This window comes from Clostridium budayi, from assembly GCF_055396605.1.
Map to the genome: position 1 here is coordinate 1,796,786 of NZ_AP042456.1, position 115,343 is coordinate 1,912,128.

Here is a 115,343-nt window from a genome sequence, read left to right on the forward strand (position 1 = left end):
TGTAACTTTATCTTCTGTTACTTCATTCTTTGAAGGCAATACTATATAGTCTCCATAAACTTCATCTAAAGAATCTATAGTATAGCAAGTACCATTTACGTGTCTTACATATTTTGCTTCAAATCCATCATTTAAAGCATTTGCAACTTCAACTACTTGTTTTTCACTCATTCCGTATATTAAAAGGTCCGCACCTGAGTCTATAAGTATTGAATTTCTTACATTATTACCCCAGTAATCGTAGTGAGCAAATCTTCTTAAACTAGCTTCAAGTCCTCCGATTATTATGTTTACATGCTTATAAGCTTCTCTTATTTTGTTACAGTAAACAATTGTTGCTCTATCTGGTCTTAATCCCATCTTTCCACCTGGTGAGTAAAGATCCTTTTCTCTTAATCTTTTACTTACAGTATAGTGGTTAACCATTGAGTCCATGTTACCACCATTTACTAAGAATCCTAATCTTGGTCTACCAAGTTTCATAAAATCTTCAGTACTATGCCAATCTGGTTGTGCAATTATACCTACTTTATATCCTGCATGTTCTAATACTCTTGAAATTATTGCAGTACCAAAACTGTGATGGTCAATATATGCGTCTCCAGTTACTATTATAAAGTCACATTGCTCCCATCCTCTATCTATCATATCTTGTTTACTTATTGGTAGAAACTCGTTTTTTATCACAATATCACCTTCTCTGTCTATTTTAAAACGTAATTATTAAAACTAATATAATTTTCTTATTTTACATCTTCCTATTTTATAATATTTTAAATTAAATTAAAACACATATTTTTATATAATAACACAAAACTATGATACTTGGCTAACTTATCTATTAATTCTTAACCATTATGCAAAATAATAACCATACCTTAAAAAAGGTATGGTTAACATATACTTTCATATAATTAATTTTCTTTAAGAATCATTTCAAGACCAATTATAGCTGCTCCTAACGCTCCACATATTTGTGGCTCATCTGCTATAAATAATTTTGCATTTAATTTCTCTTCAATTGCTTTAATTACTCCTTTATTCTTAGCAACTCCCCCTGTCATCATATACTTTTCTTCTCTTCCAACTCTATCTACAAGTCCGACAGTTTTAGTTGCAATAGATTTATTAACTCCATGGATTATATCTTTTCTTTCTTTATTATCAGCAATTAAAGATACAACTTCTGATTCTGCAAATACAGAACAAACGCTAGTAATAGTTAAATCCTCATTATATGATAATCCTTCTTCTGACATTTCTTCTAATGAAATTTCTAAAGTTTTAGCTATCATTTCTAAAAATCTACCAGTACCTGCTGCACATTTATCATTCATAACGAAGCTTTTTACATTTCCTTCTTCATCTAATGATATTGCCTTACTATCTTGTCCTCCAATATCAATTATTGTTCTAACTTCATTATTTAAAAAGTGTGCCCCTTTACCATGGCAAGTTATTTCTGTTACATTTTCATCTACAAAGTCTATATTATATCTTCCATAGCCTGTTCCAACTATTAATGATATATCATCTGGTTTAATATTTGCTTCTTCTAAAGCCATTTCATATGCTTTCCTTGCAGAATTCATACTTTTAGCTCCAGTCTTTACTATTACACTACTTAATATATTTTTATCTTTATCTACTATTATTACATTAGTAGAAGTTGAACCACTATCTATTCCCATTACGTATATTTTATCTTTATCTATTATTTTCTTCATCTTAATGTTTCCTCCAGTTAACTGTTCATTAAAAGCTTCAATACGAGTTTTTATTTGACCATTACTTTGATTTGTAAGGTCTGTTTCAACTTTAATAAGTGGAATGTTTTCTTTTTGAAGATTTAAATACTCAAAAGAATAATGATCACAGAATTTAAGTGTATGATATACTATCCCCTTTAAGTTTGGATCTAATATTAAATTTCTTCTACTATTTATATTGGCCATTCTCATACATGGAGTATAGCTTAATATTTCATTTGCGTACCACTTCATTGCATCTTCTAAATTATCAAAGCTTTTAGCTTCATTAATGTAATGTTCTTTTGAACAAGTTTCATTAACAAGTGGAAAATCTAAATTATCTTCAATTTTTCTTAAAAAGTCTTTTGAAACTTTAGCTCCTAAAACTTGTATGTAAGGCTTACTTTTATTTTCTTTCTTTTTTATGTATTTATAAAGACTTTCATTAAACTTATCTAAGCTAAACTTTTTACCTGAAAAGCTTTCATATTCTTTTATAAATTTTATTAGTTCATTTTTAAACATTTCCTTAGAACAACAGTTATTTTTTCTTGGAAGGTCCATCATATAAATAAATTTTATTGAAGGAATTTTTTCTAATGTATCTTTTAATCTTCTTATAGAATCACAACAATTAACTAAAAATACTTTATCCACTTTCTTTTCTACAAATACATCCAATAATGCTTTACTATAAGAACACATATTAGGATGAATTAAGTTTTCTGAAGCTTCAAATCTATCTATTTCACTATCTATAATAAATCCTTCTTCTGAAAATCCATCAAAAATTGCAAAAGGACTATATTTACACATACATGCTATCATTTTAAAGTTCTCCTTTATTAAGTATTTCAAAGAAAGCTTCTAATCTAGTTTTATTTTGACCTTCTTGACTATTTCTTCTATCTACTGCATCACCATCTATATTTAAAAGAGGTATATTATTTTCATTTAATATATCTTTAAGTATTAAAGATCCACCACTTGATTGCTTACATCCAAAATGGCAAAAGTTTATTACTCCATCTACATTAAGATCTTTTGCAAGATTTAATATATTGTTTCCTCTTCTTTCATATGGTCCATTAAAGGAATTTAAAATTATTTTCTTTGCTATTGATGAATAAGGATCATTTACATCTAACATTTTTAAATGATCTCCATTCATATCAGACATTATAAGTTGATAATCTTCATTTAAATCAAGGTATTCTTTTATAGATTCACTATAAAAAGGTAATAAATGTACCCAAAGAATTCTATTTTTAGCTTCTTTCATTGGATAATTTTTTATATCTTCTAATAACATCTCAAAAAACTTTAAAGAATCTTCTCTTCCCATTCCAGGGTGAGTTGCAAATACTTTAAACATTTCTGTAGTTAATGTATTTGGAAAATACTTTGTTTTTAAGATTTCTAAATAGTTTTTGTAGTATTCAATTGATTTATTTTCATTTAAGATAATCTCTTTAAGTCTATTTTCATCTAACTTTTTCTTCATATTATCTTCAATGAAAGTAACCATTTCATGAAGTTGCTCTTTTACATACATCTCTGCTTCTTTTGAATACTCATAAGGTACATCAATTATAAAGTTATCTATATTGTATATGTTAGATACACATCTAAATGTATTAATATTACCATCACAAGCTGTTGATGTTGTTATTGCAAATCTTGGCTTTTTAATAACTCCTTTAATTGCACTACCTATAAATGTTTTATGGTAAGAACATAAGCTATCAGATATTCCATTAGATTCTGCTACATCTATAAATGCATCTTCACATCTTGCACCTGATATATAAGATGAATACGCTTCTATAAGCTGTGGATGAATATCAAAGGCATGTAAAAACTCTGTTGGAGTAAATACATTAACAAAGGCAGTATTTTCTGGATCTTTCATAGGTTCTAATGTATATTTCATACAAAGTTTAGATAAGTATCTAAGTGATTTTGGAAGATTTTTATCTCCAAAAAATTTTAAATTTAAGTATTCAGCATTATATCCTAGTTTTAGTAACTTTGTTACTTTCTTTGGATTATCTAAATTACTTTTAATTATGTCGCTATAAATCTTTATAAAGTCCATATTATCTCCTTAAATAATTTTTTTATTTAAGTATATCTTAAATTTATTTACAGACCTTTTCTAATGTATGTATATAAAATGAATAAACATTGCTTTTTAAAGTAGACTATATTTTAAGTAAAATTTGATAATTTATAAATAATAAAAGGACAAGTTATATTGCCCTCTTATTTTAATAATTTTTGCTCATTAAGATATATTTTTATTTCTTCATCTGTTAATTTACGTATTTGAGCACTAGAACTTTCTATATATTGCTTTGATATATAAATAGGTTCTTTTTCTTTACATATCTTCCCCTTATTTTTTAATAAATATTTTTCTAAATCATCCTTAGTATGAAAAATCTTATATGAAACTCTATTATTTTTTCCTACAATTTCATATATACCACAAATATCATTACAGATTACCTCTGCTGCCTTTAAATATAATCTAGCAATTTCTAATGTTTTAAATGGGAAATTCCATCTATAAACACCTCTTTTTTCATCACTATTAATACATATACATCTACCGCATGTTGAACATATATATTGAATATGATTTTCTAAACAATCCTTTGGTTTTAAAATTGGTGTTATTCTTGAATTATCGCTATAACATTCCCTACAAATCATAACTATCCCCTTTTATTTATAAAATATAATTATTAATTATCCTATACGTTAAATTATACAGGATATTCTACTAAATTTTCTAAAGATATATAATATTTGTTTATTTTTGCTAAAAGTATATAATATAAATATACTAATGGTTAAAGGGAGTGTTATTTTATGAAAGAATTTAAAGGACAAGATGTTTTAAGAAATCCATTTCTTAATAAAGGAACAGGATTTACAGAAGAAGAAAGAAAGTCATTAGGCCTTGTAGGACTTTTACCTAATGAAGTTAGAACTATAGAAGAACAAGAAGTTTTAGTTTATGAAAAAGTTTCTACTATAGAAAATAATTTAGATAAGCATTTATACCTTATGGATTTATATAATAAAAATCGTACATTATTTTACTATACAATTGGAAAACATATAAAAGAACTTTTACCTATAATATATACTCCAACTATTGGAGATGCTGTTATGAATTACTCAAATAATTTTGATGGTCCAAGTGGTGCAGTATTTTTATCAGTAGAACATAAAGATCTTATAGAAGAAGCTTTAAAAAATGGAGCAAAAGATTTAGATGAAATTAAGCTTATAGTTGTAACAGATGGTGAAGGTGTTCTTGGAATTGGTGACTGGGGTGTAAATGGTGTATCTATTGTAGTTGGAAAACTTGCTGTTTATACAGTAGCTGCTGGTATTAATCCAAGAAATGTACTACCTGTTGTAATTGATGCTGGTACTAATAATGAAAAACTTTTAAATGATCCATTCTATTTAGGAGAAAAACATCTTAGAATTTATGGTGAAAAGTATGATGAATTTATAGATGAATTTGTTAAAGTTTCAAATAAATTATTCCCTAAAGTTTTATTACACTTTGAAGACTTTGGACGTAGTAATGCTAGAGACATATTAGAAAAATATAGAGATAAAATATGTACTTTTAATGATGATATTCAAGGAACTGGTGTAATGATGGTTTCTGCTATGAATGCTATAGCAAGAGTTACAAATAAACCTATTAAAGATCATAAGATTGTTGTATTTGGTGGTGGTACTGCTGGTATTGGAATATGTGATCAAATATTATTTGAAATGGAAAGTCAAGGTTTAAGCCATGAAGAAGCTTTAAACAGATTTTATGTAATTGATAGATTTGGTCTTATTACAAATGATTTAGAAAATCTTACAGAAGGTCAAAAGAAATATGCTAAAAATAGAAGTGATTTCCCAAAAGATTCTTCTTTAGAAAAATTAGAAGATGTAATTGAACTTGTAAGACCTACTACATTAATTGGTACTTCTGGAGTATTTGGAGCTTTCTCTGAAAAAGCTGTTAAACTTATGGCAGAATTTAATGAAAGACCTGCAATTATGCCAATATCAAATCCAACAAGCCATAGTGAAGCTACAGCCTCTGATCTTATTAAATGGACAGAGGGAAAAGCTTTAGTTGTAACAGGAAGTCCTTCTGATCCAGTTCACTATAATGGTGTAACTTATAATATAGGACAAGCTAATAATGCTTTATTATATCCAGGTCTTGGTCTTGGTATTATTGTTTCAAAACCAAGTAAGGTTACAGATTGTATGTTATCTAAAGCAGCTCATGCAATTGCAGAGCTTCAAGACTTAGATGAAGTTGGAGCATCAATTTTGCCTCCAGTAACCCTACTTAGAGAAACATCTAAATTAGTTGGTATAGCTGTTTGTGAAGAAGCTATACTTGAAGGATTAAACAGAGAAAATATAGAAAATTCTAAAGAAGCTGTATTAAAAGAAATATATGAAGCTTATTATTAGGATATGTTTTAATTCAGTGTTGATAAATAAATATAAAAGTGGACAGCTAATTTGTCCACTTTTTTCTATACTTACTATATTTTTATTAATATCTATTACTTATTCTCGTCTTTTAATTTATCTTCATCATCCTTAAAGGCTTCTTCTGGCATATATGCTAACAAAAGAAATAATAAAAATATAACGATTCCGTTTAAAATTCCACTATTTCCAAATCCTATAGAAAATATTAATAAAATAATATCTATAATAACTATGGTTTTGCTATGTTTTTGTATATATTTTTTTATCGATTCCAAATAAGTCACTCCCATTTTATAATGCAATTATTATATCCTTCATATTCTTATTATATATTTTTTTAGGTTATAATCCTAGAAATTATGAAAATAAAATCCTTTTTAAATAAATATTGGTTTTTCTCTTAAAATCCTTAATCATAGTATAATTTTTTTCATAATTTCAGAATTCATATTATTACCAATTTATTCATTAAATACTATATAATTTCGCTATTTAGCGTGATAAATTGGTAAAATATTTTAATATTATCTCATTTTTCCACGCATTTTTTGAATTATATTAAATTTTATTCGTAATTTTTTTATTTATTTATCAACATTTCGTCAATTTTATTGATAATATAATACTTGTAAACATTATGACTTAACATAATTTTATGTAAACATTTATGTAAACATGCACAATCGAAATTTTTACTATTTTATTTCTTTATTTTTATATGTTATTCTTATTTTCGACGATACGAACCGGAGCGTTTAGTGTTGTTTTTTTATTTTTTATTTTTGGAGGACAAGCAATGAACAAAATTAAATGTAAACAATTAACCATAAAACTAATTTTCTTCTTCCTAGGTGTTTGGATAATCCAAACTGGGGTTGCTCTATTTATAGGCGCTGATATCGGATCAGATCCATTTACAGTATTTACACTAGGACTTGCAAAGATTTTTAATATTACTCCTGGTTTAGGAAATATGATTATAACATTCACGTTCCTAGTTATAATATTTATTTTCTCAAGAAAATCAATAAATATAGGTACAGTACTTGCAATGATTTCAGCAGGACCATTTATCGATTTAATGAATAACACATTTAAAATTATACCATTTGCTGAATTTAACTATTTAACTAAAGTATTAGTTTTAATTTTAAGCTGTGTTATTATAGCAATTGGTTTCTCAATGCTTAAGGCTACTGATTTAGGGGTTGCACCTAATGACCTTATACCACTTATAATCGCTGATTTTTCAAAGAAAGAATATCGTTGGATTCGTATATGCATGGATGTAACTTTATTCGTAGTTGGATACTTATTAGGTGGTATCAATAAAGAAGCTGGTATTAGTGCATTTGGTGGTACAGTAATCGCTGCACTACTTACAGGACCATTCATCCAATTCTTTATGCCAAAACTTGAAAAATTCGTTCATAAGTGCATATATGTTGGAGAAGATTGTTCCTCAAATTCAATAGCAGAATAATTTAATTAATATAAAAAGGATGCAAAATTTTGCATCCTTTATTTTTTTGCTCAGCTATATATATTTTTTCTGTTATATTATTGAAATCAGAGTTTGGATTCCATGCTCCATCTTTTTTTGTATATATTACTGTATTTTCAGTTTCTTTTGTAGGAGCTTCTTCATAAGCTTTTATTATTATGTCCGCTACATCTTTTTGAATTTCTTCTAATTTTTTATTTTCAAAATTATCAGCTTTTGAATATTCATTAATATTATTTTCTATCATTTCATCTAATTTAGTACCATCCACAGCTTTACTTTTTATATCAAATGATATAAAATCCCTTTCATCAGTTTTTTTAATTATTTCATATTCAACACTTTGAACTCTCTTTTTTAATGCATCTATTATTCTTTGACCGTTTTCATTACCATAAGTAGTTTTTATTTCCATAAAGTTAGCTCTATTCGCAGCATCACATTGTTTACGTACTTTCTCGTATTCTTCCTTTGTAAATTCATCCTTAATTGTGCCATCTTCATAATCTCTAAGTTCTACTATTTCAAGATTAGCCTTTAACTTCTTTTCTAATTGTTCACTAGTAGATCCACATCCTAATAGACCAATTGCCATAATTCCAGTAGCTAACCCCGCAAATATTTTTTTAAATTTCATATTTTCATCCCCATAAAAAATATTATTTTTAACCATATTTATATATGCAGAGTAATTAACTAGGGTGTTTATTATTTTTTATTAAATTTAATTATAAAAAAATTAGGAGCATATATATAAATGCTCCTAATTTTCGTAATATGATATTTTTAAATAGTATTTATAATTAACATTACAATACCTTGAATTAAACCTATAGCTCCACCTAGGATAAATCCTAAAACTTCAATATGCTTTAATTCATTTTTGCATACACTTATAATTATTCTTTCAAGTTCTAAAAGGTCTAGGTTCATTATTTTTTCTTCCACAATTTCTTCTATAACTACCTTTTCTTTAACTTTATCTATAAGTCTTTCTTCAATATCTTCTAATGCTACTCCCATTTCGTTATTTATAACATTATCTATAGGACCTTGTACCATCATTCTAAAAGGTGCAGGTATAAAGTCCATCTTTTCACTGACAACTCCTCTAATTTTATCTTTAACATAGTTTAGAAGTTCTTCTTTATCACTACTACTGAATCCTTGTTTTATAAGATCATCAACTGTAATAAGTTCTTTAGATACAACTTTAGCAATATTTTTTGCTATTTCATCCTTTCTTTTTGGTATAAGTCCAACTATTTCTATATTTAGTATAGGAATTTTTATAGGCTTTATTGGTCTAAACATAAGCTTTATAGCTAATATATTAGTAATCCATCCTATTATACCTCCAATTAAGGCAAGTACAATTATTAAAATTATGCTTTTCATATTTATGATTCCTCCATTTTAGTATGAAATTACTACAATTATTAGATTACAATATTTTTTAAAATCCGTCCACTTTTCTAAAGCCTTCTATCATCTTCTTTAGTTAAATAATTATTTTTAATACACCAATTAATATCTTCTATAAGTCTCTCTCTATCCTTCATAAGATCACCTTTAAGACTTACATAGTTAGATGCATGATTACTTCTAAAAACTATATTTTCTTTAGTTTCTATATTTTGAAGCATAATCTTTATTTCTTCTAATATTTCAATATTATTTAATAGATTAAACTTACCTTCCTTTATATTTTCATATATTAAAGTGTTTTGCTCAACCATTAAGCTTAAAATACTTGCATAGTTTGGAGAAATCTCACCTATTATTTTACCAGTCTCTACTGCATGAATGTTTGACTTTTCTCTTCCAGCTATTCCTGCAATAACTGTTACAGATAATAATATATTACTATCTTTTATCTTCTTTGATGCTTCTATTAATTCTTCCCTAGTTGCACCTTTATTTATATCCTTTAATACTTCATTGCTTCCACTTTCTACTCCCATATAAACCATTTTTAAATTAAGGTTTCTAAGTTCTATTAATTCCTCTTTTGTTTTTCTCATAATAGATTTTGGAGAAGTGTACATAGTTATTCTTTCACACTCTTTAAATACCTTGTTTAAATAAAGCATTATTTCTCGTAAAGTATTCATATCTATTATTAAAGCATCTCCATCTGCTAAAAATATTCTATCTACTCTACTATACATTTTTCTAAATTCATCAATTTCTCTTTTTATAACATCTAAAGGTTTTATCCTAAACTTCTTTGATTTATACATATTGCAAAATGTACACTTATTATGAGAACAACCAAGAGTTACTTGTATTATTAGACTGTTAGCTTCGCTTGGTGGTCTATATAAAGGCATGTCATACATTTTTAACACTTCCTCTTTTATTGTTTAATTTTTTATATGTTATCTTAAATACTAAAGTAAATAATATAGTTAAAACTATAATAATTACTGCACATAACATAAAATACTCCTCTGGAAGAGCATTTATTACCGGGTCTTTATCTGGATCAAATATCCAGTAATCATTATTAAAAAATATACTATGGAATTTATTAAATACAGAATTAAAATCTAAGAAAATAGCAGCTAATAGCCCTAGAAATATTGCTATAGTTGCATTAAAGGTATATTTAAATGAATCTATAGGAAACCTCATTACATTTCTTTTATTAAGTAAATATAGTAATAGACCTAAAATTAAAAGTATTATAAATAAGATTTCAATAGCTATTATTATTTCTTTTACTTCATAAAAATGAAACTTTCCTTCTGCACTCATCTTAAAATTATTAAAGCTTAAATCCTTTATAAATGGATTCCTTATATAACTAATTACCCTATTATAATCTTCAATTAAATTTTCCTTTGAAACATTTGTTTTATCTACAATATGAAAAATATTTATGCTTAACTTGTATATAAATGTTCCATTTAATACAATCAAAACTGAAGAAACTAAGCTTACTAAAAATAAATAAAAAACCCCTATTATCTTTTTTAAAATTCCCATACATACTCCCTATAAACTATATAAGATATCCATTAATATTTTACCATATTTTATAAATTTAAAAAGCCTAAACTTAAATTTAGCTATACTTTTTCTTTTAAAAAAAGGAGTACATAAGTATGTACTCCTTATAAAGATAACCTTCTTATTCCATTACAACATCTTCTACAGTATTTTCTTTATTTGATTTAACAGATTTAGTTATAATCTTTCTAGCCATATCAAATGGTATTATTGTTAAGGCTAATAGTATAATTAAAGCCCAATTTTTAATACTAATAGGAGTACATTTAAATAAATCTCCTCCAATGTATGTTAAAGCAACTTGAACTATAACTATAATACCCATAACTCTTATAAAGCCTTTATTTTCTGATAAATTCTCTAATAAATTTATACCCTCATTTCTAACATTAAATCCATTCATAACAGCAATAAGAACAAATAATGAGAAATATCCTGTCATAAATGCTTCTTTACTTTCAAACTGATTTAAGAAAAATGGAGTCTTTAAGAATATAAAGCTTAATATAGTTATAAAAAGACCTGCAAATAATACTTGCTCCATCATAAGCTTTGAAACTATACTTTGACTTCTAGACTTTGGCTTTTCTTTCATATACTCTTTAAGAGCTGGTTCTGCTCCAAGTGCTAATGCTCCAAGTCCATCCATTACAAGGTTAATCCAAAGAATATGAGTAATACTAAGTGGCTCATCAATTCCTAAAAACGGTGCAATGGCACAAATAGCAACTGCTGAAACATTTATAGTTAATTGGAACTTTATAAACTTTAATATATTATTATATATTGTTCTACCATAAAGAATTGCATTTTCAATTGATTTAAAGTTATCATCTAATATAACAATATCTCCAACTTCCTTTGCAACATCAGTACCAGATCCCATAGCAAATCCAACATCTGCTCTCTTAAGTGCAGGGGCATCATTTACTCCATCACCAGTCATTCCACAAACTAAGTTTAACTCTTGAGCAATCTTTACCATTCTTGATTTATCAGTTGGAAGCGCTCTTGCTATAACCCTTAAGTTTGGAAGAATTTCTTTTATTTCATCATCTGTCATATTGTTAAGTTCTTCTGATGTTAAAGCAATATGATGACTTTCAGTTATAAGACCACTATCTTTAGCTATAGCTACAGCAGTTTCTTTTCTATCTCCTGTAATCATAACAACTTGAACTCCAGCATTTTGAACTTCTTTAATAGCAAGTTTTGCTTCTGGTCTTACATCATCTCTTATTCCTACAAATCCTACAATAACTAAGTCATCTGGAAGTTCATCTATAACTAATTCACTTTCACTATAAGCAAATGCAAGCACTCTCATTGCCTTATCTGCTAGTTCATCAATTTTTATATCAACTTTATTTCTATCTAGTGATACAATTTCACCATTTCCATTTATATATTTCTTTGCTTTTTTAAGAAGTTTTTCAGGTGCACCCTTATAAACTGTAAAATTATTTAATTGTGCCGCTGAATATTTATTTTTAGAATTAAATTGTTGAGTATTTTTTATAGTTATATCACTATACTTACTCATTTCTTGTTCAGTTAAGAAATGTAATAATGCTTTATCTGTTGCATTACCACCTATTATTTCTCCTTTAGCATCAAACATTGCAGTAGTATTTTTACCAATACACATTCCTACTAGTTCTTTTACTTTTTCACTATTATTATAGCTATCTTTTATATTCCCATCAAAGAATTCAACAACTTCAAGTTGTCCCTTAGTTATTGTTCCAGTCTTATCACTAAATAATATATTAAGTGAACCTGCTGTTTCTATTCCTATAGGTTTTCTTACTAATACATTATTTTGAAGCATCTTTGCTGTATTTCTCATTAAAACTATAGCAATCATAAGAGGTAATCCTTCTGGAACTGCCATTACAATTATTACAACAGCAAGCATTAATGTTTCTAATAAGTCTTTAAATACATATACAAATCCACTATCAAAATATGCTCCTACTCCACCCATTAAAATAATCTTATTTAATATTAAAGCAAAAGCAATACCAACTGCTCCAATGTACCCAAATTTGGATATTTTATTAGCTAAATCAGTTAATTTAACTTTAAGTGGACTTTCTACATCTTCATCTGCCATATCTTCAGCCATTTGTCCCATTACAGTATTCATACCAACTTTTTTAACTTCCATTATTCCATAACCATTAAATACAACAGCGCCTCTAAATAATGAATGCTTATCTACAAATATATCTCCTGTAATTGCAATTTCATCATTATAATTACTAGATTCCTCTATAGCAATTTTTTCGCACTCCTCAGCTTCACCATTTAATGCTGAATTATCAACTCTTAAATCCCCACTTATAAGTACACCATCTGCTGGTATCTTATCTCCAAATTCAAGAATGACTAAGTCAGAAACAACAACATCATCAACTAGTATTTCTACAGCTTTTCCATCTCTATATACTTTACAAGTATCTTTTTCTGCACTATTTTTAAGCTTTCTATACTCATTATCTGAAGCCATTTCTGTTTTTGCAGATATAAATGTTACAAGGAATACTGATATAACTATACCAACTAATTCACCCCACTCGGCATATCCCATTACTGCCATTACCGCAAGTATTCCTGCAATTGCAAGTAATAACTTTATCATAGGATCTCCAAAGGCCTCTTTAAACTTTTCTAGAAAAGTTTCTGGCTTTGCTTCTTCTATAAAATTGCTCCCATGTTTTTCCCTACTCTTTTCTACTTCTTCTTTACTTAAACCCTTATACAACTTTTTTACTCCCATCCCTATTTTTTTATTATATAAAATACTATGCTAAATTTCTTTAGCATAGTATTCATAACAAAGTTTATTTTTTTATTGATATAATGCTAAAACTCCATTTAAATCAGCTATTTTCCCTTCTCCAATAGCTTTAAATTGCCACTCTATTCCATCTCTATAAAGCTCTGCAAAGATTACTGAAGTTGCTGTTGATCCATTCTCTTTTAAATTAAATCTACATAATTCTTTTTCTCCATTATTAGCGTCTAACAATCTTACATAAGAATTATCTACCATACCAAAAGTTTGTCTCTTTTCCATAGCCTTATCAATTGTAACTACGAAAACTATTTTTTGTATATCGCTACTTACTTGATTTAAATTAATTTCAATTCTTTCATCATCGCCTTCTCCAGCTCCAGTTCTATTGTCTCCTCCTAAAGAAATACCTTGTCCTACTTTATTATTGAAAAATATTACGTTAGATACTGTGTTAAATTTATTATTTCTATCTAACATAAATGCAGCTATGTCTAAATCAAAATCTGTTCCACCTCTTGAAATATCCCATCCTGCCCCTAAGATTACTCTTTCAAGACCTGGATTTCTCTTAGTTAAATCAAGAATTGAATTTTTTTCTAAATTTAATATATTTGGTGTCATTCCATTATTGTTATTATTATTTTGAAATGGGTTTACACCACCTAAATTAATTCCCATATATATATCCCCTCTACTTTATCTATACTCTTTTTCTAAATCTCCAATAGTTGTTTTTAATAATTGTCCTACTGCTTTAAAGTTCCATGAAGTACCTTCTCTATATAATTCTGCAAATATAATACCAGTGTTATCTCCACCACTTTCCATAAGATTAAATCTACAGATTTCTTTTTCTCTATTATCAGCATCTAATAATCTTACATATGAATTTCTTATCATACCAAAATTTTGTCTTCTCATCTTAGCACTATATATAACTACAGTAAATAAAACTCTTTCACATTCTTCTGGAATGTTTGATAAAGTAACTATTATTCTTTCGTCATCTCCATCCCCTTCTCCTGTTAAGTTATCACCTGTTGAATATATACCTTGAGATTTTTTAGAGCCAAAGTATACTAATCCTTTTTTCTTTAAAAGCTTTCCATTTTTATCTAATAAAAGTGCAGCTAAATCTAAATCAAAATCTGCTCCCCTTGTACTAACATCCCAACCTGCACCAACAATTACATTATTAAGTGATGGGTTAGTTTTTGTTAAATCTAAAATATCATTTTTTTGTAAGTTAAGTACTCCAGGTGGAGGAGTCATAGTTGCTGTGCTTGCTATATTGTTATTATTTGAAGTTTCATCATTTACTAACTTCTTAAAAAAGTTAAACATTTAAAAATCCCCTCTCATTTAAACATTACATATATAATCCTAATATTCCATTTAAGTCAGCTATTTTTCCTTCTCCAATTGCTTTAAAATTCCACTCTGATCCATTTCTATAAAGCTCTGCAAATATTACTGATGTTGCAGTTGAGCTATTTTCTTTTAAGTTGAATCTACAAATCTCTCTTTCCCCATTTTTTGCATCTAATAATCTTACAAATGAGTTTTCAACCATTCCAAAAGTTTGTCTCTTTTGCATAGCTTCAAATATACTTACAACAAAAACAATTTTATGAACTTCTGGACTAATCATTGATAAATCAAGTTGTATTCTTTCATCATCACCTTCTCCAGCACCTGTTCTATTATCACCCTCAAGAAATATACCTTGTCCTTGCATATTGTTAAAGAATATTACACTTTGTCCTACATTTGTAATTTTTGAATTTTTATCTAATAAAAATGCTGATATATCAAGATCAAAACTATCACCTGAAACTGCAACATCCCATCCTGCTCCTAGAATTACTTTTTCTAAACCTGGTTCTTTCTTTGTTAAATTTAAAATATCATTTTTCTTTAAATTTAAGGCACCCGCTCCTTGATTATTGTTATTATTACCTAAGTTAAAATTTCCCCCTAAATTAATTCCCATAAGTCTACCTCTCCCTATTAAATTATACATAGTTTTCATTTTTTTCTTATACAGTTTAATTTTACCACATACCTTATTTGTGTCAATATTTTGAATTTTTTTATGATATTCGTTTATTTTCTCTTTATTTTTTCATTTTTTGTTAAATTTATTTTTATTTTATTCATATTTTTCTAAAAATAATAGTACTTTTAACTTCTCTATTAAGTAGTATGAATTAAAAGTACTATTAAAAGTTTCAATTACATGTTTATATTTCTTTTCATATCTTTCTTTATTGCCTCTAATCTTACAACATTTTGACCTCTTTGTTGCTTGTTAGCTTCTTGTATTGCCTTAGTTTCTTCAATACCTTTCATTATAGTTGCATATGATTTTTCAAGAGTTTCTATACTGATTGAACTTGTTGATGCCATTTTAGCGATATTTGCTGATTGTCTTGCAGTGTTTGCTGCATTTCTTTGTATAAGTTCATTTGTCTTATCATCTAATTGCTTAATTGATTTTGCTTGTATTTCTTGTCTTTTTAATATTACAGCTTGTGCTAAGCATTGTTTAAATATTGGAAGCGTAACTATAAATGATGAATTTATTTTTCTCATTAAATTAAAGTTTGACATTTGAATATTTTGAATCATAGGAACAGCTTGTATTGCAACATTTTCAGCTATTCTTAAATCATATATACGTTGTTCTAACATTTCCTTTGCCATTTCAAGCTTTTGAATCATCATCTGCTTTTCTTCTGGATTAACTTGGTCTGTATTTTGATATTGATTTATATATACTTCAATTTCTTCAACAGCCATTTCTCCTGCAACTATATATTTTTCTAATAATTGATAAAACTGAACATTTCCATCTGATAATTTCTTTAACTTATTATTTGATTCTCTTATTTCTGATTCATATCTCTTTAATAAGACATATACTTTTTCAATTTCTATTCCCATAGTATCATATTTTTGGAATAACTTTGCAACAGATGTTTGAGCTGCTTTAAATATCTTTCCAAGCATTGAAGGTTCTTTAATATCTTCAAGTTCCTTTACATCAAACTTATCCATAATCTTAGTTAAGTGAACTAACATTTCACTTACTTCTTCTGATTTTACTTCCTTCATTGAACTTAATAATTCGTCTGAAACCTTTGATATATTAGAACTTGCTTGTTGTCCAAATTGAATTATTGAGTTTGGATTAGCTATTTCTACTTCACTTGTTAGTGCCTGTACTTCTGGAAGTTGTCTTAGTCTTAATTTATATGCTTCTGGATCTTCTTCAATTGTTTGAGGCATCTGCTCTTCATACCCCATCATACTTTGATTATTCATAACCATTTGACCATTCATCATAGTTTGATTATTCATCATTCCTTGGTTACCCATCATTCCTTGGTTACCCATCATACCTTGATTGTTCATCATTCCTTGATTATTCATCATACCTTGATTACCCATCATTCCTTGACTTCCCATCATTCCTTGATTGTTCATCATACCTTGGCTTCCCATCATTCCTTGGTTATTCATCATTCCTTGGCTTCCCATCATGCCTTGATTGTTCATCATTCCTTGGTTATTCATCATATCCTGATCATCCATCATATTTATATTCCCCATAATATCAAAGTTGTTTTCATTCATTATTCCCATTCTCCTTAAAACCCTTTATTTAAATATTCTTTTTAAAATACTTGAACCTTTTAATTCAATTTTTCTATATTTTGATTCATAATTCATCTGCTCTAATCTAGTAGTTACTATTCTATCTTCCTTTATAATTTTTCTAATATTACAAAGACCTGATGGATTAAATATAATAATATCTATTCCTATTAGATGAAGATATCCAAGTAGCATAGTCATAGACTCATTTATTGAATCTTCATAATTTAAGTATATTACTATTTTAGGTACGTTTGATGTAAAGTCAAAATTATCAATAAGTCTTACAATGTTTTCATTCATAGAAATTATTAAAACTAATAATTTTAGAACTTTATTTTTATCAAAATCAATTTTAAATAAATCTTTTTCTAGTATTGTTTCATTAAATTTATTTAATATTAAATCTTGAACTTCATCACTATATTTTGAAAACTTATATATAGGAAGCTTTTTTATTTCTTCTATATCAAAAGTTCCATCACTTAATTGACAAAACATAAGTTGATACATATCATCTGTAACACCTGCATCTAATGATATATTTCCACTATTAAAAAATAATGTATTTGGAGAATTTACACACTTATTTACTAAATCATAAAATTTATTTGTATCTATATATTCCCCATCAATTTTATAAAAGAAACAAGGTACTTTTACTACAGTATTTGATGTTTTAAAGCCTGGCCTAAGTTTTGCAGGTTCATTCAAATATATGTTTAAATCTTCAACAATTCCATTTATTAAAACTGATTTTGTGTATCCTCCTCTAAACTGCCAAGGTACATACATTCCTGTATTTGAAAACAATTCATCTCTAACATCTCTTTGAATTGATTTTGTTAAAGTTTCATTTACTTCTAATACTCGTCCATTTTTTGCTCTATCTTTAAAAGTTTCAATTTCTAGTATGCTCATACCTTTAATAATGGTTGTTATTTTATCTTTATCTATTTCTTCAAAGTATTCTTCCTTTAATGGATTTATATAAATAACATCAAAGCTCATTAAATGTAATATCATAAGGAAGTAAATTTCATGTCTTCCAATTTTCCCATAATATATGCATTTAGGATTTATATCATCATTAAATTCAATTTCTCTTAAATATGAATAACACCATACTATAAGCTTTGTAATAAAATTATTTCTTACACTATCACTAAAGAAATTTTCATTTGAAACAGCAAGTCTAGTAGCATATTCTAATGCTTTTAAAAATACATTATTAACTTCAATACTATTAAGTATATTAATATCTTCTCTAGATATATTAAATATATCCATATTATTAAGCTCATTATAAATGTACTGTATGAGCTCCATTTCTCCACTTATAGGAATTTCATTATCAAAAATTAATGCTTTATTACTTATATCATGAACTTTTGTCTCAATAGTTTTTAATAAATTATTATAGTTATTAACATCATCTACCCCTATAAATCTATAAAAATACGGCTTAAATTCAGCATTATTTCCTCTTCTATCGTATTTATTTCTAAACATAGAGTGAATTATTGTGTTAAAATCTTTATTCATTCAAATCACTCCTTTTATCTATATTTTATACCAAAATATTCTATAATATCAATATAATTCTACACAATTTGCATATATTCTTTTATTATTTCTAGTATATCTTCAGTTGAGTGGATTCCTTCCTTTTCCGTTATATTAGCATTTTCATGAATAAAGGAAGCATGTCTTGGTAATATGCACTTTCCTTTTGTAGTAAACTCTCTATCAACTTCACTATCTCCTGATGTTATTACATTTTGCAAATTGAATTTTTCTATAATATAATTAACAGCATGTATTTTATTTATATTTTCATTTATTATAAATATTTTACTATGAACTTTAATTACTTTATCTGGACATTTAAAGTTATCCTTTATAATATTAAAGCTATCATCTGCATCTTTAATACAATCAAACTTAATTGCTATATAAAAGTCTTCAATATTTCTAATGTCACAGCTAATAATATTTAATGTTTTTAAAAGTCTTATCTTTTCCTCTACTTCTTCTCTTGTAACTATTTTTCTTATACGTAAATCCCACTCTTTATCTAATACTCCATCAACATATATTGAAGCTCCATTTGTACAAATTATAATTTTAGGATTATATTCTCTTATAAAACTAATTCTTAGCGTTTGATTTAAATTACGCATTGTGCATGGTATTAAATTAAAATTACTTAAAGCTAATATGTTTAAAAGTTCCTTGTAGCTTTTCTCTGTCATATAAGTTATTTCTTTTTTTCCATTATATTCAACGCATTTGAATCCTTTATTTTTAGAATGAATTATCGTTCTATCTAAATCTGTAATAAAATTAATTTCTTTCATCCCTACTCCTCTATAATTGCTATACATTTATAATGGCTTTTATTATATTTTATTACTTTCACATTTTTTTCTTTTGCAAGATAGATTATATGTTCTAAATTTTTATCTTCTAAATCTTTAACTAAAAGAGTATCAACTTTCCTTCTTATAAGAGCCCTTGACGCTTCACCAATGCTTAATTTAATTTTATTTATATCTTTCACTTTAAATTCTTCTTTAATTTTTTTTGTAACTATATCTGCTATTTCTTCTTTTTCATATTCTAAAAAAATTTTATCTTCTTTAGTGAAGTTTTCTTCTATTACTTTTATAAATTTTTCTGAGTAATCATAATCCTCTAAATAAGAAAGTCTCTTTGCTCCATGAAAATCGTCCCTGTCTATGTACTTTTCATTAAGTACTGTTCTACTTATAAGTCCACTTACAGTAGAATTTAAAACACAATTTGGGATTATAACATCTTCTCTAGTTCCGCAAATATTGCAAAGTCTCGCCGGATCTGCAATTACTGCTAAATCACTTGAAATGTTTAAATTATACTTATAATTAAACTCTTTTATTGATTTAATTAATTCCTTTGTTATAGAACCTTTACCTGTCCACCCATCAATGAACTGTATTTTGCTATCCTTATTTTCTTTTACAATATATTTTAAAGCATTAAAATCTATTCCTCGTCCTCTAATTATAGAAATACTATAATGCTTAACATCTAAGTTATACTTAAATTTAATATATTTTTTAATTAATATTCCAAAAGGAGTACCAGCTCTAGCTAAAGAAACTAAAACAACATTATCCCCTTTAGATTTAATAATAGCTTCTGATACTACCCCTATATAATTTGCTATTTGTTCTTTTACATTTTCTAATTGATTTAAAAAGATTTTTGTAATTTTATCACTTGGAACTGATTCTTTTGAAATAAATTCTGAATAGCTAATACCACTTTTTATAAGTTTCTCTTTTTCACTAATTGTTATTTCAGTTATATCATCTGATATATCTTTAAGAAGCATTATAACTCCATCTTTATAACTACTTTTTATTAACTTCATACCTTTTCTCCAATTTATATTTTAAAAATAAGTATGTTATTAGTTAGCTTTAAATCCAAATCATTTTCTGTAATTAAAATTACTCTATCATACTTACTTTCTATCTCTTCTTTGTTATACATATAATATTTAACGCCTTCATCATAGAAAATATTTTTTGTCTTTATAGGATATCCTTCTTTATCTTCACAAAATATTGGACTTCTAGTTGTTGTTTTAAAATAAGCATCATTTTGAATATAAGAAGCTATTTTGCTTGGTATATAAATATTTTCACCATGTCCTAAAACTAAAATTTTCTCGTCTTTACCTATATATTTTTCAATTTCTTTTGAAATGGACTTTAAGCAATTATCAGTTTTAACTATTTCTTCTCTACTTACTCCAAATCTTCCACTATTTTTATAGTGACTTTTTTCTTTTTTTTCTTCAGTTAAAACCGTTATTCTATCTAGCATATTTATATTTATAACATCAGTTTTTTCTTTTATTTCTACTTCATTATTGTCTTTATATATTGTTTTATCATTAACCTTTATATTTCCACTTATTAAAGATACAACGTTAACTTCAATATTCATTTCATTTTCTAATACATTAAATTGATTCTTATGTTCTTTGTTTCTCCAATCTAATATACTTAAAACTGTATATTTTCTAACTTTAGTAACTTTAGTAAGTTCCCTAATTATATTAATCATTGACTTTCCTGTAGTTATTTCATCATCAACTAAAATAATTCTATCTTTATTTATTACATTTTCTTTTTCTATTGGGAAACATTTATGATCTGTTGCATGTGAATGTTCTTCACAAAAATTTATAAGAGGATTTATTGAACTTATACTTTCTCTAGTTGTTGTTAAATAATACGACTCCTCAATTGATGAAGCTACAGACATTCCAAGTCCTGTTGCTGTTTCTGCAAACCCTAGTACTAATACTCTTTCCCCATTACTTTTAAATGTATAATTATCAATTAATTCTTTTACCTCTTTATCTATATTTTCTGGATTTTTTATATATTGTAATAATTTATTTATATTAGTTAAGTCATTTTCTTTATATATAGCTGAAGCTAGTAAAATACCAATACACTTTACAATATCTCCTCTAACTTCAATATGTTTTCCAAGAACTTTACTTATAAATAGGAAATTTCTTAAACTGTTATTAACCCTTTTCCCAATAATTATTAAATCATCTAAATCCATATTATAAATATTCTTATCTATATTTATTTCCATATTCATGCTAATACTCCCTTAGCAAGTCGAAACTTGTAATACCTTCATTTAATACACCAAAAGCTTTAGACTTTATTAATATTTTTCTAGCCCAATTTAAATGTGGCATTACTTCATTCATCTTGTTATTAGATTGTCCTTTAAAGACTCCACCTATATTCGAACTGTCAATAATATTTATTGCATCTATGTATTCGTCAAAAGTTACAGTTTGCATCATATTAACAAAATCAACTTGATTTGGATGTATTACGGTTTTTCCTATAAAACCATTTTCAATATCTAAATTTATTTCTCTTAAAAGACCTTTTACTTCTTTAGAATATAAGTCTTTTGAAAAATATTCAAATACAGGTGCTGATACTACATAATTAGAACTACATCTTGAAAAGAAATTGATAATATCTATAAGACAATCAGATACAACTTTAACATCATATATTGAAGTTGTTACTTTTCTTCTAAGCCCAAACTTAGATGAAAAGTCAGTTCCACCAACTCTAATATTTAAAACATATTCTTTGTATTTATCTATTATCTCCTTTATTTTAATTAATTCCTGAATTCTACTCTCTTTATATATAACTCTTTCGCTTTCAATAATAGGCATACCGTATAATACAGTATTATTTATTTCATTTATTTCTTTTAAATGACTAAAGTATTCTTCTCCATTTGAAGAATCAAATTTTGGAAATACAAATCCTGTTAATATATTAAAATCTGTACTATTTAATATACTTGAAAAGTTTTTAAATTGACTTATATTTCTCACTCTTAAAAATATTAACGGAAGATTCTCAATAATTAGCTTGTCCTCTATAATAGCTTCATTTAATTTTTTTAAAATGTTTTTCACATTATTTTCTGCAATAGCAACTTCATCACTTTTAGTTGCATCTTCAAAACAAAATGTTAAACAACCTATATTTTTAAATTCCCCATTTATTAATTTACTAGATATATCTTTTGTAGCACTCATATACATATTAGCTCCAAGACAATACATTAAAAATTCTTTATTACTAAATTTATTAAAATTCTCCGGCTCTTTATAAAATAAATCTTTATAAACCCCTTTAAAATATCTCAAACCATTCCCTTCTTTCACTATTACTTTTTAAGTAATGAATATAAATTAAGTCGGCACACAAATTATAATATGGCCGACTTAAATATCTTAGTCTCTATCTAATATATTTTTTATTTTTTCATTTTTTTCATCATATGATATTATTTTTAACTCATATTGTTTTTCTATATTTTTTATTTCATCAAAGTACTTAAGTCTATTTTCATGAATCTTAATTTTATTTGTATATTCATATTTATTTATTATGTTCATTGAAAGAGCTTTATCTAATTTCTCTTTTTCTTTTTCAAATTGTTCAGCTGCCTTTTTCTTTTCTTGGAGTATTATTTTACTATCTAATTCTTTTGTAGACTTAATAATTTCATTTTTAAGTTCTTCTTTTTTTGATATTTTTGGGTTTAATATACTAAAGATGTCATTAAGCTCTAAATTTTGTATCTCTCCATTTATTTCTATATAAGATACAACTCTCTTACCAATTTCTTCATAAGCTGATTTTATTTCTGTGTCTAATACTTTAACTTCCTTTTCCATCTTGTTAATTTTATCTTGCTCTTTAGCTGTAACTGTAATAGTGTTTGCTAAATCAGAAACATTTTTTCCTATAGATTCAGTCATAATCTTTAAATTCTTTAATATCATATTCTCACCCACTTTTATTTTATTAATAACATTTTAAAAATATTAACATTATATGAATATAATAGTATATTAAATAAGCTTTGTCGATATATAATTACAATTTTGTATTATTTTAGTTCATAAACTATAGCCATTTTTACTCTAATAAAAGAAAAAGGACTTTATTAAGCTTATACTTAATAAAATCCCTTAAAATATATAACTAATAAAAGTTAAAAAAGTGCACCTATATAATTATTAATAGATGATACTACATATTCAACACATAAATAATTAGTAATTACAAAACCAATACCATATATAAATCCAAATATATAAATAAATCTATTCTTTTCTTTAAATAAGCTATTATAACCTACAAATAATAAAGCTATAACCATAGCTGACATAAATGCAGTAGCAAACAAACTAAATGTAACTCCAATTAATAATAATACTGAAGAAAGTATAGTAAATAATAAATTAAATATTGATACTACAGCAAATACTTTTAAAAATTCACTTACTGAAAATTCCACTTTAATAACAAACTTATAAATAATAAAAATTGCAATTAATATAATTCCATATAAAGCTACATAATGAAGTAAATTAAATACATATACCTTTCCAAATGGGAAATACATATCAAATATACTTGAAAATTCATTTTTAAATCTCATAGCTTCACTAAATCCCATTTGTGAACCTTCAAAACTATTTACTAAATTCATAATTGTCTTAAATATGCTATAAGCAAAAGAACGTAATGAAAGTGCCTGTATTAAAGGAATAAGAAATGCTATTACAATTATATATAAAGCACTAATTTCTTTTGAAATTATATCTTTTCCTGATTTAATTGTTGTAATTGGGTGTTTTACAGACTCAGTAAAAAATCTAGCTATTTTGCTTGGATCAAAATGATTTTGTCCTTTTTGATAAACATTTTTACTATTTGCATATTCACTATAGGCATATGGATTATGCTCGTAATGATTACCTTCTTTATTATTAATGTTTTGAGCATTGTCTCTATTAATATTTTGATTGTTACCTTCAATCCTTTGTCCACATTCTGGGCAGAATATTGAGTCATCTGGTATTTCTTTACCACATCTTGAGCAATACATTCTAACTCCCCCTTTAAATAAACATTACAGGAAAATTATAACTTAATAAAGATAAATTTGTCAAATAAGCTCAAAAGTGCTAAATTATTTATATAAATACATAATAAAATTTAAATTCCATCAATAAAGGAGATGTAGAAATGAAATTTTGTCGAAAGTGTGGTGCCGAAATAACTCCCGGAGATAAATTCTGCGGCAAATGTGGTACACCTTTAGAAGGTAATAATACCCCTAACTCTTCTACTACTAATGATACTACATTAAATGATAATGCTTTTAATAATGTTAATAATAGTACAATCATTAACAACGATTCTTCTAAACCTTTAGGTGGTGAACATAATCACCCACCTATAGAAGATTTTAAATATCATAAAGGAAAGAAAAAAGGCATTATAATAGGATCTATAGCTTTCATAATTATAATAGTAGCTTGCATATTATTTTTAGAAAGAAACAATTTACTTTATAGCTATTATTATAATAAAGCTAATAATGCAACCACAATAACATCTAAACTTGCAAATTATAATAATGCTTTAGAACATTCTTATACTAATGAAGTTATAAATGATATTTTTAATACTTTAAAAGATGATAAAGATTTTAAAAATGATATTAACTCTGTATATAATCTAAGTGATAAAGATAAAAAAGATTTAATTTCTAGAATTGCAATTTATGCTGCTGAAAATGCTTATAATAGTGGAGAATATGAAAATGCTCTTAACTATTTAAATATGGCAAATGATAATGGTGCTGATATAAGTAAATTAAGTATATATGACAAACTTAAAGAAAAGATAAATAGCTCAAATTATGATGATTTTACTAATTATTATAATAATTCTAATGATAATACTAGCAGTACTATAAATTCTTCAGACTTTGAAAAAGCTTTTGACTCTGCTAATGGTTATTTAGCTCCAGATAGTGATAGTGCTTACTTAACAGAAAATGAACTTAAAGGTTTCAGTAAAAATGATCTTGCATTAATGAGAAATGAAATATACGCAAGACACGGATATATATTCCATACAGAACCTTTTGTATCATATTTTAATTCAAAATCATGGTACACTAAAAACCCTTCATTTAAAGGTGATAATAAAGAATTAAATAAATATGAGTTATATAATGTTAATTTATTAAAAAAATTAGAAGATTCAAAATAAGGATATAAAAATGAAGAAGTTTATAATCTTTATAATAGCGTTAATTTTTAGCACTTCACTTATTTGCTATATAGTAAATTCAAATAAATCTGATAAAAAAATTAATGAAAATGAGTCTACTGTATCAACTAAAAGCTCATCTAATAAAACTAATCTTAAAGATGAATTAAAAGAGCTTGAGAAAAATGTAGAGAAAAAGCACGATGAAAATTCTAATAAAGATAATAAGAAAAAAGATATTACTATAGTTATAGATCCAGGTCATTCAAATAAGTCTACAAATGAAACTGAACCTATATCTCCTGATTCAAAGGAAAAGAAATTAAAAGATACTTTAGGTTCTACTGGAGTAAATAGTAAGGTACCTGAATATGTAATAACTAATGGCGTAGCCTTATCTTTAGAAAAAATATTAAAAGATGATGGCTATAACGTAATAATGACAAAACGTGATATTAATACTCCTATGAGTAATATAGAGCGTACAGAAATAGGTAATAAAAATAAGGCTAATTTAATGATTAGAATTCACTGTGATGGTGTTGATTCTCAAAGTGCAGTTGGAGCTTCTATACTAGTTCCAGAAGCTAAAGGAAATGTAACACCTAAAATTTCTAAAGAAAGTAAAGAGTATGGTGAAAAAATTATAAATAAATACACTAGCTATTTAGGTCTTAAAAATAGAGGTGTAGTTTATAGAGGTGATTTAACTGGCTTTAACTGGTCAAAGGTTCCTATTGTACTTATAGAACTTGGATTTATATCTAATCCAAAAGAAGATGCCTTATTAAGCAATGAGAAAAATTATAATAAAATTGCAACTGGAATAGCTAATGGAATTAATGATTGCTTCAAATAAAACACTTTGCATAATATTAAACAAATTTTGATATATAAAACTAACAAAAGTGAGCAGGTATAAACCGCTCACTTTATTATTTAGTTCGTGCAATATTAAGATTGCGAATCAAAAAACTTGTGAATATGCTTATTGGTTAGTCAACATTTTAAACGGCGTATCTGCACTCCTTGTATTTCATTTAGAAAAAAATGTATTAAAATATTTATTGATTTGCTCGATTGAAGTACTCAAATCAACTTGAGTTGAATTTTTTTCCTTCATCTTATTGATTAATAAATTAAAATCGTTATATAGAGCTTTGAGATAATTCTTTTCAGTATCTGAAATAATACCATCTTCTAAAATTCCACTAATGTGCAAGCCATCTAAATTCCCTGATTCAGAAGAGAGCGTAAAAACTAACTGGTCAAAATACATTTTATTCCAATACAAATTATCATCAACATAGCTATAGTAGTAAAAAATTGCATCGCAAAGCCTTTGTATCTCTGATTTAGCATCTTTTATCGATTCTATGTTTTCGTATTTTGTTTCTGGGTCAAGTAATATTTTAATATTTTTCAGTCCACCATAAACTTGTGCAAGAAAATGACTCTTTTTATCATTTTGTTTCAAAATGTAGTTTACATTGATTCCTATCGAAATAAAAAGAAAAATAACTATCATTAATGTGAGCCAGTATTTTCTCATAATACGCCTCCTTTCGTTTAACACGTAATATAATACAATTGTTCATTTAATATACTCAACAAATTAGAATTTAAATTTTAAATACAACTTTAAATTCTTCACATACAACTTTCATATCTTCATCAAACGCTTTACCAACTTCAGACATACACATTGTAAAAAACTCTTCATGACATTTTTTCCAATAAGATAGCGACTTGTCACCCTCCCCTTCCTTAAATGCATGTTCATTACTTATATCCTTAAACTTTACTACATAAACTTTTGTTGTCTGAACAATACAAATAGCATTTTCTTCACAGTCTAATATAATGTTATACTCTCCTATCTTAGGCAAAGGTTCATTTTCGATTTCATATAGTGGATATGCAGATGCAGTTGCTGTTTTTTCACCTCTTAATACTAAATCTGCGAGTAAATTGGCATCAACTCCAAATGCCCATGCTTTATATTCTCCCTTAATATTATCTTTTGTCTTTTTATATTCAATCCACATTTGTTCTGCATTCATAATAAATCTCCCTATAAATTTATATTTATGATATCAAAAGTGTCATTACTTCACATTTTAATATAATTGTTCTTTAATAAATTATTATTCTCTTAATTATTGCTACTAAACTTATGTAAGTAAAAGCATAATATTTGCATTTATTTGAAGCTATTAGTCCACTCACTTTTTAAAATTAGTCTATTTGTTTTAATGGTTTTTGTTCCTATATGATTCATTGATTCACCTCAATATTCTTTATTATTTAAATTAATAATAAATTGAATCCTTTTTATCCAAGCCAGTTATAAGTATATGCCAAAACTCCTAAATAAGCTCCTATTACTCCAAATATTATAGTAACAATTGCTATAAGCCTTGGATTCTCACACCATTTAACATATTTTTTTGATTTGATATTATTCATATATCATATTTAGTAACCTATTTTAGTAATTACTAAAATCTCCTTTCTTAGAATTTAATAAAATAAATTTCCATAAGATAATTGTAACTTTTATTCCTTAATTTGTAAATTAGCTTTAATAGATGTATACTATATTTAGTATATTATGTATGGAGGTTCTTATATTGAAAAAATTAAATAATTACACTTACTTTGGATTATTATTTTACGGTATTTGGTTAATGTCATTATCCCTTAAATTCTTACCTAGTTTAATTGAAGGATTATTCGTAGGGTTAGGATGTATTTTCATTTTAATTGGATTAAATCCTGAAAATAATGGTATATTAAGATTAAAAAACTATAGAATGTATTTATTGAATAAGGTTCTTAAGAAATAGTATGCTTACTATTTCTTAAGAAGGCTCTATTTTAAACTAATGTTTATAAATTAACATAATTAAAGTGGACAAAGTAATTTGTCCACTTTAATATTTAGTTCGTTTAATTTTAAAATTATTCGCCATCGAGAACTTTCTTTAGACTTTCATTTATAGCCTCAGAATCTTCAGGATGTGCCAAAAGTAATTCATTTGATTTAAAAACAGCTGCAGAGTGTGCAGTTTGTACTGATTGTTTCTCTTTAGGATCATCAATAGAATTAATGTAATCCTCTTGTTTCTGCCAAGCATTTTTTATTAAGTCATAGTATTCTTCTTTATTTGCTTCTTGTTGTGTACTTGGTTTTACCTCCTTATCATCTGGCTCACTTTTTACTGCATTTTCATCAGATGTGGATGTAGTTTTTATATTTTCTTCTCCCGAACTTTGGGTGTCGCTAACAGATTGGCTTACACTTGATTTAGAAGAATTATCTTTCCCTTCTAAATTATTATCCTGTCCACATCCAACAAGTGACATGGATAATAACAATAATCCTAATTTTAAAAATAGCTTTTTATTCATTTCACTTTTCTCCTCAAAATAGATATCCTATTACATAGTTTAATAAAATCACGAATTAATCATAACATATTTTTCTAATACTGTAATATTCAAATATTTTATAATATATATAAATAATATTTATGTTAGTTTAAAATTTTAATAAGATAATCATAACTTTTATTCCTCAATTTGTAAATTAACTCATAATGGATGTATACTATATTTATTATATTATTTAGGGAGGTATCTATTTGGAGAAAATTTCTGCTTAATTTTAATATTAATAATTATTGGTTTATATCAAATATTTAGAAAGAAGGTAATTTAAATGATGGACTTTGTTTATGCTGCATTTCCTTGGGTTGCTTTTGGAATTGGTCTTGCCGCTCTTCTTACTCATATGAATTTAAAAAAAGATAAATCAAACTAGGATAATTAAAAGAGTAGATAAGTTAATATAATTTAATAAGTAGTACAATTATTTAATAGTTGTTCACTAAAAAGAGGAGAGAAATATTTTATGTGGATTAGGACTCAAGATAAAAAAGAATTAGTTAATGTGAATAGAGTTTTTATTAGCAAAATATTTGGAGATAAAAATAACTCCGCAGCTATATGGGGAGAATTTAAGCGTAATAGTATCTTTTCAGAAAATAAAATACTTCTAGGACGTTATGCAACCATTGATGATGCAATTAAAGAAATAGATGAAATTCAAAAATGCATTACAGAAAATTTAAATAACACTTATCAAATGAGATAATTAAATTTAAGTATATTTTTACTAGTATTTTAAAAAATTATAGTGGGAAAATAATATTTGAAATAATAAATACTGATTTAGGTATAGTAAGGTCAAAAGATATACTAATTGATATCTTGCGAAACAGGTAATATACCATAATTTAACCTTTAATTTTAAATTAATATAAAGAAAAGGTAAAAGTAGACAAGCATATTTATCTACTTTTACCTCTGCTCATTTATCAACATTAATTTAAAATAGAGTCTTACTTTTTAATGATTTTCTTATATAGAAATCCTTCTATAAACTCTATAACTTCTGTTTGAGATCTTAAGCTTTTTATAGGATCTTTCTCTATATTTAATGCGTGATTTCCATCTTTTATAGTAACTAAATCTGCTCCACTAATATCCTTTATTTTTTCTAAGTTTTCTTTTGATAATAGTGGGTCTTTAGTCCCTGTTATAACTAATGAATTTTCCTTAATTCCCATTTCCACTGTTTTATTTATTGGGCTTATATAAATATTTTCTATGTTATATCCTTCTATTCTATCATTTAATAGGTTTTGTACGCATGTTCCTATGCTCTTACCTATTATTACGATATTTTTATAATTTTCATTTAATGCATTTTGTACTATTTCTAGTGTTTCTTCTACGATTATATCGAATTCTTTTTCTACATTAAATTCTTTTCTTGCAACTTGGAATCCATATTCTACTTTTAATAAATCAAATCCTAGCTTTAGTGCTAGTTCACTTGAGTATTCTAATGTAACTCTATCTATTGTATATCCTATTCCAGGTAGTATTACTGCTAATGTATCACTACCTTGTTTTATTAATGTTGGTATTAACTCAACACCCCAATGTGAATTTACATTATTCATAGTTTCATCTTCTTTCTTTTGTTTTCTCTTATTTAATTATATAAAAAGTTTTTATTAGAAGATAATACTAATATTTTATAGGATATATAAGTAATGTTTATGTTAGTTTAAAGTTTTGACATACATTAATATGAATACTTTAATTAGTTAATTTTTCATAATAAAACTCAATATAAAAATATTAGTATAGACACAATTTTAATGAGATGATAATATAAAATAGGAATTATTAACCAAAGAATAAGGGGGATATACTAATGAAGAAAAAATTTTTAGGTTTATTAATCGTTTCTATGATTTCAGTTGGACTTCTAGTAGGCTGTGGAAACTCAAGTACAAATCAAACTTCAAGTAATAATAATCAAAAACAATCAGAACAACAAACAGAGCAACAAGATAAGGATGATACTAATAAAGAAACTCCAAAAGTAACTATAAAAGATATACAACTTGTTGATTTCAAAGTAAGAAAGCCTGACTCAATAGGAAACATATATATGGAAACTAAATTTAAAAATAATTCTAACCAAAATATAAAAGGTATAGAATATACATATGACGTAAATGGAGAAAAAACATATTTATCAACATATGATACTTTACGCCCTGGGGATACAAGTACATTAGAAGAATGTTTTGGACCTAAATCTGGTAAAAAAGATGATGCTAAATTATTAAAAGCTGAATTTACGGTTGTTAATAAAGATGGCTCAAATACTTATATCGAATATGATGCTAAATTAGGTACATATACTCAAAGCTAATTTAAATTATAAGAAGAGGTCTTATTCCTCTTCTTTTTTAGTTACCTTTCTTATAATCTCTGTATTTTTAATACATCTCATGTTAATGTTAATCACGAAGTTTACTGCATCCCCTGTAGATTGTCCTGCATTTAAATACATCTCATGTTAATGTTAATGTTAATCTATAGTAGATAATACAAAAGACATTGAACGTGCATTATTTAAATACATCTCATGTTAATGTTAATCCAAATGTTGAAAGGCTTTTTCGGGTGGCTACAGAAATTTAAATACATCTCATGTTAATGTTAATCAGTACCTCAAGATGGGGTTTGTACTGTTGTTGTAGAATTTAAATACATCTCATGTTAATGTTAATCTAAAATTAGAAGAGTCAAAAGGAAAGGATTTGTAATTTAAATACATCTCATGTTAATGTTAATCAGAAAAATCGCTATTAATTCTCCAGAAAAACAACAATTTAAATACATCTCATGTTAATGTTAATCAAAAATTCGGATTATAAATACACACTATATAGTAAATTTAAATACATCTCATGTTAATGTTAATCCTGTTCACCTCTCCGTTATCCATTTTGTCTCTAATCATTTAAATACATCTCATGTTAATGTTAATCATGTTAAAAGAGAAGAAAACACTAGAATATCAAAATTTAAATACATCTCATGTTAATGTTAATCGTTTCCGTTTCTTTAATCAATTTTTTGGAAGAACAAATTTAAATACATCTCATGTTAATGTTAATCGTATCTTTAACATAGTTAGTACTTAAATCATACAATTTAAATACATCTCATGTTAATGTTAATCATAAACAAGCTAGTACTCAAAATTCATATGTAACAAATTTAAATACATCTCATGTTAATGTTAATCCTTGATTACTCTAGTTTGGCGACCGGATAATCAAAATTTAAATACATCTCATGTTAATGTTAATCTATTTTGAGGATAAAGTTGCTTATGCTTTACCTTAATTTAAATACATCTCATGTTAATGTTAATCCGGTAACAACTAAACAAACTAATGGTGAAGCTTTTGAATTTAAATACATCTCATGTTAATGTTAATCTAAAAGGTGCTTACAAATTTGATAAGGACGATATAAATTTAAATACATCTCATGTTAATGTTAATCTTCTTTCTTTTTGGAATATGGGCAGAAATAACATCCATTTAAATACATCTCATGTTAATGTTAATCTCTATAGAAGAACTATTAATCGCAGCCCTAAAAGCATTTAAATACATCTCATGTTAATGTTAATCGTCCTTTTCCCAAATCTAAGTCTGTTTGCTCTTATATTTAAATACATCTCATGTTAATGTTAATCATTATAAAATGTTTAAGTCAAGATCTAACAGAAATATTTAAATACATCTCATGTTAATGTTAATCTTTTTATCTGAAGTATTACCTTTAGCATCAACTACAGATTTAAATACATCTCATGTTAATGTTAATCAAATATAATTGGTTGGCAACTGATATTTTAAAGGTATTTAAATACATCTCATGTTAATGTTAATCACAACCAAAATTGTCTTGATAAGGTACGTTATCGGAATTTAAATACATCTCATGTTAATGTTAATCTTCAACCCTTCATTAACTATCCATTCGACTAACGCATTTAAATACATCTCATGTTAATGTTAATCTTATTCTATGTTCGACACTTACACCAGAAGAGAACTATTTAAATACATCTCATGTTAATGTTAATCAATAATGAAAGCTATTATGTATCTAGTAGTAGTAAATTTAAATACATCTCATGTTAATGTTAATCATTAATACCGCTAGCATTTAACAAATTTATAAACCAATTTAAATACATCTCATGTTAATGTTAATCCCGTAGGTATCTTTCCATTTTCTTTACACCATTCAAATTTAAATACATCTCATGTTAATGTTAATCCTTCATTTATATAACCAACCGCTCCTATACAGTTTGGATTTAAATACATCTCATGTTAATGTTAATCCAAAGATTATTCTCCTTGCTCTTTTGGTACATAATTATTTAAATACATCTCATGTTAATGTTAATCTTGCTAGCGCATTTATCAAAGTAGAGTGGCTTTGCTATTTAAATACATCTCATGTTAATGTTAATCTATTTTTAAGCCCATAGCCCCACAATTTTCAAATACATTTAAATACATCTCATGTTAATGTTAATCTTTATCTAATCCTAATTTATTAATTAGGTCACAGTCATTTAAATACATCTCATGTTAATGTTAATCGAACTTTTTTATTAACTGGTTCGGCCACACCATCAACATTTAAATACATCTCATGTTAATGTTAATCCCAAATGTAGGTTTATTTTTCTCTTCATAAGGTTCATTTAAATACATCTCATGTTAATGTTAATCCGGTAACAACTAAACAAACTAATGGTGAAGCTTTTGAATTTAAATACATCTCATGTTAATGTTAATCTAAAAGGTGCTTACAAATTTGATAAGGACGATATAAATTTAAATACATCTCATGTTAATGTTAATCTTCTTTCTTTTTGGAATATGGGCAGAAATAACATCCATTTAAATACATCTCATGTTAATGTTAATCAAGGGAGCAAGAATGAATTTAAAGGAATTGAGAATATTTAAATACATCTCATGTTAATGTTAATCCATTGAAAACAAGGGATTCCTAAATTACTAAAACGTATAAGAACCCCATATTTCCTTACTCCTATTAATATTTTACCAAAGACTTAATGAAATTTAAAATTATTTTTCAAATCCTAATCTAACCCTTGTAAATACTGTCCTTTCGTACAGTTACTAGAATTTTATCATTGGTAAAATTCTATATAATTAAACTTTCACCATTTGTAATTTGCTTAATTCCAAGCATCTCTTCTCCAAATACATTTTCATTTAAAAGTTTTATAATACAAACATAATCCTCATTTTTATTTATTACTTTATTTAAATCTTTTCTAAGGGATATTAATTTAGATGGTGTAATTTCACCTCTAAAAACAGACTTTTGAAAGTGAGAAAGATATTTTTTACATACTTTAAATACTTTATTAACTCTCTCTTCTTTTACATCATAAAATAAAAAGGCATAATTATAATTAATTTTGTTACTCATTAATATCCCTCCTTTAAACTAAATGGCTTAAATTCTTTTTCTTCCATTATAAATTTAATTAGTTTATAACAATCAAGCTTTATTGCAGTTTTATAGGTAACTTTTCTCTTTAATTTTGGATGTAAAAATACAGATTCAAGCCTTTCTTCAAACGCTTTAATAAATATATTTCTTCCCTCTTCATTTAATAAGCAATAATTAACTTTTTTATCAAAATGTTTTTCAACCTTTATACTTTTCCTATTTACAAGTTCAAAAATTGTCTTATATACAATTACAGGCTTAAATGCTTCACTTATGTCTAAACTTAAAGAAAATCTTCCTTCTGATGGTTCATGAAGAAAACTTATTCTTTGATCTAAATGGGTTTTATATATAGCTGAAATAGTTTTTGTATATAATAATGAATTACCAAAAGATATTAGTGCATTTATAGGGTTATCAGGTGGTCTTTTGCATCTTTTATTCATAATAAAATCTTCTGGTAATATTATTTTAAATTCTGAATAAAATCGTTGCCAAACTTCTCCTTCAACAGCCATTAAGCTATTTATATTTTCACTTTCGCAAACTCTTTTATAAAAGTCATTCTTTATCCAATCTATAGTGCTCTTTACTTCTTTTTTATTATGTTTATAGTAATGGTACAAAACTTCATAAATATTTTCTCCTATAGCACTTACTATTTTCTTTGCTATGTATAATCTATTTTCTTCAAATGCTTTTACTTGTTTTATAAGGAGCTTACCACTGTTATATTTATTTTTAGGATAAAACGTTCCACTATACCCCTCATAATAATTAAAGAAATGAACTATTATATTATTTCTTGATAAAAAATCTAGTAATTTAGTATTAATGCTAACTTCATTTAAGCAATAAATCTCCTTTGTTCCTTCAACTGGTATATATACATTTTTACCATCTTTTCTAAAACATAAAGAGTTATCTTTTCTTGTAAGTTCTCCAATTGAAGTTATATATTTAGTGCTCCCCATACTTAACCTCCATTATATATAACAATACTCATAATACGCACATTTTTTACATTTTGGCTTATTTAAAATGGCTGGAACTTCTTCTTTATTTAACAATTCATAAATATCATTTATATATTTATCTAGTTTTAATTCTTCATCTTTACTTAGCTCTACAATCAATGTTTTGTTTTTACTTTTATTCTTTTCAATAAATTCTAATTTCCCCTTTCTTTCTATTCCTTTACTTTTAAGAACTTTTAAATAATATAACAATTGCCACTTAGAAGCTTCCACATCTGCGTCTGATTTTTTTACTTCAATTAAATACTCTTTTGTAATTTTATCAATCTTAATATTGTCTATTTCTAACTCGGTATTGTCAGAGTTACTACTTCTTTCTTCATGAATAGCTTTTCCTATATTAACTCTTTCGCTATTATCTTCTAAATTAATTCTATTTCCATGCAAGTAACATTGTCTTTTACAATGAAAATAGTAATTTATAAGAGTTCCATTTACTATCATATAAATTCTCCTATATCATTTTCAAATTTAGATTTATCTAATTTACCTTCATTAAAGAAATCTTCTCCATTATCTATATATAAAATTTCTCCAATTCTATCATTATAATTAAAATTCTGCTTTGTTCTTATCCTATATATAAAATAATTCATTTTAGCTTTTACTTCTGAAAGCTTAACCATCTTTTCTGCATAGTTAATATAATTATCCATTAATAAAGTTTTATATTCTTCAAAAACCTTATCTCCATATATTAATTCTCCATTTTTATCTATAGTGTAATTTAAAAATATTTGTATATCATTTTGATCATCATCAATTAGCTTCATCTTTTTTTCGATTTCTCCAAAATTTAATTTGCACACACTATCTTTAAAAAACATTTCCGTATTTAATTCATTGATTTTACTTGTATTGTTTATTACTTTATCATTTATCTTCATGTAATACTTACTAAATTCTTTATTTGATAATATCTCTTTTATTTCATCATTTTTTAATGTTACACCTTCATCTTTTCTAACATCTTCTTTATAAATACTACGTGCATCATCTAAATCAAAAAAATATGCAATAGAATCATCTTCATTTGAACAGGATCTATTTATTCTTCCTAAAAATTGTTCTTCACTATCTAACATTGAAATATCTTTAAATCCTATATTCATATCAATATCAACTCCAGCCTCTATAACTTGAGTTGCAACTAATATAATTCCGTCCTTTCTTTTTTTGTCTTTTATCTCATTAATTATTTTTTCTCTTTCAATTGAATTATCATCACCAGTTAAAAGTCTTATATCCTCTTTTATTTCTCCTAATTCTTTTCTAAGCTTTAATTCATCAAAGAAACTATAAGCACTACTTTTCTTTATAAATTCAATTAATATTTTCTTGCCACTATATTTTCTAATAACATCTATTATGTCTTCAAAAATATTTTCTGAATGGATTAAAGAATAGTCAGTCTTTACTCTATCTTTAAATATACTATTACTAAAATATTTATCTCTATTTTTTATTAGCTTAACAGACTCACTTTTAGTTTTTAATAAATCATCTAAATTAGGTAGTGTTGCAGACATTATAATTATTTTTATATTTAAAATTTTTGAAAAAGTATTTAAAAACTCTATTATTTCTCTCCAAATTTTGTTTTTATAGCTTTGAATTTCATCTAATACAATTACGCTATTAACTAACTGATGGAATGGGAATATATCCTCTTTTCTACTTCCAAACATATATCTAAATATTGATACGTGTGTTGTTAAAATCATAGGATAATTTAAAAATTGTCTATTTAAAAGTGCTTTTTCATATTCTTTAAATTCAATATCTTCAAACTCATCTTCACGCTCTACTTTAATAGGGAATAATGAGTTTATAACAGCTATCTTTTTAAGAACTTCATCATTATTTGAATATATTTTATTTATGCTGCTTATATTTTGTTCTATTAGAGTATTAAATGGATAAACATAAAAAATCTTATTTTTCTTCTCATCCATTTCTAGCAATTTAAAAGATAAATTCATAGCTACATTACTTTTCCCACTTCCAGTTGGCGCTTCTAAATAATATATATTTTTACTTTTGTTTTTAATAAGTTCTTTTTCTGCATCTAAAAACAATTCATTTCTAAGAATATTTATGTTCTGTACTTTTGAGAAATCTTTATCCCTGCCGTAGTTTTCTTTTTCATATTTTCTAATTAACTTATATATTTCTCCATCTTTATAAGATTTATAAAATTCATTAATATCATCTATTTTCCCAATATTACTCACTTCTACGTTACTCATAAATTCCGAAGTTCCATAGTAATCACAGGCTATGAGACATGAAAGCATAATTCTTTCATACGTATATATAGCTATTGAATTTTCTATCCCATCTAATCCTTCTTTCATTTCCTTTAAAAAGCTTCTATAGCTATCTACTATGCCTTTTATATAATTAAGTTTAATTTTATACTCCCTAAAATATACAGAATTAATAATGTAATCTATTTTCTCAAAATCACTATTTTCATCAAACATATATAAAATATCTTCTATATATTTATCTAATGTAACGCTAGTAAAACCTGAATGATGCCTTGAAATTATATAAGAATTTAAAATAAGAAATGCTAATAGACATTTTCTTTCTTCTTTATTTATAGCTTTCATTTTTGTTAAGCTCATAATTTTCTCTAAATAATAATCTAAATAAATTATAGATGAATATATTGAATGTTTGCTGTCATCTATATTTTCATTTCCTCTAATATTCAAATTATTATTCATTTTTTTCTTTTGAAATACTGGGTTAATTTTACCAATATCATGCATTGTTACTACAGATATAAGCATTTCTCTAAATAAGTTCTTGCTTTCTTTACCTTTATCTTTTAAAAATAAATCTTCAAACTTTAAAAATACACTTTCTAAATCTTTGTCTATAATTATTTTTTCAAAATACTTTATACAAAGATCAATGTGCATTTTTAATGTTTCTTTATTTTCACCTTCTATATGTGCATATATTTTATAATTTTCATTTATTAATTTATTGATATTAAAATCTTTTAATATGTTTATATACACTTTTAATCCTCCTAATTATTATATAAATAAAGGAGGGATTCCCCTCCTCTATTTTATAAAAACTGTACTGTTTTATTATTTACTTTATATACATTCCCTCTATTTATTTCTTCTAAAAAATTATTAGTGTAAACTAATGTTTTTAGTATATAAAGATTATTAACTTCATCTAACTTAATTGGAAGTTTTTCTTCATACTTAAATAAAGGCTCTGTTTCATAACTATCCTCTTCATCATAGTCTGAAAATGGATCTAATTCTTTTTCTACTAATACATAATCTTCTTTTATAAAAAAGCTATTTATATTATTAATTTCATCTATTTCCTCACATTCCTCTATAGATACATTTAATATCTCTGCCATATGATCATTCTTTCCTAAGTAAGGAATAAATTTATAATTCCTATTTAAAATAGCTTTTGATAATTTCTCACTTTCATCATTATCTAATAGTACGTATATATCCCATGATGGATTTTCAAGCCATTGTTCTTTAACTATAAGGTTTCCGCCTTTTTCTTTGGATGCATAACCTACAGAATTGTTGAATATATTTACCTTTTTATCAATTACTCCACATTTATTATTAGGTACAATTCCTATTTTTAACTCCTTTAACTTATCATAAAATTCAGGAAATTTTTCATTATCTTTCATTTGATTATATCCTTTATAACCAAGTGCTGCTCCAAATATACCAAGTAATGAAACCTTATGAATATGACCATAAGTAAAATAGAAATGTGCATTAACATCAGGCTTTTTAAAAAATGCCGTTCTTCCCTTTAGTGTAAATTTTAAAGCCTGCATTTACTACACCTCTTTTTTACTGAAAATATTATAGTATTTAGCTCCATCAAAATCTGGTTTTATATCAATTGTTGCAGGATTATAGTATACTTCTATACTCTTTATTCTATCTTCTACATCACTTAAAATATCTTTAAAGTTTAACTCAAAAATATTTTTATCTTCTCCTTTTATAAACTTTACGTACTTATCTAAATTAGGAAGATATAAGGTTTCATCTGTCTCTATAAATATTGATAATTCATTTTCACATCCAACCTTTGAATTAGTTGCAAATGCTGTAGTTGAAGATATTGAAGCTTCTTTAAACTTTTTATAATCTTCTTCTGTATAGCCATCTGTTATTCCAAGTTCAACAAATTCTTTATACGCTAACGGATTTATAACAAATGGATAGCAGTAGTGTGCTTCTGGAGTTACTATTTTATTTCCTAAAGTTGAATTTTTAGCCTCTTCATCTTTATCCTTTTTATTTCCTTTATCACTTCCATCCCTAAATGGTGATAATATTTTTTGCTCTTCAGCTTCTGCATCCTCATATAAATTATAACCTTGTCCTATTTGTACTGCTCCTGTAATAGATATGTTATTTCCTTCTTCTGCAAATGTAGCTCCAAAGTTTTTAACATCTATTGCATTAAAAAGATTTTTCATAACATTTACTGTATCTTTTTCTTTCTTTAAATCTTCAACATCAAATATTTGTTCATATCTTTCCTTTAAAGACTTTGGCACTAAAGTTACCTCTTTGTTTTTTCCTTCAGATATTTTCATAGATTTTATATAAAGAACTTTTTCACCTAAGTTATCCCAATTCTTCTTCATTGGATATTTTAAAGCTTTGTCACTTCCAAAAATGTCTCCATTTGAAGTAGTCTTAGGAAAACCAGTAAAATCTGCATTCCAATTTGCCATTATTGATGATATTCCAATTATTCCGTATACTCTTTTCTCCATAATATTTTAATTCTCCTTCTTTTCATATATTAAGTTACTATTTAAATAACCAGCTATAATTAAGTCAGTATTTATTTTATCTTCAACTTCATATCCAATTATCATTGAATATAAATTCTTAAACCTTAAATCTTTATCTTGATCCATATCATAATTGTATTTAACAAATAATTGTCTTAATTTTGTTTTTATAATTTCATCATTTTTCGCATTAATTATAGGGTTAGCTAATGATAGTGGTTTGTTTTTACCCTTACTCTTACTTAATAAGAAGCTAGTAAGTTGCCCAACTGCAAAGAAATACTCTTTATCACTATCTATCTTGTTTTCATCTTTACTAAAAACTTTATTTCTTAACGTATCTTTTATATTTAAAATAACATCTGCCATATTTTCTTCCTCTCTTTTTAAATATTCTTTTAGAGAATACTTTAAATTAAATTGATTCATAGCTTTTGGATAATACCCTTTTTCTAAAGAATCTCTAATTACTAAATCTATAGCTTTATTTAAAACATTCCATACATTATTGGAATTACCTTTATAAAACCATTCGCTTAGCTTATCTCTAGACATTAAAAGTGCTCTCTTTAACTTTATATCTTTTATTGATATTTCTTCTGAAAAATAGTTTCTTATTAAACTTCTATTAAATAATATTATGTCTACTAATGATTGAAGTTCTTCTATTTTTCCTTTAATTCCATACTCTTCAACATCTTCTTTTTTATTTTTATAAAGTATTTCATAGTCTGCATTAAGCACATTCTTAAATTCAAACTTTTTATTTAACTTAGGATTAAAATTTGAAATTATATCTACATTTTGTATTTCAGCTTCTTTACCCTTTTTTAAACGTACATATATACCATTAAATTTTTCATTTAATATTTCTCCATCTTTTAATGCAAAAATCTCTTTTCCTATGTAAAGATTACATTTACCAATAGATGCTAAATTTAAAAAGTAATCAAAAAGCTTCTTTTGAAGTAAAGCTTCTTCTAAATCAATTAAATATGGAATTTTTGTTTTCCTAGTTTTATTTTCTAAATAAGGCTTTTTAGCATTTAAACCCATATTATTATTAGGTAATCCCATTATTAAATCTTCACTTTTTATATTAAAATCATTATTATTATATATATTAGGCATTAGATAACGTTTACCTTCAGTATAAAAATCATATTTACTATATAAAAAGAAAATCTTTAAATAGTTTTTCTTAGTAATATCTATATTTAAATTAAATATATTTTCTTTTATCCAATTTTTAATTTTAGTAAGCTTTTCTTTATCTACTTCACCTAATTCTTTTTCTAAATCTAAATATAGTTCTTTTGCTTTTTTCTTAGTATATTTTAATAATGGATTTTCTAATGTATTATAATAATTATCTATGATTTCTTCTGTAAGCTTACTTCCTAAATTTTCTTTTTTCACAAAGAAACTTAAATAGTTATTACTATGGATAATTTTTTTAGAATCGATTGGTTTATTCATGTCTATAAGCTTACTGTTATAGTCTAATTCACATATTAAATCGAAATTATTTATAGTTCTATCAATGGTTTTAAGTTTAGTATCCATTATAATATCTTCTCTACATGTTTCATATAAATTTCCATTTTCATCTTCTTCTACTATTATATATGTTCCATCTGTCGGTACATATTGATCTAATATTGCCTGTTCAAAGGTATCTATATGATTTTCTTTTATAATATCAATAATTTGTTTTAACATAACATACCTCCTTTCTATAAATATCTAAAATTTAAAAATCCTGCCCCTCGGCTATTAACTTCCCCAATGCCTGTCCCTAATGCCATATAAGCTAATTCTTGAGCTATAGGATCATCAGATATTTTTAATGATATTTTATCACCTAAAAGTTTTATTCCTTTATAATTTAAAGGTACTGGTTTTTTATTTTTTAACTCTATTGAATTAAAAAGTATGAAATCTTCATCAATTTTTTCATTATTTAAGTCGTTATATTTTTTTATTAAGTTAACTTTTATTCTTTCGGAGTACTCTTCTAAAGATAAGTTCTTTTTCCAGTACCCGCAGTCATTCTTTATTATTAATGGAGTTATTGAATATATTTTATCGATATGCTTTTTGTTTATTAATTTTATCTCAGACTTTAGAGCTTTTATTGAATTGGTGTAACTTTTAGTTATCTCTTTTCTTAAATATATAGCTAATTCTTTATTTGTTGTTCGTATCCTAAAATTATATAGGTTATCAGCTTTATAAAGCTTATCTTTTTCTAAAGGATAAAATTCATCAAAACAGTAATTCTTAAAGCAATTTTTATTATGAAGTTCTAAAAATTTTTCATCTCTTCCTAATGTTATATCTATCAATGAACTTATTTCTTTTGAAACTTCCTCTTGCTTTACATCCTTTGATAAATAAATTTTATTTTGTAATTCAAAAATCTGCAAAACCACCCCTCCTTATATAATATTATACCATATTTTATAAAATATGGTATAATGACAGTTAATTTGACTTTATTTACGATAGTAATATTCCATCCAATATTGATATTATTCTTATAATCATACATTCTAAAAACTATTTGTTAGTTTCTAGAGGTTTATTCATATTTCTTAATTCGTAAATCCAAACTACTGTGAATGCGAACTAATTCCAGCACCTAAACCATAAATAAAATCAGGTAATTGAACAAATATTCTTAGTAATATCGTTGTGAAAATTATAATTAAACCTAAGTTAATACTAAGGACGTTTAAGATCCGCTTGTGTTATCTTATTTAAATACATCTCATGTTATTGTTAATCAATGTAATTCATAATGTGATGAAAATGTAAAATTGCTCTTTAAAAATTGAATAATACGGTATAAAAAGTTTTACAATCTTTTTAGTTGTAGATTAACTACTATTTTAGTTCGTTTTTAGTTGAATAGTTATAAAGTGTATGATATTATTAATTAAAAATGAAATAATTATGAATCTGTTAAGTTGTTATGAAAAAATAGCTTAATAAATCATAGATTTTCTCGTTCTTTGAAAATTATATAAGTTTGACTATATTTGCGCATGGCAAATAAACCTGCAAAATATAATTTTTCAAGCAGGTTAATCAAAGATATTCTTAATAAATTAAGCAGCTATAAACCAAGATTGCCTAGATAAATTATCACTAGAGAAGCCAGCGACTTCAGCGGGAGTAAGGTTATTTAACGACCCATGAATTCTTATAAAATTATAGTGAAATATAAACATAAAAATAAGATTATTAGCTTTTTCAAATGAGTTAAATCCTTTTTTGGACTTATACCAAGCTTTAAAAGTCTTATTAAAAGATTCTATAAGATTATTATTTATATCACTAGACATTGGCTTAACTGGTACATGTTTTGTTTCCGGTAATAGCGTAGCTATCGCTTCGTTATAAGCTGGCCATCTATCTGTAATTAGGTTAGAGGGTGAACCATATTTTTTAGCTTCATTGATCAGAGAAAAAGCAGAGCTTTCATTTCTATATCTACTTAAATGAAAAGATATTATAAATCGCGTTTCAGAGTCTATAACTAACCATAAATAATGTTTTACTCCGTTAATAAAAACAACAGTCTCATCAGCGTGCCAATCGTCAGATTGCAAATCTACTTGTTGTTTAAAGTTATCTGCTTTGAGTTTAAAGTATGGAGCAAATTTATTGCTCCAGTTAGCGATAGTTACATGAGACACTTTTATATTAAAGGTGTTCATAAGAAATTGAGATATAGCTCTAGTTGATGTATTGTTCAAGTAATATAATGTTAGTGCTGTAATAATAATTTGTAATGGGAATCGCATTCCTTTCATAGAAAGGGCCCCGGTAATAGCTTCGCTAGATGGTGAATCAATATTAAAATTATGATGTTGCACAATAATATGATTACATTTTTTATTATTACATTTATATCTATTATAGTGTTTGTAAGAATGATGTAAATAAGTTCCTTTATCACACTTTGGACACTTAGGATACTTCATTTTAGGAACTCCATCACCATCGCTAGCGATGAATTGGCGCTTACATTTTTTACATTGATATTTTTGATTAGCCTGTTTGTCAAAACCAAATTTATATAGTTTATTAGAGTGACAACGAGGGCATCTAATATTTGTTTTGTTCATTGTTTTCTCTCTCCTTTTCTAGGGGGTAATTTAGTCTTTGCAAACTTATTGTATTTCCTAAGGTTGAGAGAATCAATGTTCATATAACTTAACAGATCGATAATTATTATAGGGGTGTTAATATGAGAAATTTATTGGTTGCTTATAAGTTTGGTACTAGAAAAGATGGGAAATTGAGTCCTAAAGAAGGAATTATGCTCCATGAACTTCATGCACAGGCTAATGGAGGAAAAGTTCTTTTTACAACTGCAAAATCACCAAGTTCTGAATACCGTGATTATATAAAAGAGATAATTCTAATGACGAAGGATGGTAGTTTCGCAATTCACGCTGATGTTGATTACTTAGGAAGATATTCTTTGATTGCTCCACCAGCTGATTATTCTGTGCCTTCAATTTGGAATGATGAAGAAAAAGAAGCTCTTGGTTGGTTTGCACTAAGTAATTTAAAGCTAATTGAGATAAAAAGAGGTCAGTATCAATCTGTTAATGGTAAGGATCTTATAGACAGCATGAGTGGTAATGCTTATATGGTTTATGTAGAGATATAAAATGTATTAATTTTTTATAGTCTGAATTTTCATTTATTAATAAGTTATTATTAAATGAAAAATAAATAATATATTAAAATACCGTATTATTCAAAAAAGAATATACGGTATTTTTTTATTCAAATATAGTTAGAAATATTAGAAAATACCAAATAAATTAATAAAAATGTTCATTGAAAACTGAATAAAGCGATATTTATGATATATGATATAATTGTCTTGTAAAAATGTAAATATTTAAATTTATAAGTAAAAGGAAGTGTTATTTTGACAATTATACAAAAGAAATTGAATGTTCTATCAATGGTTGCAGAATCATTAAATAAAAATAATATTACATGGGCTATAGGAGCATCATTACTTTTATATTTTAAAGGAATTGTTCATGAATTTAATGATATTGATATTATAGTTGATGAAAAAGATGTGGAAAAAGTAAAGCAAATACTTTTATCATTTGGCTCATTACAACCTAAAAATCCTAATGTTCAATATAAAACAAAGCATTTTTTAGAATTTAAAATTGATGATGTAGATTTTGATATTATAGCAGGTTTTGTTATTGTATGTGATAATGATGAATACTATTTTCCACTTCAAAAGAGTATTATTAAAGACTATATAAACATAAATAATGTCAATATTCCACTACATTCAATTAGAGAATGGCGTACTTATTACAAATTAATGGGTAGAACAGAGAAAGTAAAAATGATTGATTGTTTTTATCAGAATTAAATGGTTTATATTTTATTAAATTACGAAATATTAAAATAAATAATATATAAAAATATCGCATTATTCAGAAATGAATTGCGATATTTTTTTATGCGCAATATCAGAATAGGAGGACATAAAATGAGAGAGAAATAGAAGAAGCTAAGATAACATTTATGAAAAGTTATTTTTATATGAATGGATTTGGTAGATAGTTAACAATAGCAAGAAAAGGGGAATTAAGTTGAATATTAATTAAGTTCGCAATAGCAAGATAATGTGAATGGAAATTAAAAAATTTAAATATATCTCATGTTATTGTTAATCATCAGCACAAAAAGCAAAAGAACTAGGCTTAATTGAATTTAAATACATCTCATGTTATTGTTAATCTTTGCTCCAATATAGCAAATAATCTAATTTGCTGTATTTAAATACATCTCATGTTATTGTTAATCTAAACCTAAAGAATTAAGAGCGCTTTTAGGAAATTGATTTAAATACATCTCATGTTATTGTTAATCTAAAAAAGCTAATGATTGGGGTGCGGAACTATACATATTTAAATACATCTTATGTTATTGTTAATCCAATTTACGTGGTATGGGCATACCAAAAAGACATCATTTAAATACATCTCATGTTATTGTTAATCCCAAAATGGAGACGGTAAAGACGATATAACAGGTGATTTAAATACATCTCATGTTATTGTTAATCGAAAGAATTTGATTACTGGGGTAGTGATGTAAACTTATTTAAATACATCTCATGTTATTGTTAATCGAATAATGATTTAGAGGAAGGAGCAGTTATACTTTTATTTAAATACATCTCATGTTATTGTTAATCCGAGAAATGTCAAACATTTAACCATCTCCTTTATTATTTAAATACATCTCATGTTATTGTTAATCGCCCTCTTTATGGAGGTAATATGGATAATTTAGTTTATTTAAATACATCTCATGTTATTGTTAATCAACTCTTTTGGATATTTCTTTTCTTTATTCTTCTCATTTAAATACATCTCATGTTATTGTTAATCCAATTGCTGTCCTTCATCACACCAAACATCCACTATTTAAATACATCTCATGTTATTGTTAATCGCTTGGGCGTTGTCCTTTCCATATACCTGTTGCAATATTTAAATACATCTCATGTTATTGTTAATCATCGTCATAGTTTTTGTTCCTCCTTTCTTGCTATTGATTTAAATACATCTCATGTTATTGTTAATCTGTGCGTTAGCTCCACCTATAGCAGCATTTTTTGCTATTTAAATACATCTCATGTTATTGTTAATCAATAAGTATCTGTATCCGGTTCTAGATAATTCACATATTTAAATACATCTCATGTTATTGTTAATCTAAATCAGATAAGATTAAGGCACCTGAAAAATTAAAATTTAAATACATCTCATGTTATTGTTAATCAAGCTAAAAAATCTAGGCTAACATTATAAAAATCATTTAAATACATCTCATGTTATTGTTAATCGATATGGTTAGCTTGTGCAACTAGAGGTGCACTTCAATTTAAATACATCTCATGTTATTGTTAATCAAATTTTACTAACAGTATTAATTCTAGCACAATTTGATTTAAATACATCTCATGTTATTGTTAATCTACCAAAAGTACCGAAACTCTTAGTCCAGTCAGTATTTAAATACATCTCATGTTATTGTTAATCCTGATTTAACATTAATATTAATATTTTTAACCGTATTTAAATACATCTCATGTTATTGTTAATCCTACTGTCGTTGTTATTTTTTCAACTACAGATATAATTTAAATACATCTCATGTTATTGTTAATCCAATTCCTTCATCAATTAATCTTTTAAGAAAATCTATTTAAATACATCTCATGTTATTGTTAATCGGATATGCTGGAAGTCCATAAGCGAAATTTTCAACATTTAAATACATCTCATGTTATTGTTAATCCACCTTGTGCTGTACTTGTTTGAGCTAATATAGCATTTAAATACATCTCATGTTATTGTTAATCCTTTTTCTTTCTTTTTAACTATTACCGCTCCACCATTTAAATACATCTCATGTTATTGTTAATCGGATATGCTGGAAGTCCATAAGCGAAATTTTCAACATTTAAATACATCTCATGTTATTGTTAATCCAATAAATTTAAATATAAAATATCTTTTTTAAAAAAATTTAAATACATCTCATGTTATTGTTAATCCATTGAAAATACTACTTTTCTTAATTGTTCAAAACTCTATAAATCATCTATTTTATTAATTTATACTAATATTTTACCAATGATAAATCTAATTTTAAAGTAATTTCCAAAACATTCTTTAATCCCTTATATCTCAATGCTTTAAGAAATTATAATAAAAGTTAACATTGGTAAAAGTCATACTTATTCACAACAAAATTTTAAATAACTTTAAACTTAAGGTAAACATTATCACCTATCCAAATTATACTAAAGTAAAGTAAAGTTAAATCTATATTTTATAATAAATTTAGAAAAATACACCATTATTTAAGATAATATGGCAGTAAACCGAATTTAACTTTCGCATATTAAAGTGCTATAATAATATTGTTCATGGTTCCTTGGTCAAACGGTTAGGACGCCACCCTCTCACGGTGGAATTAGGGGTTCGATTCCCCTAGGGACTACCAAAAGCCCAAAAGTCTTTGTATATCAAGACTTTTGGGCTTTTTACTTTAAATTTTTACATGTACAAAGTAAATTTTGCACCATTTTTACACTATAATTATTTACTTTTTAATAATATTTTAGAAAAAAGAAATTACTTTTTCTTTATTGTGGTTCCTATAATCATTCCGCCTATCATTCCCAAACATACACCATAAAAAATAGATTTTATACCAAAGATATTTGTAAGTGCTGATCCTATTGCAACGCCAAAACACATTCCTAAAGACATTCCAATACTAATATAATCTTTCTCTGTATTTTCTTCATCTTTTATATGACCTTCATCTTTGTATTCAGAAATCTTTCTTTTTTCATTTTTCTTCTTAATATTATTTATTACTAATATCACTAAAATACCAATAACCACCAAAGGTAAAATAGTTAAAATAAAGTCACTCATACACTTTCACCTCAGTGTACTTATATTCTACAATAATAATATTTTTTCCTTTATATTACAAAAAGAACCTAGTTTTGCACTAGATTCTTTATCATTCTTATCTCCTTTTTATGCTCTTCATTATCTAATGGAGTTTCTGTATAAAAGGTTTATTTTCTATATAAGGATGTTTCATAATATTAATAATAGCGTCTACACCTATTTCACCCTTTCCAATTGGTGCATGCCTATCTTTCTTATCTCCAAAAGGCATCATGCTATCATTTAAATGTATTGTTTTTAAGTTATTAATTCCTATTATATTATCAAATTCTTCTAATACTTTTTCAAAATTATTTACTATATCATATCCTGCTGAAAATACATGGCATAAGTCCATACATACACCTAACTTTTCCTTATAATTAGTTTTATCCATTATCATTTTTAAATGTTCAAACTTATATCCTACTTCTGTACCTTTTCCAGGCATTGTCTCTAAAAGAATTTTAATATTTTCATACCCACTTATAGCTTCATTTAGACCTTCTGCTATTTGATCTATTGCAACATCAGTTCCATTTCCTACGTGGTTACCTGGATGAAAGCATATATATTCTATACCTAGTTTATCCATTCTCTCTATGTCTTCTTTTATTACCTCTTTTGCAAATTTATATACCTTTTTATCTGCACTCCCTAAATTCATAGTATAAGGTGCATGAGCTTGGATTGGTCCAAATTTATGTTCTTTTCTTAACCTTTGAAATTCATTTATATCTTTTTCATCGTATTTTTTATAGTTTGATCCTCTTGGATTTCTACTAAAGAATTGAAATGTATTTGCTTCCATTTCTATTATATCTTTTGCTGCTCTAGTAAATCCTTTTGCTACTGATATATGCGGTCCTATTATTAACATATATTCACGCTCCTAAATTATCTTATGTTTATTTCTTATTTTAAATTATCTAATCCAAATTCTCTTACATAATGAAATAAATACTGCTGAACAAAAGCTGAAAGCTCACCAAATTTATCTATAGAATACTTTCTTATTTTTTCAACACTCATATCTTCTTTAATATAAAATTCCTTCATTATTCTCTTCATCCAAACATCCATTGGGAAAGTATCATATTTTTTCATTCCAAATAGAGCTATACAGTCTGCCACTTTAGTTCCTACCCCATCAAACTTTTTAAGCTCTTCTATGCACTTTTCTGTATTTAATTCTTTGAACTTATATATATCAATCTTATTGTTTACTATATTATCTGCTGCTGATTTTATATATTTATCTCTATATCCAGTTTTACAAGATCTTATATCTTCTAAAGATCCTAAGCTTAATTGCTTTGGTGTTGGAAATGCATAATATTTTCTACCTTTATATTCGCCTAAATAATCTCCAAATTTCTCTGATAAATTTTCTACTACCTTTTGAAGCATTGTCATACTATTATTTGCAGATATAATAAATGTTATCATCATCTCCCACTCATCTTGAGCAAGTATTCTCATACCTCTTAAATAATCAACAGCTCTACTTATATAATTATCCATTGCTTTTAATTTATTATTTATCTCATCATAATCTCTGCCTAAATCAAAATATTCAAACCAAATATTTTGAAAATCTTTTAAATTAGTATTATTAAAATAAACCTTTTTCTCATCTTGAGCTACATTTAATATTTTACTTTTTACAACTCCTGTATATGAACCATCTTCTTCCTTATTCCACCTATTACCTTCTCCATAACCTAATATTCTATCTAAGTTAAAGTTTGATACACCATCTAGTATTACTTGATTATTTTGTTCATAAACTTTCATTTAATCCCTCCAAATTCATACATTCTAAAAGAAAATATTTATAATTAAAATATTGATTGTAACCTTTGATACTTATCATAATACTTAAACTTTAATGTACCAGTTTTTCCATTTCTATTTTTAGAAACTATAAGTTCCATTATATTTTTATCATCACTATCTGTATTATAATAATCGTCTCTATAAGTAAAAATAACTACATCGGCATCTTGTTCAATGCTACCACTTTCTCTTAAGTCTGATAATAGAGGTCTTTTGTTACTTCTCTGTTCAACACTTCTTGATAATTGGCATAAAAGTATAATATTTATATTAAGTTCTTTTGCTAACATTTTTAACCCTCTAGTTACTTCGCCAATTGCAATAGCTCTATTTTCATTATTTTTAACTTCCATAAGCCCAAGGTAATCAATTATTAGAACATCAAGTCCACTATTTTCTTTAATAGCTCTAGCTTTTGCCCCTATAGTAATAATATTTTGTCTATATTCACAGTCTGTATAGACATGACCTCTTTTGCTTAACTTGTTATAACTATCTGCAATTTTTTCAAATTCACTATCATTTAAATTACCACGCTGAATTTTGCTATTATCTATATTAGAATGAGCTGCAAGTCTTCTCATACCAATGCTTTCTTCTGTCATTTCCATTTCACAAATTAAAACATTGTATCCATTTTGAGCTAGTCCATCCAACATATTGAGTGCTGTAACCGTCTTTCCCATAGCTGGTCTTCCACCTAATATTACAAGTTCTCCTCTTTTTAATCCATTTAAAGCTTTATCAAAAGTAGAGAAACCTGTCTCCATTCCACAAATTCCACCACCTTGGTTATATCTATTTTCTATTTCAACTAATGCTTTTCCTATAAGCTCTTCATCATTTAATATTTTCTTTTTTGAATACATATCTTTTATAAGTCTATTTTGAACATTTAAAGCTATTTCATTAATATCACGTTTAGGATTCTCTAAATCTCTAATTGCTTCTTTCAGGGTTTTAAGAGCTTTCCTTCTATAACTTTTATCTTTTAAAATATCTATATATTCTTTAGGGATTATAGACATTCCATTTAATAAAATTTCTGAAATATAGCTAATTCCTCCAACTTTATCTAAATTATTACTGCCTATGTCTTCAATTAAATTTGTAAGATTTATAGTCTTGCCCTTTCCATATAAATTTCTCATCGAAGCAAATAGCTTTCTATTTTTAGTGCTATAAAAATCCTCTATCGTTAGTTCACTTATACATTCAGCTGCAATTTTATTATTATAAAGTATTCCTCCTAATATCTCATTTTCAGCCATTATATTTTTCATAAAAGGTTACCTCTTTAATCTATTACAAAGTCACAAAATGCAGCATTCTTATTTTCTTTTTTATCTTCTTTGTTATTATCTACTCTTTTTTGATTCAAATATTCATCAAATTTACCTTCTTTGAATAAAGTCGATGGTCTTATATATTTTGCATATATAGTTCCACTCCATTCGTTGTACTTTTTTAATATAACTTCTTTAAAATCTTCTACACTATATACTTCTTCTATTCTGTCTCTTATAAGGTTAAGTGTTTCTACTGAGTTCCATTTATATTTTGAATTAGACAAAATATTTAAAAAATCTATTATTTCTATAGCAGCACTCTTTATATTATTAGCAATTATATTTTTATTTATATTATCTTTTGGGCGAACCTTTAAATCATCTTTAACAGATCTTTTAGTTGTGTTGTTTCCAACTTTTACGTCCCCTACTTTTTTGTATAAAAGATTATTAAGTTCGGATCCTTTTCCATAAAGAGTATATGTTCCCCCCTTTTTCATAAGATAGTATTTTAATATGTTAAGTTTAACTAACTTTTTTAGTCTTCTTCTTAAAACTGTACTTCCACCAATATTTAGTATTGGTAATTCTTCAAGTAATCTATCTTGTTTTAACCAATAATATGCTTCTCCATCAATTTCTCTTTCTACCATCTTTCCACTATTTATAAAGTCTATTATATGTTTTAATATTATTAAGTCTTTTACATCTAGTCTAAGTTCCATTGCTTTTTGCTGTGAAAACCCAATCACATTATATTTCATTTAAATTCCCCCTAAAAATTCATTTTCAAATTTTATATATGCGGGTTTTAAAATTTGTTATAAAAATAAGAGAGTGTATCAAAAACACTCTCTTATTTTTCAATATCTTTGTAATCATAACCTATATCTTCTAACATTTTTTCAAGTCTATTTATTCTAATATATAATTCTTTAAATTTTAATGCTTCCTTTTCATCATGTTCCTTAATCCTATAAGGAATATTATAAACTACATTGTAAACTATAAGCACTAGTATAATAATTAAAAGTATCTCCAAAATTATTCCCCCTTATAAATACTTTCTACTATAATAATACCATATATTTCACATATTATAACTTTTAGTAAACTTATAATATAACTCCTATTTTGCCTTAAAACATAAAATTTCTTCTATAAACTAAAGCATATATAACTATTGAATTGGATATATATAACTGTTCTTTGGTTTTTCAAGTTTAATTACTTCCTTAACATTTATAACAGGCTTATTATCTTTAACATCCATAACACCTTCTACGCTAACCCACTCATTTTCTTTTAAATCTACTGAATTATCATATTCACACATTATCCCAACTATTTGAACATCTGCAACGCAACAGGACATTACTTCCCTTGCTATAGTGAACTCATTATTATTAATCTCTTTAGACTTATATACTAATCCCTCTGTCTTTATCTTTTTACTTTCAAATTCATTAGGATTTTCCATAATATTAGGAAAGATTTTTGTGTAATTATCACTATTTAAAACTATAGTATTTTTATCCTCTTTATTCTCTGAATTTAGTCTTTCTGTTATTTTGTAAATCTCATTAAAGTTATCTTCTTCATAAGATATCTCTTTATTTATCTCTTCATCAACAAGTTCTTTCTTTAAATCATTTCTATATATTAAGGATATGAACGCTAATATTAATACTAAAAACACTAAAGCACCTCTTCTTACAGCTCTAAAAGTATTAATTGTAAAAGCATTAAAAAATTGATTTATAGTTAAAGCTACAAATATTATGAAAGCAAAAATTATATATTTGTTCATCCTTGGATTTAAAAATATCTCTATATTATCTCCAATTATTAAGTAATAAAATATAGATGTTATAAAAAATAAAATTATAAGATCAATAAGCTAACGTTTATTAAGTCTCATATATTTAAACACCTCCTACAATATTAAATAAAACTGAAGATATAAATGTAACTAATATAATATATATTGAAAGCTTAATTACAAATTCTTTTTTGAAATTTCCAAGGAGCATCAATATATTTTTTATATCAAGCATAGGTCCTAAAACTAGAAATGCTATTACTGACCCTTTTGTAAAAGTTAAAGCAAATGTACTTGCAATAAATGCATCAGCCTCTGAACAAACTGAAAGTATAAGTGCTAAAATTATCATAATAATTACTGATAATACTAAGTTTTTACTAAAGTATGTAAGTACATCACCTTTTACTGTTACTTTAAATAAACTTGATATGAAGCTTCCAAACATCAAATATTTTAGTACACTAAAAAATTCTGATTTTGTATGATTTAAAAGTACTCTTATTTTTGAGTAATTATTAAAATTTAAATCTTCACATCCACAATTGCATATATACTTATCTTTATTAACATCTTCTCTTATTGGTAATTGCTTATTCTTGTAGTTAATATGAATTAAATATCCTATAATAATAGAATTTACTATTCCAAAGACTATTCTCATAAAAAATATAACACTATTATTTGAAAAAGCGTAATATGTAGACATAATAACAATTGGATTTACAATTGGTACTGATAACATGAATGTAACTGCAACTGGCAATGGAACTCTCTTTTTTATTAATCTTTTACCTATTGGTATTATTGCGCATTCACATACTGGAAATATCATTCCTGTAAAAGAAGTTATGATTAAAGCTAGGAATATATTTTTAGGAATTATTCTTCTTATTAATTCTTCTGATACAAACATCTGTATCAAAGAAGAAATTATAGATCCAATTAATACAAAAGGAATTGATTCTAATAACAAACTTATAAATAGTAAAAAAACATTATCTACCATAACTTTCTCTCCTGTAATTTTCTAATTTCAATTTTAGCTTGTCCAATATATCTATATAAAACAGATTAGATTCTTTAACTACTTTTTCTATAGCATTTGTACTATCTGCTTCTACCATATAACAAGTAGAATTTATTTTAAGAATCTTTGACTTTATTATGTTAATTTCTTTATCATTTACTTTATCTCTATTATTTAATATCACTATGTTGCTATATTTTATTGGAGATATTAAAATGCTTCCCATGTTACTTAAAAATATATTAAAGGTAGCACAATCTATTAAGTTATATATTGTATTTACTCTATATATCTTTTTTATTATTCTATTATTAATTACAGTAGCTAACTCTTTTAAATCTTTAGTACCATTAAACTCTATTATTAATCTATCTGGCTTTTCATATTTATATATATCAAATAACATTTCTTCTGTTATTTCTTCATTTACCGTTATGTATTTTACATTAATATTTTCTTTTTCTTCTAATGTAATATCTATGCTTCTACTCCCCTGTTCACAAAGTAAAATTACTATCTTTTCATCTTTTATTAATGTTTTATCAATTAAAGAATTTATAAATGTTGTTTTTCCTGAAGATAAGAATCCTGTTACTATCTCTATTTTAACTTTAAACATAATTATTTTAAGAGAAAAGCGTCTCTAATCCTTTCTTATTTAAGTCTTGTCCTATAATACTAATTTTGCCTTTGCCTTTATAATCTATTACCTTTATTTCTAATTCATTTGGAACAAAGTTAAATTGTATAGATTTATTTTCGCTAAGATTTACAAATCCTTTTATTCTAAGTATTTCTCCAAAGTATTTTGATTTATCTATTATGTATTTAAGTTCATCTTCTGAAAATATTCTTTCTGTATTTATTCCTATACTTTGGAATGTAGCTTTTGTTTTATTTATAGTGCCTTTATTTGCTATTTTTAGATTTTCTCTTGATTTTAAAATATTATTTTTATTATTTAATTTAAGACTTTTAGGTTTATTATTTTTTATACTATCTAAATTCCTTTTAACACTATCTTTTTTCTTTATATTTTCTAAATTTACTTCTTCAAATTCGTCTATTATTTTTACTTTCTTATTTAAACTCCTTATTTGCTTTGTAACTTTTTCTAAAGTATCTCCTAAAATATCTTTTCTACTTACAAATATTAAGTTTGCATTTTTTATTTGATCTATGTAAAACTCACTAAAATTCGTTAAATATAAATTAAACTTTACTCCATCTACTACTGTTATTATTGAATCTATTTCTAATAAATCTTTAACCCCTTCTTTATTGCATATTGAAATTATTTCTGAAAGTTTAGAAACTCCAGATGGTTCTATTATTATTCTTTTAGGCTTGTACTTATCTATAATTGCAATAATTTCACTATAAAAATCATTAGCAACACTACAGCATATACATCCCGAATTAATCTCTTTAATATCAATATCTCTACTGCTTATAAGGCTGCCATCAATTCCAATATCCCCAAACTCATTTTCTATAAGCGCAACATCTTTTTTATATCCTTCACACTTTAACAGCTTATTTATAAGTGTAGTCTTACCAGCTCCTAAAAATCCTGATATTATATCTACTTTTGTTTTCATTTCTTTTCCTCCTACATCGCCTTAATGCAAATGATTTGCATCTTCTTTTATATTTTTATCATAAATGCAAACTATTTGCAATTACAAAATTGTTACTTTATTTAACTCACAGAATTCTTATCATATTAAATTCTTTATAAAAATATAAAATAATCAAAATAAATTTTTCTAGAAAATTTTGTTAATTTGTTTACTTTCTGTAAAATATTGGTTATAATTATGTTAAGACATTTTTTACTTTCAAAATATTATAAATTGGGAGGTTTTTTATATGAACAAGAAAAAAATCCAAAAAATTATAGCAATAAGTGCAATAGCATCAATTGCTATACCAAATCTTTTATCAACTACATCTTATGCTACTAACCTATTAAGCCCTATAACTTTACAAGAAAACGTTAAGGAAACTAATGATTTTGGTGTACTAAAGGGAATAGAATGGCCAAAACAAGTTAACTCACCTTATATTGATATGGTTGCTTGGACAAGCAATCCTGACTATTCAAATAATGGTGCAGCAAATCTTGCAAAAATAAGTAAAGAAACTGGTGTTAATTTCTTTAATCTAGGATTTATTCAATCTAGTGGACAAGGAATTAAAGATGGAAAAGTTGCTTGGGGATGGGGTGGATATTCTGTTTTAAGTGAATGGAATAAAGATGACTCCCAATATAATGGAATTAAAAAATCAATTAGAGAACTTCGTGAAATGGGTGGAGATGTTACTATTTCATTTGGAGGAATTGCAGGAACTGCATTTTGGCAAGTTACTCAAGATGTTGATATTTTAGCTAACACATATAGAGATATTGTAACTGGTTATGGACTTACAAGACTTGATTTAGACATAGAGGGCGGTGCCCAAAACTTAGAGCAAAATATTGCAAATGCTAAGGCTATTAAAAAGGTACAGGCTGAAACTGGTGTTGATGTAGTTTTAACTCTACCAGTTTTACCTAGTGGATTAACTAATGTTCAACTTGATGTACTAAAAGCTTATTTATCAGAAGGCGTTGATGTTGAAGTAGTTAACTTAATGACTATGTGCTATGGAACTGGCACTCTAAATCCAGGTGAAAACTATGGTACTGCTTCTTTAAGAGCAGTTGACAGTACAAAAGATCAGTTAAAAGAGTACTTCAAAAAATATGCTAATATAACATTAAGTGATGCAGAAGCATATGCAAAACTTGGTACTACTCCTTCTATAGGTTATGAAAGTGGATCTCATCCTGTATTTACTACTGAATGGTCCAAGCTAGTTGTTGATCATGCAATAGAAAATAAACTAGCTATGACTTCTTTCTGGTCAATGAATAGAGATTCAATGATTCAATCAAACTCTGGAGTAAAGAGCCAATATGAATTTACTAATATATTTAAAAATTTTGGAACAAATAGTGGAGAAACCAATCCAAATCCTGAAAACTCAAAGCCAGTAATTTCTGGTGCTAATGATGTAACTATAAATCTTAACGAAAACTTTGATATATTAAAAGGCATAACTGCAAATGACAAAGAGGACGGAGATTTAACTAGTAAAATAGAGGTTTCTGGAAGTGTTGATACTTCTAAAGAAGGAATATATAAATTAACTTACTCTGTTTCTGATAGCAAAGGTTTAACTACTGAAGTTATAAGAACAGTTACTGTAAAAAATAATACTGGTTCTGAAGTAGTAGACACTTATGATAATTCAAAAATTTATACTAAAGGTGATACTGTAATTTACAATGGTAAAAAATATGTTTGCAAGTGGTGGGTAGTAGGAGAAGCGCCTGACACTTCTGATGCATGGGAAGAAGTAGTTTAGTCTAAATATTGCTTTTAAGCAAAACTCTTATATATAATACACCTAATTATTAAAAGGAAGTTCTTTTATTAGAACTTCCTTTTTAATAAATTTAATAAAATTTCTATTTACCTACGAAATTCATCATTCCATTGTCTCCACTATGTGGCTGAGCACCTGGAACAGTTACATTATGAATTATAAGATTATATTCTGCTCCCCTTGGGATATCTCTAGAAAATGTTATAACAAATGTTCTTTGTGAATCCTCTTTAGATTCTATTTTTACTTCATTATTAGTAAGTGAATTTTTAGAATTTACTTGATCATCTTTTCCAAGACTTGCAATTCCTTCTGCTGTTTTATTTTTAAGATCTTGCACCCAATAATTAGTTGCTTTAATTCCAAGTGGAACTTCTACATCCCTATCATATGTTATTTCAATTTGGTTTGGGGAAATTTGTGTTAGTTTTGTTAACTTAGGTATATTATCATTAACAATATTTTTTGCACTTACTATGCTACTTAATGATAATTGGACTACTAATAAAGCTATTAAAGCTATAAGACTTTTCGTAATTTTTTTCATTTGTGCCTCCTAATATTCCATATAATTATTTTTACAAAAATATATTCCCCCAAAAGCTCTAAATATATAAATATATTTAATTTTTCAAACTATAACCCTAAATTTTTAACATATAATATTTAAACATGGAAATTTATGTTTGGATACTCTTAACTATTTAATTAATCATAAGCCTGTATCTGGTGAAATATTAATTTCTAACTATAAAGTAAATGAACAAATGGAAATTTCAATAAAAAAAGAAGCTGGAGTACTACAAACAATAGCTCCTGAAATCCAACCAACTGAAAATTTCTCCTGTAGTCAAACCGTTTGGAACGAATCCCCAAATATAGAATTAGAAAAAGAAATACCACTAATGATTGAAGTTAGAACTAGTTCTAATACTATAGAAGGAGTAGATATTAATAAATTTAACGATCCAGAGAAACTTAAAAACTATGAAGATGTATTTGCTATAACTGTAATTTTTTCCGAAAAAGAAAATAGCTAATATTTCTTACTTCTCTGTATAAAAAATATAAAATAAGAATATCCCCTCTTTATTCCGGGTCATATGATTATATATGCTCTAGATTTATTGGTTATTTAAAAGACTGAGGAACAACAATTCCTTTTATAATATGTATTATTTTATGTTTAATTGGTGGATTTACAAGCTTAATAGCTACTTATTCTAATAAGTAGCTATTTTATATAGTATTATAAAAGGATGTCCAAAATAGACATCCTTTTCTTTAACTGTATTTGCACATTATTTTAAAATAAATCGTTTATTTTCTATTTCTAAATAATTTTAAGATTAAATAAGCTAAAAATATAACTGTATATGTAATTAGTTTTAAGAAATCTATTCTCTTACCATTAAGTAATACTACTACAATATGTACATAAGCTAATAAATAAAATATATAAGCTTTTCTTTGTAACCTTTTCCATTCACTAAATTTCATTTTCATTCTTATTTTTTTAAATGATGTTATGAATAAAGGAATCATAAGAATAAATGCTAAAATACCTACAACTAAATATATAAAATAAAGTGTTGTAAACTGTTTTCCTGCATTTAGCTTTACTAAGAATCTAACAAAATACATTATACAATGTGGCATTATAAGAATAGAACCTATTATAGCATTCTCAGCTCTAATGCTCATTAATTTCTTAGTTACCTTTAGTTTCTTATTTAATGCTCCTGCAAACATTACTAAGATGAAGAATGCAATTGAAACATTTCCTCTCATAAAAACTCTTTCTAAAGTACCTATAAATCCTTCTAATTGATAATTAGATGTTAATCTTAAAATTTCATAAACAGTAACTAATACTGCTATTATTGAAGATAGTCCATAAAAAACTATTGATTTTTTTCTTATAGTATCTGTAAATATAAGCGTTAATGCAATTACAAAAACTAATGAATAAATTAAATACATATTATGCCTCCCTATATTTTGTCTTGATAATTATTTTAATATGATAATGATTTTCATTAGAATGTTATTACAATATTCTATATGTGTCAATAAAAAAACTACAGTATGTACTGTAGTTTAAATTTTATTAACACTTTGTATTTAATATATAATTTTAGTTCACATTTTACAAAAAATTATATTTAGATAGTAATTTATAGTTTTAAAGATTTTATAAAGTTTTATAAAATAAAAAAGATTGTTTAAAAACAATCTTTTTTTAGAAAAATATTATATTACTATATTCTAAATCTATAATTTTACTTCTTAATTACCATACTTTCATAAGCATTTAAAGTAATTTCATTAAATTCTTTTACCTTTTCTGTATGATTCATAACAAAATAGTATTCTTCGTTATTAAGTACTCTCTTAACAACCTCAATACCAGTCTCAGATTCAATAACCTCTATATTAGCTTCTTTTAATATTTTATTAGCTAACATATCCATAATATTATTATCTACACCTGTACCAATATAATAAACTTCTCCTTTTTCATACTTATTTAAAGTTACTGCTGAAAATTCCTTATAGAACTTATCATTATACATAAATAAACTTTCAGCTGTAGTAGTTTTAAGCATATCCCTAAATACAGTACCACTGCCTACAGTATCAGCAAATTCATTTATCCCTTTAAGTTCTACATTTTGACCTTCTTGAAGAGCTTCTATTTCATCAACAAATCCACCTATTAAATCAGTATAAAAACTTGGATTTAACTGTCCTAATGTTAAGTTATTGTAGTAATCCTTAATAGCAGTTCTAAAACTAAATACTACCTTACCACCATTTTTAACAAATTCTCTGATTCTTTCTTGTACTTCAGTTTTAAATACTATCATTGTAGGTATTAATAAAACTTTATACTTACTAAAATCAACATATGATGGAATAACATCTATATTTACATTGTTTTCGTAGAAAGGCCTATATAATCTATATACTTCATTTTTATAATCCATTAAAAAGCTTTGTTTTTGAATTCTAAAAGATGCCATAGATTCGTAATCATAAATAACCGCTATCTCTGATTTTATTTCACTATTTATAACATCTTCATTCTTCTTCATATCATTGAAGAAGCTTTGAACTTCATAAAATTTTCTTCTTTTTTGATTATCTTGATCTATTATTCCATAACAATATTGCTCTGCTCCCTTAGTTGCTCCTCTATATCTAAAATACATAAGAGAGTTGCATCCATGTGCCATTGCTTGATATGACCACATTTTAGCTTGATTTGGTCTTGGTAAATATCCTATAACATCATGACCTTGTGCTCCCATTATTGCTTCGGTAATCCAGAAATTTTTCCTTTTTGCTCCTCTCATATAATCTAATCCACATGCAATTTCATGTGCAGGAATTGGTTCTCTTTGTCCTCCCCATACTGGATAATTATTATATGCAACCACATCTATATATTTTGCTGCCTTTGAAATATCGAAGCTTTTATCAAAGTATCCTCCTGAAAAATCATGAATGATTACTGAATTTTCTCCTAATATTTCTTTTAATATTTTGACTTGAAGTTTTACATAATTTTCAACACTTATATTCCTAAACCTCTCCCATTCCATTCTAAGACTTGGATTATGTGTTGTTATTGTCTTTGCTGGCATTGGTATTTCATCAAAATCGTTATATGTTTGAGACCAAAATCTAGTTCCCCAAGTTTCATTTAACTTATTTATATCATTATTATAAGCTTCTCTTAAGTAGTTTCTAAAAGCTTCCTTGCACTCATTACAAAAACAAACATCACTGCCTTCATGCCCAAACTCATTATCTATTTGCCATGCCACTATAGCTTCTTCATCTTTAAAATGATTTGCAAGTTCTCTTATTATTATTTCACTATATTTATGATAAGTCTTACTATTAAAGCAATACTGTCTTCTTCCCCCAAAAACTCTTTTCGTATTATCTTCAAATTCACCTAAAACATCTGGGTGTTTTTTTGCAAGCCAAGCTGGCATTGTTGCTGTCGGTGTTCCAAATATAACATTTAATCCTTTTTTCTTAGCTTCATTTATTACATGATCAAAATATGAAAAATCAAATTTTCCTTCTTCTCTTTCTAGCATATGCCATGCAAATTCCCCAATTCTTATTACATTGCTTCCAAGTTCTATGATATTATTTAAATCATCTTCTAACATATCTTCATTCCAGTGCTCTGGATAATAATCTACTCCTAAAAACATTCTAACCCATCCCTTCTCACTGTAAATTTTAATAAAATTATTATATTAAATTTATTATTGTATTGACATATTTTTATATAGCAAATGGCAAATCAGAGAATACAAACTTTAATTTGCCATTTACTAAAGTGTAGTTATATATTACCTATAATTAATAAGCAATTTCCTCTATATTTTCATTTAACTCTGTCATTATCTTTTCTTGATACTCACCATGTAGCTTGTACCCTTTATCATAAATAATGAATCCTAATATTGTTATTATAGAAGGTACCGCTACCATAAGTATTCTCATACCAAATATAGTTCCTGCTGCTTGTGTTATATTTGGAACATAGCCTACTATTGTTAATCCAACACCTATTAGCCAGCCTGAAACTGCTGATGCTGTTTTAACTAATAATGTTTGGAATGAAGCTATTATGCTTTCATTTCTTGAACCAAATTTTACTTCACCATAATCTATAACATCTGCAAGCATAACTGTTGTAGCCCCTAAAGTAAATCCTGAACCTAACTTAACTATTATTCCTGATAAAGCTATTACAAATGCATTTCCTGGAATAAATATTCCGCCTAACAATAAGATTATTAATCCTGCTGCTGGTAAGTAACACGCTAATCTAAACACACCTTTTTTAGTCATATTCTTAGAAATAATCGGGAATAACATAAGTGCTCCTATTTCAGCTAAACCTGCAAATGCTGTAAACACTGGATACATATTTTCATTACCTACAACATACTTGAAGTAGTAAATTGCCATTCCACCTGATAATTGAGCAACTAAGTTATATGCAAGTACAACTCCTATAAATACCATAAGTTGATCATTTTCTTTTATAATTTTAAATGCTTTCTTTAAGCTTGTTTTTTCTGCTTTTTTATTTGATTCTATTTTTTCACTGCTTTTATCTTTAACGTTTACAACTGTTATAATCGTAGTTATAACAAAAATCACTGCTATTACTACAGCAAAAGCTCCATAACCTTTAGTTTGATCACCATTTCCTAGCTTATTTACTATAGCTAGTCCAAAAGCACCCATTATTAACCATGCACAACTTGCAAATATTCTTGGTATAACTGACATTTGATCTCTTTCTTCTTTAGTTTTGGATAAAGAAGGTAACATTGACCAATAAGGTATATCCATTATTGTATAAGTCATTCCCCATAAAATATACATTACTGAATAATAGATATATAATGAAGTACCTTCTAACCCATCTGGACTTTTAAATAAAAATATTAATACTACTGCATTAATTACTGTTCCTATTAAAATCCAAGGTCTAAACTTTCCCCATTTTGTTCTTGTATTATCAACAATCATTCCCATAGCTGGATCATTAACTGCATCCCACAATCTAGCAACTAGGAATAAACTTCCAACAAACGCAGGAGCTAGTCCAACTAAATCTGTAAAGTAAATCATTAGGTAACTAGATACTATTGCATAACATAAATCCTTTCCTAATGCTCCAACTCCAAAAGAATATTTTTCTTTAAACGATAATTCCATAATTCTCTTCCTCCATTATACCCTTTAATTTTTAATACCTTGTAATTGTTTTCATAATTTCATATTCATATATTACCATATAAGAAAAGGTTTTACAAGTATTTTTACTGTAAAATTTTATTGTTTTTTACTAAATCTATTAATCATTTTATCACGTTTTACATTATTACTTTCTTTTAAAGTATTTTCTAAACATAAAGTTCTAATAAAAAAATAATAGATTATTAACTCTAAAGGACCTATTATATTCCAATTAGAAGTTAATAATCTATCTTAAACAATCTTTATCTTAAATTCTATTAATTCTTATAATATCACTACAATAATCTCCACTTAATTTTATATCTAACCCTCTATTCATTAGATAACTACCACTTTTCACTACTTCTTCGCCATTAATCTTTATTAAATATTTAGATTTACTATTTAACCCTCTAAGTTTAACAGTTACTCCTCTATGTCCAATTACACTTTGAGGCAAGAATACAAATAATAGACTTTCATTGTCTTTATTATACTGATAAATGCTGTAATTATTTTTTGATGTATTTTCTAGTCTATAGAAATCACCATCTTGAATGATATGCCTTATTTCTTTATACTCTTCTATTAATTCTTGTGATAATTTTACTTCGTCTTCATTAAACTTTAATATATTACAACCAATTCCCAATGTTCCCATCATAGCACTATGATATCTAAATCTTAAAGGTATAACTCTTCTTGATAAGAAGTTTGGACAGTCTGTAACCCAAGCTCTCATAGCCTTAATTGGATATATATACGAATAACTTTCTTGAACTAATAATCTATCATAAGCATCAGTATTATCACTTGTCCAGAAATCATCAAAAATTCCTAAAATACCATAATCAATTCTTCCTCCACCTGATGCACAAGCTTCGAATAATACATTTTGATGTTTAACTTTTAATTCTCTTACAATATCATAAACAGCCTTTATATGCTTGTACCAAACATCTTTTTCTAGATTCGTTTGAGATATAGGCCTATTTGCGTCCCATTTAATATAATCAATTTCATAAGTAGATAGAAGTTCATCTAATATATTATAGATATATTCTTTTACCTCCTTCTTAGTCAAATCTAATACATATTGCCCCCTAGATGTATCACTTTCTCTAGTTGCAAATTGATATATCCACTCTGGATGATCTTTATAAAGTTGTGATAATGGATTTACCATCTCTGGTTCAACCCAAATTCCAAACATCATATCCATAGCTTTTACTTCTTTAATTAAGGGTTCTAGCCCATTTGGGAATTTCTCTTTATTTACATACCAATCACCTAATCCGTTATCTATTCCATCTCTCTCTCCAAACCATCCATCGTCAACTACAAACAATTCCGCTCCTATTTCTTTAGCTTTTTTTGCAAGATTTATCTGTTCATCACAATTAACCTTAAACTCAGTTGCTTCCCAAGAATTATATAATACTGGTCTTAATCCCTCTCTTAATATATTGTCTTTTGCAAAATTATGAAGGTTATGAGTCATAACTTCAAAACCATAATTACTATATCCGGCTATAATTGCAGGTGAAACAAATTCCTCTCCAGGCTTAAGCTTAATTAAGAAGTCATGTGAATTTATTCCCATTTGTACTAAAGTTTCTCCATATTGAGTTTGTTCTATTATCCCACTAAAATTACCACTTAATTTTAAAGCTCCAAAGAATACTTCTCCTGTAGTTTCAGTTGCATTTTTATCTAATATGAAATAAGGATTATGATTATGACTTGATATTCCTCTTCTATTTTCTATAACTATTTTCCCATAGTTAACTTTTTGAACAAATCTTTGTTGTTCTGCTCCCCAGTGCCCATGAACATTCGAAAAGTTTAAATCTTCATACGGAATATGAAGTTGTCCACTATGTATCTTTTCAATTTCAATAATATCTTTAGAATTGTTTTTAATACTTACATATCTTTCTATTAAATCATACTCATCATAAACTTTATAATGTAAATTGATATTAAACTCATAATGAGCATCCTTCAATTTTATCACTAATTCATTATCTGTAATCTCATAACAATCATACTTATAAACTAATTCTCTACTTCTATCAGCAAAAGTTGCCTTTAAACAATGCTCCTTATATCTTAAGCTGCCATATACCGGATACTCTTCTTTTGTAATTTCATATACCGGATCATTTGTTGATACTTCAACTAATATTGGCATATCAAACTCTTTAGTATCTTCAATTTTCTTTCCCCAATATAAATGTCTTAATAAACCTTCATTATCTACTCCAAATACATAAGAAGTATTTTTACTTTGAATGTTAAATATTTTTTTTGATTTATCAATTATAATCCCCATAAATTTAACTGCTCCTTTTACATCAATATTTTAGATAACGTTTTCTTAATACCATTATATGTATTTACAGTAAAATTATCAATATTTTTAGTAAAATTTATTCTAAGAATTCCTTTATTATTTTTAAATACTTCATTAATGTTTCATCATCTTCTCCAAATATCTCATGTTTAGCATTTTCAAATCTTATTTTTCTACAGTTTTTAGCTCTTTCACAAAATTTATTTTGCCCTCTATCTTTTACAAATGTATCCCTTCCAGATTGAAATAGTAATATCGGTATATTTATTTTTTGAACATTTTTCTTTCTTATTATTTTATCACTAGCTTTTAAAGATTCAAACATCCACTTAAACGATCCTCCAGACCTTTGTATACCCTCATTATTTTTTAGTTCTTCTAAATGATTTTCGTATCTATACTTATTAGTTGTTCCAGCACCATCTAAATCATATTTACCATCAAAAGGTCCTTGTCCAAATAAATACTCGTCTCCTTTTCCAGCTATTATATATAAACTGCTTATTATATAAGCCATCCATTTAGGAAAATCTCCTGTTTTTATTTCCATCATAGGTGCACTTAAAATAGCTTTTTTAAAATATCCACTATACTCTTCTAAAAACATAGTTCCTATAGCACCTCCCATAGAATGAGCATATAAGTATAAATCAACATCTTTTTTGGCTACTATTTTATCTAGAAATATTTTTAAGTCATCTACATAATACTTAAATTTTTCTACATTAATTTGATTTTTATGAGTTTTACCTAAAGACCCAGATCTTCCATGCCCCCTATGTTCAATTGCATAGACTGAATATCCCATTTCCGTAAAGTAATAAATCATTTCTGTAAACTTATCTATACACTCTGAAAATCCATGTGATATTACTATTCTTCCTTTTTCATTATCTATACTATATTTTTCATAATATATTTTTGCGTTATTTTTTCCTTCAAAATATCCTACTTCTTTTATTTTACTTAATTTTTCTTTTATGTTTTCTACTAGCTCTTTATCAGAGCCATAATTATAAATAAATTTATTATTTTTTTCACACATACTCTCTCTTCCCCTATACTTACTTATTATTAATACATATAATATCTCATTTCTATTTCACTAGTTAAAAAATAAAGAAAGTACTTTATTTTCTTAAAAATACTCTCTTTTCTATAACCTTATATTATATTTTTCTTACACTATCTCTTAATATAAATTCACTAGGTATTATAACTTTTTTTGCATAACTTCTTCCCTTTAATTTTTCAAGCATAAGATCTACAGCAACTTCGCCCAAATACTCTATATGTACTCTTATGGCTGCTAATGGCGGATTTGTATACTGTGATATTATAGTATCATTGAAGCCTATTATACTTACATCATCTGGAACCTTTATGTTTCGTTCATATAACCCTTTAATTACACCACTTGCAATAGCATCATTAGCTGTAAAAAACGCTGTTGGTATTTTACCTTTGTTATCAATATAATCTATTATAGCTTTATGTCCACCTTCTGCCGTCATATCACTATTTATTATATACTGTTCTTTTAATAGCCCATTGCTATTCATATATTCATAGAAAAATTTTAATCTATCATCAAAACTTGGAAGCTTATTATCACCCAATGTGTATTTTTCACCAATAAAACCTATATCTTTATGCCCAAGCTTAATAAAATATTCTAATCCTTGTTTTACTCCTAGCTTATAATTAATTTTTACACTATCATATAATTCATCATTTGGTGCTGAATCTATAAATACTATATTTCCTGTTTTATTTGATAACTTGGATACTTCTTCTGAAGTAAATTTTCCTATAGCAATAATCCCTTGCAGTTCTACATCTTCAAGCACTTCATAATCATTGTCTTTTTTAAAAAGTCTAATCAATTTTATATCATTTTCAAAGGCTTTCTTTTCCACTATGTTTCTTAAAAGTAAATAATACGGATCCTGTAATTGTTTAACTACATCATACATTTCCACGATTCCTATAGTAACTATTCTTTTTGCTGTATTTTTACCTTTTCTTTGCTTTGCTGTTTTATAGTTTAATTCATCTGCTACCTTTAATATTTGTTCCTTAGTTTCATCTGCTACTAAAATTCCACTATCATTATTTAAAACTCTAGATACTGTTGCTAAAGACACTCCTACTTTATCTGCTATTTCCTTTAATGTAGCCATTTTTCTCTTTCACCTCAATATTCCTTTTAACTTTATGCATTTAATTATTATTATAATATAATTTTTTTTAAGTTTATAGTATTATGTTAAAAGAATTTTACAACTCCAAAAATAATAAATTTTAAGGTTTTATAAATAAAAAATCCAATCAAAAACAATGTTTCGATTGGATTTTTCTCCAAACTCTATATTAATCTAAATTTTCTCCATTTGATTCTATTACTTTCTTATACCAATAGAAACTCTTCTTCTTCTTTCTTTCTAATGTTCCATTTCCATTATTATCTCTATCTACATATATAAATCCATATCTTTTTTCCATTTCTCCAGACCCAGCGCTCACTAAGTCAATAGGTCCCCAAGTTGTATATCCTAATAGATCAACCCCATCTAAATTCACAGCATCTCTCATTGCTTTAATGTGATCTCTTAAATAATTTATTCTATAATCATCCTCTATTTCTCCGTTTTCATTTATTACATCTTTTGCTCCTAAACCATTTTCTACTATAAACAAAGGCTTTTCGTATCTATCATATATATGATTCAATGTAATTCTTAATCCTAATGGATCTATTGGCCATCCCCATTGACTATATGAAAGATATGGATTTTTTACTGATTCAAATAAATTTCCTTCTACAACATCACAGTTATCATCTGCCTTTACACATCGACTATTATAGTAAGAGAATGAAATAAAATCTACAGTATTCTCTTTTAATAATTCATAATCTCCTTCTTCCATAATCGGTGTTATTCCTTTAAACTCCATTTCTTTTAACGCATAATTAGGATACTTTCCTCTTGCCTGTACATCTACAAAGAAGTAATTCTCCCTATCTACTTGAGTTGCTTTCCATACATCTTCTGGTTTACAACTATATGGATATACACTTCCTGCCGCAAACATACATCCAATCTTATTATTTTCATCTATTTCATGTGCTATTTTAGTTGCCATAGCACTAGCTACTAATTCATGATGAGCAGCCTGATACTTTACTCTTTCTTTATCTTCACCTTCTTCAAAGCAAATTCCAGCCCCCATAAATGGAGCATGTAAAATCATATTTATTTCATTAAATGTAATCCAGTACTTAACAAGACCTTTATATCTTGTAAAAATAATCCTACATAACTTTTCATAAAAATCAATCATTTTACGATTACGCCATCCACCATATTTCTCTATCAAGTGCATAGGACAATCAAAATGAGTTATTGTCACTAATGGCTCTATTCCATATTTCTTACATTCTTTGAATACTTTCTCATAAAATTCTATTCCCTTTTCATTTGGTTTTTCTTCATCTCCCTTTGGGAAAATTCTAGTCCATCCTATACTCATTCTATAAACTTTAAATCCCATTTCAGCAAAAAGCTTAATATCAGATTCAAAGTTGTGATACATATCTATTGCAATTTTCGCTGGATAAAAATGTTCATCGTCAAAGTTGTACATTTTTAAATTTCCTGTAATTACAGCTGATCTATCAACTCCAATTGGACATACATCTACATTAGCTAAACCTCTTCCATCTTGATTATATCCACCTTCACATTGATTTGCAGCTGTTGCTCCGCCCCATAAAAAATCATCCTTAAATTTCATACTTTTCTCCAATCTTATACCTTATATTTTCTACAATATTTACTAGACTCTATTTTAATATTATTAAAATAGAGTCCTTTATAAAAATTAACGTATAACTGTAATAATTTTATTATCTAATTCTAAATTTTTATTTTCAGTAACTACGACATCACAATACTCTGAATAATTTGTTACTACTACAGGAGTAACGATACTATAACCTGATTCTTTTATAAATTCTATATCGAAAGTCAATAAGTCTTGTCCTTTCTTAACTATATCTCCTTGCTTTATATGGGCATTAAATCCTTTTCCACCTAATTGAACTGTATCTAATCCCACATGAATTAAAATCTCTACCCCTTCATTTGAAGTAATTCCAATAGCATGTAAGCTTGGAAATAAAGTTGTAACCTCACCATCAATAGGTGCCACTACTTTTCCTTCGCTAGGTTTAATAGCTAAGCCTTGTCCTAATACTCCAGTAGCAAAAGCTGCATCTTCAATTTCTTCAAGCTTTATAGCTTCACCTTTCATAGGGCTATATATTGATACAGTTTTAATAGCACTAGGCTCTTTTTTTATAACTTTATCTTCTTCTATTGCATTCTCTTTATAATTTTCCTTATCTTTATAAAAAATCATAGTTAAAATAAAAGCTATTACCATTGAAATTACCATTCCTGATAATGCTACTATTAAATTATTAGTTCCACCACCTGGTTCAAGCATTGCTGGTAATTCAAATATACCCATTCCTCCAACCATAAACTTTCTTAAATTAAATAATCCATAAAATGCTCCTCCAATTCCTCCAGCAATACAGCTGATTATAAATGGCTTCTTTAGAGGTAATAATATTCCATATATGGCTGGTTCAGTAACACCAAAAATTCCTGATATAAAGTTAGGTAAAGCCATTTCTTTAAGCTTTTTATCTTTAGTTTTAAAGAATATAGCTAATACAACTGCTGACGTTGCAAAAGTACATGCAAAGAAAGGCATCATTACATTATCATATCCATTAGTCATAATATTATTTATATATACTGGTATAAATCCCCAATGCATTCCAAAGATAACAAGTATTTGCCATGTAACTCCTACAATTGCTCCTGCAAGTAATGGACTAAAATCTCTTATTGTAAATACAAAATGTGAAATTATATTAGATCCAAACGTTGCAATTGGTCCTATAATTATAAATGCTACTGGTAATGCTACTAGTAAAGTTAACATAGGAACAAAGAAAAACTTAACTAGATCTGGTACTATTTTATTGAATAACTTTTCACATTTTGAAGCAAAGTATACTACTAAAATAACTGGAATAACTGTTCCTGTATAATCCATTGATATTACAGGTATTCCAAAGAAAGTAATGTAAACTGGTGATTGAAATATTGTATTATTAAACAATGTGTATAAAGGCTCTGACGCACTAGATAAAGCACTAGACTGTATAGCCGGATAACACATAATTGCACCAATAACCAATCCTAACATTGGTTTTAATCCAAACTTTTTAGCTGCTGTATATCCTAAGAATAAAGGTAAGAATGTAAATAGTGCATCCCCTATTGCATTTATAATTAATGATCCACCAGAAGTTCCACTATATAATCCCATTGCAATAAATAAAGCATTTAAGCCCTTTACCATACCACAAGCAGCCATAATTCCTAATATAGGTTGAAAAATTCCAGATATAACATCTATAAACTTATCAAGTGGCTTAGAAGGTTTCTTTACTTCCTCAACATTTTTTAAATTATCACTATCTATTAGTTCACATACATCTTCATATACCTCTGAAACATGATTTCCAATTACAACTTGGTATTGTCCACCACTTTTCATAACTGTAACAATGCCTGACATATTCTTTAACACTTCGTCGTTAGCTACGCTTTCATCCTTAAGCTTAAAACGTAATCTTGTAATACAGTGAGTTAAACTAATAACATTATCCTTTCCACCTATATTTTGTACTATTTTTTGAGATAATTCCTTATACTTTCCCATTTTTTATTTCCTCCATATTTCTAAAATTTTTTGAAATTTGAAGGTCTGGCCAACTTAATGTTACCATCCAGCTATAAATAAACAGTTAAATTTAGTTGATATCACTCCTCTTCATAGTAATTATGTATATATTATAATTTCGAGTCTTCTATAACCTTTGCAATATGTATAGTTAAATATACATATTCATCATTAGATAACTCATAATTATATTTTTTACTAATAAAAGTCTTAATCTTATTTACACATTCAAATTCTTTAGCATACTTTGTCTTTATTATATTTACTAATTCCTCATCAGCATCACTATTATATGTCTTATTTGAAAATAATCTTTGAGCAAAATATCTTAAGTGTGTTATAAATCTATAATAAAATACTGAATCTTCATTAAATTCTATTCTAAAGTTAATTCTTACTATAGTAAGAATTTCTTCAATTAACTTTGTAATTTCTTGAATTTTAGGTTGCTCTATATCTAATTGAGCATTTACAATATGAAGTGCTATAAATCCTGCTTCATCTAATGGTAATCTTACATGAGTTTTTTCTTCTATAAGCTCTAATGCCTTAAGTCCTATTTCGAACTCTTTTTTATAGAATCTTTTAATCTCCCATAAAAGAGCATTCTTTACAGTAATATTATTTTTAATTCTTTTTATTGCCGTATAGGTATGATCACTTAATGAAATATAAATTCCTTCATTAAGTTTCTTATCTAATTTACTCTCTGCAAACTCTATTATTTCTCCTGATAATTTCATATGTTCTATTGGTATTTTATTAAATAACTCTTGAAATTTATCTGAAACTTCTCTATTAGATATTTTAAAAACTTTATTTACTTTTTCTTCATCAATAGTATCGCCCTTTGATTTTTGATATCCGATACCTTTTCCCATTACTATTGTCTCTTCATCATTTTCATCTAACGTAATTACAACATTATTATTTAATATCCTATTAATAATCATGCCTTGTCCTCCTTTTTAATATTTTCCCAATCTAGTATAATGACTATGTTTATTTATTAAAAAATAAAAAGCCCATTCATTAAAATGCACAAAATATCTCCAAATATCTTCTACATACTAATGAATAGGCTTAGCTTGTACCGAACAATTACTACCCAATTCCTAACATAATGATACATTAAAAGGATATTCTTGTCAACGTTTTCTTTATATGAATTGTTTAATTTTATATTATATTTTTAGAATCTTACAATAAACTTTATAAAATAAAAAAAGATTGTTTAAAAAACAATCTTTTTAACCCATACGACTTTAAAATTCTTATCTCATTTCTTATTTTTACGATTCGCTATCCCAATAACAAGTGCTGTAACAATACAAAAAATTAAAGTAAAAACTTGCCACGAAGACCATCCTCCAAAGTCCATAATTTTACCTCCTATAACAACTATAAGTCATCATTTAAACATTACTAAAATTAAATATCTTTCTCTTACGATATATAAAGTAAAACAAAATAACCCCTTGTAACAAATAGGTAATAACTGTTGATATTTCACCTATATGAATAATAATCTTTAATAAAAGTAATATAAAATATCCATATACACCTATTTTATTTTTTCTAATAATCAAAATACTTGGAATTATTGAACCTAAATATACTATAATTTTTATAATATCTAAGTATCCCTTATTACTAACAAAGGGCATTAAAACAATGCTATTAAAAATATCTGCAATACAAAAATATATTAGCGTAGCAGTTAATAATATACCTGTCTTATTTTCATCTTTATTATCTTTTTTATTTTTATCATGCATTTGTGTTCCTATTATGGTTATTAGTATATATATTATGCTATATATAATATTCGTTTTTATTATTTTTTTCGCACTTACTTCTACATCTTTTAAAATTCCACTTGATTTTAAATAGGTACTTTCTTTAGTATTTTTAAAATAGATTACTGAATCAAATCTGTTATTTATTATTTGTTTCTCTCTAGGCATAGTTGCATAACTTTCATCTTCTGCTCCCCATTCATTTACGTACATATTTTTACTAAAAATTTTATCTAGCTCCTCATTTTTGCTAGCTTCTTTGAAATCAAAAAATAGTGTATTATCATTTGGATATAATTCATTTATTTTTCCACTTACACTATTTAATTCACTTTCAGCAAGATAAAATCTTTTAAATTTTCCCTCTTCTTCTGTTCTAAAATCAGACATAAAATATCCACTATAAAATATTTGACCAATTGAATAATATTTTTCTCCATATTGTTCTTTTAACAAATATCCCATTTGCTTCTTGCTTTTATCTATACTTATATGTCCATTATGTCCCCAAAGCATAATTTTATTACCGTTATAATATTTCTTTTCATAATCTTTAATCCAAGAAACATTTTTAGCCATTTTCTGATCTCTATTTAAGGCTGAATCATCATTATTAAAGCCTATCATATTTTCAATAGCTTTTTCTATAAACTCATATTCCTTTTTTGATGTTTGTTTTATATATTTTTCTTTGTTATTCTTTAAGTTATCCTCTATAATTCTATAAAAAACTACATTTTTATAATCATCTTTATTAGTTTTTTTATACATCTCTTTAAAACTTAAACTATCTACTTTATCATAATAGTTTTTCAAAATTGTCTCTAACCCATTATTATTTTCTTGTGAATCAAATCCATAAAATCTAATTTTATTTTCCTTAGAAGCTTTATTAATTAATTAACTCCATATTACTCATACTCTCTTCTATAGCAAAAACTCTAAAGTCCATTTCTTCTACTAAAAACTTAAATAATCTATGTTTCATTTCAAAAAATTCTTTTGTACCATGAGTAGCCTCTCCAACCCCTATTATCTCTTTATCTTTTAGAATTTGTTTTAAACCATTAAGATCATCATTTGGTAATTTGTAACTGCTTCCTTCTAAAACATTATATGAATTATCAGATGCACATACCTTTATAACTGGTGTAAATATAGTGCTTATAAATACTATAAGCAAAACAATTACTTTTTTCATAAATCCCCCTTATATTTTCCTCCTATATTCTAGATTTACTAAGTTATATGAATATTACTATTATTAAAATTTGAAAATATCTCAAACTAAAAGAAATAGTAAATACAATTTCATTATACCTCAAATTTCAATATATGTATTATTTAACCAATGAGTTTATAAATAAAAAAGATTGTTTAAATAAACAATCTTTTTTAGAAATACATTAAATTATTTTAATTCATATAATCATTAACTAATTTATAACATCTATCCTTTGTTTCATTAGCCAAAGAACTTGTATATATTACTGGTTCAGCTGTTCCACCTTTAAATTCATTTGCTGCTTCCTTTGCTTTAGCTTCTTTTTCTTTTATCCATCTAACTTCATCTTTTTCTAATGCTTTAAATTTATCTTGTGGTAAATTATCCTTTAAATATCTATATATTTTATTTAAAGCATTATCCCATAATTTATACTCGTTATCTGCAAATTCTCTCATTTCTAATGTACTCTCTCCAGGTGGCATATCGTTTATATCTTTTTGTATGTCATTAAGCTCATTTAAAAATCTCATTCTATCTGTAGCTAAGCTTTCCTTTTTACTTTCTGCCTTATTTTTAATTTCTGAATCTACTCTTCCTTTTAAGTCATCAATTGTTTGCTTTTGATTTTCTTTTAAATTACTACTATTTATTTTATCAAGAACCTTTTTAGCTTCTTCATATTTCTTGTCTTCTATTAGTTCTCTTGCTTTGCTTATATTGCTATCAACATCTTTATTAGTCTTTAAGCCTTCATTAATTTTTTCTCTTAATCCTTCAATATTATCTTTAAAATTATTATAATTTTCATAAGATTTATTTATCTTTTCTACAGCTTCTTTTGCTTCATCTAGCTTTCCTTTATCATAAAGCTTTTTAGCATCTAAATATTCTTCAAGCATTTCTTTTGCTTCTTTTGCCTTTTTATTATCTGAATCATTATCTAGTATTAACTCATATTGTGCTAAAGCCTTATCATATTCACTATCATTTACTAATGAATCAGCTTTTTCTAGTTGCTTATTTATAGCTGAATTCTTATATACATAGAACCCAATTCCACATGCTGCTATAATTATCACTATAACTATTAAAGTTATTATTATATGTTTTTTCTTCATATTAATCCCCCATTTTTCCTTTACAGATTATCTAATAGCTGGCATTACAGACTCTCCGTCTTCAGTTGTTATTTCTCCAGTTGTTCCATTTACAATATAGTTTTGCCCCTTAACTACTCCATAATCTGTATTTTGATATTCTTTAAAATAATATAACATGGTAGCTTGTACTCCTTGACTTCTTAAAAATCCATAGCTTACTTTTTCACTTCCAAGTTCATTATTTATAAGCTCTTCTGCTTCATCTTCTGTCATAAAAGGCTTTTTAAAGTCACTATAAGAAATTTTCTTTTTAGTAGAGTTCTTCTCTTTATCTTCATTATTTATTTCAGAATTTACTCTTCCTTTTAAATCTTTTAAAGTTTCTTTATTGCTGCTACTTAAATTATCTTTTTCTAAAGCATTAATTAAATCTTTAGCTTTATTAAAATCTTTTTTATTAATTAAATCTCTTACCTTACTAATATTTTCAGTAATCTTTTTATTTTCTTCTATGTACTCATTTATTTTACTTTTTAGATTGTCTACATCTTCTTTAAAAGTGTTTATATCTTTATAACTGTCATCAATTTTATCTATCGTTTCTTTAGCTTTTTCTATTTTTCCATCTTCAAAATACTTTTTTGCATCAAGATAACTACTTATCATATCTTTTCCGTTTAATGCTTCCCTATTATTTTCATTATCATCTAATGCAAGCTCATATGATGCTAAAGCTTTATTATATTCTCCTTCTTTTAATAGTTCTGTTCCTTTTTTAACTGACTTGCTTGTAGTTGTATCTTTATATATAAAAACTCCTCCTACTATTAATACAATAATAACTACAATTGCTATCATTGTTATCACCTTAGATTTTTTCTTCATATGTATTCCCCCTAAAATTACATACTTTATTTATTTTTAGCTTTACATAGCTCACAATATTTAATCTCAACATTATTTTTAAGAGAATCAATATCATCTTTTATATCATAGTTACTATAACAATTAGGTATTTTATTTAAATCTTCATGTGCTGATTTATAATCTTCATTATCATAGTTTTCTTTTGCTTTATTATAATTTAATACAACTTCTTTAAGGGAAGTAACCTCTTTATCTTTGTTATATATATTAGAAGCCTTTTTTAAATTTTCACCTGCCAAGACATAATCTTTATTTCCTATAGCCTCTATTCCTGTCCCTAGATAATACTTATACTCTTTGCATTTAAATCCCATAAATGATAAACCTAATGCTGCTACTGCAGTTATTACACTAGTTAATAAAAATAAATTTTTCTTAATCATTATTTACTCCTTATTTTATATGTTTTTCCAATTACTTAAATTCCATTTAAAATTATACATAGTATTTATCTGTAATTCATTTAATTTTTTGTTAATTAAATGTCAATTATTATGAATTTTTGTATATTTTTCTCTCTAAAGCCTTTATTTATCTCATTTTTTTATATCCTTTGAATTAATTTATTTTTAATATTATTGCAAATATAAATAAAAAAAGAACCTTCTCCATTAAGAAAAGGCTCTTTTAATATTTAAATTACATAAATTTAAATAGATATACTAACCCTATAATACCAAGAATTATAAGACCAATTGCTACATATCTTTCTATCTTAGTAAATTCAGGTGCGTTAGGACTTGTTTCTTTTCTAGCTTTTTTAAATACTGGAATACCTATAGCATATATTACAAGTGCTATTAATAAGTATTCAAGACCTGCTGCGTAAATTAACCAAAGACCATATAAAGTACCTAGTATACCAGTTACTACAGCATATTTACGACTTGCAAATATCTTTGGATAATTATCATTTTTAGAAGCTATCTTATAAAGATATAATGTTGAAGCAATATAACAAGGTAATGCCATAACACTTGTTATACTAAGCATCATATTCCAAGCATTCCCTGCAAAATGTACAAAGATTAATATTATTTGCATAACAATAGTTGATGCAAGTAATGAAAATGATGGTGATTCATTTTTATTTTCTTTTCTAAATATTTTAGGAAATGTACCATCTTTAGCTGCTGCAAATGGAAGTTCTGAAAGCATAACTGTCCAAATAAGCCATGAGCTTAATATTGCTATAATTACACCAACATTCATGATTATGCTTCCCCATTTACCAATAACACCCATTAAAACGGCTGCTGTTGATGGAGGTGCCATTGTTGACACTTCACCTTGTGGGAAAACACCAAGTGGTAAAAGTGAAAGTGCTGTATATAATAATAAACAAGTTAAAAATCCTAAAAATGTTGCTTTACCAACATCTTTTTGAGATTTTGCTCTACCAGATACAACAACTGCACCTTCAATTCCTGTAAATACCCATAAAGTTACAAGCATTGTACTTTTAATTTGAGGAAGTAATCCTCCAAGTGCAGAGTCATGCACTGAAGCTACAGTTTTTAATCCCCAAAAATCTGTAAAGAAAAGTGATGCTTTAAATGATATAACAGCTATTAGTAAAAATATTGCAAGAGGAACTAGTTTACCTATTGTTCCAATAATATTTAAAAAAGTAGCTTGTTTAACACCAGATAAAACTACAAAATATATAATCCAAAGTACTAATGATCCACAAGCAATTGATAGCCAATTATTTCCCCCTTTAAAGTAACCTGGGAAGAAATAATTAAGTGAATCCATTAAAAGTACTGCATATCCTACATTTGCAAATGAATTACATATCCAGTATCCCCATGCCATTAGAAAACCTGTAAATTTTCCAAATCCAAGTTCTCCATACGCATATATACCTGTTGTTGCATCTGGTCTTGCAGCGGCAAGTATTCTAAATGTATTTGCTATAAACCACATACCAATACCAGTTATAACCCAAGCAATTAATATTGCACCTGCTGAAGCATTTTGGGCCATATTTTGTGGTAAATTATAAACTCCACCACCTAGCATAGCACTAATAACAACACCAGCTAAGGCAACTACCCCAAGCTTTTTGTTGTTATCACTACTAGTATTACTACTTTTATCTGCCATAATAACCGCCTCCTAAATTCTCTTTATTTTAACTTTTGGCGATTATTTTTTCATACATTCAGTTAATGGCTTAAATCCCATTTCATCTAACCATTCTGGAAGAGTAATTTCATTTAAACTTGGGAATCCAGTTGAAGGAACAGCATCTCTTGCAAGAGTCACATAAGGTGCACAAGTTAAAGCATTTCCAATTTCACCTGGTTTCATTATTGTATAAGCAAATCCAACATAAGTTCTTTCAAATAATACGTGTGAATCCTTTCCACATTCAACAACTGACCAAACTACTGATTTTCTGTGTTCTTCTAAAAATTTTAATAAATCTTCTTCATTATCATTCTTTGTCCAAAGTCCAGCATCTTCTATAAATAAATCAGCACAGTGGTCTCTATCATTTGATAATGATATTGCAATAAATGACCAAACTCCATATGCTTCTCCATCTTTTAATGGTCTATTTTCTTTTGGTCTATAAGAAGTAACACTCTTATTTGCACATATTACATGAGCACCTGGTGCTGTAGTGAATCTTCTTTCTTTTTCTGTACCAAATAATTCAATTCCAGCTTGTAATAATGGCTTTGCATCATATACTTTAAGTGGTGTTCCATCATATTGTTTTACTTCAAATACAGGTTTAATTTCATCATTTGCTATTGATTCATGTGCTGCTAAATCATGACCCCAAACTTGTCCTGCAATCCCACAGAATGATGAAGCTGTAAGCATATTAATTTGTCCAACATAAGCATCATTTATTTCAGCTCTATCATATGAAACTATTCCATCTAATAAAAAGTCATCAGTCTTTTTAACTGTTCCAACTGATACTGTAAGAACTGATACATATCCATTTCCATAAGCACCTGGCATTCCATAGCCATCACAGTAACGGTTATATGGACTAATAGCAGTCTTATCAACCTTTGGTGCTCTAACCTTTCTTACCTTATTTAGTCCTACTCCTATAGTTCTGTTTCTTTTTTCTTCTAGATTCTTATTCATCTAAAACTCCTCCTTAATAAATAAAAATATTTAGTAGGCATTTTAGATATACAAGGTTATGTAAAGAAATCTTATTCTTTTGACATACCCTTTTATATCCAAGCCTTGAAGCTATTATAACACTAAAAATCCCTTCACCACTTTTTTACATTTAAAGTATTTCTGTAATCATTTAACATATAGCTTCTATTTGTACTAATAAGTTGTAATTAATAACTAATTTTTATTTTTTCTAACATAAATTTACTATAATTACAAATTTGAATATTTTATATATTATAAATTATTTTTTATTATTAATATTTAACCACTTCTATCTATTATTTTAATCAACTATTCATATATATCCAAAATATGATTGTGCTTTTAATTTTATTTAGTAAATTTTATCCATTATTTTTGTAATTTACAATATTTCTTATTTAAATTATTTATTTTTATTATGTATTGACACATAAATAATTTTATGTTAAAAATGGTTAGCTTGTTTTTAATAACAAATAATTTAAATTGTAAGGAGATGTTTTATTATGCCTACAGGCGTATTTATTGATTGTTTTTGTATATTATTAGGAGCTACAATAGGTTCAAAATTTAAATCTGTTATTCCAAATCATATAAAAGAACCATTAAATATTATTTTCGGAATATGTGCAATATCAATTGGTATTGTATCATGCGTAAAACTCAAGTCTTTGCCGGCTGTAATTTTATCACTTATTTTAGGAGGTCTTATTGGAGAACTTATAAAATTAGACACACATATCAAAAATGCTTTTTCAAAAATTATACTTAAGCTAAAATTTAATATAGAAGGTGATTATGAGGAATATATGAACTTCTATATTATTGTTGCTGTTACTTTTTGTGCAAGTGGTACAAACATTTTTGGTGCACTTAACGAAGGAATGACTGGGGATATGACTGTTTTGATTTCTAAAGCTGTTATGGATATTTTTGCTTCAGTTATTTTTGCAACTACTTTAGGATATGCTATAAATCTTATAGTAATTCCTCAGTGTATTATTTTATCTATTTTGTTTTACCTATCAAAATTAATTATGCCTATTATTTCGCAGACTATGTTATCTGATTTTATTGCTGTAGGAGGCATTTTAACTTTTGTCCTAGGTTTAAGCATCTTAAAAATTATAAAAATTAATGTTGCTAATCTTCTTCCGGCTTTAATTTTAGTTTTCCCAGCTTCATATATATTTGGATTATTATTTTAGAATGCTTATCTTTATTGATTACATTCTTACTAATGTTAATGGTACAACCATACATTTAATGAAACTTATTTGGTAGGTACATATATTGCATAATTACCTACCAACTTTTCTTAAATTATTCATTCATAAGATTTATATCTTCGAATTATAAACTTTACTTCAAAGCTAAAATCTACTTCTATATTATAAAATTTGAACGCATTTAATTGATGATGTAACGGAACTTTTTAATATTTTTAACCATTACCTTTTCTCCATTTATATCAAGTTCTCCATTAAATTTAAATCCTAAATCTTCATATAATTTAATGGCATTTACATTATCATCATATATACTTAAGTAAATTTTATTACAATTATATTCACCTACTAATCTTTCTATTAGAAGCTTTAATGTAGGTTTCCCATATCCTCTGCCCTGAAATCTTTTATCAATTAAAAATCTATCAAGCCAAATTCTATCTTCCTTCCCCTCCTCCTTAAAACAGCCATACATAGCAAATCCAATTAAAGTATTATCATCATAAATTCCAACTGGTCTCCAAAAACTCTCTTCTTTAGCTTCATCTAAACATTCTTTTGTTGTTTCAATAAATCCAATTTGCTCGTTTTTCACCTTTAAAGATAAAATATCTTTAAAGTTTTTCTTATCTACTCTTCTTACGTTTAAATTCATAAATATCAATCTCCATTTCATATTTTAATTTTATTACTTATATGTAATATTATGTTATAATTAAATAAATTATTTCATTGAAGGAGTTTTAGAATATGAAGCTTAAATCTTTTTCTGAATTTAGTTTAAATAGAGTTATAAAAATAAATATTATAAATATTTTTATATATTTATTTTTAATATACCTATTAATCTAATACTTTATTTATATGTAGGGTTTCTTCTATTATTTCTAGGACCATTTCATCTTGCTTGTCTAACTACTATTTTATGTGCTATTATCCCATTATTTATTAATCCTTTTGAAAAATTTATTGATAATCTAAAACTATTTATTACTTTAATAATCTTAAATTTAATAGTTAGTATATGGTATTTTTCATTTATAAAAAGCTTTTTAATTTCATTTATATTTTTATTCTGCTCAATTGGAGCTATAGTTGTTTCTATTTCAATTAAACATAGTAATATTAAAATTAATCAAATTAAAAATAAGATAATATAGAGATTTTAAATCTTTATATTATCTTATTATAAATAAACTATTTAATATCTAATCCAGTATTATCTATTTCTCATTTCTTTTTGAATCTTTTTAAGAGCTTTTTTTGATCCTCTTTCAATATCTCTTTCAAGCTTTCTATCACTAAAACTTACAAACAATGAATTTAGGTCATATCTTTCTGGATAAAGTTCAGTTGCCTTAATTTCTAATTTCAGTCTACTTATATTAACTTTAATAAATTCTTTATTATAAAACACAGTTACATTATTAAAGTCATCCTCTTCCTTATATACTATTCCAGACTTTTTATAATCTAATAGTAATACTTTATCTCCAATATTAAATTTAACCTCTTTTTCATCTTCTAATAATTCATTAATATTTTCTATTTCTTTTTTTACTTTACTATCTTTAATCTTTTCAAAATTATAATTTTTATCCTTTATATATCTCTTTGCTCTTTCAAGAACTGAATCCCTTATTCCCATTTTCTTCGAAATCCATAAAGCATTACTTTCTCCTGATTTCCCAATTAATAATTTATATAATGGTTCTAATGTATCATTTTCAAATTGCATAGCTGCATTTTCAAAATCGCTATGTCCTTCTGAGAAATTCTTTATCTCTCCATAATGGGTAGTTGCAACTGTAATACATCCTTTATGATATAATTCTTCTAATATTGCAATTGCAAGACCTGCACCTTCATTTGGATCTGTACCACTTCCTATTTCATCGCATAATATTAATGTTGATTTATTACTTTTATTTATTATATTAGATAAATTCTTCATATGAGATGAAAATGTACTTAATGAGTTTTCTATACTTTGATTATCTCCTATATCAACAAATATGTTTTCAAATACAGATATATTTGTTCCTTCTTTCGCAGTAATATGGAAACCACTTAATGTAGCTAATGTAAGAAGTCCGACAGTTTTTAATACTACAGTTTTACCACCAGCATTAGGACCTGTTATTATTAAGCTTCTATAATCTTTTCCTATTTTAAAATCTAAAGGTACAATTTTACCTTTTAATAATGGATGTTTTCCTCCTACAATATTTATATATCCATGATTGTTTATTATAGGCTTTATACCATCATTTGCTTTACTGTATTTTGCTTTAGCAAAAATCATATCATACTCTGCTATTACTTCTATATTGATTTTAATTTCTTTAAGTTTTTCAAATATAAGGTTAGTAAGTTCTGCTAATATTCTATATTCCTCAATTGCTTCTTCTGACTTTAATATTGTAAGTTCGGTTGTATATTTTGATATAGCAGCTGGTTCTATAAATACAGTAGATCCCTTTGCTGATGCCTCAACAATAATTCCCTCTACTTTATTTTTATAAGAAGCTTTTATAGGTATAGTAAATCTATCATTTCTCTTACTTACATAAAATTCTTGTATATATTTTTTATTAGAACTATTTTGTAAAAACTTTTTAAGTCTCTCTTCAATTTTTTCTTCAATATTAATTATTTGTCTTCTTATTCTTTTTAACTCTTTACTTGCATTTGAATCTACCATATTCCCCTTTATACATACTTCTATCTCTTCCTCTATGCCTCTACATTCATATATAGAATCTGCATAACTACTTAAAGTTTTTGCATAAAAGGATTTATCTTTCATAAATTCTTTTATTTTTCTAGAACCTCTTAAGAAATCACAAATAGTAATTAATTGTCCTGGATCTGCTACCATTCCTTTATCAATATTATCTATAATACTTTTTATATTGAATATTCCTTCAAGGGGAATGTAGCTTGCCATATCTAATATTTTTCTACCTTCACTTGTTTCATTCAATCTTTTATCTACTAACTTCAAGTTAGAAGTTGGTTCTAATTTATCTATTAAATCTTTTCCTAAACTACTTACACAATAAGTTTTTACCATCTCTTTTAATTCATTATATTGTAATTTCTCAAATGTACTTTTATTCATGTTTTATCTCCTTTTATAGAAATTATTTTTAATTTATATAATTCTATAAAGATACATAAGATAGACTTCTTCTTATATATCAAAAAAAGCTATGGACACTCCACAGCTTAAAACTCACACTTATACATATAAAAATAGTAGGACTATTTTTAACAAATATAAATAGGATACCTTTTAGCTAGTTGTATCTTCATAGATTGACTAAATAAACCCATAGCAAACAAAGGTATACTATACCTTTCTTTTTAGATTTATTTAATTATTAAGTTTATCTATTTAGATACTACCCCGCTCATAAAGCACCTCGTTTTTTATATTTTTATTGAAATCTATCTTATCTAAATATTATTATGAAATGAAAAAAATGTCAAATAATTTTTATAGTTATTATCTTTTACATAGATTCTTTAATATTAAGTCCAATATTATTTATTATATAGCCCCTTAAAGTCTCATAATCTTTATTATTAACTTCTATTAAACTTATATTCTTATCACCTATAAGATATATCCTCTTAGCATTACCAAAATAAATCCTCTTAGCCTTTACTTCATTAATATTATTCCAACTCTTTAACTCTCCCTCACAAAGGTATCCTTCTAAATTCATATATTTATTACTATCTATAACATCATATATTAGATTCATTAATAATGCTATTATTAAAAATACCCCTGTTGCTCTATCAGTAAAATTTATAAAAGATCCTTCATCAGTTTCTCCTAAAATCAAGCAAAGGCTTGGTATAGTAAGAATCAAAATTAGAAAAATATCTCGTATCCAATTTAAAGTTTTTATCTTTATCACTATACTATTTAAATCTATATTTTTATATTTTCTTTTTAATTTTATTATCTTATATAAAAAGATTATTATAAGAGATAAACTAACTATAAAAAATATTATATTAAAATATATTTTATCTATATGCTCTCTAGAAAAACTTATCATAAGTAAAATTATTAAATAAATAGCAAAACTCTTTAAACCCGCCTTCGCTACCTCCATTTTTATATTCCCCCTTTATTTTACTTAACCCCCTATAATAATTTTATCAAATGTATAAACATTCTTCCATATATAGTAAACATACTGAAACTGCGAAAAACATTGCATAAAAACGAACTAAGATTTTATATGATTTTTTAAATGCCTTAGAAGAAGAGTTATATTAAATATAAAAATACTAGTACACTTAAGCATTATTCATAATAAATAAAAAGTGGACAGTTTACACCTGTCCACTTTTATTTTTATAATTTATTAATATTCTTTTAAACTAGAACTACTATTTCATATAGATTCCTGCAAGCTTCATATCCTCATCATAAGATAGAGTAAATTGTACTGTTCCCTCTTCATATTGTGCAATTGCAATAACTATAGCAAGTCCATCTTTTTCTTGGAATGATATTTTACTTATTTCTTTATATTTTCCAAGATGTTCTTGAAGTGGCTCCCATGCTTCTTTTATTTTATCTTTAGGTAACTGTGCTTTTAAAGCTACAGTTGAACCATTTACTATTTCATCATATTTATCATTATTTAAATTATTTATAACTTCTTCAGCTGCTGCTTTTAACTTTTCCTCACTAAAATTACTACTTAGTTTTTTTGTACCACATCCTACAATTATAATTCCACAAAATAATACCATAAAAACAGATAATAACTTTTTCATATTACACTACTCCTTTATTACTTTTCATTTTCTTTGAATTTAAAACAACCAATAATACAATAACCATAATTATTGTAATAAGTAATTCAGTACCACTGTCCATTTTAAAATAAGAACTAGCTACCATTAATAAACTTAAACATACTAGCCATATTGATATGTACTTACAAACTTTATCCTTATTATACTTATTAATCTTTTCATCTGATTCAAACATAAATCCTGCAATAAGTCTAATAGGCTTAAATATCCAAAATATCGCAGCTAATAAAAGTATAAATAAAACACTACCTAATTCCATCATATCCATTTAAATTACCCCTTTATATTACCCAAATTTTTTCTTTAATTTATTTTCAACATAAGGTATTGTTACGATCAAAGCTAAAATTCCAATACTCATATTAATAATACTTAAAATTTCTATTTTTATAGGAATACATAAGTTTAAAACTATGGCTATAATTAATAGCCCTATACCTAGTTTAAACCAAGTGTTTCCACACTTAACTTGAGCATAATCCCAAGCTTTTTGAGACTTTCTTGATCTTTTTGTCCTATATCCATAAGCACCATTTCTGTCCTTAGGAGGATTCTTTTCAAGTATCTTTCCCATAAAAATCATAGTAAATGGAACTATTAAACTTGTAAACCAATATATAATGTTCATATATTTTAACTCCTCCTTTATCTCTAGGAAATTGGAATAATAATATTTACTTTAAAGGTTTTATTATCATAATCTATTCTCATATTTCCTTCGTATTTTTCTAAAGCTATATTTACATTTTGAATTCCTAATCCTTTGTGATTTTTCTTACTTGATTTAAAATATTTCTTATCTTTTACAGGCATTTTACTAATGCTATTAATTATATTTATAACTATAAATTGATTAAACTTATCTATTTTTAGTGTTATAATTTTTTCTTCTAAAACTTCTTTAGATGCTTCTATGGCATTATCTAAAAGATTTGCAAAAATAGTAGTTAAATCAATATCTTTTATAAAATCTAGATCTACATCACCAATTTTGCAAATAAATTTAATATTAAACTCCTCCCCTTTTTGCACCTTATCATTTAAAAGGATATTTAACACTTTATTGTCTGTATAATATTTTTGATATAATCTATCCATCATCAAGTACATATCTTCAGTATATCTTTTAGCTTTATCCCCTTCATTTATTTTATATAACTCTTCAATTGTATTTAAATGATTTTTCATATCATGAATTAATTTTCTAGAATTCTTATACTTATTTTCTAAAGTACTATAATAATCATATTGCATTTTAGCTTGATTTTCATAAAGTATAACCTCATTTTTCAGTTCATTATTTCTTGATATAGACTGAAATATATTAGTAATAAAAATATTTAAAATTATAATTGATACAAAATTTACTATAAGTAATGCAATATCTTGAGCAGACATATACATACTTACATAGTTTAATAGAGTGACCATATAAAATATACTAAATAAAGGTAATATTAAAAAATTTAAATATTGCTTTTTACTTAATATTTTTATTCTTTTGTTTTTCAAACATATTATTAAAAACCTTGAAATTATTAAACTAAAAAACTGTGTTATAGTAGAAAGAGTAAGCATATGTACTTCAATACTACTAAAATTGTTACCTAGATAAAAAAAGCTTATGTCAAATAAACTTGTTATTATAACTTGAGAAGAAAACAGAATAACTATAAATATGCTGTAATATAATATAAATATTTTCTTATTATTATAAAGAAAGTGTCCTACTAAAACTGTACAAATTATAGTTATCATCATTCTTAAAATTTCATCTGGCATATAAGAAATTTTAAACATAATAAAAGTAAATATTATATATGCTACTATGTAAATATATTTTTTATAATATATTGTTTTATTGAACCGTTTCAAAAAATCAAATATTATATAAGTTGAAAATAACCCTAGTAATGTAGATAATATTTGATACACTATACTAACTGAATCTTTAATCATATATTATCCTCTCTTAAATACAGTTTTCTAAGAACATATTTAATTTTTCTCTAAATTCTACTGATTTTTTCTGAGACAATGGTATTACACTTCCATCCATCATAAAAATATCATACCCTTTTATGGATTTCACATAAAAAAGATTAACTGTAAAACTTTTATGGGGCATTACAAAACCATATTTAATCATAGCATTTGCAGTATCTGTTATCTTTTCTTTTATTTTATAAATCTTATCTTTAGTTTTTATATTAACTTTTCTATTTATATATTCAAAATAATAAATCTCATTTGGTTCTATTCTTATAACCCCCTCTTCAGTTTTAAATTCTATAAGCTCTTTTTCTTCACTATTATCTTTATAAGAAATTACTTCATCTAAAGCATTATGTATTTCTTCTTTTTGTATAGGCTTGTTTAAATATAAAAAAGCATGTACCTTAAAAGCTAAATTAACATAATCAGTAAAGCTTGTAACATATATTATTTTTACATTTTTATCATAGTCTCTTATTTTCTTTCCTGTTTCTATTCCATCAATTCCTTCCATATCAATATCAAGGAATATTACATCGAACTTTTTCTTATTTTCTATAAGTTTTTCCCCAGAATTATATGATTCTATAATGCACTTATCTCCTTTATACTCACTTATATAGTCTTTAATCTTTTGTATAATATTTTTGTCATCATCACAAATTCCAATTTTAATCATATTTTCTCTCCACCAGTGTATTTACTATTTTCTGTTTGCTAGCTTAACTAGATTATATAATCTCTAAATTTTCTTTACAAGCATTTTACATGATATACAGATTTTTGTGCATAAAATACAGTTTGCTTATAATAATTAAATTTAAACTAATTTATTTGTTGACTATTCTTTTAGTACATGCTATTATAGTCTAGCAGTTGGTACGTAAGTGCTAATTACCTGTAGAGCTTGGGTTGTCTTTCGCCGGATACCAAGCTCTACTTTTTATTAAGTTATTTATAATTAAACATAAAAAGGATAAGTACTAAGTACTTATCCTTTTTTAGCATAATATTAACTATTAATTTTTAAATTTCAATCATTTTTATATATTTAAATATCTCTATAGTCTCTTAAAGAAGTCCTTCTTTTCCGTATCTTTCTATAGATTTAATTATGTAGCTTAATGTACAAAAATCTTTGTCTATTCTGTCATAAGCAATATTTAATCCTGAAATTAAAGCTTTTTCGTTAAATTTATCTAATAATCTCATTACACTTACAGAGTTAATATTTCCTTCTTTAGTATCAAGCACTCTTGATTTTTTAATATGTTCATTAGTCATTACATGATTTAAAGCTTTTAAAAGTTCTGCACTTACTTCTAATTCTGGCATACTATCTAATATAGTAACCTCTTCTTCTGAAAACTCTAAATTAATAGCTTTGCTTATATCTGTATCTATAAAAATAGCATTTTCAAATTTTGCTCCTGTAAAATCTGCACCATCTAAGTTTACTGCTTCAAATACTACATTTTTAAAAGTAGCTTTCTTAAACTTACTCTTTTTTAAGTTACTTGCAATAAATTCTGCCCATTCAAATGAACATCCAAAGAAATCACATGATTTAAAATGTGCTCCTCTAAAACTTGCATAGTTAAAATTTGATCCAGAAAAATCACTATTATAGCAATTAGCTCTTCTTAAATCTTTATACATGAAATTCTTATTTGTTTTTTGTGCCTTGTTGTAGTTAAATCTTTCATTTGTGTTTTTATTTATAGCCATCTTTACCTCCATAGCTAGATATTAAATCTATCTCTCTATTGTAACACATTATTATATATCAATTAGTTTTTTTATTATAACTATTAATTATTAATATTAATCTTCATTTACTTTCTTTTGAAATATAATCTGATAACAATATGGTGAAGCTACTCCTGTTTTTTCATTAGCCGGAACAACAACTTGTTTAAATTCCCATCCTTTTTTACCCTCTTCTATAATTATTTCTTTACATTTATTAAAAGAATCTCCCCTTTTACTCTTTAAAGTTCTTTCAATTGGTACTTCTATAAATTTATATTCGTACATCTTTTAACCCCCACAATCAATTTCAATATTATTGTAATTATAACACAATAAGTAATAGTATTGTATTATTTTCTATAAAAATATAAAGAAGCTAAGTAACCACCTAGCTTCTTTTTAATCTAAAATTTTATTCTTTTTTTGTATCAGTATCTTCTTTTTCACTATTGTTATTTTTATTACCTTTTACCTTTTTCACTTCTTCTTGAAGAGCTTTAAATGGCCACCAATTATACTTTCCAAATGTTCTAACCATAGCTGGTATAAATAATGGTAATATAACTACAACATAAAGAATTATCCCAGTTAATACAACCATAGATATTTCAACTAATGAAAGTACTCCAGATGGTAGTAAGGCTGCGAATGTACCACTTAATATAATTACAGCAGACATTACTACTCCTCCGATTATCTTCATAGTTTTAATCATACGCTCTTTAATTTCCATATTCTCGTATTGATTAAATCTTGTCATAATAAATATAGAATAATCTATACCAAGTGCCATTAATACTACAAATCCAAAGAATGCTGTTATCCATGAGATTCCTGGATAGCCCATTATTTTTTGAACTATAATTTGTACTATACTTAATGAAGTAAAGTAAGTTAATATAAGTGATAAGACTAAATATGTTGGCATAACAAGTGATTTTAGTATAATAACTAGAACAATAAATACTCCAACTATAACAAATGCTAGTGCTTTATTATAATCAGCTTTTGCCATTAGCTTAGTTTGATATGTTGTACTTGCTATTCCTCCAACCCCTATATTTGCATTTTCAAGTTTAGTTCCTTCAACACTATACTTAACTATATCTTCAAGTTTTGAAATTTCATTAACTGCTTCATTTGAATATGGATTTTTATTAATTATAACTTGAATTGTTGTTAATTTTCCGCTTGGTGTTATATATTGATTTAAAGCGTCATCAAAATCTTTATTACTATATATTTGCATAGGAATTGATATTCCTGAGAAATTATAAGAAAGATTAGCCCAATCATTTATATAACCATTTGCGTATTTTATTCCATTTTCTATTTCATTAATTCCATCTGCACCTTTATTTAAACCTTTATCTAACTCATTTATTTGTGATTTAAACTTGCTAAACCCACTCTTTACTTCACCTTGTCCTTTAGCGATCTTTTGAAGTGCTTCTGATATTTGTGGAACATTTTTAGAAATTTTATCTCCACCATTTAATGATTTATCAAGACCACTATCTAATGCATTTAATCCATTTTCAACTTTTGAAAGTCCATTATTAAATTCTGTAAGTCCTCCTGTAACTTCATTTGACTTTGAATTTAATTCATTCATTGCATTAGCTAAAGCATTAATATCTTTATTTAATTCATTTATTTTATTAATATATCCTTTTATTTCTTCATACTTTTTATTTAATTTATCTACATCTAAATTACTAATATTTTGGTTTAAAGATTCAAAATCTTTTATAAAGTTTTGAATATCTTTATCATTATTAAGTTCTGGATGATCATTAATAAACTTTTCTACATCTGTCTTTGTAGTGCTAATTAATGCTTTTAATCTTTTTTCATCTACTTTAATTAAATTGTCTTTAACAGAATTTGCTTCATTTAATTCTGTTGCTATTTTATTTAAGTCATTTCCTACTTGTTCATATCCATCATGAAGTTTTTCTTGACCTGATTTTAACTCATTTAATTTACTTTTAGCATTTTCTACACCAGTCTTTAATTCATTTGCTCCATTATGCTCTAAATTAATGCTGTTATCTAATTCATTTAAAGCTTTTTGAAGCTTGTCTACTCCATTTTCAGTTGCTAAAGTTCCATTTTGAAGTTTACCTGCAGCTTCTTTTGCTAAATTTAATTTTGATTTAGAAGATTGTATTTTATTACCTGCACTATCTAATCCATTTTTAATAGTGTTTAATCCATTTGTAGCTTTGTTTACACCACTAGTAACTTGTCCTGCTTGATAATTTACATATATTTGATCTAATCTATTTCCAATTGGTCTTGTAACGCTTAATACTGACTTAACATCACTACTTGCATTTTTTAAATTACTAGATATTTTTTCAATCAATGCAATATATTCAGGTGATTTTAGATTATCATCATTTTCAATATAAATAGTTACAGGTGATACTTTACCAATACCAAAACTATCTGCTACAATATTAAAACCTTTCTTTGATGGATAGTTATCTCCAATTTCATTTAAATTATTAAATGATTCACTAAAATTATTTAGTAAAATAGGAATTATTGTAATTATACCTATTATAACTAATGTTAATATACGTCTACTAAATGCGAAGTTTCCAAGCTTTCCCCATAATTTATTTTCGTTAACCTTCACTTTACTTTTAACTGGCCAGAATATATTCTTTCCAAGTAACATCATTAAAGAAGGAACGATTGTAAATAGTCCAAAGACTAAAAATAATATTCCAACCGCTACTGCTACTGCACTTTTGTAAAGATTAAAGGAAATAAAATTTAGTGATGCAAAAACTACAAATACTGGCGTTGCACTAAATAATACTGTCTTTCCAGCTGTTTTATAAGTATTAATTGTAGCTTCATACTTATCTTTTCCACTTGCTAGTTCTTCTTTAAACCTATCTAGTAATAGTATAGAATAATCCGTTCCTATACCAAACAATATACAAATCATAAATATTTGAGTGTAATTTGAAAGCGGGAAATTATACTTACTAGCTAAAATTGCTACTACAGATTGTGATGCAAGATAACTTACTCCAACTGTAATTAATGGAACAAACGGAGTAACTATTGATCTAAATAGAATTATTAATACTACTAGTATAAATACTATAGTTATTCCTTCTGTTTTATTTAACCCTTTTTGGGCTGCTAAGTTAACATCTGATTCTATTGGCTTGTTACCAGTAAGATAAGTCTCAACACCTTTTGTACTTAATTTATTTTGAATTCCACTTATTATTTCTTTCGTAGTAACGCCTTTAGGATTTACTGTTAAAGATGCTATTATTGTTTTATTATCTTTTGAAACTAACTCTGAATCTAGCTCAGGATTACTAAAGCTATCTAAAACATTTGTTATATGTAGATCTTTTTTATTATCTATTATATTATTTATTGTTTTTTTGATATTATCTTTATCTTCCTTTGTTAATCCATTATCTGAATGGAATACTGCTAAATAAGTATTAATACTATTAAACTTTAAATTATCTTTTAATTCATCTGCTATTCTATCTGAATATCCATTTGGCAGTTTAATTCCACCTTTTGTACTTACAAGGTTAGTTAAGGATGGAGATGAAATTAAAAGTACTATTAGCATGACTATCCAAATTCCTATTGCAGTAAAACTAAATAGTAGTTTTTTATTTTTTCCTTTTACCTTCTCACCTTTCATACCACTCCCTCTTTCTATTAAATTGTCATTCTATAAAAAAGTATAATACTAAAGGATAAAAAGTCAAAAGAAGAAAGGGTTACTTTATTTAATATTCAATTAATAAAATTAATTTTATTAATAAGAAAATTAACTGTATATATTTAATATTGGATATATCAAGTATTTTAAACGTATAACAAGCTCTTCTTATATAGCATATAATAAACTATTAATGTATTGAATAGGACTTACTATTATAGTAAAAACTAAAACAAAGAAAATATTTTACAATTTATTTGTTGATAGTTATTATTATTTAATATATAATAATCTTATAAAAGGTAAGAGAAATTTTTAGATAGGAGATGTTATTATGATAGATAAACGTGACGTAGTTGATAACAATGAAGTTGAAGGTGCTTATGAAAAGGATGTAAATAATACTAATAAAAAAGTTGATCCTACAGATCCTTGTGACCCATCAAGCCCAGATTACCCATGGGTACCTTGTGGCTTAAATAAAGATACTAAAAAAGAAAATAAATAAATTTAATGGCTAGTAAACTATTTTACTAGCCATTAAATTTTACTTTCTTCTTTTACCTCTTAAAGTATCAGTAATTGCTTTATCATATATATATTGGAGATATATTTTCTCATCTATATCTAATTCTAAATTATTTATTTTATTTAAAGCATCCATAAGCTTTATAGATCTTTCTGCAAATTCATAATCTTTTAATCTTTTAATTTCATCCTTTGTATTTGATGCAAACTTATTTTTAACCTTTACAACTTCATTTACAATTCTATCTAAAATTATATCAGTAAGTTCATCAGCATTAATTATATCTTTTGCATAACGTAGTACTTCATCTTTATACTTTTCTATATTTAATATATTATTGAATTTACTTATTAAACTTGATTCACTTATATTGTGTTTTACTGAAAATAATTTTTCTTTAAAATCATGTATTCCAATAAATCCTTCATCTTTATTACTTTTATTAGTAATTTTATAATAAAGGTATGCAGTAAAGCTTTCATTTTTTATTTCACTATTTTTTATAAGAAGTCCAAACTTTAAAATGTTATTTTCATCTAACTCATACTCTCTCTTCTCTTCAAAAAATAATCTCATATTTGAATCACTTATATAATATTTAGAAACATTAAATTCTATATTTTCATCTAAATTTAACTTATTTAAAATATAAAGTGACATATATAATACAAGCTTGTTATCGTAATTTTTGTACTTTTTAGAAGAAGTTACACTTCTAATACACCATCTATCTCTGTCTTTAATTAATCTATATTGTCTTTCCTTATCAGGAAATTCTTCCATTAAATATTTAATATTATAACTTATTAAATCATCTAATCTCGCTTTAAAACAAAAGTTTAGAAATTTATCTATTTCAAATAACCCTTGAAAAAAATCATTTCTAGCATTATAAATACATTCAGCCATATATTTACCATCTATATTAAATACAATATTGCCCGTCTCTTCTGACTTACCAATATATTTTATATTCCCAAGTCTCTCTATTATATCTACTTTAACTACTCTTTCATCTATTTTTTTAAAAGATTCTATAAGATCATAAGAACCTTCTATATTTATAATTTCATCTTCTATATTATCTAAAAAATAATTTCTTAATACAAATGAGTCAATTTTTATTCTATAATCTAAAAGGCTTTTTAGCCTTTCTTTATCTATTTTTTTAGAACTTATTAAAAATTTATCTTTATACTCATATACTAACTCTTTTCCCATAAAGCTCCCTCCTTTTACTTATGTAATTATACTAATATATAAAAAATCCTCCTTTTAATGTAAAAAAGTGAGTATATTTTAAAAATATACTCACTTTTTATTAAATTAATATTTATTTTGAAACATTACCAAGTACTAATTTTGATAATTCATCATCAGTACTTATCTTCCACTTTTTATCTCTTTTATTTAGTGTAACTGTTCCTTTTCTTTCATCCACCTTAGATTTCTTTATATTTTCAAGTAAATAGAAGTCTCTAAAAGTAGATAAAACACTAAATAATTATCTTAAAACTTTTATTTGTAATCCTTCTAAAACATCTAAAGCTTCATTATGAAGATTACTATCAAAACTACTACATAGATTACCATCTACTATAATATTAGCATCTTTATAAAGAGACTGGAATACTACTGCATTACTTATAACGCACATGTTTGTAACTATACCTACAAATTCTATTTCTCTTATTTCCCCTAAAGTTTCTTCTAATTTAATCATTTTTCTTGGATCAATACCAAATGCCTCTTTATCATAATGAAGTGTATTTTCTTTATTTTTAAATTCCTTTAACTTACCATATAAGTCATGTCCTTCTGTTCCTTTTAAGCAATGAACTATAGGTAGATTTTTACCCTCTCTTGTATCTAAATAATTTTCAAAGTGAGTATCATAAGTAAATAATACTTTCCACCCGTTTTCTAAATAATATTTAACTTTTTCATATATTTTATCTTCTAATTTCTCTGCTTCTTTAAAACCTAAAGCTCCTGTTACAAAATCATTTTGATAATCAACTACAACTAATAACTTTCCCAAAACCTTTCCTCCACAAAACATTATTTGTTATATAATACCATATTTAATTTTAAAAATCTTCCTATTTTCGTAATAATATTATATATTTTTCGTAAACTGGATATTTTTATCCATTGTGCTATAATTAATATATATCAATTGAAGGAGGCGTATGTAAATGGTGGAGCTTAAACTTCAAGCTCTATAGCACTACCTATAAAAAGATATACTATAGAACAAATTCTTAAATATTGCTTAGAGCTTAATGAAGTATACTTAAATAATTTAAAAATCATTTTATGAAAAGAGGTATTTATTATGTCAATAGAAGCATTTAAGATTTGTACAAGATGTAATTCAGAAAAAACACACAAAATAAGAAGAGATGGAAATGTACCTGGTATTATATATGGTAACCACTTAGAATCACCTATGGAAATTAAACTTAGCTTAGGTACTCTATCTAAATTACTTAAAGAAAATACTTATGGTTCAATAATTCCACTAGAACTTAATGGTAAAAGACTTTTATGTATTGTCAAAGAAATTCAAAGAAATAATTTAGGAGAATTAATCCACGTTGATTTCCAAAATGTAAGTCCTAGTGAAATTATTAAATTAAAGATACCAGTTAGCTTTGTAGGTGAAGAAGCACTAACTTCTAAAAATTTAATATTAGAAATAGCATCACCTACTTTAGAATTCCATGGTGCTGCTACAAAAATACCTGATATTATAGAAGTTAATGTATCAGATATGGGATTTGAAGATAAAATATTAGCTAAAGATATTTTAGTTCCAGATGATGTAGAACTTATTACTAAACCAGATACTCTACTTGCTGTAGTTAATGCTTAAGAGTAAAAATATAGCTTGTCTTAAATAATTTAAGACAAGCTATATTTTATCTTTAATCTTAGTTTGTTTACTATTATTTTTCTTACTTATATGAACAATATAACATAAAATAACAGCAACAATTGCAATAAAAAGTGTAATTTTCATTTAAAATCTTCCCATAACTCTCTATTTATATATTATTAAATATATAAATAAGCACCTATATAAATTACTAAGTAATTTTATAGATAAGTGCTTTAATATAAGTTTTATTATACTTAAATTTTTCTATACTAAATTTCCAAGATTATCTTTATTTTCTTTTATTACTCCTATAAAAGTTTCTACAATTTCAGGATCAAATTGAGTTCCACTACATCTTCTTAATTCCTTTATAGCTTCTTCATAGCTTTTCCTTCTATTGTATGGCCTATTAGAAGTCATAGCATCAAAACTATCTACAACAGTAAGAATTCTTGCAAGATATGGAATTTTATCCCCTTTAAGTCCTTTTGGATAACCTGTTCCATCATACTTTTCATGATGATATAAAACAAGTTCTTGCAAATCATTTAATGATTTCATTGGCTTTAATATATCAACTCCATTTTGAGGATGCTCTTTAAGAATATTCCATTCTTCATTTGTTAAAGGCATCTTTTTAATTAAAATTTCTTTTGATATATTAATTTTACCTATATCATGTACATATGCACCTCTTAATAACTGCATCTTCTCTTTTTTACTTAATTTAAGTTTATCAGCTAGAAGCTTACAATAAAAAACAAGTCTTTCACCATGTCCATAAGTATATCTATCTTTTGCATTTATAACACTTATTAAAGTTTTTATAGAAGCAATTAATTCAACATCCTCATCAGTTATATCCTTATTAAGTTCATCAAAAATAGACACATATGTTTCAACCCTATTTTTATTAAAGAATTTAGCTCTATATAAAGCATCATCTGCACTTTTAATAAGATCTATAGAATCTCTAGCTTTATCTGGATAAACAGATATTCCAATTGATATTGTTAAGTTTTTATTTGGTTGATTTTCTTGCCCTTCAAAATAAGTACTTTCTACCTCATCCCTTATTTTTTCTGCAATAATAGAGGCTTCATTTTCATCTGTTGATGGTAAAATTATAGCAAACTCTTCGCCTCCATATCTTGTAACAATATCTTTTTCTCTAGTTGCTTTTTTTAATAACGCACCTATATCTCTAAGCACCTTATCACCAGCTTGGTGCCCATATGTATCATTATATTGTTTAAAATAATCAATATCTATAAAAAGCATTGATAACTTAGTTTTAGTATAATCTGCTTCTTTTACTTTATCACTTAAAGAATCATAAAAATATCTATGGTTATAAACTCCAGTTAAGCCATCCTCATTTGCAAGACTTAATAACTTTCTTATATGTTCTCCTTCAATTTTCACATAAAAACCAAGTGGCAATGCCGTTAATACAAAAATTCCTGAAAGGACTAAATCATTTTCAAAATGTATATTTACTTGACTATTTGGCATATAAATAATATCTATACCCAATATAATAAACGATGAAATAACTGCTACTAAAAGACCTTGCTTCATACCAGACTGTATTGTAGTAGTTATAATTATAAATAGGAATAATACTTTATACTGACTAGTATTTCCACCAGAAATTATTACTGTTATTGTAAATATTATAATGAATATCTTTCTTTCAATAATATTAACTATCATTGTTGACTTTTCATTCATTTTATTTTTTATAGACAAAGTCCATAAAATGTATATTGATAGTAAAAGCATTATTACAAAGCTAAATCCTAATACAATAGACTCAGAATATATAAGTTTATCTATAATATCTGCATCATTTCTAAAAGCATATTGTATAAATATCATTCCAGTAAATAATAAAGATACTAACTTTACTATAGCTACTATATCATTTATTTGCTTATATTTATCTTTTTCTATATTACTCATAAATTTACCTCATGTTAAAAAAGGGCTAGTTTTTAACCAGCCCCTTTTTAAGTTATTACTCTTCTCTTAAGCTCTTTGGCTCTTCTGGTTGATAAGCACACCAGAAACAAGCTGATGTTGCCATAACTCCTGCAAATACTGTTGCTAGTGTTGCAATTCCCATTAGTAGTTTACTGTTTAATTTTTTCATCATTAGTTCCTCCCCTAAGTTATATTATATATTTATTTTATTTAATAAATAATCAAGTTTATTTATCGCTAAATGTCCCATTTTAGTAAGAGATATTACTTGCCATAACATTCCTAAATATAGACATTCAAAATATATAATCATATTATGTACATTATAAAAATGATATATAATAATAAATACTATAGATATAATTAAATAAATATTTATAATATTTATTGACTTTCTTTTAAGTTTTTTTCTTCTCTCTAACTTTTTAATAGGTTTATTTTTACTATCTACTGGCGCAAGTTTGTAAACAGTGTAGTATGATATTATAAAAATAATAAATCCTAATATTATTGAATATATACTATTTATATTAATAGCTATTGCTAATTTAGGTATTAGTATACATACTAGTGTACCTATTACTGTACATCTTGTTGGGCTAGTAGCATGTACTCCTCCTGAATACTTTCTTAAAATACTTATGGAAAACGACACTATAAGTGCTTCTACAAGAACATTAAACAACACTCCAAATATTATAGTAAATATAAGTGCAATGCCCATTTGAAGTATTGCAAATACTCCATATTCGATAACACCTTTCCTTTCTTCATCTCCATCAGTTTCCATAACTATTTTAGTTGCTATTTTGTTTGAAAGTTCTCCTATATCAATCATTTTCTTTTGTTTTCCTTTTATTTATTATTATTTTTAATACTATCAAAATTATTATAAATATTATTAACGATGGTAATCCATATATTATTTTTGTAGTTGGATTTTTAAAGATATGTGTTAACCCATCACCATAAATACTTTGCAAAATAAGCATATTTATACCTTCACATATAAATAATAATACTATTGAAAGTATTCCACCTCTAACTGCTGTGAGCAGATTATTATTACTTATATAAATTGATATTCCTATTAATACAATTATATTTATAATAGTATTAATTCCATAAGTTATAGGTAAAAATCTAACTAAATATGCTGATGCTGCTAATATTAAGCTTGATATAATATAATTTGATAACTTTATAGTAGTATTTGAAAATATGTACATTCCAAATATTAACGCAAAGCTTTCTGGAATAGCTCTAAAGACTAATTCTAATAAAGATAAATGTAACAAATCTTATGTCATCTCCTCCGCAGCTAATTATGAATACTTATAATCTCTAAATTATTATTTATACTCTTAATAGAACTATATATAATTATAAAAATATAAAATCTTATAAATATATCACCAATACTTAAAATGCTATATCCTAGATCAAATATATCAGTTAAAAATTTTAATTTAACGTTTGCATTTCCTAGAATATGAATATCATTTACTTTAGTAAATGAATCTAATTTAGCATAACCTGTCCAAAGTGACAGTTTAGGAAATACTGGCATAAATCCACCATTTGCTTTAATTGCAATATCATTAAGCACTCCCCCAATAACCATTACTATGGATCCTATACATGCACTTAAATACTGCTTATACTTATAAACTAATGGAAGATAAGATAGTATATACATAATCTTTAAGACTTTTGTATATTTAATAACTGCATAATTTTCTTTAAATATATTTATCTGAATAATTATATAAATAACTTCGATAAATAAAGGAATATATATAGCATAATTTTTAAATAAAGGTGCTATCTTATATCCTTTTAATTTGCAAAATAGTAAAGCTATTATTACAGTTTCTAGCATTTAACTTCCTCTTTCCATATTTAATTTTAATTAACAAAGTGAAATTATTTGTAACTTTATTATAATATATAATAAAGCACTTTTCTATATTTTTCTATATTTTTTTAATTATTTTAAATTTCATTGTATTTATTGTGTATATTTTTAAAAACTTAAGTCAATATTTCAAATAAATATTTTTAAGGAGTACTTATATTGAAAAAATATATTTTTAAAGATATACAAAATAATCTTTCTTCTAAACAAATTAGTATAGACTCCTTCTTAAAGGATATAGACTATAAAAAGGTTGTACTTAAACCTAAAGAAACATTAAGTACAATAGCTAGAAAGTACACAAGTACTTGCAATCCAAATACTACTATAAATTTAATAAAATTATTGAATAATTTAACTGATTTAGATAACTTAGATGAAGGAACAGCACTCTTAATTCCTCATAAAACTTTACAAAATGGTTCTTTATATAAAGTAAAGAAAGGTAACACCTTGGATAATATATGGGAAACAAGCTATCCTGAATATGATAGTGATCATAAAAAGAGCATGTATAAACCTTTTATAAAAGTTTATACATGCTCTTATTTTTACTTATTATTTTTTAAATAAAGCTTTCCATGTTTCTTTATCAACTATTCCACTTACTGTTAATCCTCTCTTTCTTTGAAAGTCTTCTACAGCTTTTAATGTTTCATCTAAAAACACACCATCTGATCCAAATTTCATATAAGTATATGCAAAATATATAAGTCTTCTTTGAATTATTTCTACAAGTTTGCCCTTAGAACTTTCCTTTATTACTGGGCATAAGTTTAAAGTATCTTTCCCAAAGTATCCATCAACACTTAAAGTACCTTTAAATTCTTTATTTAATTCTTCTTGAAGCTCCTTTACTATTTCACCACTAACGCTTAATCTCCACAAAGGTGTTTTTTCTATAGTATCACATTTACTTATATCAAATTCTTTCATATGGTTATCACTTTTACTCATCATAAATAAATCACCCTTTTAATTGTTATTAACAGTATCTTCTTATTATTAAATATGCTAAAAACTTTTAAAAGAGACTTAATTTTATAAATTTAATAGCTTATTTTTTAATTTACGTTAGCTGTACCACTTTCAAGTATTGATACAATTGAGAATAATGTAAAGCAAACTCCACCAAGTCCAACCATTACACGTGCTGGCACAAAATATGCTGGATTAAATACAGCAGCTTCAAATAAAAACGCTGATAAAAATAAGCAAATAAGTGCAGTTACAACAGGTATTAATGGTATTCTATTAGAAAGAGAACATGTTTTTCTCCATACTGCTGCAAGTAAAACAACTTTGCTTGAAATACTATAGCAAACAAGTCCTAATCCTATTAATACAAATCCTGGTGCTATCCAAGCATCTGTAGTACGAATTGCTAATACAACGATACCCCATATAATATCTATAGTACCCATAACTATAACAAATAATGTCCATTTATAACGTTCCTTATTTGTAAACTTATTTTGTATTTGTCTTAATATACTAAATACTAAAGCAATTAAGCTTGCACATATAAGTGCGATTCCTAATACAACATGTCCAGCAACAAAACAAGGTGTCTTTGATTCATTCATTAATAAATAGAATCCTCTTATTAAAGCTACTATTGTACATATTATAGGGATAGCTCCTAAAATTTTAACTTGAATATCTGAAAAACTTTCACTTGGTCTTTCTCCTTCTTTAAGCTTAGCTTCATTTTGAGTTATAAGAACAAATTTTGTAGAGGTTGTTGCAACTGTAGATACACAACAACTAATTAGACCAACAGCAAATATTATATTTCCTGATACAAATGAAGATGCATTATCTAAATTAATTCTCCAAAAATATATTCCATAAATAATTGTACATCCACTCACTAAATATCCAAGTATAGGTAATGCAAATTTATAAAAATTATTATACCTTTTTATTAATTGTCTAATTATTGTTGCAGCTGTTGTAAATAACGCTATACATATTGCTGTTAATGCTATAAGAACATGTCCTGCAACTATATAACCTGTCCCTACTGTTTCTTTTAGTGCATTAACATAAAAACCATATCCTACGCAAATTACTCCCATAAGTAAAGGAACTAACCTAAAAAATATGCTCATATAAAAATTCATATATATCCCTCCTAAAACTATCATCCTTATTGTATTAACCACTATATTTACTGTCAATTTACTCTTAGTGAACCTTTTTTTAAGTTAGAAACAATATTTTAAAATACAATATTAATTTAATATATAAATTCTTATATTACATATTGTATTAATATAACTTCATATTTCTTAACAAAAAAAGAAAGCATTATTCACTAAATTAATTAGTAAATAATGCTTTCTATTGTTATTCAAATATACTTTTTTTATTTATTCCTAAATACATTCTAACATTTTCAGTAGTTTTTCTCGCTTCTTCAAGTAGCTCTTCCATTGAATTGTGTATTCTTATTGAATTACCACAAGCAAATATTCCTTCTTTTGATGTCATAAAACAATCAGAAACATCTACTCCCATAGTATCAGCATTTATTTTAAGTCCACTTCTAAGTGCAATTATTCCATCACATACCATCGGCTTTGCTAATATTAAAGTATCACAATCAACATATTCACTATTTAAGTTTTTAGAAATCTTAATTTTTTCTAATCTTCCTTTTCCAATAACTTCGTCTAGCTTATATCCTAGATATAAATTTTTACTTAAACCTAAAATTTGATCACTTAACTTTTCACAAACTATGCCTTTAATATTTATATTGTTTTTCTTAAGCTTATTAAATATTTTATAAAGATTATCAGTTCCATATATAATAACTTCTTTACCTGGTATTAATCCCATATTTAGAATTTTCTCAGTCATTCCAATTGTTAATATTCCAGAACATCTATCCCCTGTTACTTCTAATTTATTTAAGCCTATTTCTTTACCACCATTTGCTATTATTATAGCTCTTGCTTTAACTTTTTCTATTCCTCTATCTTTACTAGTCATTAAGACTATGTTTTCATCTTCTATATTTAATACTGTTGTATTTAAATATGTATCTATATTTAAATTATCGTATTCTCCTAATTTTCTTTCTCTGTATACTTCTCCAGTAAAATTGCTTCTTTCACTTAAATTATAATCTCCTTTAATTAAAGCTCCACCTAAAGAGTCTTCTTTTTCTACAACTAATACATTATCTATTCCTGAAAGCTTAGCAAATATTGCACAGTTTATTCCTGAAGCTCCTCCGCCTATAATTACTAAATCATAGTGTTTCATATTTATACCTCCTCATAACCTAAAATGCTTGAACCTTCTTTTCCTTTAATTACTTCATCGTAATTACAATTTAATTCTCTCTTTAATATTTTTGCAATTGGTATTAAACATCCAACACCTTGACATCCACCCATTGTAGCTCTAGTTCTTCTTTTAATTCCGTCAACAGTTCTTGCACCAAGAGGTCTTTTTATTGAATCTATTATTTCTCCTTCAGTAATAAGTTCACATTTGCAAATCATATTTCCATACGCTGGATTTACCTTTATAAGTTCATTTTTTTCCTCAATTGAAAGGTCATTGAATTTTTTAATCCCGACTCTTATAGGATTAAATTTAGTTTTTTTCTTAAGTTTTATATTCTTTTCTAATAATTCTTTAACATATATAGCAATTGCAGGTGCAGCTGTAAGACCAGGTGATTCTATACCAATTACATTTATAAAATTTTTATTTTCTATATCTTCTTCAATTATAAAATCATCTTTAATATGTGGTCTAATTCCAACAAAAGTTGTTATAACTTTATTTAAAGGAAGTGATGTTATAATATTTTTCCCTTTGCCTAAAACCTCACCTAATACTTTTTTAGTAGTATTAAGTGCTTCTTTATCTTCTACTTTAATAGCACTTGGACCTACTAATATATTTCCATCTGTAGTTTTTGTAACTAATACACCTTTACTTATATTAGTTGGAACTCTAAATAATGTTTTATTAACAAGTCCTCCTACAGATTTATCAAATAAAGCATATTCTCCCTTTATACCTTCTATCTTGTATTTTTTATTATTTATTCTATTATTAATTAAATCTGCATTTAACCCAGCAGCATTTATTACTACTTTACTTAAAATATCTTCTCCATTTTTTAGTTTAATTTTATAATATGAATTCATTTTTAATATATATACAACTTCAGAATTGAACTTAAATTCTACACCATTCATATTTGCATTTTCAGCTAATGCAATTGTCATCTCATATGGATTAACTATACCAGAAGATTTTGCATATAAAGCACCTAAAACTTTATCTGAAATATTATTTTCCTGATTTAAAACTTGTTCTTTAGAAAGTATTTCAAGTCCTTTAACTCCAAGTTTTTCTCCATTTTCTTTAAGCTCTTTAATTTTTTCCATTTCTTCATCATTAAATGCTAATACAAATGCACCATTTCTTTTAAATGAAAAGTCTAGATCTCTAGATAATTCATCAAACATATTATTACCTAATAAATTAAGTTTAGCTTTTAATGTACCAGGCTTTTCATTAAACCCAGCATGTACAATTCCACTGTTAGCTTTTGAAACACCTTCTGCTAAATCATTTTCTTTCTCTAATAAAGTTATATCAAGTTTATATTTTGAAAGTTCTCTTGCAATAGAAGTTCCAATAACTCCTCCACCAATAATAACTACATCTTTCACAGCAATTCCTCCTATCTACACTTTTAATACAAATTTATTTATGGCCTTTGCTACACCATCATTTACATTTGTATCAGTAATATAATCTGCCACACTTTTAATATCTTCTGACGCATTCCCCATAGCAATACCAGTTCCCGCATATTTAATCATAGATAAATCATTTTCACTATCACCTATACACATTACTTCTTCCCTATCAATTCCAAAGTAATTAGCAAGATAACGCACTGCATCTCCTTTTGTACTTCCATTTCTCATAACTTCAAAATTATCATTCCATGAAGATACAATTTCCATATTAGTATTTAAACTTTCTAGTTCTTCCCTTGCTTTTATTAAATTAACTTTGTTATTTTTATCAGCACAAACACCTTTAAGAATTTCTCCATCAAACTTTTCTATTTCTTCTTTTATGTTATCTGATACTATAAGCTTAACTTTTTCTTCGTCTTTTAATGTTTTATTTAATATTTTATAAACATGATCTTCAGCTAACTCCTCTTCAGATATAATTCCAAAATTAGCAGTAAGATACGCTTTTAAACCATGCTTTTTTGTTACTTCTAAAAACTTTAAAATATCTTCTTTTTTAAGTGGATTATTATAAATAACTGTATTCTTATATCCTATAAAAGCTCCATTTGATGCTATTATTGGAGTATCAAGTCCTATTTTTTCAGAATACATCTTTGCACAGTCATATATTCTACCTGTTGTTATTACAACCTTTACGCCTTTCTTAAGTGCAAGTTTTATACTATTTAAATTTTCTTCTGAAACAGTTTTTTTGTCCTTTAGTAAAGTTCCGTCCATATCTATACAAATTAATTTAATGCTCATATTTTATGACCTTCTTTCGTATCCTTATACTTTTATAATAAATACTAAAATATTATAAGTAAAATACTAAGTTTTTATATTATTCATAACAAAATACCTATATTAATTATCCAATAGCAAACCCATTTTTATTATACATCTAATGAAAGATTTAGTGTTTTAACGCTATATTAACTTAATTGCTAAAATTTTAATATTTATCAAAATTAGCTGAAACTTATGTATAAAAAAATAAATCTTTGTTAATAAAAATATCAACAAAGATTTATTTTAAAAATTTATATTCTATTTATTATCGATCTTTAATTGTTAAATAAAAGTTAGCTGTAGTTAATGAGTAATAAGGTGATAACCATAAGAATCCTATTCCGCAACTTATTAAACTTAATATTGCCCACCCAATAAAACTTAATTCAAGAACAAAGAAATCCCACTTGTAGCCATTCATAATTCTTGCACTTTCTTTCATGCATTCAATTACTGATTTACTATTATCTTCAGCTAAAATGAAATATGATTGTGATAACATTAGTGCAATTATTATACCTGGTACAATAAATAAAATAGTTCCAATTATTACACAAATCATTACTAATAAATACAACCCTAATGTCTTAGGTAAAATATTAAACTGTGAAAAAAGATCTTTTATACTTGCATCATCTTCTCTTCTTGCAAATTTTAATAAGAACTTAGAAAATCCAACAGTTATAGCACCTGAAATAACTATGCCTATAATAACTATAATACCTTCAATAAGAAGCATTCTAGTACTAATTTCATAACTATCTGATGTTACTGAAACTAATCCTGTTAATATATTAGCACATAGTGTAACAAAAATTGCAAGTCCCCATCTGCCTCTTAATTGTTCTTTGGCATTTTGTTTAAGTTCACTTCTAAATATCATACTTACACCTTCTATTAATTAATTATATAATATCATTATATACAAAGGTCCTTAATTTTAGTAATGATATTATATAAATCTAATATTATTTTATCTCTACTTTCTTTAAATAATTCATTTTCTCCATTTATAACATGGTAAAATAAAATCTAAATTTTCTCTTAATTAAATAACATCTTAAATTTTCAGCTCTAACTAATTACAAGAATAATGTTTTTAACTTAGTTAATACTAAAATTATAAAATAATCTAGTTTAATGGAGCTAACTATGAGAGTTGATTATAAAAAAAGAGATTATGAAATAGACAAAAAAATCGAAGAACTTAAGTCAATAAGAGATACTTTATACTCTAAGAAAAAAGATATTTTACTTAAGCACAAACGTAAAAATGAATGTGAATTATTCAATGAAACTCTAAGTAAAAATAATAGTTCTAGTATATATTATAGATTCAAACATAAAGTCTATAAATTCATAAATTTTAAGGAATTAAAATTTGGTAAATACTACGCCCTTAGTGAATCCAATTATATAAGCGTCTCTGGAATTGAATTTTATTTTGTAAAGTTTGATCATTGTATTTTTAATAATATTATTTTTAATGATTGCCATTTCTATGGGTGCCTATTTGATAACTGCATGACATCAAACGGAAAGCTAATATTTAAGAAATGTCATTTTAGAGGCTCTGAAACTAACTATATAAATAATAATCCAATAATCCAAAATACATGTACAGAATTTTCTAATTGTATGCTTAGTTTATCTTTAAAACATTGTTTTGCAGATTACTTATTATTTGAAAAATGCAAATTAATCCAAAGTGAATTTACTTCCTGTCAAATGCCAGACTCTATATTTAATAAATGTGGATTCTATTCTGTGCATTTTATTAACTCTAATATAGATAAATTATCAATAAAAGATATTGAAAATCACGAATTAGAATTCCATAATATTTTCGATATATGGGATGTAGATAATGAAATTTATATAAGTTTTGAAGGAATAAAAAATACTAAGAAAATAGTTAAGAAAAAAACTTACAAAGAAGAAATTGACTACTATAAAAATTTATCTAAAATGTATTTTACATTAAGTAAACTCCTTAGTAAAAATAATATAAATGATAATTTAACTCTAGAATACACTTATTTATATAATTACTTTTCAATGAAGACAAAGAAAAACTTTTTAGATAGGTTTATATTTTATATAAGTTGGACTCTTTGCGGATTTGGAGATAAAATGAGTAGATTTTTAATTTGGTTTATAGTATTTATTTTATCTACAAGCTTTGCATATATGTTCTCAGGATTATCTTTAGGTGGAACTGGAATAATTAAATATTCTATTTCAAGTATATTAAGCACTCCAATTAACATAGTTATATCTGATTTTTTAACTTGTATACACTTTAGTATAGTAACTTTCTCTACAGTTGGTTATGGTAATATAACTCCTTATGGATCTAGTTATGTTGTATCTGCTATTCAAATAATTATGGGAATAGTTTTTGTTGCAATATTTACTTCAGTAATAGTAAAGAAATTCTTAAAGACACTTTAATTAATATTTATTTGTTAGTAAAATAATTATTAAAATATAAGTTATTTAAGGGGGTTTACTATGATTAAAGAATTAGAGAATTTTGAAATAAATGAAGTTCTAGATATTTGGCTAAAACCTAATATTAAAGCTCATAACTTTATAGATAAAAATTATTGGATTAATAATTATGAACTTGTAAAGAATGAATATATACCAAATTCTAAAACTTTTGTTCATAAAGAAGATAATATCATTAAAGGATTTATAAGCATAATGAATGATTCTTTTATTGGTGCATTATTTGTTTTAGAAGATTATCAAGGAAAAGGAATTGGAAGCTCTTTAATGGATTATTGTAAAAACTTATATCCAAAATTAGAGTTATCAGTATATAAAGAAAATACTTCTGCAGTCTCCTTTTATAGAAAATGTGATTTTAAAATAGAAGAAGAAATGCAAGGTGAAGATCTCCCTAACAAAGAATATTTAATGAAATGGACTAAATAAATTTTTGCCTACAATATACTAATATAAGAGGTTCTGTAACTAAATTATACAGAACCTCTTCTTCATTTATATTAATTTCTATAATAAAATTTCCAATATTGGATATAGCTATAATTATAAAATAATATTAGGAGATTTTATATGAATAAAAGATTTTTAATTTCAATCATAATTGTTGTTTTGCTTTCTATATTTACATTTCACACTACTTTTTCAAAGGATAATCCGAAAGATGAAATTCTAGAAACTATATCCAATATGTCTTTAGATGAAAAGATAGGTCAATTAGTTATAAGTGGATTTTATGGTACTACTTTAGATGAAAACATACTTAAATTAATAAAAGAAAATAAAATTTCTGGAGTTATTTTATTTAATCGTAATGTTAAAGACCCAAACACTTTACTTTCTTTAAATAATAGTTTAAAAGAAAGTAATAAAAATAATAAACTCCCTCTTTTTATATCTGTTGATGAAGAAGGGGGTTCAGTTACTAGAATGCCAAAAGATATTAAAAGACTTCCTACCAATAAATATATAGGAAGTTTAAATAATAAGGATTTAAGTTATAATGTTGGAGAAATACTAGGTGAACAATTATCCTACTTTGGATTTAACATGAACTTTGCTCCAGTACTTGATATAAATAGTAACCCTAATAATCCTGTAATTGGAGATAGATCTTTTGGTAATAACAAAGATATTGTAGCAAGCCTTGGTACCTCTACAATGAAAGGAATTCAATCTAAAAATATAATTTCTGTAGTTAAGCATTTTCCAGGTCACGGTGACACTTCAGTTGATTCACATGTAAATTTGCCTGTTGTAAATTATGATATTAATAGACTTAACTCATTTGAATTTGTTCCATTTAAAACTGCAATACAAAATGGAGCTGATGCTGTTATGGTAGGACATATATTACTCCCTAAAATAGATAATAAATACCCTTCATCTATGTCTTATGAAATAGTAACTAATATTTTAAGAAAAGATTTAGGGTTTAATGGATTGGTTGTAAGTGATGATATGACTATGGGAGCAATTACAGAAAATTACTCTATAGAAGAAGCTTCAATTAAATCAATAAACGCAGGTATGGATCTTTTATTAGTATGCCAAAAATATGAAAATACAGAAAATGTTCTTAAGACATTAAAAGAAGCTGTACTAAATGGAACAATATCAAAAGAAAGACTAGATAATGCTCTTTATAATATTATTTCTATAAAGAAAAAATACCTATTAAATAAAGAATATGATAACGATATAACTATAGCTGGTATAAACCAAAAAATAACTAATTTATTTAGATAATTTTATTATTGACACTCATTTTATTCTATGATAAAATATAAAATTCGTCTTTTTTAATATATTGTGTTATAATATTATTATAACCATATATGGAGGTGCTTTATTTGTTTAATATAGGAGATAAGATTGTTTATCCAAGCCAAGGGGTCGGTATAATAGATAGTATTGAAGAAAAAGAATTTTTAGGAAAGATGAAGAAATATTGTAGTATACATCTAATAAATAACAGCCTAAAATTAATGATGCCCCTAGATCGTTTATTATCTTCAAACATACGTCCAATAGCTAGTTCTGATAGTTTAGATAATGCTTTAGATCATCTAGATACTTTTGTTCATGCAGTTGATGATTTAAGTCATGTCACTTGCAAAGAAAGAATTGCAAGTAACACTATAAAATTCAAGTCTGGAACTTTAAAAGATTTCATTGAAGTAATCTGTAATCTTACAGAAATAAAAAAAGAACATTCTTTAAATAATAGTGAAAGTCAAATGCTTAAAAATACACGAAAATTTTTAATTGATGAAATTAGCTTAATTAAAAATATAAGTAATTCCGAAGCATCTGATTTATTGGACGATTCATTATCAGTAATTTAATACTTAATTTTTGTATTAATAAAGCCTTATACAGATGATTGTATAAGGCTTTACTAGTTATTTTACTTTTATTCTTAATCGACTTTTCTTTTCTATTAATCTTTTAAGATTATCATAATATTCATTATCACACTTTAGTAAGTGTAACTTATTATCATAAGTTATATAAAACAGTTTATCTTTAGATAATTTAGAAGTAGCAACTTCAACTTTCTCTATTTTATTATACTTAATATATTTTCCTATAAATATTCCATCATCGTATACTATATTCTTTAGCTTTATCAATCTATATATATGAACAGTTATAAGCACTAACGCAAGTAATAAAAACATTATAACGTTACTATTTAAGCTATATATATCTCCAGCTTTCATTTCATTATTAATAATAAATAATGCTGCTAATATTAATATATTTATGCAACGCATAAACTCCCCTGTAGATCTTTTTTCATACAACTTTTCCTTGTTTAATAAGTTATTTTCATTAAATTCTTTTTTAGCATTTACTACTTCTATAATTCTTTCAATTACTTCAGAAGCAACTATGCCTAAAGCACCTAGAAATGTCACTAATTCATTTTCTTTTATAACACCTATAATCATTATAAAAATAGATATTGCTAATATTACTATAGTTTTATTTTCTAGTAATCTTTTTACACTATTCTCCTTCCCATATTCCATACCTTATTCCCCTTTATCAACATATTTTATATTATAATTTTACCACAGAGACTTTTAACTTTCCAATTATTTCAAATAAAAAAAGTCCAAATTTTGGACTTTTTTTATTTATATTAAATATTAAATTCAATTATTACTTTAAATAGATCTCCATCTATATTTACATTTAAATTTCCACCTTGTAATTCTATAAAGTCTTTTGCAATAGATAATCCAAGTCCTGAACCTTCTGTATTTCTCGATTTATCTCCTCTTACAAATCTCTCAAGTAAATATTCGCCATTAACATCTATCTCTTCTTTTGATATATTTCTTAAAGTTATATAAAATTTATTATTTCCTTTTTTGGTGTCAATATAAACTCTTGTATTTTCTAAAGAATACTTAGTTATATTAACAATAAGATTTTCAAACACCCTAATAGTTCTTTTTCTATCAAGATTTAATATTACTTCATCTTCTTCAAAGTTTAAGCTAAATATTAAACTAGATTTACTTATTTTATCTTCTAGCTCTAATAAAGTATAATTTATTAGTTCAATAACATTTACCTCTTCTATATTTAACTTTACATTCTTTCCTTTAATATTACTTACATCAAAAAGATCTTCTATTAATGTTTTAAGTCTTTTGGATTTCCTATCTAATGTATCAATATACTCTCTTTGTGTTTTATAATCTAAATTCTCGCATTTTAATAATTCTGTATAATTTATTATAGAAGTTAAAGGAGTTTTTAAGTCATGAGAAACATTTGATATAAGTTCTACTTTCATTTTTTGACTTTCTAATTCATTATTTAATGCATTTTGGAATCCATCTTTAACTTTAAATATTTCTTCCTTTATAGGTTCAAATATATTCAAATCTTCGTCCATATAATAATTAAAGTTTCCTTCTTTAATCTCATTTGTACAGCTTAGAAGTTTATTATAATAATTATTTATTTTTAAGAAATATTTTTTTATTAATATATAAATTACCACAATATATATTATAGAAGCAAAAATTCCAAATACCCACATTGAACAAATTAATGATATTGCTATAAAATTTATTAATACTATTAATAGAATTTTTCTCTCTAATTTATCTTTAAAGTCTATTTCTTTTATATATTTAATAATACTCCTTACACCTTTTACTATTAACACCTTTTCTTTAACATACTTTCTAAAATTATATCTAAAAATTTCTTTTATTAATGTAACTGTATAGTGTGCTACATATAAATATATAAATGATAAAATAAAACTTATAATATAAGCTAATATAATTGAATTTTTATCAATATTACTTACTTCACTATAAACAATATCAATCAAATAGCTATTCAACATTGTACTTGCATTCACTAAAATAAATACTATAATTAAAATATTTATTTCAAAAGGAATACTTAAAAGACTTCTTATAAACTTACCTTCATTTTCTCTTTTATATTTAGTTATGAAAGATATAAATAAAATTACTAATGTAGCTATATTTAGATAATTATATTGAGTTGAATCTATAGGTATATAAACATGATTTCTTGATATAAACTCTGATATATCATCTATTGAATATATAAATATAGCATTCTTTATTGGCTTATATTCAAAATTTTCATCATGAAACATATTGCTATACGTGTGTACAAACTGTAGAGCTGTATATTTTCTAATAACTTTATTCTTTCCATTTGTATAACATACAGTAACATCACCTGCTTTATCATAACTTATAATTAAATTAACTTCATAATTATTGTTGTGCTCTATATTCTCTAAATTTTTATTTTCTAAAATACGTTCAATAAACTTACTTTTTTCAATACTAGATTTTACATTGTTATTATTTCTATTTAATATATAATAGTCCACAATATCATTATCTCTGTAAATATCATCGTTATATTCAAAAGAACTATTTATATTGTGTATATACTCCTCATCATTACTAATATTCTTGTCTTTATAAAACTCATCAAAATAACTACTCTTTTTATTTAAAGTTTCAAAATAGCCTTTAAAATTTGCATTAGTAAACATGCTCATAAATTGGAACTCATCTAAAAGATATTCATTATTAGATATAATTTTATCTTTACTAATGCTAGTGCTAAACACTATTCCTAATGAACATAAAATTATAATAAATATCACTAATTTATTTCTTAAATAACTTTTTTTATTTTTTATATTATTACTCAAAACTTAATTCACCCCCACATTAAAGTATATAATTGCTTTAAATAAGTCTCCGTCTATTTCAATATCAAAATTTCCACCTTGAATTTCAACAAATCCTTTTACAATCTGTAAGCCCATCCCCTTACTGTAACAATCTTTAATAGGATCTTTTGATATATTTTTAAATATTATATATACTTTTTCGCTCTCTTCTTTAATTTCAATATATACTCTAGTGTTTTCAAGTGAATATTTAACTATATTTTCTATAAGATTTTCAAAGACCTTATAAGTTTTCTGTCCATCTAGTTTCA

General features: G+C 25.7%; 108 protein-coding genes, 1 tRNA gene and 2 CRISPR repeat arrays (2 of these 111 running past the window's edge). Of the genes, 20 read left to right on the plus strand and 89 right to left on the minus strand.

The window, feature by feature from the left end; genetic code table 11:
- From ACZ5TJ_RS08560 to ACZ5TJ_RS08575, 4 genes are all read right to left on the minus strand, one after another.
- Positions 1–648, minus strand: partial view of a YgiQ family radical SAM protein gene (locus ACZ5TJ_RS08560; RefSeq protein ID WP_464202300.1) — the 5' end (the start) only. 1,368 nt of this gene lie to the left of the window's left edge; only the first 648 of its 2,016 coding nucleotides appear in the window; the start codon lies at positions 646–648; the stop codon falls past the left edge of the window.
- A gap of 266 nt (positions 649–914) precedes the next feature.
- Entirely contained in the window at positions 915–2,579 is a 1,665-nt protein-coding gene (locus ACZ5TJ_RS08565) for an acyl-CoA dehydratase activase (protein ID WP_464198797.1), read from the minus strand.
- Between the two features lies 1 nt (position 2,580).
- Positions 2,581–3,849, minus strand: a complete 1,269-nt coding sequence (locus ACZ5TJ_RS08570) for a 2-hydroxyacyl-CoA dehydratase subunit D (RefSeq protein WP_464198799.1) — start codon at positions 3,847–3,849, stop codon at positions 2,581–2,583.
- Positions 3,850–4,016: 167 nt separating this feature from the next.
- Complete coding sequence (locus tag ACZ5TJ_RS08575; protein ID WP_464198801.1) at positions 4,017–4,469, minus strand: hypothetical protein; 453 nt, start codon at positions 4,467–4,469, stop codon at positions 4,017–4,019.
- 159 nt (positions 4,470–4,628) lie between these two features.
- Between ACZ5TJ_RS08575 and ACZ5TJ_RS08580 the strand changes: the two genes are divergently transcribed.
- Complete coding sequence (locus ACZ5TJ_RS08580) at positions 4,629–6,263, plus strand: NAD-dependent malic enzyme (protein WP_464198803.1); 1,635 nt, start codon at positions 4,629–4,631, stop codon at positions 6,261–6,263.
- Positions 6,264–6,358: 95 nt separating this feature from the next.
- Here the strand turns inward: ACZ5TJ_RS08580 and ACZ5TJ_RS08585 are convergent, their stop codons facing one another.
- Positions 6,359–6,562: a hypothetical protein gene (locus ACZ5TJ_RS08585; RefSeq protein ID WP_464198805.1), complete on the minus strand. Its 204-nt coding sequence runs from the start codon at positions 6,560–6,562 to the stop codon at positions 6,359–6,361.
- A 521-nt stretch (positions 6,563–7,083) separates the two neighbouring features.
- On the opposite strand from ACZ5TJ_RS08585, the gene ACZ5TJ_RS08590 reads away from it, so the two are divergent.
- On the plus strand, positions 7,084–7,770 hold the full coding sequence (locus ACZ5TJ_RS08590) for a YczE/YyaS/YitT family protein (protein WP_464198807.1): 687 nt from the start codon (positions 7,084–7,086) through the stop codon (positions 7,768–7,770).
- A 1-nt stretch (position 7,771) separates the two neighbouring features.
- Here the strand turns inward: ACZ5TJ_RS08590 and ACZ5TJ_RS08595 are convergent, their stop codons facing one another.
- The 16 genes from ACZ5TJ_RS08595 to ACZ5TJ_RS08670 all read right to left on the minus strand — a co-directional run bounded on the left by ACZ5TJ_RS08595 (position 7,772) and on the right by ACZ5TJ_RS08670 (position 24,781).
- Positions 7,772–8,428 carry a hypothetical protein gene (locus ACZ5TJ_RS08595; protein ID WP_464198809.1) on the minus strand — a complete coding sequence of 219 codons (657 nt, stop codon included), beginning with the start codon at positions 8,426–8,428 and terminating at the stop codon, positions 7,772–7,774.
- Between the two features lie 149 nt (positions 8,429–8,577).
- Positions 8,578–9,189, minus strand: coding sequence for a DUF445 domain-containing protein (locus tag ACZ5TJ_RS08600; RefSeq protein ID WP_464198811.1), 612 nt, complete (start codon positions 9,187–9,189; stop codon positions 8,578–8,580).
- Positions 9,190–9,266: 77 nt separating this feature from the next.
- A complete protein-coding gene (locus tag ACZ5TJ_RS08605) occupies positions 9,267–10,133 on the minus strand; it encodes a radical SAM protein (protein ID WP_464198813.1) in 867 nt (288 codons plus the stop codon).
- Positions 10,126–10,782, minus strand: coding sequence for a TIGR01906 family membrane protein (locus tag ACZ5TJ_RS08610; RefSeq protein ID WP_464198815.1), 657 nt, complete (start codon positions 10,780–10,782; stop codon positions 10,126–10,128). The genes ACZ5TJ_RS08605 and ACZ5TJ_RS08610 overlap by 8 nt, the downstream gene beginning before the upstream one ends.
- A 145-nt stretch (positions 10,783–10,927) precedes the next feature.
- Entirely contained in the window at positions 10,928–13,573 is a 2,646-nt protein-coding gene (locus ACZ5TJ_RS08615; RefSeq protein WP_464198817.1) for a calcium-translocating P-type ATPase, PMCA-type, read from the minus strand.
- An 87-nt stretch (positions 13,574–13,660) separates the two neighbouring features.
- A complete protein-coding gene (locus ACZ5TJ_RS08620) occupies positions 13,661–14,287 on the minus strand; it encodes a TerD family protein (protein ID WP_464198819.1) in 627 nt (208 codons plus the stop codon).
- Positions 14,288–14,305: 18 nt separating this feature from the next.
- On the minus strand, positions 14,306–14,953 hold the full coding sequence (locus ACZ5TJ_RS08625) for a TerD family protein (protein WP_464198821.1): 648 nt from the start codon (positions 14,951–14,953) through the stop codon (positions 14,306–14,308).
- Positions 14,954–14,978: 25 nt separating this feature from the next.
- Positions 14,979–15,602 (minus strand): TerD family protein, encoded by a 624-nt coding sequence (locus tag ACZ5TJ_RS08630; protein WP_464198823.1) that lies wholly within the window; start codon positions 15,600–15,602, stop codon positions 14,979–14,981.
- Between the two features lie 242 nt (positions 15,603–15,844).
- Positions 15,845–17,248, minus strand: a complete 1,404-nt coding sequence (locus ACZ5TJ_RS08635) for a toxic anion resistance protein (protein WP_464198825.1) — start codon at positions 17,246–17,248, stop codon at positions 15,845–15,847.
- A gap of 24 nt (positions 17,249–17,272) precedes the next feature.
- Positions 17,273–18,814, minus strand: a complete 1,542-nt coding sequence (locus tag ACZ5TJ_RS08640) for a YceG family protein (RefSeq protein ID WP_464198827.1) — start codon at positions 18,812–18,814, stop codon at positions 17,273–17,275.
- A 59-nt stretch (positions 18,815–18,873) separates the two neighbouring features.
- Positions 18,874–19,629 (minus strand): HAD family hydrolase, encoded by a 756-nt coding sequence (locus ACZ5TJ_RS08645; protein ID WP_464198829.1) that lies wholly within the window; start codon positions 19,627–19,629, stop codon positions 18,874–18,876.
- Positions 19,630–19,631: 2 nt separating this feature from the next.
- Positions 19,632–20,687, minus strand: a complete 1,056-nt coding sequence (locus tag ACZ5TJ_RS08650) for a cysteine protease StiP domain-containing protein (protein WP_464198831.1) — start codon at positions 20,685–20,687, stop codon at positions 19,632–19,634.
- A 14-nt stretch (positions 20,688–20,701) separates the two neighbouring features.
- Positions 20,702–21,940, minus strand: a complete 1,239-nt coding sequence (locus tag ACZ5TJ_RS08655; protein WP_464198833.1) for a phosphoribosyltransferase domain-containing protein — start codon at positions 21,938–21,940, stop codon at positions 20,702–20,704.
- Position 21,941: 1 nt separating this feature from the next.
- Entirely contained in the window at positions 21,942–23,027 is a 1,086-nt protein-coding gene (locus ACZ5TJ_RS08660; protein ID WP_464198835.1) for an HpcH/HpaI aldolase/citrate lyase family protein, read from the minus strand.
- Between the two features lie 87 nt (positions 23,028–23,114).
- Complete coding sequence (locus ACZ5TJ_RS08665) at positions 23,115–23,669, minus strand: hypothetical protein (protein WP_464198837.1); 555 nt, start codon at positions 23,667–23,669, stop codon at positions 23,115–23,117.
- 212 nt (positions 23,670–23,881) lie between these two features.
- Positions 23,882–24,781, minus strand: coding sequence for a zinc ribbon domain-containing protein (locus tag ACZ5TJ_RS08670; RefSeq protein WP_464198839.1), 900 nt, complete (start codon positions 24,779–24,781; stop codon positions 23,882–23,884).
- A gap of 140 nt (positions 24,782–24,921) precedes the next feature.
- Here ACZ5TJ_RS08670 and ACZ5TJ_RS08675 point away from each other — a divergent pair, with 140 nt between their 5' ends.
- Positions 24,922–25,956, plus strand: a complete 1,035-nt coding sequence (locus ACZ5TJ_RS08675; protein ID WP_464198842.1) for a YARHG domain-containing protein — start codon at positions 24,922–24,924, stop codon at positions 25,954–25,956.
- Positions 25,957–25,966: 10 nt separating this feature from the next.
- Positions 25,967–26,815, plus strand: a complete 849-nt coding sequence (locus tag ACZ5TJ_RS08680; protein ID WP_464198844.1) for an N-acetylmuramoyl-L-alanine amidase family protein — start codon at positions 25,967–25,969, stop codon at positions 26,813–26,815.
- Between the two features lie 177 nt (positions 26,816–26,992).
- Here the strand turns inward: ACZ5TJ_RS08680 and ACZ5TJ_RS08685 are convergent, their stop codons facing one another.
- From ACZ5TJ_RS08685 to ACZ5TJ_RS08695, 3 genes are all read right to left on the minus strand, one after another.
- Entirely contained in the window at positions 26,993–27,508 is a 516-nt protein-coding gene (locus ACZ5TJ_RS08685; RefSeq protein ID WP_464198846.1) for a hypothetical protein, read from the minus strand.
- A 70-nt stretch (positions 27,509–27,578) separates the two neighbouring features.
- Positions 27,579–28,019: an ASCH domain-containing protein gene (locus ACZ5TJ_RS08690; RefSeq protein ID WP_464198848.1), complete on the minus strand. Its 441-nt coding sequence runs from the start codon at positions 28,017–28,019 to the stop codon at positions 27,579–27,581.
- 271 nt (positions 28,020–28,290) lie between these two features.
- Positions 28,291–28,425 carry a hypothetical protein gene (locus ACZ5TJ_RS08695; protein WP_464198850.1) on the minus strand — a complete coding sequence of 45 codons (135 nt, stop codon included), beginning with the start codon at positions 28,423–28,425 and terminating at the stop codon, positions 28,291–28,293.
- A 164-nt stretch (positions 28,426–28,589) separates the two neighbouring features.
- Between ACZ5TJ_RS08695 and ACZ5TJ_RS08700 the strand changes: the two genes are divergently transcribed.
- The gene (locus ACZ5TJ_RS08700) at positions 28,590–28,805 is read left to right on the plus strand and encodes a hypothetical protein (RefSeq protein WP_464198852.1); all 216 of its coding nucleotides are present in this window, start codon (positions 28,590–28,592) and stop codon (positions 28,803–28,805) included.
- A 115-nt stretch (positions 28,806–28,920) separates the two neighbouring features.
- Here ACZ5TJ_RS08700 and ACZ5TJ_RS08705 read toward each other — a convergent pair whose 3' ends face one another.
- Positions 28,921–29,370 carry a hypothetical protein gene (locus tag ACZ5TJ_RS08705; protein ID WP_464198854.1) on the minus strand — a complete coding sequence of 150 codons (450 nt, stop codon included), beginning with the start codon at positions 29,368–29,370 and terminating at the stop codon, positions 28,921–28,923.
- Positions 29,371–29,872: 502 nt separating this feature from the next.
- On the opposite strand from ACZ5TJ_RS08705, the gene ACZ5TJ_RS08710 reads away from it, so the two are divergent.
- Complete coding sequence (locus tag ACZ5TJ_RS08710; protein WP_464198856.1) at positions 29,873–30,115, plus strand: hypothetical protein; 243 nt, start codon at positions 29,873–29,875, stop codon at positions 30,113–30,115.
- 247 nt (positions 30,116–30,362) lie between these two features.
- Here the strand turns inward: ACZ5TJ_RS08710 and ACZ5TJ_RS08715 are convergent, their stop codons facing one another.
- Complete coding sequence (locus ACZ5TJ_RS08715; protein ID WP_464198858.1) at positions 30,363–30,989, minus strand: alpha/beta fold hydrolase; 627 nt, start codon at positions 30,987–30,989, stop codon at positions 30,363–30,365.
- A 257-nt stretch (positions 30,990–31,246) separates the two neighbouring features.
- Between ACZ5TJ_RS08715 and ACZ5TJ_RS08720 the strand changes: the two genes are divergently transcribed.
- Positions 31,247–31,753, plus strand: coding sequence for a hypothetical protein (locus ACZ5TJ_RS08720; RefSeq protein WP_464198860.1), 507 nt, complete (start codon positions 31,247–31,249; stop codon positions 31,751–31,753).
- Positions 31,754–31,817: 64 nt separating this feature from the next.
- A CRISPR array of direct repeats spans positions 31,818–34,412; the repeat unit is 30 nt; unit sequence ATTTAAATACATCTCATGTTAATGTTAATC.
- Between the two features lie 178 nt (positions 34,413–34,590).
- Here the strand turns inward: ACZ5TJ_RS08720 and cas2 are convergent.
- The 9 genes from cas2 to ACZ5TJ_RS08765 all read right to left on the minus strand — a co-directional run bounded on the left by cas2 (position 34,591) and on the right by ACZ5TJ_RS08765 (position 44,903).
- Positions 34,591–34,881 (minus strand): CRISPR-associated endonuclease Cas2, encoded by a 291-nt coding sequence (cas2, locus tag ACZ5TJ_RS08725; protein WP_464198862.1) that lies wholly within the window; start codon positions 34,879–34,881, stop codon positions 34,591–34,593.
- Entirely contained in the window at positions 34,881–35,879 is a 999-nt protein-coding gene (gene cas1b, locus ACZ5TJ_RS08730; RefSeq protein WP_464198864.1) for a type I-B CRISPR-associated endonuclease Cas1b, read from the minus strand. The genes cas2 and cas1b overlap by 1 nt, the downstream gene beginning before the upstream one ends.
- Positions 35,880–35,891: 12 nt before the next feature.
- A complete protein-coding gene (gene cas4, locus ACZ5TJ_RS08735) occupies positions 35,892–36,386 on the minus strand; it encodes a CRISPR-associated protein Cas4 (RefSeq protein WP_464198866.1) in 495 nt (164 codons plus the stop codon).
- Positions 36,383–38,977, minus strand: coding sequence for a CRISPR-associated helicase Cas3' (gene cas3 / locus ACZ5TJ_RS08740; protein ID WP_464198868.1), 2,595 nt, complete (start codon positions 38,975–38,977; stop codon positions 36,383–36,385). Before cas3 ends, cas4 begins: the two co-directional genes overlap by 4 nt.
- 53 nt (positions 38,978–39,030) lie before the next feature.
- On the minus strand, positions 39,031–39,789 hold the full coding sequence (gene cas5b, locus ACZ5TJ_RS08745; RefSeq protein ID WP_464198870.1) for a type I-B CRISPR-associated protein Cas5b: 759 nt from the start codon (positions 39,787–39,789) through the stop codon (positions 39,031–39,033).
- A gap of 3 nt (positions 39,790–39,792) precedes the next feature.
- Entirely contained in the window at positions 39,793–40,746 is a 954-nt protein-coding gene (locus ACZ5TJ_RS08750) for a type I CRISPR-associated protein Cas7 (protein WP_464198872.1), read from the minus strand.
- A 6-nt stretch (positions 40,747–40,752) separates the two neighbouring features.
- On the minus strand, positions 40,753–42,489 hold the full coding sequence (locus tag ACZ5TJ_RS08755; RefSeq protein ID WP_464198874.1) for a type I-B CRISPR-associated protein Cas8b/Csh1: 1,737 nt from the start codon (positions 42,487–42,489) through the stop codon (positions 40,753–40,755).
- A gap of 14 nt (positions 42,490–42,503) precedes the next feature.
- Complete coding sequence (gene cas6 / locus ACZ5TJ_RS08760; RefSeq protein WP_464198876.1) at positions 42,504–43,196, minus strand: CRISPR-associated endoribonuclease Cas6; 693 nt, start codon at positions 43,194–43,196, stop codon at positions 42,504–42,506.
- 684 nt (positions 43,197–43,880) lie between these two features.
- Positions 43,881–44,903: an IS6 family transposase gene (locus ACZ5TJ_RS08765; RefSeq protein WP_464198879.1), complete on the minus strand. Its 1,023-nt coding sequence runs from the start codon at positions 44,901–44,903 to the stop codon at positions 43,881–43,883.
- 122 nt (positions 44,904–45,025) lie between these two features.
- Between ACZ5TJ_RS08765 and ACZ5TJ_RS08770 the strand changes: the two genes are divergently transcribed.
- From ACZ5TJ_RS08770 to ACZ5TJ_RS08780, 3 genes are all read left to right on the plus strand, one after another.
- Entirely contained in the window at positions 45,026–45,454 is a 429-nt protein-coding gene (locus ACZ5TJ_RS08770; protein WP_464198881.1) for a hypothetical protein, read from the plus strand.
- Between the two features lie 267 nt (positions 45,455–45,721).
- Complete coding sequence (locus ACZ5TJ_RS08775; protein ID WP_464198883.1) at positions 45,722–46,192, plus strand: nucleotidyltransferase family protein; 471 nt, start codon at positions 45,722–45,724, stop codon at positions 46,190–46,192.
- A gap of 276 nt (positions 46,193–46,468) precedes the next feature.
- Positions 46,469–48,391: direct repeats of the CRISPR family, unit length 30 nt; unit sequence ATTTAAATACATCTCATGTTATTGTTAATC.
- Between the two features lie 377 nt (positions 48,392–48,768).
- A tRNA-Glu gene (locus tag ACZ5TJ_RS08780) sits at positions 48,769–48,843 on the plus strand.
- A gap of 131 nt (positions 48,844–48,974) precedes the next feature.
- On the opposite strand, the gene ACZ5TJ_RS08785 is transcribed toward ACZ5TJ_RS08780, so the two are convergent.
- The 10 genes from ACZ5TJ_RS08785 to ACZ5TJ_RS08830 form a co-directional block, all read right to left on the minus strand.
- The gene (locus tag ACZ5TJ_RS08785) at positions 48,975–49,283 is read right to left on the minus strand and encodes a hypothetical protein (RefSeq protein WP_464198885.1); all 309 of its coding nucleotides are present in this window, start codon (positions 49,281–49,283) and stop codon (positions 48,975–48,977) included.
- Between the two features lie 124 nt (positions 49,284–49,407).
- Positions 49,408–50,184 (minus strand): deoxyribonuclease IV, encoded by a 777-nt coding sequence (locus ACZ5TJ_RS08790; RefSeq protein ID WP_464198887.1) that lies wholly within the window; start codon positions 50,182–50,184, stop codon positions 49,408–49,410.
- 35 nt (positions 50,185–50,219) lie between these two features.
- Positions 50,220–51,101 carry a DNA-3-methyladenine glycosylase family protein gene (locus tag ACZ5TJ_RS08795; protein WP_464198889.1) on the minus strand — a complete coding sequence of 294 codons (882 nt, stop codon included), beginning with the start codon at positions 51,099–51,101 and terminating at the stop codon, positions 50,220–50,222.
- A gap of 44 nt (positions 51,102–51,145) precedes the next feature.
- The gene (locus ACZ5TJ_RS08800; protein ID WP_464198891.1) at positions 51,146–52,426 is read right to left on the minus strand and encodes a replicative DNA helicase; all 1,281 of its coding nucleotides are present in this window, start codon (positions 52,424–52,426) and stop codon (positions 51,146–51,148) included.
- Positions 52,427–52,440: 14 nt separating this feature from the next.
- Positions 52,441–53,196 carry a conserved phage C-terminal domain-containing protein gene (locus tag ACZ5TJ_RS08805; protein WP_464198893.1) on the minus strand — a complete coding sequence of 252 codons (756 nt, stop codon included), beginning with the start codon at positions 53,194–53,196 and terminating at the stop codon, positions 52,441–52,443.
- A 92-nt stretch (positions 53,197–53,288) separates the two neighbouring features.
- On the minus strand, positions 53,289–53,474 hold the full coding sequence (locus tag ACZ5TJ_RS08810) for a hypothetical protein (protein ID WP_077229315.1): 186 nt from the start codon (positions 53,472–53,474) through the stop codon (positions 53,289–53,291).
- Between the two features lie 138 nt (positions 53,475–53,612).
- Positions 53,613–54,329 (minus strand): TIGR03943 family putative permease subunit, encoded by a 717-nt coding sequence (locus ACZ5TJ_RS08815; protein WP_464202301.1) that lies wholly within the window; start codon positions 54,327–54,329, stop codon positions 53,613–53,615.
- A gap of 28 nt (positions 54,330–54,357) precedes the next feature.
- A complete protein-coding gene (locus tag ACZ5TJ_RS08820) occupies positions 54,358–55,263 on the minus strand; it encodes a permease (RefSeq protein ID WP_464198897.1) in 906 nt (301 codons plus the stop codon).
- Positions 55,253–55,903 (minus strand): GTP-binding protein, encoded by a 651-nt coding sequence (locus ACZ5TJ_RS08825; RefSeq protein ID WP_464198899.1) that lies wholly within the window; start codon positions 55,901–55,903, stop codon positions 55,253–55,255. Before ACZ5TJ_RS08825 ends, ACZ5TJ_RS08820 begins: the two co-directional genes overlap by 11 nt.
- Positions 55,904–55,910: 7 nt before the next feature.
- Positions 55,911–56,885 (minus strand): CobW family GTP-binding protein, encoded by a 975-nt coding sequence (locus ACZ5TJ_RS08830; protein ID WP_464198901.1) that lies wholly within the window; start codon positions 56,883–56,885, stop codon positions 55,911–55,913.
- Between the two features lie 271 nt (positions 56,886–57,156).
- Between ACZ5TJ_RS08830 and ACZ5TJ_RS08835 the strand changes: the two genes are divergently transcribed.
- Entirely contained in the window at positions 57,157–58,698 is a 1,542-nt protein-coding gene (locus tag ACZ5TJ_RS08835; RefSeq protein ID WP_464198903.1) for an immunoglobulin-like domain-containing protein, read from the plus strand.
- 103 nt (positions 58,699–58,801) lie between these two features.
- On the opposite strand, the gene ACZ5TJ_RS08840 is transcribed toward ACZ5TJ_RS08835, so the two are convergent.
- Entirely contained in the window at positions 58,802–59,266 is a 465-nt protein-coding gene (locus ACZ5TJ_RS08840) for a hypothetical protein (RefSeq protein ID WP_464198905.1), read from the minus strand.
- Positions 59,267–59,405: 139 nt separating this feature from the next.
- Here ACZ5TJ_RS08840 and ACZ5TJ_RS08845 point away from each other — a divergent pair, with 139 nt between their 5' ends.
- Positions 59,406–59,759 (plus strand): hypothetical protein, encoded by a 354-nt coding sequence (locus tag ACZ5TJ_RS08845; RefSeq protein ID WP_464198907.1) that lies wholly within the window; start codon positions 59,406–59,408, stop codon positions 59,757–59,759.
- Between the two features lie 280 nt (positions 59,760–60,039).
- Here ACZ5TJ_RS08845 and ACZ5TJ_RS08850 read toward each other — a convergent pair whose 3' ends face one another.
- The 16 genes from ACZ5TJ_RS08850 to hdcA form a co-directional block, all read right to left on the minus strand.
- Positions 60,040–60,702 (minus strand): ferric reductase-like transmembrane domain-containing protein, encoded by a 663-nt coding sequence (locus ACZ5TJ_RS08850; RefSeq protein ID WP_464198909.1) that lies wholly within the window; start codon positions 60,700–60,702, stop codon positions 60,040–60,042.
- A gap of 299 nt (positions 60,703–61,001) precedes the next feature.
- On the minus strand, positions 61,002–62,954 hold the full coding sequence (locus ACZ5TJ_RS08855) for a beta-galactosidase (protein ID WP_464198911.1): 1,953 nt from the start codon (positions 62,952–62,954) through the stop codon (positions 61,002–61,004).
- A gap of 151 nt (positions 62,955–63,105) precedes the next feature.
- Positions 63,106–64,479 carry a melibiose:sodium transporter MelB gene (melB, locus tag ACZ5TJ_RS08860; RefSeq protein ID WP_464198913.1) on the minus strand — a complete coding sequence of 458 codons (1,374 nt, stop codon included), beginning with the start codon at positions 64,477–64,479 and terminating at the stop codon, positions 63,106–63,108.
- Positions 64,480–64,768: 289 nt separating this feature from the next.
- Positions 64,769–66,835, minus strand: coding sequence for an alpha-galactosidase (locus ACZ5TJ_RS08865; RefSeq protein ID WP_464198915.1), 2,067 nt, complete (start codon positions 66,833–66,835; stop codon positions 64,769–64,771).
- 97 nt (positions 66,836–66,932) lie between these two features.
- A complete protein-coding gene (locus ACZ5TJ_RS08870) occupies positions 66,933–67,901 on the minus strand; it encodes an alpha/beta fold hydrolase (RefSeq protein ID WP_464198917.1) in 969 nt (322 codons plus the stop codon).
- Positions 67,902–68,025: 124 nt separating this feature from the next.
- Positions 68,026–69,039, minus strand: coding sequence for a LacI family DNA-binding transcriptional regulator (locus tag ACZ5TJ_RS08875; RefSeq protein WP_055206849.1), 1,014 nt, complete (start codon positions 69,037–69,039; stop codon positions 68,026–68,028).
- Positions 69,040–69,229: 190 nt separating this feature from the next.
- Entirely contained in the window at positions 69,230–70,654 is a 1,425-nt protein-coding gene (locus ACZ5TJ_RS08880) for a 6-phospho-beta-glucosidase (protein ID WP_464198920.1), read from the minus strand.
- A gap of 87 nt (positions 70,655–70,741) precedes the next feature.
- Positions 70,742–72,661, minus strand: a complete 1,920-nt coding sequence (locus tag ACZ5TJ_RS08885; protein ID WP_464198922.1) for a beta-glucoside-specific PTS transporter subunit IIABC — start codon at positions 72,659–72,661, stop codon at positions 70,742–70,744.
- A gap of 131 nt (positions 72,662–72,792) precedes the next feature.
- The gene (gene licT, locus ACZ5TJ_RS08890; protein WP_464198924.1) at positions 72,793–73,635 is read right to left on the minus strand and encodes a BglG family transcription antiterminator LicT; all 843 of its coding nucleotides are present in this window, start codon (positions 73,633–73,635) and stop codon (positions 72,793–72,795) included.
- A 462-nt stretch (positions 73,636–74,097) separates the two neighbouring features.
- Positions 74,098–75,378 (minus strand): erythromycin esterase family protein, encoded by a 1,281-nt coding sequence (locus ACZ5TJ_RS08895; RefSeq protein ID WP_464202302.1) that lies wholly within the window; start codon positions 75,376–75,378, stop codon positions 74,098–74,100.
- Positions 75,374–75,682: a hypothetical protein gene (locus ACZ5TJ_RS08900; RefSeq protein ID WP_464198926.1), complete on the minus strand. Its 309-nt coding sequence runs from the start codon at positions 75,680–75,682 to the stop codon at positions 75,374–75,376. Before ACZ5TJ_RS08900 ends, ACZ5TJ_RS08895 begins: the two co-directional genes overlap by 5 nt.
- Positions 75,683–75,897: 215 nt before the next feature.
- Positions 75,898–76,827: a lysozyme inhibitor LprI family protein gene (locus tag ACZ5TJ_RS08905; RefSeq protein WP_464198928.1), complete on the minus strand. Its 930-nt coding sequence runs from the start codon at positions 76,825–76,827 to the stop codon at positions 75,898–75,900.
- A 27-nt stretch (positions 76,828–76,854) separates the two neighbouring features.
- The gene (locus ACZ5TJ_RS08910) at positions 76,855–77,694 is read right to left on the minus strand and encodes a tetratricopeptide repeat protein (protein WP_464198930.1); all 840 of its coding nucleotides are present in this window, start codon (positions 77,692–77,694) and stop codon (positions 76,855–76,857) included.
- Between the two features lie 26 nt (positions 77,695–77,720).
- Positions 77,721–78,119 carry a hypothetical protein gene (locus ACZ5TJ_RS08915; protein WP_464198932.1) on the minus strand — a complete coding sequence of 133 codons (399 nt, stop codon included), beginning with the start codon at positions 78,117–78,119 and terminating at the stop codon, positions 77,721–77,723.
- Between the two features lie 256 nt (positions 78,120–78,375).
- Positions 78,376–79,845: a basic amino acid/polyamine antiporter gene (locus ACZ5TJ_RS08920; RefSeq protein WP_464198934.1), complete on the minus strand. Its 1,470-nt coding sequence runs from the start codon at positions 79,843–79,845 to the stop codon at positions 78,376–78,378.
- Between the two features lie 42 nt (positions 79,846–79,887).
- Positions 79,888–80,850 carry a histidine decarboxylase, pyruvoyl type gene (gene hdcA, locus ACZ5TJ_RS08925; RefSeq protein ID WP_464198936.1) on the minus strand — a complete coding sequence of 321 codons (963 nt, stop codon included), beginning with the start codon at positions 80,848–80,850 and terminating at the stop codon, positions 79,888–79,890.
- A gap of 530 nt (positions 80,851–81,380) precedes the next feature.
- Here hdcA and ACZ5TJ_RS08930 point away from each other — a divergent pair.
- The gene (locus ACZ5TJ_RS08930) at positions 81,381–82,082 is read left to right on the plus strand and encodes a DUF554 domain-containing protein (protein WP_464198938.1); all 702 of its coding nucleotides are present in this window, start codon (positions 81,381–81,383) and stop codon (positions 82,080–82,082) included.
- 202 nt (positions 82,083–82,284) lie between these two features.
- On the opposite strand, the gene ACZ5TJ_RS08935 is transcribed toward ACZ5TJ_RS08930, so the two are convergent.
- The 11 genes from ACZ5TJ_RS08935 to ACZ5TJ_RS08985 all read right to left on the minus strand — a co-directional run bounded on the left by ACZ5TJ_RS08935 (position 82,285) and on the right by ACZ5TJ_RS08985 (position 94,392).
- The gene (locus ACZ5TJ_RS08935; RefSeq protein WP_464198940.1) at positions 82,285–82,758 is read right to left on the minus strand and encodes a GNAT family N-acetyltransferase; all 474 of its coding nucleotides are present in this window, start codon (positions 82,756–82,758) and stop codon (positions 82,285–82,287) included.
- A gap of 564 nt (positions 82,759–83,322) precedes the next feature.
- Positions 83,323–85,227 (minus strand): endonuclease MutS2, encoded by a 1,905-nt coding sequence (locus ACZ5TJ_RS08940; RefSeq protein ID WP_464198942.1) that lies wholly within the window; start codon positions 85,225–85,227, stop codon positions 83,323–83,325.
- Positions 85,228–85,621: 394 nt separating this feature from the next.
- Positions 85,622–86,236: a hypothetical protein gene (locus ACZ5TJ_RS08945; protein WP_464198944.1), complete on the minus strand. Its 615-nt coding sequence runs from the start codon at positions 86,234–86,236 to the stop codon at positions 85,622–85,624.
- Between the two features lie 280 nt (positions 86,237–86,516).
- The gene (locus ACZ5TJ_RS08950; protein WP_464198946.1) at positions 86,517–86,909 is read right to left on the minus strand and encodes a DUF3887 domain-containing protein; all 393 of its coding nucleotides are present in this window, start codon (positions 86,907–86,909) and stop codon (positions 86,517–86,519) included.
- Position 86,910: 1 nt separating this feature from the next.
- Positions 86,911–87,219 (minus strand): DUF3784 domain-containing protein, encoded by a 309-nt coding sequence (locus ACZ5TJ_RS08955; RefSeq protein ID WP_464198948.1) that lies wholly within the window; start codon positions 87,217–87,219, stop codon positions 86,911–86,913.
- An 18-nt stretch (positions 87,220–87,237) separates the two neighbouring features.
- Entirely contained in the window at positions 87,238–87,579 is a 342-nt protein-coding gene (locus ACZ5TJ_RS08960) for an SdpI family protein (protein ID WP_464198950.1), read from the minus strand.
- Positions 87,580–87,602: 23 nt separating this feature from the next.
- Complete coding sequence (locus ACZ5TJ_RS08965; RefSeq protein ID WP_464198952.1) at positions 87,603–88,910, minus strand: sensor histidine kinase; 1,308 nt, start codon at positions 88,908–88,910, stop codon at positions 87,603–87,605.
- A 13-nt stretch (positions 88,911–88,923) separates the two neighbouring features.
- Positions 88,924–89,625 carry a LytR/AlgR family response regulator transcription factor gene (locus tag ACZ5TJ_RS08970; RefSeq protein ID WP_464198954.1) on the minus strand — a complete coding sequence of 234 codons (702 nt, stop codon included), beginning with the start codon at positions 89,623–89,625 and terminating at the stop codon, positions 88,924–88,926.
- Between the two features lie 392 nt (positions 89,626–90,017).
- Positions 90,018–90,674, minus strand: a complete 657-nt coding sequence (locus ACZ5TJ_RS08975) for a pentapeptide repeat-containing protein (RefSeq protein ID WP_464198956.1) — start codon at positions 90,672–90,674, stop codon at positions 90,018–90,020.
- 96 nt (positions 90,675–90,770) lie between these two features.
- Positions 90,771–90,983: a DUF4177 domain-containing protein gene (locus tag ACZ5TJ_RS08980; RefSeq protein ID WP_464198958.1), complete on the minus strand. Its 213-nt coding sequence runs from the start codon at positions 90,981–90,983 to the stop codon at positions 90,771–90,773.
- Between the two features lie 127 nt (positions 90,984–91,110).
- On the minus strand, positions 91,111–94,392 hold the full coding sequence (locus tag ACZ5TJ_RS08985; protein WP_464198960.1) for an MMPL/RND family transporter: 3,282 nt from the start codon (positions 94,390–94,392) through the stop codon (positions 91,111–91,113).
- A 355-nt stretch (positions 94,393–94,747) separates the two neighbouring features.
- On the opposite strand from ACZ5TJ_RS08985, the gene ACZ5TJ_RS08990 reads away from it, so the two are divergent.
- Positions 94,748–94,921, plus strand: coding sequence for a hypothetical protein (locus ACZ5TJ_RS08990; protein WP_155499128.1), 174 nt, complete (start codon positions 94,748–94,750; stop codon positions 94,919–94,921).
- Between the two features lie 39 nt (positions 94,922–94,960).
- Here the strand turns inward: ACZ5TJ_RS08990 and ACZ5TJ_RS08995 are convergent, their stop codons facing one another.
- On the minus strand, positions 94,961–96,163 hold the full coding sequence (locus ACZ5TJ_RS08995; protein WP_464198962.1) for a hypothetical protein: 1,203 nt from the start codon (positions 96,161–96,163) through the stop codon (positions 94,961–94,963).
- Positions 96,164–96,446: 283 nt separating this feature from the next.
- Positions 96,447–96,983: a cysteine hydrolase family protein gene (locus tag ACZ5TJ_RS09000; protein ID WP_464198964.1), complete on the minus strand. Its 537-nt coding sequence runs from the start codon at positions 96,981–96,983 to the stop codon at positions 96,447–96,449.
- Between the two features lie 297 nt (positions 96,984–97,280).
- Here ACZ5TJ_RS09000 and ACZ5TJ_RS09005 point away from each other — a divergent pair, with 297 nt between their 5' ends.
- Positions 97,281–97,820 carry a 50S ribosomal protein L25 gene (locus ACZ5TJ_RS09005; protein WP_464198966.1) on the plus strand — a complete coding sequence of 180 codons (540 nt, stop codon included), beginning with the start codon at positions 97,281–97,283 and terminating at the stop codon, positions 97,818–97,820.
- A 270-nt stretch (positions 97,821–98,090) separates the two neighbouring features.
- On the opposite strand, the gene ACZ5TJ_RS09010 is transcribed toward ACZ5TJ_RS09005, so the two are convergent.
- Genes ACZ5TJ_RS09010 through ACZ5TJ_RS09030 form a run of 5 tightly spaced genes read right to left on the minus strand, consistent with a single transcriptional unit; the run spans position 98,091 to position 101,694 of the window.
- Positions 98,091–99,791 (minus strand): bifunctional diguanylate cyclase/phosphohydrolase, encoded by a 1,701-nt coding sequence (locus ACZ5TJ_RS09010; RefSeq protein ID WP_464198968.1) that lies wholly within the window; start codon positions 99,789–99,791, stop codon positions 98,091–98,093.
- A gap of 55 nt (positions 99,792–99,846) precedes the next feature.
- Positions 99,847–99,984 (minus strand): cyclic lactone autoinducer peptide, encoded by a 138-nt coding sequence (locus tag ACZ5TJ_RS09015; protein WP_422389176.1) that lies wholly within the window; start codon positions 99,982–99,984, stop codon positions 99,847–99,849.
- A gap of 21 nt (positions 99,985–100,005) precedes the next feature.
- Positions 100,006–100,650 (minus strand): accessory gene regulator ArgB-like protein, encoded by a 645-nt coding sequence (locus ACZ5TJ_RS09020; RefSeq protein WP_464198971.1) that lies wholly within the window; start codon positions 100,648–100,650, stop codon positions 100,006–100,008.
- Positions 100,643–101,110: a hypothetical protein gene (locus tag ACZ5TJ_RS09025; protein ID WP_464198973.1), complete on the minus strand. Its 468-nt coding sequence runs from the start codon at positions 101,108–101,110 to the stop codon at positions 100,643–100,645. Before ACZ5TJ_RS09025 ends, ACZ5TJ_RS09020 begins: the two co-directional genes overlap by 8 nt.
- Positions 101,111–101,133: 23 nt before the next feature.
- A complete protein-coding gene (locus tag ACZ5TJ_RS09030; RefSeq protein WP_464198975.1) occupies positions 101,134–101,694 on the minus strand; it encodes a DUF5317 family protein in 561 nt (186 codons plus the stop codon).
- 195 nt (positions 101,695–101,889) lie between these two features.
- Here ACZ5TJ_RS09030 and ACZ5TJ_RS09035 point away from each other — a divergent pair, with 195 nt between their 5' ends.
- A complete protein-coding gene (locus ACZ5TJ_RS09035) occupies positions 101,890–102,303 on the plus strand; it encodes a LysM peptidoglycan-binding domain-containing protein (protein ID WP_464198977.1) in 414 nt (137 codons plus the stop codon).
- On the opposite strand, the gene ACZ5TJ_RS09040 is transcribed toward ACZ5TJ_RS09035, so the two are convergent.
- The 6 genes from ACZ5TJ_RS09040 to ACZ5TJ_RS09065 form a co-directional block, all read right to left on the minus strand.
- On the minus strand, positions 102,289–102,690 hold the full coding sequence (locus ACZ5TJ_RS09040; RefSeq protein ID WP_464198979.1) for a peptidoglycan-binding domain-containing protein: 402 nt from the start codon (positions 102,688–102,690) through the stop codon (positions 102,289–102,291). The two genes, ACZ5TJ_RS09035 and ACZ5TJ_RS09040, sit on opposite strands and share 15 nt — an antisense overlap.
- Positions 102,691–102,794: 104 nt before the next feature.
- Positions 102,795–103,856: a DUF2776 family protein gene (locus tag ACZ5TJ_RS09045; RefSeq protein ID WP_464198981.1), complete on the minus strand. Its 1,062-nt coding sequence runs from the start codon at positions 103,854–103,856 to the stop codon at positions 102,795–102,797.
- A 226-nt stretch (positions 103,857–104,082) separates the two neighbouring features.
- A complete protein-coding gene (locus ACZ5TJ_RS09050; RefSeq protein ID WP_464198983.1) occupies positions 104,083–105,006 on the minus strand; it encodes an FAD-dependent oxidoreductase in 924 nt (307 codons plus the stop codon).
- Between the two features lie 2 nt (positions 105,007–105,008).
- Positions 105,009–106,436, minus strand: coding sequence for an FAD-dependent oxidoreductase (locus ACZ5TJ_RS09055; RefSeq protein WP_464198985.1), 1,428 nt, complete (start codon positions 106,434–106,436; stop codon positions 105,009–105,011).
- A gap of 15 nt (positions 106,437–106,451) precedes the next feature.
- On the minus strand, positions 106,452–107,279 hold the full coding sequence (locus ACZ5TJ_RS09060) for a Cof-type HAD-IIB family hydrolase (RefSeq protein ID WP_464198987.1): 828 nt from the start codon (positions 107,277–107,279) through the stop codon (positions 106,452–106,454).
- Between the two features lie 292 nt (positions 107,280–107,571).
- Positions 107,572–108,189 (minus strand): DUF975 family protein, encoded by a 618-nt coding sequence (locus ACZ5TJ_RS09065; protein WP_464198989.1) that lies wholly within the window; start codon positions 108,187–108,189, stop codon positions 107,572–107,574.
- A 269-nt stretch (positions 108,190–108,458) separates the two neighbouring features.
- Here ACZ5TJ_RS09065 and ACZ5TJ_RS09070 point away from each other — a divergent pair, with 269 nt between their 5' ends.
- The 4 genes from ACZ5TJ_RS09070 (at position 108,459) to ACZ5TJ_RS09085 (ending at position 112,165) form a co-directional block, all read left to right on the plus strand.
- Positions 108,459–109,760, plus strand: a complete 1,302-nt coding sequence (locus tag ACZ5TJ_RS09070) for an ion channel (protein WP_464198991.1) — start codon at positions 108,459–108,461, stop codon at positions 109,758–109,760.
- 60 nt (positions 109,761–109,820) lie between these two features.
- A complete protein-coding gene (locus ACZ5TJ_RS09075) occupies positions 109,821–110,249 on the plus strand; it encodes an N-acetyltransferase (RefSeq protein ID WP_464198993.1) in 429 nt (142 codons plus the stop codon).
- Positions 110,250–110,390: 141 nt separating this feature from the next.
- Positions 110,391–111,566 carry a beta-N-acetylhexosaminidase gene (gene nagZ / locus ACZ5TJ_RS09080; RefSeq protein ID WP_464198995.1) on the plus strand — a complete coding sequence of 392 codons (1,176 nt, stop codon included), beginning with the start codon at positions 110,391–110,393 and terminating at the stop codon, positions 111,564–111,566.
- A 95-nt stretch (positions 111,567–111,661) separates the two neighbouring features.
- On the plus strand, positions 111,662–112,165 hold the full coding sequence (locus tag ACZ5TJ_RS09085; protein WP_464202303.1) for a CarD family transcriptional regulator: 504 nt from the start codon (positions 111,662–111,664) through the stop codon (positions 112,163–112,165).
- A gap of 57 nt (positions 112,166–112,222) precedes the next feature.
- Here the strand turns inward: ACZ5TJ_RS09085 and ACZ5TJ_RS09090 are convergent, their stop codons facing one another.
- From ACZ5TJ_RS09090 to ACZ5TJ_RS09100, 3 genes are all read right to left on the minus strand, one after another.
- Positions 112,223–112,855: a hypothetical protein gene (locus ACZ5TJ_RS09090; RefSeq protein WP_464198997.1), complete on the minus strand. Its 633-nt coding sequence runs from the start codon at positions 112,853–112,855 to the stop codon at positions 112,223–112,225.
- Between the two features lie 113 nt (positions 112,856–112,968).
- Positions 112,969–115,050: a sensor histidine kinase gene (locus ACZ5TJ_RS09095; RefSeq protein WP_464198999.1), complete on the minus strand. Its 2,082-nt coding sequence runs from the start codon at positions 115,048–115,050 to the stop codon at positions 112,969–112,971.
- Positions 115,051–115,053: 3 nt separating this feature from the next.
- Positions 115,054–115,343 carry the 3' end of a sensor histidine kinase gene (locus ACZ5TJ_RS09100; RefSeq protein WP_464199001.1) on the minus strand. 1,693 nt of this gene lie beyond the right edge of the window, so only the last 290 of its 1,983 coding nucleotides appear in the window; its start codon lies off the right edge, out of view; it ends in the stop codon at positions 115,054–115,056.

Coding starts and splice junctions, on each gene's coding strand:
- nagZ (WP_464198995.1), top strand. CDS start 110,391: ATGAATAAAAGATTTTTAATTTCAATCATAATTGTTGTTTTGCTTTCT.
- cas5b (WP_464198870.1), bottom strand. CDS start 39,789: ATGCAGGCTTTAAAATTTACACTAAAGGGAAGAACGGCATTTTTTAAA.
- ACZ5TJ_RS08645 (WP_464198829.1), bottom strand. CDS start 19,629: ATGAAAGAAATTAATTTTATTACAGATTTAGATAGAACGATAATTCAT.
- ACZ5TJ_RS08880 (WP_464198920.1), bottom strand. CDS start 70,654: ATGAAATTTAAGGATGATTTTTTATGGGGCGGAGCAACAGCTGCAAAT.
- ACZ5TJ_RS08625 (WP_464198821.1), bottom strand. CDS start 14,953: ATGTTTAACTTTTTTAAGAAGTTAGTAAATGATGAAACTTCAAATAAT.
- ACZ5TJ_RS08755 (WP_464198874.1), bottom strand. CDS start 42,489: ATGTTAAAACAAATTATTGATATTATAAAAGAAAATCATATAGATACC.
- ACZ5TJ_RS08840 (WP_464198905.1), bottom strand. CDS start 59,266: ATGAAAAAAATTACGAAAAGTCTTATAGCTTTAATAGCTTTATTAGTA.
- ACZ5TJ_RS09050 (WP_464198983.1), bottom strand. CDS start 105,006: ATGAAACACTATGATTTAGTAATTATAGGCGGAGGAGCTTCAGGAATA.
- melB (WP_464198913.1), bottom strand. CDS start 64,479: ATGGAATTATCGTTTAAAGAAAAATATTCTTTTGGAGTTGGAGCATTA.
- ACZ5TJ_RS08930 (WP_464198938.1), top strand. CDS start 81,381: ATGCCTACAGGCGTATTTATTGATTGTTTTTGTATATTATTAGGAGCT.
- ACZ5TJ_RS08630 (WP_464198823.1), bottom strand. CDS start 15,602: ATGGGAATTAATTTAGGGGGAAATTTTAACTTAGGTAATAATAACAAT.
- ACZ5TJ_RS08885 (WP_464198922.1), bottom strand. CDS start 72,661: ATGGGAAAGTATAAGGAATTATCTCAAAAAATAGTACAAAATATAGGT.
- ACZ5TJ_RS08830 (WP_464198901.1), bottom strand. CDS start 56,885: ATGAAAACAAAAGTAGATATAATATCAGGATTTTTAGGAGCTGGTAAG.
- ACZ5TJ_RS08785 (WP_464198885.1), bottom strand. CDS start 49,283: ATGAGTGACTTTATTTTAACTATTTTACCTTTGGTGGTTATTGGTATT.
- cas4 (WP_464198866.1), bottom strand. CDS start 36,386: ATGATAGTAAATGGAACTCTTATAAATTACTATTTTCATTGTAAAAGA.
- ACZ5TJ_RS08765 (WP_464198879.1), bottom strand. CDS start 44,903: ATGAACAAAACAAATATTAGATGCCCTCGTTGTCACTCTAATAAACTA.
- ACZ5TJ_RS08690 (WP_464198848.1), bottom strand. CDS start 28,019: ATGAATGCAGAACAAATGTGGATTGAATATAAAAAGACAAAAGATAAT.
- ACZ5TJ_RS08980 (WP_464198958.1), bottom strand. CDS start 90,983: ATGTACGAATATAAATTTATAGAAGTACCAATTGAAAGAACTTTAAAG.
- ACZ5TJ_RS08800 (WP_464198891.1), bottom strand. CDS start 52,426: ATGAAAAATATAATGGCTGAAAATGAGATATTAGGAGGAATACTTTAT.
- ACZ5TJ_RS09060 (WP_464198987.1), bottom strand. CDS start 107,279: ATGAGCATTAAATTAATTTGTATAGATATGGACGGAACTTTACTAAAG.
- ACZ5TJ_RS08605 (WP_464198813.1), bottom strand. CDS start 10,133: ATGTATGACATGCCTTTATATAGACCACCAAGCGAAGCTAACAGTCTA.
- ACZ5TJ_RS08595 (WP_464198809.1), bottom strand. CDS start 8,428: ATGAAATTTAAAAAAATATTTGCGGGGTTAGCTACTGGAATTATGGCA.
- ACZ5TJ_RS08870 (WP_464198917.1), bottom strand. CDS start 67,901: ATGTGTGAAAAAAATAATAAATTTATTTATAATTATGGCTCTGATAAA.
- ACZ5TJ_RS08955 (WP_464198948.1), bottom strand. CDS start 87,219: ATGGATATGATGGAATTAGGTAGTGTTTTATTTATACTTTTATTAGCT.
- ACZ5TJ_RS09005 (WP_464198966.1), top strand. CDS start 97,281: ATGTCAATAGAAGCATTTAAGATTTGTACAAGATGTAATTCAGAAAAA.
- ACZ5TJ_RS08750 (WP_464198872.1), bottom strand. CDS start 40,746: ATGGAGAAAAGAGTATACGGAATAATTGGAATATCATCAATAATGGCA.
- ACZ5TJ_RS08575 (WP_464198801.1), bottom strand. CDS start 4,469: ATGATTTGTAGGGAATGTTATAGCGATAATTCAAGAATAACACCAATT.
- ACZ5TJ_RS08935 (WP_464198940.1), bottom strand. CDS start 82,758: ATGAATTTAAACGTAAGAAGAGTAGATAAGAAAAACTTTAAAGATATT.
- ACZ5TJ_RS09075 (WP_464198993.1), top strand. CDS start 109,821: ATGATTAAAGAATTAGAGAATTTTGAAATAAATGAAGTTCTAGATATT.
- ACZ5TJ_RS08970 (WP_464198954.1), bottom strand. CDS start 89,625: ATGATTAAAATTGGAATTTGTGATGATGACAAAAATATTATACAAAAG.
- ACZ5TJ_RS08855 (WP_464198911.1), bottom strand. CDS start 62,954: ATGTTTTTAGGAGTAGATTATTATCCAGAGCACTGGAATGAAGATATG.
- ACZ5TJ_RS09015 (WP_422389176.1), bottom strand. CDS start 99,984: ATGATGAAAAAATTAAACAGTAAACTACTAATGGGAATTGCAACACTA.
- ACZ5TJ_RS08705 (WP_464198854.1), bottom strand. CDS start 29,370: ATGAATAAAAAGCTATTTTTAAAATTAGGATTATTGTTATTATCCATG.
- ACZ5TJ_RS08685 (WP_464198846.1), bottom strand. CDS start 27,508: ATGAGAAAATACTGGCTCACATTAATGATAGTTATTTTTCTTTTTATT.
- ACZ5TJ_RS08680 (WP_464198844.1), top strand. CDS start 25,967: ATGAAGAAGTTTATAATCTTTATAATAGCGTTAATTTTTAGCACTTCA.
- ACZ5TJ_RS08640 (WP_464198827.1), bottom strand. CDS start 18,814: ATGAATAAAGATTTTAACACAATAATTCACTCTATGTTTAGAAATAAA.
- ACZ5TJ_RS09040 (WP_464198979.1), bottom strand. CDS start 102,690: ATGATGAGTAAAAGTGATAACCATATGAAAGAATTTGATATAAGTAAA.
- ACZ5TJ_RS09020 (WP_464198971.1), bottom strand. CDS start 100,650: ATGATTGATATAGGAGAACTTTCAAACAAAATAGCAACTAAAATAGTT.
- ACZ5TJ_RS08695 (WP_464198850.1), bottom strand. CDS start 28,425: ATGAATAATATCAAATCAAAAAAATATGTTAAATGGTGTGAGAATCCA.
- ACZ5TJ_RS08990 (WP_155499128.1), top strand. CDS start 94,748: ATGATAGATAAACGTGACGTAGTTGATAACAATGAAGTTGAAGGTGCT.
- ACZ5TJ_RS09090 (WP_464198997.1), bottom strand. CDS start 112,855: ATGGAATATGGGAAGGAGAATAGTGTAAAAAGATTACTAGAAAATAAA.
- ACZ5TJ_RS08580 (WP_464198803.1), top strand. CDS start 4,629: ATGAAAGAATTTAAAGGACAAGATGTTTTAAGAAATCCATTTCTTAAT.
- ACZ5TJ_RS08620 (WP_464198819.1), bottom strand. CDS start 14,287: ATGGGAATTAATTTAGGTGGTGTAAACCCATTTCAAAATAATAATAAC.
- ACZ5TJ_RS08570 (WP_464198799.1), bottom strand. CDS start 3,849: ATGGACTTTATAAAGATTTATAGCGACATAATTAAAAGTAATTTAGAT.
- ACZ5TJ_RS08975 (WP_464198956.1), bottom strand. CDS start 90,674: ATGGCTATAAATAAAAACACAAATGAAAGATTTAACTACAACAAGGCA.
- ACZ5TJ_RS08865 (WP_464198915.1), bottom strand. CDS start 66,835: ATGGGGATTATAATTGATAAATCAAAAAAAATATTTAACATTCAAAGT.
- ACZ5TJ_RS08790 (WP_464198887.1), bottom strand. CDS start 50,184: ATGTTAATAATAGGACCGCATATATCAGTAGCAAAAGGATTTACTAGA.
- ACZ5TJ_RS08825 (WP_464198899.1), bottom strand. CDS start 55,903: ATGTTTAAAGTTAAAATAGAGATAGTAACAGGATTCTTATCTTCAGGA.
- ACZ5TJ_RS08610 (WP_464198815.1), bottom strand. CDS start 10,782: ATGGGAATTTTAAAAAAGATAATAGGGGTTTTTTATTTATTTTTAGTA.
- ACZ5TJ_RS08770 (WP_464198881.1), top strand. CDS start 45,026: ATGAGAAATTTATTGGTTGCTTATAAGTTTGGTACTAGAAAAGATGGG.
- ACZ5TJ_RS08665 (WP_464198837.1), bottom strand. CDS start 23,669: ATGATATTAAAGAATTTAAAGATTATGACTGAATCTATAGGAAAAAAT.
- ACZ5TJ_RS09010 (WP_464198968.1), bottom strand. CDS start 99,791: ATGAGTAATATAGAAAAAGATAAATATAAGCAAATAAATGATATAGTA.
- ACZ5TJ_RS08635 (WP_464198825.1), bottom strand. CDS start 17,248: ATGAATGAAAACAACTTTGATATTATGGGGAATATAAATATGATGGAT.
- ACZ5TJ_RS08670 (WP_464198839.1), bottom strand. CDS start 24,781: ATGTATTGCTCAAGATGTGGTAAAGAAATACCAGATGACTCAATATTC.
- ACZ5TJ_RS08715 (WP_464198858.1), bottom strand. CDS start 30,989: ATGAATAATGTAAATTCACATTGGGGTGTTGAGTTAATACCAACATTA.
- ACZ5TJ_RS08900 (WP_464198926.1), bottom strand. CDS start 75,682: ATGAAAAAAGTAATTGTTTTGCTTATAGTATTTATAAGCACTATATTT.
- ACZ5TJ_RS08565 (WP_464198797.1), bottom strand. CDS start 2,579: ATGATAGCATGTATGTGTAAATATAGTCCTTTTGCAATTTTTGATGGA.
- ACZ5TJ_RS08950 (WP_464198946.1), bottom strand. CDS start 86,909: ATGAAAAAGTTATTATCTGTTTTTATGGTATTATTTTGTGGAATTATA.
- ACZ5TJ_RS08675 (WP_464198842.1), top strand. CDS start 24,922: ATGAAATTTTGTCGAAAGTGTGGTGCCGAAATAACTCCCGGAGATAAA.
- ACZ5TJ_RS08720 (WP_464198860.1), top strand. CDS start 31,247: ATGAAGAAAAAATTTTTAGGTTTATTAATCGTTTCTATGATTTCAGTT.
- ACZ5TJ_RS08995 (WP_464198962.1), bottom strand. CDS start 96,163: ATGGGAAAAGAGTTAGTATATGAGTATAAAGATAAATTTTTAATAAGT.
- ACZ5TJ_RS09065 (WP_464198989.1), bottom strand. CDS start 108,189: ATGATATTTAGAAGTGAACTTAAACAAAATGCCAAAGAACAATTAAGA.
- ACZ5TJ_RS08590 (WP_464198807.1), top strand. CDS start 7,084: ATGAACAAAATTAAATGTAAACAATTAACCATAAAACTAATTTTCTTC.
- ACZ5TJ_RS08985 (WP_464198960.1), bottom strand. CDS start 94,392: ATGAAAGGTGAGAAGGTAAAAGGAAAAAATAAAAAACTACTATTTAGT.
- cas1b (WP_464198864.1), bottom strand. CDS start 35,879: ATGGGGAGCACTAAATATATAACTTCAATTGGAGAACTTACAAGAAAA.
- ACZ5TJ_RS08915 (WP_464198932.1), bottom strand. CDS start 78,119: ATGATTAAGAAAAATTTATTTTTATTAACTAGTGTAATAACTGCAGTA.
- ACZ5TJ_RS08850 (WP_464198909.1), bottom strand. CDS start 60,702: ATGTATTTAATTTATTCATTAGTTTTTGTAATTGCATTAACGCTTATA.
- cas2 (WP_464198862.1), bottom strand. CDS start 34,881: ATGAGTAACAAAATTAATTATAATTATGCCTTTTTATTTTATGATGTA.
- ACZ5TJ_RS08965 (WP_464198952.1), bottom strand. CDS start 88,910: ATGATTAAAGATTCAGTTAGTATAGTGTATCAAATATTATCTACATTA.
- ACZ5TJ_RS08940 (WP_464198942.1), bottom strand. CDS start 85,227: ATGAATAAAAGTACATTTGAGAAATTACAATATAATGAATTAAAAGAG.
- ACZ5TJ_RS08710 (WP_464198856.1), top strand. CDS start 29,873: ATGTGGATTAGGACTCAAGATAAAAAAGAATTAGTTAATGTGAATAGA.
- ACZ5TJ_RS08905 (WP_464198928.1), bottom strand. CDS start 76,827: ATGAAGAAAAAACATATAATAATAACTTTAATAGTTATAGTGATAATT.
- ACZ5TJ_RS08655 (WP_464198833.1), bottom strand. CDS start 21,940: ATGAATATGGAAATAAATATAGATAAGAATATTTATAATATGGATTTA.
- ACZ5TJ_RS08795 (WP_464198889.1), bottom strand. CDS start 51,101: ATGAAAGTTTATGAACAAAATAATCAAGTAATACTAGATGGTGTATCA.
- ACZ5TJ_RS08910 (WP_464198930.1), bottom strand. CDS start 77,694: ATGAAGAAAAAATCTAAGGTGATAACAATGATAGCAATTGTAGTTATT.
- ACZ5TJ_RS08960 (WP_464198950.1), bottom strand. CDS start 87,579: ATGAACATTATATATTGGTTTACAAGTTTAATAGTTCCATTTACTATG.
- ACZ5TJ_RS08835 (WP_464198903.1), top strand. CDS start 57,157: ATGAACAAGAAAAAAATCCAAAAAATTATAGCAATAAGTGCAATAGCA.
- ACZ5TJ_RS08650 (WP_464198831.1), bottom strand. CDS start 20,687: ATGAAGTTAATAAAAAGTAGTTATAAAGATGGAGTTATAATGCTTCTT.
- hdcA (WP_464198936.1), bottom strand. CDS start 80,850: ATGAATAAGAATCTAGAAGAAAAAAGAAACAGAACTATAGGAGTAGGA.
- ACZ5TJ_RS09045 (WP_464198981.1), bottom strand. CDS start 103,856: ATGAATTTTTATATGAGCATATTTTTTAGGTTAGTTCCTTTACTTATG.
- ACZ5TJ_RS08805 (WP_464198893.1), bottom strand. CDS start 53,196: ATGAAATATAATGTGATTGGGTTTTCACAGCAAAAAGCAATGGAACTT.
- ACZ5TJ_RS08600 (WP_464198811.1), bottom strand. CDS start 9,189: ATGAAAAGCATAATTTTAATAATTGTACTTGCCTTAATTGGAGGTATA.
- ACZ5TJ_RS08945 (WP_464198944.1), bottom strand. CDS start 86,236: ATGGAGGTAGCGAAGGCGGGTTTAAAGAGTTTTGCTATTTATTTAATA.
- ACZ5TJ_RS08875 (WP_055206849.1), bottom strand. CDS start 69,039: ATGGCTACATTAAAGGAAATAGCAGATAAAGTAGGAGTGTCTTTAGCA.
- ACZ5TJ_RS08920 (WP_464198934.1), bottom strand. CDS start 79,845: ATGGCAGATAAAAGTAGTAATACTAGTAGTGATAACAACAAAAAGCTT.
- licT (WP_464198924.1), bottom strand. CDS start 73,635: ATGATTATTAATAGGATATTAAATAATAATGTTGTAATTACGTTAGAT.
- ACZ5TJ_RS08820 (WP_464198897.1), bottom strand. CDS start 55,263: ATGGTAGATAATGTTTTTTTACTATTTATAAGTTTGTTATTAGAATCA.
- ACZ5TJ_RS09070 (WP_464198991.1), top strand. CDS start 108,459: ATGAGAGTTGATTATAAAAAAAGAGATTATGAAATAGACAAAAAAATC.
- ACZ5TJ_RS09030 (WP_464198975.1), bottom strand. CDS start 101,694: ATGCTAGAAACTGTAATAATAGCTTTACTATTTTGCAAATTAAAAGGA.